Source organism: Streptomyces sp. NPDC051963 (assembly GCF_044593495.1).
Taxonomy (GTDB): Bacteria; Actinomycetota; Actinomycetes; order Streptomycetales; family Streptomycetaceae; genus Streptomyces.
Map to the genome: position 1 here is coordinate 1197926 of NZ_JBIUCC010000001.1, position 113960 is coordinate 1311885.

The 113960-nt window shown below is 70.6% G+C and carries 103 protein-coding genes, 2 pseudogenes and 1 riboswitch (2 of these 106 running past the window's edge); of the genes and pseudogenes, 55 read left to right on the forward strand and 50 right to left on the reverse strand.

Going from position 1 to position 113960, the window contains the following annotated elements:
• A protein-coding gene (locus ACIHFB_RS05090) for a hypothetical protein (protein ID WP_365270231.1) crosses the window boundary here: on the reverse strand, positions 1–11 show its beginning. Its footprint begins 172 nt before the window's first position; 11 of the gene's 183 nt are visible here — the first part of the coding sequence; it begins with the start codon at positions 9–11; the stop codon falls past the left edge of the window.
• A gap of 394 nt (positions 12–405) precedes the next feature.
• On the opposite strand from ACIHFB_RS05090, the gene ACIHFB_RS05095 reads away from it, so the two are divergent.
• From ACIHFB_RS05095 to ACIHFB_RS05105, 3 genes and pseudogenes are all read left to right on the forward strand, one after another.
• On the forward strand, positions 406–3252 hold the full coding sequence (locus tag ACIHFB_RS05095) for a DEAD/DEAH box helicase (RefSeq protein ID WP_400125309.1): 2847 nt from the start codon (positions 406–408) through the stop codon (positions 3250–3252).
• A pseudogene (locus ACIHFB_RS05100) lies at positions 3249–4518 on the forward strand (SWF or SNF family helicase). Before ACIHFB_RS05095 ends, ACIHFB_RS05100 begins: the two are co-directional and overlap by 4 nt.
• Before the next feature lie 367 nt (positions 4519–4885).
• Positions 4886–6229, forward strand: coding sequence for an esterase-like activity of phytase family protein (locus tag ACIHFB_RS05105; RefSeq protein WP_400125311.1), 1344 nt, complete (start codon positions 4886–4888; stop codon positions 6227–6229).
• 57 nt (positions 6230–6286) lie between these two features.
• Here ACIHFB_RS05105 and ACIHFB_RS05110 read toward each other — a convergent pair whose 3' ends face one another.
• Together ACIHFB_RS05110 and xylA are read right to left on the reverse strand one after the other, a co-directional pair.
• Complete coding sequence (locus ACIHFB_RS05110; RefSeq protein ID WP_365270243.1) at positions 6287–6697, reverse strand: hypothetical protein; 411 nt, start codon at positions 6695–6697, stop codon at positions 6287–6289.
• Between the two features lie 142 nt (positions 6698–6839).
• On the reverse strand, positions 6840–8006 hold the full coding sequence (xylA, locus tag ACIHFB_RS05115; protein ID WP_365270246.1) for a xylose isomerase: 1167 nt from the start codon (positions 8004–8006) through the stop codon (positions 6840–6842).
• Between the two features lie 164 nt (positions 8007–8170).
• On the opposite strand from xylA, the gene xylB reads away from it, so the two are divergent.
• Together xylB and ACIHFB_RS05125 are read left to right on the forward strand one after the other, a co-directional pair.
• Entirely contained in the window at positions 8171–9616 is a 1446-nt protein-coding gene (gene xylB / locus ACIHFB_RS05120) for a xylulokinase (RefSeq protein WP_400125313.1), read from the forward strand.
• Positions 9617–9629: 13 nt separating this feature from the next.
• Positions 9630–10838, forward strand: a complete 1209-nt coding sequence (locus tag ACIHFB_RS05125) for an ROK family transcriptional regulator (protein ID WP_365270252.1) — start codon at positions 9630–9632, stop codon at positions 10836–10838.
• A gap of 173 nt (positions 10839–11011) precedes the next feature.
• On the opposite strand, the gene ACIHFB_RS05130 is transcribed toward ACIHFB_RS05125, so the two are convergent.
• Positions 11012–11152 carry a hypothetical protein gene (locus ACIHFB_RS05130; RefSeq protein ID WP_400125314.1) on the reverse strand — a complete coding sequence of 47 codons (141 nt, stop codon included), beginning with the start codon at positions 11150–11152 and terminating at the stop codon, positions 11012–11014.
• Positions 11153–11269: 117 nt separating this feature from the next.
• On the opposite strand from ACIHFB_RS05130, the gene ACIHFB_RS05135 reads away from it, so the two are divergent.
• The 4 genes from ACIHFB_RS05135 (at position 11270) to ACIHFB_RS05150 (ending at position 15996) form a co-directional block, all read left to right on the forward strand.
• Positions 11270–12283, forward strand: coding sequence for an acetamidase/formamidase family protein (locus ACIHFB_RS05135; RefSeq protein ID WP_400125316.1), 1014 nt, complete (start codon positions 11270–11272; stop codon positions 12281–12283).
• A gap of 53 nt (positions 12284–12336) precedes the next feature.
• Positions 12337–12954 (forward strand): N-acetylmuramoyl-L-alanine amidase, encoded by a 618-nt coding sequence (locus tag ACIHFB_RS05140; RefSeq protein ID WP_400125609.1) that lies wholly within the window; start codon positions 12337–12339, stop codon positions 12952–12954.
• Positions 12955–13075: 121 nt separating this feature from the next.
• A complete protein-coding gene (locus ACIHFB_RS05145; RefSeq protein WP_400125611.1) occupies positions 13076–14416 on the forward strand; it encodes a GAF domain-containing protein in 1341 nt (446 codons plus the stop codon).
• A gap of 56 nt (positions 14417–14472) precedes the next feature.
• On the forward strand, positions 14473–15996 hold the full coding sequence (locus tag ACIHFB_RS05150; RefSeq protein WP_365270258.1) for an aldehyde dehydrogenase family protein: 1524 nt from the start codon (positions 14473–14475) through the stop codon (positions 15994–15996).
• 273 nt (positions 15997–16269) lie between these two features.
• Here ACIHFB_RS05150 and ACIHFB_RS05155 read toward each other — a convergent pair whose 3' ends face one another.
• The gene (locus ACIHFB_RS05155; protein ID WP_400125318.1) at positions 16270–17397 is read right to left on the reverse strand and encodes a Gfo/Idh/MocA family protein; all 1128 of its coding nucleotides are present in this window, start codon (positions 17395–17397) and stop codon (positions 16270–16272) included.
• A 122-nt stretch (positions 17398–17519) separates the two neighbouring features.
• On the opposite strand from ACIHFB_RS05155, the gene ACIHFB_RS05160 reads away from it, so the two are divergent.
• Positions 17520–17879 (forward strand): helix-turn-helix domain-containing protein, encoded by a 360-nt coding sequence (locus tag ACIHFB_RS05160; protein ID WP_365270267.1) that lies wholly within the window; start codon positions 17520–17522, stop codon positions 17877–17879.
• Between the two features lie 71 nt (positions 17880–17950).
• Here ACIHFB_RS05160 and ACIHFB_RS05165 read toward each other — a convergent pair whose 3' ends face one another.
• Positions 17951–19498, reverse strand: a complete 1548-nt coding sequence (locus ACIHFB_RS05165; RefSeq protein ID WP_365270270.1) for a helix-turn-helix domain-containing protein — start codon at positions 19496–19498, stop codon at positions 17951–17953.
• Positions 19499–19719: 221 nt separating this feature from the next.
• On the opposite strand from ACIHFB_RS05165, the gene ACIHFB_RS05170 reads away from it, so the two are divergent.
• The gene (locus ACIHFB_RS05170; RefSeq protein WP_365270273.1) at positions 19720–20541 is read left to right on the forward strand and encodes an FAD binding domain-containing protein; all 822 of its coding nucleotides are present in this window, start codon (positions 19720–19722) and stop codon (positions 20539–20541) included.
• Positions 20538–23268: pseudogene (locus tag ACIHFB_RS05175) on the forward strand (molybdopterin-dependent oxidoreductase). The gene ACIHFB_RS05170 and the pseudogene ACIHFB_RS05175 overlap by 4 nt, the downstream one beginning before the upstream one ends.
• On the opposite strand, the gene ACIHFB_RS05180 reads toward ACIHFB_RS05175, so the two are convergent.
• Complete coding sequence (locus ACIHFB_RS05180) at positions 23210–24571, reverse strand: methyltransferase domain-containing protein (RefSeq protein ID WP_365270276.1); 1362 nt, start codon at positions 24569–24571, stop codon at positions 23210–23212. The pseudogene ACIHFB_RS05175 and the gene ACIHFB_RS05180 overlap by 59 nt on opposite strands.
• 399 nt (positions 24572–24970) lie before the next feature.
• Here ACIHFB_RS05180 and ACIHFB_RS05185 point away from each other — a divergent pair, with 399 nt between their 5' ends.
• A complete protein-coding gene (locus ACIHFB_RS05185) occupies positions 24971–25390 on the forward strand; it encodes a TOBE domain-containing protein (RefSeq protein ID WP_365270279.1) in 420 nt (139 codons plus the stop codon).
• A gap of 127 nt (positions 25391–25517) precedes the next feature.
• Here ACIHFB_RS05185 and cynS read toward each other — a convergent pair whose 3' ends face one another.
• The gene (gene cynS, locus ACIHFB_RS05190) at positions 25518–25964 is read right to left on the reverse strand and encodes a cyanase (RefSeq protein WP_365270281.1); all 447 of its coding nucleotides are present in this window, start codon (positions 25962–25964) and stop codon (positions 25518–25520) included.
• 185 nt (positions 25965–26149) lie between these two features.
• Here cynS and ACIHFB_RS05195 point away from each other — a divergent pair, with 185 nt between their 5' ends.
• A complete protein-coding gene (locus ACIHFB_RS05195; protein ID WP_365270284.1) occupies positions 26150–26797 on the forward strand; it encodes a sulfite oxidase-like oxidoreductase in 648 nt (215 codons plus the stop codon).
• Between the two features lie 45 nt (positions 26798–26842).
• On the opposite strand, the gene ACIHFB_RS05200 is transcribed toward ACIHFB_RS05195, so the two are convergent.
• A complete protein-coding gene (locus ACIHFB_RS05200) occupies positions 26843–27535 on the reverse strand; it encodes a pyridoxal 5'-phosphate synthase (RefSeq protein ID WP_365271067.1) in 693 nt (230 codons plus the stop codon).
• Positions 27536–27623: 88 nt separating this feature from the next.
• Positions 27624–28493: a winged helix-turn-helix transcriptional regulator gene (locus ACIHFB_RS05205; RefSeq protein WP_365270287.1), complete on the reverse strand. Its 870-nt coding sequence runs from the start codon at positions 28491–28493 to the stop codon at positions 27624–27626.
• Between the two features lie 100 nt (positions 28494–28593).
• Here ACIHFB_RS05205 and eno point away from each other — a divergent pair, with 100 nt between their 5' ends.
• Complete coding sequence (gene eno / locus ACIHFB_RS05210; protein WP_365270290.1) at positions 28594–29877, forward strand: phosphopyruvate hydratase; 1284 nt, start codon at positions 28594–28596, stop codon at positions 29875–29877.
• A 221-nt stretch (positions 29878–30098) separates the two neighbouring features.
• Positions 30099–34337, forward strand: a complete 4239-nt coding sequence (locus ACIHFB_RS05215; RefSeq protein ID WP_400125322.1) for a molybdopterin-dependent oxidoreductase — start codon at positions 30099–30101, stop codon at positions 34335–34337.
• Between the two features lie 168 nt (positions 34338–34505).
• On the opposite strand, the gene ACIHFB_RS05220 is transcribed toward ACIHFB_RS05215, so the two are convergent.
• Positions 34506–35099: a DUF3455 domain-containing protein gene (locus ACIHFB_RS05220; RefSeq protein ID WP_400125324.1), complete on the reverse strand. Its 594-nt coding sequence runs from the start codon at positions 35097–35099 to the stop codon at positions 34506–34508.
• A 346-nt stretch (positions 35100–35445) separates the two neighbouring features.
• Here ACIHFB_RS05220 and ACIHFB_RS05225 point away from each other — a divergent pair, with 346 nt between their 5' ends.
• On the forward strand, positions 35446–39519 hold the full coding sequence (locus tag ACIHFB_RS05225) for a discoidin domain-containing protein (protein ID WP_400125326.1): 4074 nt from the start codon (positions 35446–35448) through the stop codon (positions 39517–39519).
• 62 nt (positions 39520–39581) lie between these two features.
• Here ACIHFB_RS05225 and ACIHFB_RS05230 read toward each other — a convergent pair whose 3' ends face one another.
• The 8 genes from ACIHFB_RS05230 to ACIHFB_RS05265 form a co-directional block, all read right to left on the reverse strand.
• On the reverse strand, positions 39582–40382 hold the full coding sequence (locus tag ACIHFB_RS05230) for a polysaccharide lyase family 7 protein (protein WP_365270299.1): 801 nt from the start codon (positions 40380–40382) through the stop codon (positions 39582–39584).
• A gap of 80 nt (positions 40383–40462) precedes the next feature.
• Positions 40463–41596: a mandelate racemase/muconate lactonizing enzyme family protein gene (locus ACIHFB_RS05235; RefSeq protein ID WP_400125328.1), complete on the reverse strand. Its 1134-nt coding sequence runs from the start codon at positions 41594–41596 to the stop codon at positions 40463–40465.
• Positions 41597–41622: 26 nt separating this feature from the next.
• Positions 41623–42600 (reverse strand): D-2-hydroxyacid dehydrogenase, encoded by a 978-nt coding sequence (locus ACIHFB_RS05240; RefSeq protein WP_400125330.1) that lies wholly within the window; start codon positions 42598–42600, stop codon positions 41623–41625.
• Entirely contained in the window at positions 42597–43595 is a 999-nt protein-coding gene (locus tag ACIHFB_RS05245; RefSeq protein ID WP_400125332.1) for a hydroxyacid dehydrogenase, read from the reverse strand. Before ACIHFB_RS05245 ends, ACIHFB_RS05240 begins: the two co-directional genes overlap by 4 nt.
• Positions 43592–44869 carry a hypothetical protein gene (locus ACIHFB_RS05250; protein ID WP_400125334.1) on the reverse strand — a complete coding sequence of 426 codons (1278 nt, stop codon included), beginning with the start codon at positions 44867–44869 and terminating at the stop codon, positions 43592–43594. The genes ACIHFB_RS05245 and ACIHFB_RS05250 overlap by 4 nt, the downstream gene beginning before the upstream one ends.
• A gap of 5 nt (positions 44870–44874) precedes the next feature.
• Positions 44875–45744: a carbohydrate ABC transporter permease gene (locus ACIHFB_RS05255; protein ID WP_365270313.1), complete on the reverse strand. Its 870-nt coding sequence runs from the start codon at positions 45742–45744 to the stop codon at positions 44875–44877.
• Positions 45744–46766, reverse strand: a complete 1023-nt coding sequence (locus ACIHFB_RS05260) for an ABC transporter permease subunit (RefSeq protein ID WP_400125336.1) — start codon at positions 46764–46766, stop codon at positions 45744–45746. The genes ACIHFB_RS05255 and ACIHFB_RS05260 overlap by 1 nt, the downstream gene beginning before the upstream one ends.
• Before the next feature lie 50 nt (positions 46767–46816).
• Positions 46817–48262 carry an extracellular solute-binding protein gene (locus tag ACIHFB_RS05265; protein ID WP_365270319.1) on the reverse strand — a complete coding sequence of 482 codons (1446 nt, stop codon included), beginning with the start codon at positions 48260–48262 and terminating at the stop codon, positions 46817–46819.
• A 250-nt stretch (positions 48263–48512) separates the two neighbouring features.
• Between ACIHFB_RS05265 and ACIHFB_RS05270 the strand changes: the two genes are divergently transcribed.
• Positions 48513–49328: a sugar phosphate isomerase/epimerase gene (locus ACIHFB_RS05270; RefSeq protein WP_365270322.1), complete on the forward strand. Its 816-nt coding sequence runs from the start codon at positions 48513–48515 to the stop codon at positions 49326–49328.
• A gap of 47 nt (positions 49329–49375) precedes the next feature.
• Positions 49376–50434 carry a LacI family DNA-binding transcriptional regulator gene (locus ACIHFB_RS05275; RefSeq protein ID WP_365270326.1) on the forward strand — a complete coding sequence of 353 codons (1059 nt, stop codon included), beginning with the start codon at positions 49376–49378 and terminating at the stop codon, positions 50432–50434.
• Positions 50435–50458: 24 nt separating this feature from the next.
• On the opposite strand, the gene ACIHFB_RS05280 is transcribed toward ACIHFB_RS05275, so the two are convergent.
• Both ACIHFB_RS05280 and ACIHFB_RS05285 read right to left on the reverse strand, forming a co-directional pair.
• Positions 50459–51232, reverse strand: a complete 774-nt coding sequence (locus ACIHFB_RS05280) for an alpha/beta hydrolase (protein ID WP_365270329.1) — start codon at positions 51230–51232, stop codon at positions 50459–50461.
• 87 nt (positions 51233–51319) lie between these two features.
• A complete protein-coding gene (locus tag ACIHFB_RS05285; protein WP_400125338.1) occupies positions 51320–52828 on the reverse strand; it encodes a GMC family oxidoreductase in 1509 nt (502 codons plus the stop codon).
• A 207-nt stretch (positions 52829–53035) separates the two neighbouring features.
• On the opposite strand from ACIHFB_RS05285, the gene ACIHFB_RS05290 reads away from it, so the two are divergent.
• From ACIHFB_RS05290 to ACIHFB_RS05300, 3 genes are all read left to right on the forward strand, one after another.
• Positions 53036–54733 carry an amidohydrolase gene (locus ACIHFB_RS05290; RefSeq protein ID WP_400125340.1) on the forward strand — a complete coding sequence of 566 codons (1698 nt, stop codon included), beginning with the start codon at positions 53036–53038 and terminating at the stop codon, positions 54731–54733.
• A gap of 52 nt (positions 54734–54785) precedes the next feature.
• Positions 54786–55145, forward strand: a complete 360-nt coding sequence (locus ACIHFB_RS05295; RefSeq protein ID WP_365270338.1) for a DUF779 domain-containing protein — start codon at positions 54786–54788, stop codon at positions 55143–55145.
• Between the two features lie 76 nt (positions 55146–55221).
• Positions 55222–56460, forward strand: coding sequence for a phosphodiester glycosidase family protein (locus tag ACIHFB_RS05300; RefSeq protein ID WP_400125342.1), 1239 nt, complete (start codon positions 55222–55224; stop codon positions 56458–56460).
• Between the two features lie 14 nt (positions 56461–56474).
• Here the strand turns inward: ACIHFB_RS05300 and ACIHFB_RS05305 are convergent, their stop codons facing one another.
• The 6 genes from ACIHFB_RS05305 to ACIHFB_RS05330 form a co-directional block, all read right to left on the reverse strand.
• A complete protein-coding gene (locus tag ACIHFB_RS05305) occupies positions 56475–56669 on the reverse strand; it encodes a hypothetical protein (protein ID WP_365270344.1) in 195 nt (64 codons plus the stop codon).
• Between the two features lie 103 nt (positions 56670–56772).
• Positions 56773–57636 (reverse strand): phosphatidylinositol-specific phospholipase C/glycerophosphodiester phosphodiesterase family protein, encoded by an 864-nt coding sequence (locus ACIHFB_RS05310; protein ID WP_400125344.1) that lies wholly within the window; start codon positions 57634–57636, stop codon positions 56773–56775.
• Between the two features lie 185 nt (positions 57637–57821).
• Positions 57822–58913, reverse strand: coding sequence for an acyl-CoA dehydrogenase family protein (locus ACIHFB_RS05315; RefSeq protein ID WP_400125346.1), 1092 nt, complete (start codon positions 58911–58913; stop codon positions 57822–57824).
• The gene (locus tag ACIHFB_RS05320; RefSeq protein ID WP_365270353.1) at positions 58910–60091 is read right to left on the reverse strand and encodes an acyl-CoA dehydrogenase family protein; all 1182 of its coding nucleotides are present in this window, start codon (positions 60089–60091) and stop codon (positions 58910–58912) included. Before ACIHFB_RS05320 ends, ACIHFB_RS05315 begins: the two co-directional genes overlap by 4 nt.
• Positions 60088–61065 carry an NADPH:quinone oxidoreductase family protein gene (locus ACIHFB_RS05325; RefSeq protein ID WP_365270356.1) on the reverse strand — a complete coding sequence of 326 codons (978 nt, stop codon included), beginning with the start codon at positions 61063–61065 and terminating at the stop codon, positions 60088–60090. Before ACIHFB_RS05325 ends, ACIHFB_RS05320 begins: the two co-directional genes overlap by 4 nt.
• A gap of 84 nt (positions 61066–61149) precedes the next feature.
• Positions 61150–61734 (reverse strand): helix-turn-helix domain-containing protein, encoded by a 585-nt coding sequence (locus ACIHFB_RS05330; RefSeq protein ID WP_400125348.1) that lies wholly within the window; start codon positions 61732–61734, stop codon positions 61150–61152.
• Between the two features lie 69 nt (positions 61735–61803).
• Between ACIHFB_RS05330 and ACIHFB_RS05335 the strand changes: the two genes are divergently transcribed.
• From ACIHFB_RS05335 to ACIHFB_RS05370, 8 genes are all read left to right on the forward strand, one after another.
• Positions 61804–62817 (forward strand): NAD(P)/FAD-dependent oxidoreductase, encoded by a 1014-nt coding sequence (locus ACIHFB_RS05335; protein ID WP_365270362.1) that lies wholly within the window; start codon positions 61804–61806, stop codon positions 62815–62817.
• Positions 62818–62864: 47 nt separating this feature from the next.
• Complete coding sequence (locus tag ACIHFB_RS05340) at positions 62865–64403, forward strand: ATP-dependent DNA ligase (protein WP_400125349.1); 1539 nt, start codon at positions 62865–62867, stop codon at positions 64401–64403.
• On the forward strand, positions 64400–64873 hold the full coding sequence (locus ACIHFB_RS05345; protein ID WP_365270368.1) for an NUDIX domain-containing protein: 474 nt from the start codon (positions 64400–64402) through the stop codon (positions 64871–64873). Before ACIHFB_RS05340 ends, ACIHFB_RS05345 begins: the two co-directional genes overlap by 4 nt.
• A 74-nt stretch (positions 64874–64947) precedes the next feature.
• Entirely contained in the window at positions 64948–66333 is a 1386-nt protein-coding gene (locus tag ACIHFB_RS05350; protein WP_365270371.1) for an NADP-dependent succinic semialdehyde dehydrogenase, read from the forward strand.
• Between the two features lie 25 nt (positions 66334–66358).
• Positions 66359–66595: a DUF6213 family protein gene (locus ACIHFB_RS05355; RefSeq protein ID WP_365270374.1), complete on the forward strand. Its 237-nt coding sequence runs from the start codon at positions 66359–66361 to the stop codon at positions 66593–66595.
• 74 nt (positions 66596–66669) lie between these two features.
• Positions 66670–67779: a type III polyketide synthase gene (locus ACIHFB_RS05360; RefSeq protein WP_365270377.1), complete on the forward strand. Its 1110-nt coding sequence runs from the start codon at positions 66670–66672 to the stop codon at positions 67777–67779.
• Positions 67780–67793: 14 nt separating this feature from the next.
• Positions 67794–69008 carry a cytochrome P450 gene (locus ACIHFB_RS05365; RefSeq protein WP_400125351.1) on the forward strand — a complete coding sequence of 405 codons (1215 nt, stop codon included), beginning with the start codon at positions 67794–67796 and terminating at the stop codon, positions 69006–69008.
• Positions 69009–69015: 7 nt separating this feature from the next.
• On the forward strand, positions 69016–69537 hold the full coding sequence (locus ACIHFB_RS05370) for a cupin domain-containing protein (RefSeq protein ID WP_400125352.1): 522 nt from the start codon (positions 69016–69018) through the stop codon (positions 69535–69537).
• Here ACIHFB_RS05370 and ACIHFB_RS05375 read toward each other — a convergent pair.
• On the reverse strand, positions 69534–70763 hold the full coding sequence (locus tag ACIHFB_RS05375; protein WP_400125354.1) for an acyl-CoA dehydrogenase family protein: 1230 nt from the start codon (positions 70761–70763) through the stop codon (positions 69534–69536). The genes ACIHFB_RS05370 and ACIHFB_RS05375 overlap by 4 nt on opposite strands.
• Before the next feature lie 168 nt (positions 70764–70931).
• Here ACIHFB_RS05375 and ACIHFB_RS05380 point away from each other — a divergent pair, with 168 nt between their 5' ends.
• Positions 70932–71573, forward strand: a complete 642-nt coding sequence (locus tag ACIHFB_RS05380; RefSeq protein WP_365270389.1) for a TetR family transcriptional regulator — start codon at positions 70932–70934, stop codon at positions 71571–71573.
• A 32-nt stretch (positions 71574–71605) separates the two neighbouring features.
• On the opposite strand, the gene def is transcribed toward ACIHFB_RS05380, so the two are convergent.
• Positions 71606–72145 carry a peptide deformylase gene (def, locus tag ACIHFB_RS05385; protein ID WP_365270392.1) on the reverse strand — a complete coding sequence of 180 codons (540 nt, stop codon included), beginning with the start codon at positions 72143–72145 and terminating at the stop codon, positions 71606–71608.
• A gap of 111 nt (positions 72146–72256) precedes the next feature.
• On the opposite strand from def, the gene ACIHFB_RS05390 reads away from it, so the two are divergent.
• From ACIHFB_RS05390 to ACIHFB_RS05420, 7 genes are all read left to right on the forward strand, one after another.
• The gene (locus ACIHFB_RS05390) at positions 72257–73495 is read left to right on the forward strand and encodes a MurT ligase domain-containing protein (protein ID WP_365270395.1); all 1239 of its coding nucleotides are present in this window, start codon (positions 72257–72259) and stop codon (positions 73493–73495) included.
• 16 nt (positions 73496–73511) lie between these two features.
• Positions 73512–74240 (forward strand): glutamine amidotransferase, encoded by a 729-nt coding sequence (locus ACIHFB_RS05395; protein ID WP_365270398.1) that lies wholly within the window; start codon positions 73512–73514, stop codon positions 74238–74240.
• A 190-nt stretch (positions 74241–74430) separates the two neighbouring features.
• The gene (locus tag ACIHFB_RS05400; protein WP_365270401.1) at positions 74431–75456 is read left to right on the forward strand and encodes a 6-phosphofructokinase; all 1026 of its coding nucleotides are present in this window, start codon (positions 74431–74433) and stop codon (positions 75454–75456) included.
• A 113-nt stretch (positions 75457–75569) separates the two neighbouring features.
• On the forward strand, positions 75570–76520 hold the full coding sequence (locus ACIHFB_RS05405) for a cytochrome c oxidase assembly protein (RefSeq protein WP_365270404.1): 951 nt from the start codon (positions 75570–75572) through the stop codon (positions 76518–76520).
• 175 nt (positions 76521–76695) lie between these two features.
• Positions 76696–77994: a DUF6777 domain-containing protein gene (locus ACIHFB_RS05410; RefSeq protein ID WP_400125358.1), complete on the forward strand. Its 1299-nt coding sequence runs from the start codon at positions 76696–76698 to the stop codon at positions 77992–77994.
• A gap of 27 nt (positions 77995–78021) precedes the next feature.
• Positions 78022–79851, forward strand: a complete 1830-nt coding sequence (locus ACIHFB_RS05415; protein WP_365270410.1) for a protein kinase — start codon at positions 78022–78024, stop codon at positions 79849–79851.
• A 13-nt stretch (positions 79852–79864) separates the two neighbouring features.
• Positions 79865–80035, forward strand: a complete 171-nt coding sequence (locus tag ACIHFB_RS05420) for a hypothetical protein (protein WP_365270413.1) — start codon at positions 79865–79867, stop codon at positions 80033–80035.
• A gap of 3 nt (positions 80036–80038) precedes the next feature.
• Here the strand turns inward: ACIHFB_RS05420 and ACIHFB_RS05425 are convergent, their stop codons facing one another.
• From ACIHFB_RS05425 to ACIHFB_RS05440, 4 genes are read right to left on the reverse strand one after another with little or no spacing between them, the layout of a single operon-like run.
• Positions 80039–81244, reverse strand: a complete 1206-nt coding sequence (locus ACIHFB_RS05425) for a histidine kinase (protein ID WP_365270416.1) — start codon at positions 81242–81244, stop codon at positions 80039–80041.
• Positions 81241–82953, reverse strand: coding sequence for a cation acetate symporter (locus ACIHFB_RS05430; RefSeq protein ID WP_365270419.1), 1713 nt, complete (start codon positions 82951–82953; stop codon positions 81241–81243). Before ACIHFB_RS05430 ends, ACIHFB_RS05425 begins: the two co-directional genes overlap by 4 nt.
• A 12-nt stretch (positions 82954–82965) precedes the next feature.
• On the reverse strand, positions 82966–83325 hold the full coding sequence (locus ACIHFB_RS05435; RefSeq protein ID WP_365270422.1) for a hypothetical protein: 360 nt from the start codon (positions 83323–83325) through the stop codon (positions 82966–82968).
• Between the two features lie 2 nt (positions 83326–83327).
• A complete protein-coding gene (locus ACIHFB_RS05440; protein WP_365270425.1) occupies positions 83328–84092 on the reverse strand; it encodes a LytTR family DNA-binding domain-containing protein in 765 nt (254 codons plus the stop codon).
• Positions 84093–84168: 76 nt separating this feature from the next.
• Here ACIHFB_RS05440 and ACIHFB_RS05445 point away from each other — a divergent pair, with 76 nt between their 5' ends.
• From ACIHFB_RS05445 to ACIHFB_RS05475, 7 genes are all read left to right on the forward strand, one after another.
• A complete protein-coding gene (locus ACIHFB_RS05445; protein ID WP_365270428.1) occupies positions 84169–84672 on the forward strand; it encodes an Lrp/AsnC family transcriptional regulator in 504 nt (167 codons plus the stop codon).
• 123 nt (positions 84673–84795) lie between these two features.
• A complete protein-coding gene (ddaH, locus tag ACIHFB_RS05450) occupies positions 84796–85608 on the forward strand; it encodes a dimethylargininase (RefSeq protein WP_365270431.1) in 813 nt (270 codons plus the stop codon).
• Positions 85605–86837, forward strand: a complete 1233-nt coding sequence (rocD, locus tag ACIHFB_RS05455; RefSeq protein WP_365270434.1) for an ornithine--oxo-acid transaminase — start codon at positions 85605–85607, stop codon at positions 86835–86837. Before ddaH ends, rocD begins: the two co-directional genes overlap by 4 nt.
• 80 nt (positions 86838–86917) lie before the next feature.
• A complete protein-coding gene (locus tag ACIHFB_RS05460; protein WP_365270437.1) occupies positions 86918–89365 on the forward strand; it encodes a SpoIIE family protein phosphatase in 2448 nt (815 codons plus the stop codon).
• 61 nt (positions 89366–89426) lie between these two features.
• Positions 89427–90656, forward strand: a complete 1230-nt coding sequence (locus ACIHFB_RS05465; RefSeq protein WP_365270440.1) for a SpoIIE family protein phosphatase — start codon at positions 89427–89429, stop codon at positions 90654–90656.
• Between the two features lie 175 nt (positions 90657–90831).
• On the forward strand, positions 90832–91557 hold the full coding sequence (locus tag ACIHFB_RS05470) for a lysophospholipid acyltransferase family protein (RefSeq protein WP_365271073.1): 726 nt from the start codon (positions 90832–90834) through the stop codon (positions 91555–91557).
• A 70-nt stretch (positions 91558–91627) separates the two neighbouring features.
• Positions 91628–92641 (forward strand): NAD-dependent epimerase/dehydratase family protein, encoded by a 1014-nt coding sequence (locus ACIHFB_RS05475; protein ID WP_400125613.1) that lies wholly within the window; start codon positions 91628–91630, stop codon positions 92639–92641.
• 48 nt (positions 92642–92689) lie between these two features.
• Here the strand turns inward: ACIHFB_RS05475 and ACIHFB_RS05480 are convergent, their stop codons facing one another.
• From ACIHFB_RS05480 to ACIHFB_RS05515, 8 genes are all read right to left on the reverse strand, one after another.
• On the reverse strand, positions 92690–94285 hold the full coding sequence (locus tag ACIHFB_RS05480) for an alpha/beta hydrolase (RefSeq protein ID WP_365270443.1): 1596 nt from the start codon (positions 94283–94285) through the stop codon (positions 92690–92692).
• A 105-nt stretch (positions 94286–94390) separates the two neighbouring features.
• Positions 94391–95182 carry an urease accessory protein UreD gene (locus ACIHFB_RS05485; RefSeq protein WP_400125364.1) on the reverse strand — a complete coding sequence of 264 codons (792 nt, stop codon included), beginning with the start codon at positions 95180–95182 and terminating at the stop codon, positions 94391–94393.
• Positions 95170–95847 carry an urease accessory protein UreG gene (gene ureG / locus ACIHFB_RS05490; RefSeq protein ID WP_365270449.1) on the reverse strand — a complete coding sequence of 226 codons (678 nt, stop codon included), beginning with the start codon at positions 95845–95847 and terminating at the stop codon, positions 95170–95172. The genes ACIHFB_RS05485 and ureG overlap by 13 nt, the downstream gene beginning before the upstream one ends.
• 180 nt (positions 95848–96027) lie before the next feature.
• Positions 96028–96702 carry an urease accessory UreF family protein gene (locus tag ACIHFB_RS05495; RefSeq protein WP_365270452.1) on the reverse strand — a complete coding sequence of 225 codons (675 nt, stop codon included), beginning with the start codon at positions 96700–96702 and terminating at the stop codon, positions 96028–96030.
• A gap of 11 nt (positions 96703–96713) precedes the next feature.
• Positions 96714–98435 carry an urease subunit alpha gene (locus ACIHFB_RS05500; RefSeq protein ID WP_400125366.1) on the reverse strand — a complete coding sequence of 574 codons (1722 nt, stop codon included), beginning with the start codon at positions 98433–98435 and terminating at the stop codon, positions 96714–96716.
• Entirely contained in the window at positions 98428–98739 is a 312-nt protein-coding gene (locus tag ACIHFB_RS05505; RefSeq protein WP_365270458.1) for an urease subunit beta, read from the reverse strand. Before ACIHFB_RS05505 ends, ACIHFB_RS05500 begins: the two co-directional genes overlap by 8 nt.
• An 85-nt stretch (positions 98740–98824) precedes the next feature.
• Positions 98825–99127 carry an urease subunit gamma gene (locus ACIHFB_RS05510; protein ID WP_028808600.1) on the reverse strand — a complete coding sequence of 101 codons (303 nt, stop codon included), beginning with the start codon at positions 99125–99127 and terminating at the stop codon, positions 98825–98827.
• A 133-nt stretch (positions 99128–99260) separates the two neighbouring features.
• Positions 99261–99908, reverse strand: coding sequence for a TetR/AcrR family transcriptional regulator (locus tag ACIHFB_RS05515; RefSeq protein ID WP_365270462.1), 648 nt, complete (start codon positions 99906–99908; stop codon positions 99261–99263).
• A gap of 177 nt (positions 99909–100085) precedes the next feature.
• On the opposite strand from ACIHFB_RS05515, the gene ACIHFB_RS05520 reads away from it, so the two are divergent.
• Positions 100086–101102, forward strand: coding sequence for an ABC transporter permease (locus ACIHFB_RS05520; protein WP_400125368.1), 1017 nt, complete (start codon positions 100086–100088; stop codon positions 101100–101102).
• 75 nt (positions 101103–101177) lie between these two features.
• Here the strand turns inward: ACIHFB_RS05520 and ACIHFB_RS05525 are convergent, their stop codons facing one another.
• A complete protein-coding gene (locus ACIHFB_RS05525; RefSeq protein ID WP_365270468.1) occupies positions 101178–101456 on the reverse strand; it encodes a type II toxin-antitoxin system Phd/YefM family antitoxin in 279 nt (92 codons plus the stop codon).
• Positions 101457–101544: 88 nt separating this feature from the next.
• On the opposite strand from ACIHFB_RS05525, the gene ACIHFB_RS05530 reads away from it, so the two are divergent.
• The 4 genes from ACIHFB_RS05530 (at position 101545) to ACIHFB_RS05545 (ending at position 103991) form a co-directional block, all read left to right on the forward strand.
• A complete protein-coding gene (locus ACIHFB_RS05530) occupies positions 101545–101904 on the forward strand; it encodes a VOC family protein (RefSeq protein WP_365270471.1) in 360 nt (119 codons plus the stop codon).
• A 109-nt stretch (positions 101905–102013) separates the two neighbouring features.
• A complete protein-coding gene (locus ACIHFB_RS05535; protein WP_365270474.1) occupies positions 102014–102649 on the forward strand; it encodes an ATP-dependent Clp protease proteolytic subunit in 636 nt (211 codons plus the stop codon).
• A 7-nt stretch (positions 102650–102656) separates the two neighbouring features.
• Positions 102657–102965, forward strand: coding sequence for a hypothetical protein (locus tag ACIHFB_RS05540; RefSeq protein ID WP_400125371.1), 309 nt, complete (start codon positions 102657–102659; stop codon positions 102963–102965).
• A 337-nt stretch (positions 102966–103302) separates the two neighbouring features.
• Positions 103303–103514: riboswitch (cyclic di-AMP (ydaO/yuaA leader) on the forward strand.
• A 3-nt stretch (positions 103515–103517) separates the two neighbouring features.
• A complete protein-coding gene (locus tag ACIHFB_RS05545; protein WP_365270480.1) occupies positions 103518–103991 on the forward strand; it encodes a C40 family peptidase in 474 nt (157 codons plus the stop codon).
• A gap of 57 nt (positions 103992–104048) precedes the next feature.
• Here the strand turns inward: ACIHFB_RS05545 and ACIHFB_RS05550 are convergent, their stop codons facing one another.
• On the reverse strand, positions 104049–104507 hold the full coding sequence (locus tag ACIHFB_RS05550) for an ATP-binding protein (RefSeq protein WP_365270483.1): 459 nt from the start codon (positions 104505–104507) through the stop codon (positions 104049–104051).
• Between the two features lie 212 nt (positions 104508–104719).
• Here ACIHFB_RS05550 and ACIHFB_RS05555 point away from each other — a divergent pair, with 212 nt between their 5' ends.
• Complete coding sequence (locus ACIHFB_RS05555; RefSeq protein ID WP_400125373.1) at positions 104720–105589, forward strand: helix-turn-helix domain-containing protein; 870 nt, start codon at positions 104720–104722, stop codon at positions 105587–105589.
• Between the two features lie 9 nt (positions 105590–105598).
• Positions 105599–105823: a DUF397 domain-containing protein gene (locus tag ACIHFB_RS05560; protein WP_365270488.1), complete on the forward strand. Its 225-nt coding sequence runs from the start codon at positions 105599–105601 to the stop codon at positions 105821–105823.
• Positions 105824–105891: 68 nt separating this feature from the next.
• Here ACIHFB_RS05560 and ACIHFB_RS05565 read toward each other — a convergent pair whose 3' ends face one another.
• A complete protein-coding gene (locus ACIHFB_RS05565) occupies positions 105892–107019 on the reverse strand; it encodes an 8-amino-7-oxononanoate synthase (RefSeq protein ID WP_400125375.1) in 1128 nt (375 codons plus the stop codon).
• Positions 107020–107166: 147 nt separating this feature from the next.
• On the opposite strand from ACIHFB_RS05565, the gene bioB reads away from it, so the two are divergent.
• The 3 genes from bioB to bioD are packed head-to-tail and all read left to right on the forward strand — an operon-like array spanning position 107167 to position 110303.
• Complete coding sequence (gene bioB / locus ACIHFB_RS05570; RefSeq protein ID WP_365270493.1) at positions 107167–108303, forward strand: biotin synthase BioB; 1137 nt, start codon at positions 107167–107169, stop codon at positions 108301–108303.
• The gene (locus ACIHFB_RS05575; RefSeq protein ID WP_400125377.1) at positions 108296–109585 is read left to right on the forward strand and encodes an adenosylmethionine--8-amino-7-oxononanoate transaminase; all 1290 of its coding nucleotides are present in this window, start codon (positions 108296–108298) and stop codon (positions 109583–109585) included. The genes bioB and ACIHFB_RS05575 overlap by 8 nt, the downstream gene beginning before the upstream one ends.
• A gap of 1 nt (position 109586) precedes the next feature.
• On the forward strand, positions 109587–110303 hold the full coding sequence (gene bioD, locus ACIHFB_RS05580; RefSeq protein ID WP_365270499.1) for a dethiobiotin synthase: 717 nt from the start codon (positions 109587–109589) through the stop codon (positions 110301–110303).
• Between the two features lie 17 nt (positions 110304–110320).
• On the opposite strand, the gene pqqE is transcribed toward bioD, so the two are convergent.
• The 6 genes in view from pqqE to ACIHFB_RS05610 are tightly spaced (at most 37 nt apart) and all read right to left on the reverse strand, a layout consistent with a single transcriptional unit that may run on beyond the window.
• Complete coding sequence (gene pqqE, locus ACIHFB_RS05585; RefSeq protein ID WP_400125380.1) at positions 110321–111433, reverse strand: pyrroloquinoline quinone biosynthesis protein PqqE; 1113 nt, start codon at positions 111431–111433, stop codon at positions 110321–110323.
• Complete coding sequence (gene pqqD / locus ACIHFB_RS05590; protein ID WP_365270505.1) at positions 111430–111699, reverse strand: pyrroloquinoline quinone biosynthesis peptide chaperone PqqD; 270 nt, start codon at positions 111697–111699, stop codon at positions 111430–111432. Before pqqD ends, pqqE begins: the two co-directional genes overlap by 4 nt.
• Positions 111696–112433 (reverse strand): pyrroloquinoline-quinone synthase PqqC, encoded by a 738-nt coding sequence (gene pqqC, locus ACIHFB_RS05595; RefSeq protein WP_400125381.1) that lies wholly within the window; start codon positions 112431–112433, stop codon positions 111696–111698. The genes pqqD and pqqC overlap by 4 nt, the downstream gene beginning before the upstream one ends.
• Entirely contained in the window at positions 112430–113329 is a 900-nt protein-coding gene (pqqB, locus tag ACIHFB_RS05600; RefSeq protein ID WP_400125383.1) for a pyrroloquinoline quinone biosynthesis protein PqqB, read from the reverse strand. The genes pqqC and pqqB overlap by 4 nt, the downstream gene beginning before the upstream one ends.
• An 8-nt stretch (positions 113330–113337) precedes the next feature.
• On the reverse strand, positions 113338–113478 hold the full coding sequence (pqqA, locus tag ACIHFB_RS05605) for a pyrroloquinoline quinone precursor peptide PqqA (protein ID WP_365270511.1): 141 nt from the start codon (positions 113476–113478) through the stop codon (positions 113338–113340).
• A gap of 37 nt (positions 113479–113515) precedes the next feature.
• Positions 113516–113960, reverse strand: partial view of a PQQ-dependent sugar dehydrogenase gene (locus ACIHFB_RS05610; RefSeq protein ID WP_365270514.1) — the 3' end only. Its footprint extends 689 nt past the window's final position; the window shows 445 of its 1134 coding nt (coding positions 690–1134); its start codon lies beyond the right edge, outside the window — the gene reads right to left on this strand; its stop codon occupies positions 113516–113518.

The following is a 113960-nucleotide window of genomic DNA, read 5'->3' on the forward strand; positions in this document are numbered from 1 at the left end:
TTGTTCGACATGCTGTCGCCTCCTTCGCGGCCACTGCCGCTCTCTGTCCTGAAAACGGGTCCGCGCTTCCGGCAGTTCCGGACCACGACCCTGAGACGCCCCTGAGTCGCGACCCCGAGACACCCCTGAGATCGCACCGCCCACTCAGTCCTGCGAGGCCTCCCGCCTGTGACACGGCAGCTACTGACAGGAGCGACTTTCCCGTCTCCGCAGTGGTTGTCCATCTCCGCAGTGGTTGTCCGTCTCCGCCATGATGGTCTGTCTCCGCACCGGGTGGATACCCGGCCGGAGCATGGAGTGACCCGGTTCGCTGCCCTGTCATGCCGGGAACGCAGGCGCGGTGCTGTACCCTCGGCGACCCCGACCACGGTAGTCAAATTTGAGGAATAAGTCATCGTTGTGCAGATGCCTCCCGTCGCAACGCCGGCCGACATTGCTGAACTGGCACGCTGCTGTGCCGTCTTCGTACCCGGCGATCCGGCCCGCACCGGCCGCGTCGCCTTCTGGCGGCCGGAGGGTGAAGTACCCGCTGTCGTCGCATCGGGGTCCGTGGAGGACCTGACTGTCGTTCTGCCCGGCGGAAACGGTGTCGAGGCGGCGACCGTGCCCGCCATGGTGCTGCCGATGCGGGCCGCCCTGCCCGTACTCACACGCGCGCGTGCCTCCGCGCACGCACACCGGGCGCCCGTGTTCTGGGGCGCGGCCGCAGTTCTGGCACTCCAGCTCGTGGCACGCGGGCTTGTACTGCCCGGCCTGTCCGAGCGTGACCACGACGCCTGGCGGGTCGGCCCCCTGCGCACGTCCGACGTCGAGCGCCTGCGCGAGCTCGCCGCCGCCATGCCGCCCGAGTCGCACGCCGTGCCGGTGGAGGGCGACGGGCCGTTGCAGCTGCCCGACCCGGAACGACTGCTGCGCGCGTTCCTCGACGCGGTCGCCGACGCGTTGCCTCGCTCCCCCGCCGCGTCGCTGGTGACCGGCGGGCCCGCCTACGCCGCCCATGAGCCGCAGCGGCTGCCCGATCAGCGCGCGTGGGCCGCCGATGTCGCCGCGGGGCACGATGCCGGCGTGCGGCTCTCGCTGCGCATCGAGGTGCTCGGCCTGGCCGCCATGACGCAGGACGACGCGGCACCGTCCTTCCGGGCCGTGCCTCAGGTGCACAGCGTCAGCGATCCCGCCCTCGTCGCGGACGCCGCTCAGGTGTGGGCGGGATCCGGCGCCTTCGGATCACGCGCGCGGATGGACGCCCTCCTGGCTCTCCGCCGCGCCGCCCGAGCCTGGCCTCCGCTGACACCGTTGCTCTCGGCGGCCGTGCCGGACGCGGTCGAGCTGGCCGACGAGGAAGTCACCGACCTGCTGGGCGAAGGTGCCCACGCACTCGCCGGTGCCGGAGTCGACGTGCACTGGCCCAGGGAGCTGGCCCGCAACCTGACCGCCCACGCGGTGGTCGGCCCGGCGGACGACGAGTCGGTGCCGGGCGCACGCCCCTCGAACACACCCTCGTTCCTGTCGGCGGACGCCCTGCTGGCCTTCAACTGGCGGTTCGCGCTGGGCGACCAGCGGCTCTCCCGCAAGGAATTGGATCACCTCGCCGAGGCGAACCGCCCCGTCGTGCGGCTGCGTGACCAATGGGTCCTGATCGACCCTCGGGAAGTGCGTCGCGCCCGCGCGGAGCAGGACCGCAAGGTCACACCCGTCGACGCCCTGAGCGCCGCTCTGACGGGCTCCACCGAGGTCGACGGCCGCCCGGTCGACGTACACCCCACCGGGTGGCTGGCAGCCCTGCGGGAGCGGCTCGCGGACCCCGAGACGCAGGAGCCCGTCGAGCAGCCCGCCGCGCTCGCGGCCACCCTCCGCGACTACCAACGGCGTGGCCTGAACTGGCTGGCTCGGATGACGTCCCTGGGGCTGGGTTGTTGCCTGGCCGACGACATGGGACTCGGGAAGACGATCACGTTGATCGCCCTGCATCTGCACCGGCAGACCGACGAGTCGGCGGCCGGACCCACCCTGGTGGTCTGTCCGACGTCCCTGATGGGCAACTGGCAACGCGAGATCGAGAGGTTCGCGCCGGGTACTCCCGTGCGCCGCTTCCACGGCCCGCGGCGCGATCTGGGGGCCCTGGCCGACGGGGAGTTCGTGCTCACCACGTACGGCACGATGCGTCTGGACGCGGGTCGGCTCGCCGAGGTGCCATGGGGCATGGTCGTGGCCGACGAGGCCCAGCACGTGAAGAACCCGTACTCGACGACCGCCCGGGAGCTGCGCTCGATCGGCGCACGCGCGCGTGTGGCACTCACCGGTACCCCGGTGGAGAACAACCTGTCGGAGCTGTGGGCGATCCTCGACTGGACGACCCCGGGTCTGCTGGGCCCGCTCGCCGCCTTCCGTACCCGCTACGCGCAGGCCGTCGAGGGCGGTCAGGACCCGGCCGCCGCGGAGCGGCTCGCCCGGCTCGTACGGCCGTTCCTGCTGCGCCGGCGAAAGGCTGATCCCGGGATCGCGCCCGAGCTGCCGCCCAAGACCGAGACGGATCGGGCCGTGTCGCTCACGACGGAGCAGACAGGTCTGTACGAGGCCGTGGTACGCGAGACGCTGGCGGAGATCTCCGGTGCCGACAACATGGCGCGGCGCGGGCTGATCATGAAGTTGCTGACGGGCCTGAAGCAGATCTGCAACCATCCGGCGCAGTTCCTCAAGGAGGAGCGACCCAGGATCGCCGGGCGCTCGGGGAAGCTGGAGCTCCTGGACGAACTGCTCGACACGATCCTCTCCGAGGGAGCAAGCGTTCTTGTCTTCACCCAGTACGTCCGGATGGCGCGGCTCATCGAGCGGCACCTGAAGTCCCGTGGAATGTCCTCGCAGTTCCTGCACGGCGGTACACCCGTCGCGGAACGGGAAGCGATGGTGCGGCGTTTCCAGGACAGTGAAGTGCCTGTCTTCCTGCTGTCGTTGAAGGCTGCGGGCACGGGTCTGAACCTCACCCGCGCCGAGCACGTCGTGCACTACGACCGCTGGTGGAATCCGGCGGTGGAGGCGCAGGCCACCGACCGCGCCTATCGGATCGGGCAGAACAGGCCGGTGCAGGTGCACCGGCTGATCGCCGAGGGAACCATCGAGGACCGCATCGCCGAAATGCTGAACCGCAAGCGGGAACTGGCCGACGCGGTGCTCGGCTCCGGCGAGGCGGCACTGACCGAGCTGACCGACACCGAGCTGGCCGATCTGGTGGAGCTGCGAGGGGGCACGCGATGAGCCAGTACGACCGTGACACGGAGCGTACGTTCGCGGCGCTGCCTCCCGCGCCCGGGAGGGGCTTCGCGCAGACCTGGTGGGGCCTGGCCTGGTTGAAGGCGCTGGAGGACGCGGCGCTGGACTCGGGGCAGGTGAAGACGGGCCGCAGGCTCGCGCGCGCGGGTGCCGTGGGAGCGGTGTCGGTGCGCCCGGGGCGTATAACGGGCCGTCGTCCAGGACCGCGATCGCACGATGCATCGCGCCGACGTCCTGCTGGCGGAGCTGACCGACGATCAATGGACCCGTTTCGCGGACATGGCCGTCGAACGCGCCGGCCATGTCGCGGCACTGCTGGACCACGAAATGCCGCCGCATCTCGTCGAGGACGCGGCGGCCGCTGGGATCGAACTGCTGCCGGGCCTGGGCGATCTGGAGCCGGAGTGCGACTGCGGCGCCTGGGACCACTGCGGACACACGGCCGCGCTCTGCTATCAGGTGGCACGGCTGCTGGACGAGGACCCCTTCGTGCTGCTGTTGATGCGGGGACAGGACGAACGCGCCGTGGTGGACGCCCTCCAGGCCCGCAGCGCCGCACCCTCCGAAGAGCCCTCCGAGCCGCGGGGAGTGGACGCCGCGGAGGCCTATGCGGCCGGGGACATCCTGCCGCCGCTGCCCGCGCCGCCCGAGCTCCCCGACGAGCCCGGGGTTCCTCCGTCACTGGACACCGAGGCCGCGCCCGCGCCCGGAATCGATCCGGCCGCCCTGGAGTACCTCGCCGCGCGGACCGCCGCGCAGGCCCACCGCCTGCTCGCCGAGGCGCTGCGGCCCGGGACGGAATCGGACGCGCCCGCGGCTGAGTTGACCGTCGCTCAGGACGCCGTACGCCTCTCCGCGGGCCGCTCCCAACAGGGCGTCCTGGATCGGCTCGCAGAGGGTTCGGGGCGCAGCCGGGACTCATTGGAACTGGCCGTCCGCGCCTGGCGGCTGGGAGGTACGGCCGCGCTGTCCGCGCTGGAGGAGGAGTGGCCCGTCGCAGGAGAAGCACTCGCACGCGCGCGTGCCGCGCTGGAGTCGGCCTGGGAGGAGGACGAACGGCCGCCGCTTCGCGCCCGGGGCAACCGGTGGACGGTCATCGACACGCCCTCCCAGTTGCGCCTGGGCCGGGACGGCCGCTGGTGGCCGTTTCGGAAGGAGCGGGGCCGCTGGGTGCCCGCGGGGAGGGCGGCCCAGGATCCGGCGACGGCGTTGGCGTCCGCGGAGATCCACTCATCCGAAGAGGCCGTCTAGGAAAGCGGGTCGGCGCATCATGAACTGGAGCTGTCCGACGCCGGTGAGGTGGACGGCTTCGTCTCGGGCTGGATCACCCAGGCCCCGTTCCGTACCGACCGCGCCTACGAAAGGGTGACCGCCCGGCTCGGCGCGGACCGAGTGAACCGACTGCTCGTGGGACCTGGAATCAGGCACATGGCACGCCGGCCTTCCACCGGCACATCGGCCGGCAGGAGCCCGAAGCGCTGCCGGGCAGCGAGACCGACATCGTGGTGTTCCTCTCGACGAGCGCCCGCCGCCCCGCGTTCACCTGACGGTCGCACGGCGTTCGATACGGGGCCCAACTCTGGCCGCTGTCGTTGAACTTGCTCCCCAGGAGGCCCTGATGTCCCCGTATGCCACCGGCCGGCGCCGCGTCCACCGTTCACTCGCAGCGGGCGTTCCGCTGGCGGTGGTGGCCGCCGCACTGGTGGCGGCCGGTCCGGCCTCGGGATCGACGACCACCGCTCCGTACGTCACCCGCACGGCCACGCTCGGCGACATCCCGCTGGGCACGTTCAGCAACGCGTTGCTGCCGGGGACCGTGGCCGACGACCGGGGTGTGGACCTCGGCGGCATCGGCAGTGACATCTATCCGACCGGCCGTAAGGGCGAGTTCTGGACGGTCACCGACCGCGGGCCCAACGGCCAGATCAAGGTGGACGGCAGCAAGCGCCGTACCTTCCCGGTGCCGGGCTTCGATCCGGCGATCGTGAAGATCCGGGTGTCCGGCGACACCGTGAAGGTGCTGGACGCGATCCCGATCACCACGAGGTTCGGGAAGCCGGTCACCGGCCTGTCGAATCAGGAGGGGCGTGACGAGGCGCCGTACTCCTATGACGCGCGGACTCCCCTGTCGTACAACGCGAACGGGCTGGACACCGAGGGCATCGTGCGGGCCGGGGACGGGAGTTTCTGGCTCGTCGACGAGTACGGGCCCTCCCTGGTGCATGTCTCCGCGCGCGGGAGGGTGCTGGCGCGCTATGTGCCCGAGGGGCTGCACCTGACGGGCGCGGACTACCCGGTCGTGGAAGCGCTGCCTTCCGTCCTGCTGCACCGCAAGATCAACCGCGGCTTCGAGGGACTGGCCCAACTGCCGGGCGGTGACCTCGTGATGGCCGTGCAGAGTCCCCTGTCCCTCCCCGACGGGGATGCGGGGGACGCCTCGCGCACCACCCGTCTGCTGCGTTTCTCGCCGAAGAAGAAGGCGGTCACCGCCGAGTACGCGTACCGCTTCGACCCGGTGAACGTGGTCGACCCGAGTGAGGACGACACCTCCGAGCTCAAGATCTCGTCCGTGGTCGCCGTGGGCCGGGACCGGCTGCTGGTCGAGGAGCGCACGGACAAGGCCGCGCGGCTGCACGTCGTGCACCTGGGACGCACGGCGAACATCCTCGGCGGCCCCTGGGACGACGACACGACCTCTCCGTCGCTGGAGCAGCTCGACGACCCGGCGGCCTCCGGTGTGCCGGTCCTGGCCAAGCGCCTGGTCGTCGACCTGGCCACGGTCGACGGCGTGCCCGGGAAGATCGAGGGCGTCGCGCGCGTGGATCGCGACACTCTCGCCCTGATCAACGACAACGACTTCGGCATGACGGACGGCACCGGCGCCTTCGACGCGAACGGCCGGCTCGTGGACAGCGGCATCGAGACGACGGTGACGTACGTGCGGCTGCCGCGCGGCATCTGATCCCGGGCCCGGTCGGTGAGAGTGCGGCACGCACGCGTGCCGCACGAACACGTCGTCCTAGGGCAGGTCGACCCCAAGCGACGGCAGCAGCGACTCGAGGTCGCTCGGCAGCTCGCTCGGGAATTCCGAAGGCAGCGAGGGCACCTCGCTGGGTAGCCTGCTGGGCAGCTCGGTCGGGAGGTCCAGCGAGGGGCCCGACGAACTGCTGGTGCTGCTCTCGGCAGGCGTCTTCTCGTCCGGCGAGTCGTCGCTTCCCGAAGCGACCAGCACCACGGCTACGACGACGGCGATGCCCACGAGGGCGGCAATCAGGATGAAGAGCGGTCCGCGGCGCCGTCCGGAGCCGCCGTCCGGTGGCTGCTCCGGCGGCGGCCAATCACCGTACGAGGGCGGTCCGAAACCGCTGCCCGAAGGCTGCGTCCCACCCGGCGGTCCGGGCGGCTGAGGCGGTACGGGCGGCATGGCCATACCGTCCAGCGTCGCCTCGGACAGGGCAGGGCGCGACCCCCGCACGGCAGTTGATACGGGCTCATGGCGTGGACCGCATGATTCCGGAGCATTCCCGCGCGGAGATCGCCGTCAGCCGGCTCTCACCGGCACGCGCGCGTACTCAGCCGCGCGCCGCCAGCAGATGGTCCATGGCCAGCTGGTCGAGCCGCTCGAAGGCCATGCCGCGCGCGGCGGTCGCGTCCACGTCGAACTCCTCGAACGCCGAGCGGTCCGCGAGCAGCGCGTCCAGACCGTCCGCGGCCGTGGGCTGCGCCAGCTCGTCCAGACGCGAGGCGCGCAGGGCCTCCTGGACCTCCGGGTCGCCCCGGAAAGCGGCGGCACGGTCCTTCAGGATGAGGTAGTTGCGCATGCATCCCGCGGCCGACGCCCACACGCCGTCGAGGTCCTCGGTCCGCGGCGGCTTGAAGTCGAAGTGCCGGGGTCCGGCGTATCCGGCGCTCTCCAGGAGGTCGACCAGCCAGAACGCGGCCCGCAGGTCGCCGGCGCCGAAGCGCAGGTCCTGGTCGTACTTGATGCCGGACTGGCCGTTGAGGTCGATGTGGAAGAGCTTGCCCGCCCACAGGGCCTGTGCGATGCCGTGCGGGAAGTTCAGCCCGGCCATCTGCTCGTGCCCGACCTCGGGGTTGACGCCGTACATCTCGGGGCGCTCCAGGCGCTCGATGAACGCCAGGGCGTGACCGACGGTGGGCAGCAGGATGTCGCCGCGCGGCTCGTTCGGCTTGGGCTCGATCGCGAACTTCAGGTCGTAGCCCTGGGAGATGACGTACTCGCCGAGGAGGTCGAAGGCCTCCTTCATGCGGTCGAGGGCGACACGGACGTCCTTGGCGGCGCCGGACTCGGCGCCCTCGCGGCCGCCCCAGGCGACATAGGTCTTGGCGCCGAGCTCGACCGCCAGGTCGATGTTGCGGATCGTCTTGCGCAGGGCGTAGCGGCGCACGTCACGGTCGTTCGCCGTGAAGGCGCCGTCCTTGAACACCGGGTGCGTGAAGAGGTTCGTCGTGGCCATCGGCACGGTCATGCCGGTCGTGTCGAGCGCCTGACGGAAGCGCTTGATGTGGGACTCGCGCTCGGTCTCCGAGGACCCGAAGGGGATCAGGTCGTCGTCGTGGAAGGTCACTCCGTGGGCCCCGAGCTCGGCCAGGCGCTGCACCGACTCGACCGGGTCGAGGGCGCGCCGCGTGGCGTCGCCGAACGGGTCCCTTCCCTGCCAGCCGACGGTCCACAGGCCGAAGGTGAACCTGTCCTCGGGGGTGGGCTGGTAGTTCATGCCGCGGCTCCCTTGCTCGCTTGCGACTGATCGCTCACGACTATTTCGTCATGGCGCTTTACAAATTAGTATGCGGAAGCATCTCTGGGAAGAGACACAGGTGTCTTTCGTCAGACATGAGCCAGACATGAGCCGGGCATGAGCCGCAGAAAAGGGAGAGCCTGATGTCAGCAGCCGAGGGTCCGCTCGTCGTCGGCGTGGACACGTCCACCCAGTCCACCAAGGCGCTGGTCGTCGACGCGTCCACCGGTGAGGTCGTCGCGAGCGGCCAGGCGCCGCACACCGTGTCCTCCGGAGCGGGCCGGGAGAGTGATCCGCGCCAGTGGTGGGACGCCCTGTGCGAGGCCCTGCGCCAGTGCGGTGACGCGGCGCGCGAGGCCGCCGCGGTGTCGATCGGCGGGCAGCAGCACGGCCTCGTCACGCTGGACGCCCAGGGCGACCCGGTGCGTCCGGCCCTGCTGTGGAACGACGTGCGCTCGGCGCCGCAGGCTCGTCGACTGACCGAGGAACTGGGGGGCGCGAAGTTCTGGGCCGAGCGCACCGGCCTGGTCCCCGCCCCGTCCTTCACGGTCACGAAGTGGGCCTGGCTGGCCGAGCACGAGCCGGACGCGGTCCGCGCCACCAAGGCCGTACGCCTCCCCCACGACTACCTCACCGAGCGCCTCACCGGACAGGGCACGACCGACCGCGGTGACGCGTCCGGAACGGGCTGGTGGGCGTCCGGAACCGAGGCGTACGACGCGGAGATCCTTGCGCATGTCGGGCTCGACCCCGCGTTGCTGCCCCGCGTGGTGCGGCCCGGCGAAGTCGCGGGCACCGTGCGCGACAGCCATGACCTGCCCTTCTCCAAAGGCACGCTCGTCGCCCCGGGCACCGGTGACAACGCCGCCGCCGCGCTGGGCCTCGGGCTGCGCCCCGGCACCCCGGTGCTCAGCCTGGGCACGTCGGGCACGGTGTACGCGGTGTCGAAGCGGCGCCCCGCCGACCCCACCGGAACCGTGGCCGGATTCGCCGACGCCCACGGTGACTGGCTGCCCCTGGCCTGCACCCTGAACTGCACGCTCGCCGTCGACCGCATCGCGTCCCTGCTGGGCCTCGACCGCGAGGCCGTGGAACCCGCCGCCGACATCACGCTGCTGCCCTACCTCGACGGCGAACGCACCCCCGCCCTCCCCCACGCCTCCGGACTGCTGCACGGCCTGCGCCACGACACCACCGCGGGCCAGCTCCTCCAGGCCGCTTACGACGGCGCTGTCCACGCACTGCTGGGCGCACTGGACCTGGTCCTCGACGAGGACGCGGACCGCTCGGCCCCGCTGCTGCTGATCGGCGGCGGCGCCCGGGGCACCGCCTGGCAACAGACCGTACGGCGGCTGTCCGGACGTCCCGTCCAGGTGCCCGAGGCCAAGGAACTGGTCGCGCTCGGCGCCGCCGCGCAGGCGGCCGGGCTGCTCACCGGCGAGGATCCGCCCGCGGTGGCCCGGCGCTGGCGCACCGCCGACGGCCCGGTGCTGAACGCGGTGGAGCGGGACGAGACGACCCTGGCCAGGATCTCCGGGGTACTCTCCGACGCGGCCCCGCTGCTGGAGCGGAGCACGGCGAAGGACTGAGGACGACGGAGGCATGACCGCACCCCTGCACGAGGCCCACCCGGCAGGAGCCGGGCGCGCACTGCCCAACACACAACAGGGCATGCGCCGCCGCAACCTTGCCCGCGTGATGCACACCGTCAGCGCCGAGGGGCCCCTGTCCCGTGCCGCGGTCGCCTCACGCATCGGGCTCACCCGTGCCGCGGTGTCGACCCTCGTCGACGAGTTGATCCGCTCGGGGCTGCTCGAGGAGCTGGGTCCCGAGCGTCCCGGCCGGGTGGGACGGCCCGGCTCTGCGCTCGCCGTCAGCGGACAGGGCCCGGCGGGGATCGGCGCGGAGATCGGAGTCGATCACCTCGCGGTGTGTGCGGTCGATCTGCGCGGAGAGGTCCGGGCCCGGGCCGTACGGTACGGCCCGAACCGTGGACGCCCGCCCGAACCGGTGATCGAGGAACTCACCGAGCTGGTACGCCGGATCGTCGCCGAGGCCCAGCGCGAGGGTCTGTGGCCGGCCGGGCTCGCCGTGGCCGTGCCCGGCCTGGTGGCGCGCGACGCGCGAACGGTCGTACGCGCCCCGAACCTCGACTGGCACGACACCGACCTCGGCGCCCTGCTGCCCGCGGACCTGCCGCTGACCGTGGACAACGAGGCCAACTTCGGCGCGCTCGCCGAACTCCGGCTCGGCGACGGCACTCCACGGGACTTCCTGCACGTGTCCGCCGAGATCGGCATCGGCGCGGCGGTCGTGGTGGACGGACAACTGCTGCGAGGCACGCGGGGTTTCGCGGGAGAACTGGGCCATGTGCCGGTCCGCCCGGACGGACCGGCGTGTCCCTGCGGGGGCCGCGGGTGCCTGGAGCAGTACGCCGGGGAGGAGGCGGTGCTGCGTGCGGCCGGTCTGGAACCGGGCGAGGACCGCGTCGGGCTGCTCGCGGGGCGCGCGGCGGACGGCGACACGGACGTACGACGTGCCCTGCACGACGCGGGAGAGGCGCTCGGCATCGCACTGACCGGAGCCGTCAATCTGCTGGACCCCGAGGGCGTGGTGCTGGGCGGTGCACTGGCCGGGCTCGCGCCATGGCTGCTGCCGTCACTGGAGGCCGAGTTGGCGCGACGGACGGCGGGGCCGGCATGTCCGGTGGCCGTGTCGCGGCTGGGTCCGCACGGGCCGTTGCTCGGTGCCGCCCACTCGGTCGTCCGGACGGTGCTCGACGACCCGGCGACTGTGGCCGAACGGGCCTGATCACCAACGGACTTCGCCCGTTCGAGTGAGCGAGTTTTCCACAATCGCGCACCCGTCCACGGATACGCGGCGCGCACTTCTGCCCAACCCGCATGCGCCGTACCGTGATCCACGCGAGGCGCAGCTGTCGTGTTGTGGCGGCGGTGTGCACGGCGAGGTGGATGAGGGGGAATTCACGTGTCCGGGGAGACGACAACATCCGGGAAGGCAGCGGTTGGGCTGCGCCGCAACGCGATCGGTTTGCGCGCGGTGCTCTTCCAGGACGTCACAGCGAGGGCGCCGGTCGCGGCGATCACGACGGTCACAGCAGTCACAGCGGTCACAGCAGCCGCCGCGTCCATTCCGCCGAGCGCGAGAGTAGCCGGGACCGCACGCGTCCACCTCGACGAACCCTCCCCCAGCGGCCTTCCGCAGAACGGAGCTGTGCAGCGATGAGCGACCCCCGGATTCTGACCGTGCGCCCCGAACCGGGCGAGTACGCCTGGACGTTCGGCGGCGCGCCACCCGTGGCCCGGATCGCGCCCGGCACCGTCCTCGACCTCTACACGGAGGACTGCTTCGGCGGGCGGGTGCGCTCCGAGAAGGACCTGGTGTCGGAGGTGTGCGAATTCCCGTATCTCAACCCGCAGACCGGCCCCTTCCACATCGAGGGCGCGGAGCCGGGCGACACCGTCGCCGTGCACTTCGTCTCGATCGAACCCGCCCGGGACTGGGCCGCGTCGACGACGGTCCCCCTGTTCGGCGCGCTCACCTCGACGCACACCACGGCCACCTTGCAACCGCCGCTTCCGGAGACGGTCTGGATCTGGCAACTCGACCGGACCCGCCGTACGGCACTGTTCCGGGCGCACGACAGCGACATCGAGGCCGAGTTGCCCATCGACCCGATGCACGGCACCGTGGGCGTGGCCCCCGCCAATCTGGAAGTGCGCTCGGCCCTCGTGCCGGACGCGCACGGCGGGAACATGGACACGCCGGAGATGCGGGCCGGCGTCACCTGCTATCTCGGGGTGAACGTCGAGGGGGCTCTGCTCAGCCTCGGCGACGGTCACGCCCGGCAGGGCGAGGGCGAGACCTGTGGGGTCGCCGTCGAGTGCGCGATGAACACCACCGTGATCGTCGAACTGCTCAAGGGCCTCGCCACTCCGTGGCCGCGCATCGAGTCCGACACCCACATCATCTCGACGGGCTCGGCGCGACCGCTGGAGGACGCCTTCCGGATATCCCAACTCGACCTGGTGCATTGGCTTGTACGCGACTACGGGTTCAGTGAGCTGGACGCCTACCAGTTCGCAACCCAGACCGTCGAGTCGCCGCTGGCCAACGCGTGCGACACCAACTACACATGTGTGGCCAAGCTCCGCAAGCAGTGGCTGCCCGCCCGCGAGACACATCGCGGCGTGCATGCGCAACTGCGGGAGACGGCGGCAACCCTGCGACGGTGAGCAAGACATCCCGCGAGATCGTCCGCCCCGACCACCGAAAGGCACCGCCCCCTATGGAACGGGCAAGACCGCTCCCCACGAGACGTCGGCTCCTCCAGAGCGCCGCCCTGGCCGCCGTACCGTACGCGCTGCTCCCCGACGCGCGGGCCGGAGCGCAGGTCCAGGCCGTCGACCACCCGTCGGCCGAGTGGCAGCCGGCCACCACCGCCAACTACACCGGCCACACCGGCCACACCGGAACCCCACGCCCGGCGGGCCGGCCGGTCGATCGAGTGATCATCCACGTCACGCAGACGGCCTACGCCGCCACCCTGTCCATCTTCCAGAACCCGAGGAAGCAGGTGTCCGCGCACTACGTCGTCCGCTCGTCCGACGGTCATGTGGCGCAGTCCGTCCGGGAGTCCGACGTCGCATGGCACGCCGGGAACTGGGAGTACAACACGCGCAGCATCGGAATCGAGCACGAAGGGTGGGTGGACCGGCCCGGCTGCTTCACCGACGTGATGTACGAGGCGTCGGCGGGGCTCACCGCGGCGATCTGCACAAGACACGGCATACCTATGGACCGCGCGCACATCATCGGGCATGACGAGGTGCCGGGCACGGATCACACCGATCCCGGACCCAACTGGGACTGGGCTCGCTACCTGAGACTGGTCAACCTCGTCTGACCGAACAGCGTGACTGACTGAACGGGGTGACTGATTCACGTAGCCACGGTCGAAGTGGTTGTCCACGCGAGCACCCGGAGTGACGATGTCCTCAGCCGCATCGCAGTCCGGGGAGGCCGAGTTGACGGATCCATGGGTGGCCCTGGAGCCGGGGGCCGACCCTACCGAGCGCGTGCGGATGCTGCGTCGTGCGCATGAGACGTTCACCGAGGTGGGCAGGGTGCCGCGGCCGGTGCGTTCGGTGGTGGCCGACTCGTGGCGGCGTTCCGCGCGGGCCGGGGTCGGACCCGACGGCACCGCCCGGGTGGAGCTCGTGGACGGTGACCTCGGTGCCTATCGTGCCGAGCATCCGCTGGCCCGGGTGATGCCTCTGTTCCGGGAACTGATGGGCACGTTCGCGGCCGACGGTGAGCATCTGCTCGCGGTGTGCGACGCGCACGGCAGGCTGCTGTGGGTCGAGGGCGATGCGACCACCCGTAGGCGGGCGGACCGGATGAACTTCGTGCCCGGCGCACGCTGGGCGGAGACCGCGGTCGGGACGAATGCGCCGGGCACGGCGGTCGCCGTCGACCGGCCGGTGCAGGTCTTCGCCGCCGAGCACTTCATCCGGAGGGTGCAGCCGTGGACTTGCGCGGCGGCTCCCGTGCACGATCCGCGCACCGGGCGGGTGCTGGGCGCCGTGGACATCACCGGCGGGGACGGGCTTGCACATCCGCACAGCCTGGGATTCGTCCAGGCGGTCGCTCGGGCCGCCGAGTCCCAGCTGGCACTGATCGCTCCAGGGCAGCCGGCCGCCGACATGCCCGAACTGACCGCGCTGGGCCGGGACGAGGCAGTGCTCGTCGCGGCAGGCCGCCGGATCAGGCTCAGCCGCCGGCACAGCGAGATCCTGGTGCTGCTGGCCCGCCACCCGGAGGGGCTGACCGGCGACGAACTGCTGTGCGCGCTGTACGAGGACGAGTCGGTGACACCGGTGACCCTGCGCGCCGAACTGGCCCGGCTGCGCAGGCTCCTCGGTCCCGGGCTGCTGGCCTCACGGCCGTACCGGCTGACCGCGCAGGTCGAGTCCGATGTCGACGTTGTCGAGCGGCGCCTGGATGCCGGGGCGGTCACGGCGGCGGTGACAGCGTACGTCGGCCCGTTGCTGCCCGCCTCACAGGCACCGGCGGTGGTGCGGCTCAGGCGCCGTCTGGCCGACGGCCTCCGGACGGCGCTGATCGCCCGCGGTGACCCCGACCTGCTGGCCGACTGGGCGCACGCGCCGTGGGGCGAGGAGGACCTCGACGTCTGGCGCGCGCTGGCCGCCGTACGCCCGACGGCCGCGGTCCGCTCGCGGCTGGCCGCGCTGGAGTCGGAGCTGTCGGCACCGGCCGACTGGGCACGTGGGGCGGCGGGTCACCGGATCCCCGACGTGCGGAGCGACGCCGCCCCCGCAACGTACTCGCAACCTCCCCGTCCCTAGCCTCGCGCCGAGAGCTGCCCAACGGCGGGCAGCGCAGCTCCGGGAGGCAGAGCACCATGACCCGTTACGCGGCGCCCGGTACACAGGGCGCGATCGTCTCCTACCAGGCGCGCTACGACCACTTCATCGGCGGCGACTGGGTGCCGCCGGCTCGCGGGCAGTACTTCGAGAACCCGTCTCCGGTGAACGGGCAGCCGTTCACGGAGATCGCGCGCGGTACCGCCGAGGACGTGGAGCGGGCGCTCGACGCGGCGCACGCGGCCGCACCCGCCTGGGGCCGCACCTCGGTGACCGAGCGGTCCGACATCCTGCTCAAGATCGCCGACCGTATGGAGGCCCATCTGGAGCCGCTGGCGGTTGCCGAGAGCTGGGAGAACGGCAAACCGGTCCGCGAGACCCTCGCCGCCGACATTCCGCTGGCCATCGACCACTTCCGCTACTTCGCGGGCGCGATCCGTGCCCAGGAGGGCTCGCTCGGCGAGCTCGACGACGACACGGTGGCGTACCACTTCCATGAGCCACTGGGCGTCGTCGCTCAGATCATCCCGTGGAACTTCCCTATTCTGATGGCGACTTGGAAGCTCGCGCCCGCCCTCGCCGCGGGCAACGCGGTCGTCATCAAGCCCGCCGAGCAGACGCCGGCGTCCATCCACTACTGGATGAGCCTGATCGCGGACCTGCTGCCGCCGGGCGTGGTGAACATCGTCAACGGTTTCGGCGCGGAAGCGGGCAAGCCGCTCGCGTCGAGCCCGCGAGTGGCGAAGGTGGCGTTCACGGGCGAGACGACGACGGGGCGGCTGATCATGCAGTACGCCTCGGAGAACATCAAGCCCGTCACGCTGGAGCTCGGCGGCAAGTCGCCCAACATCTTCTTCGACGACGTCTGGGCGCAGAACGACGACTTCCGTGACAAGGCGCTCGAGGGCTTCACGATGTTCGCGCTCAACCAGGGCGAGGTGTGCACCTGTCCGTCCCGGGCGCTCGTCCAGCGCGGTCGCTACGCCGAGTTCCTCGAGGCGGCTGTCGCACGCACCGAGCAGATCACGGCGGGCCATCCCCTCGACACCGACACGATGATCGGCGCCCAGGCCTCCAACGACCAGTTGGAGAAGATCCTCTCCTACCTCGACATCGGCCGACAGGAGGGCGCCCGCATCCTCACGGGCGGCGAACGCGTCGAGTACGACGGTGAGTTGAAGGGCGGCTACTACGTCCAGCCGACGATCTTCGAGGGCGACAACCGCATGCGGGTCTTCCAGGAGGAGATCTTCGGACCCGTGGTCTCGGTGACGTCCTTCGACGACTTCGACGACGCCATCAAGATCGCCAACGACACGCTGTACGGCCTCGGCGCCGGCGTGTGGACCCGCGACATCAACACCGCGTACCGGGCCGGCCGTGCGATCCAGGCGGGCCGCGTCTGGACGAACTGCTACCACGCCTATCCGGCACATGCGGCGTTCGGTGGGTACAAGCAGTCCGGGATCGGCCGTGAGACGCACAAGATGATGCTGGAGCACTACCAGCAGACGAAGAACCTGCTGGTGTCGTACTCGCCGAAGAAGCTGGGCTTCTTCTAAACGCACGAGGAGAGGCGCCCGACCTGGACTTCTGCCCGTCGGGCGCCTCCCGCGTGGACAACCCGGAGGCAGACGAGACGAGAGGGCTCCGTGGAAGCGGAACTCGTGACGCTGATCGGGACCGGAGCGACGACGACGCGGCTCAGGCCGCGCCGCTCCGAACCGAACGGGCTGACAAACCGAACGGGCTGAACACGCGGCCCGGCCCCGGCCGGTGCCTCCAGTCCGAGCGCCGAAGCACGCTCCGCTGCGGCACCAACTCCCGATCGGGCATCACTTTCGCTTGGCGGCCTCCTCAATGCGGTCGAAGAGCTGCTGGCGGTGGTGGGCGTGGGTGAAGTCGGCGACTCGGTGGGTGCCTTGGTTCAGGTCCTCGCGGATACCGGCGTAGGCGTGGCCGATGGTGTAGGCCGGGCTGGTGCGGGCGTCGGCGAGGGCGGGCAGCTCGTAGGCGGCGGGCAGGGGCAGTTCGGCCAGTTCCCTGTTCTCGCCGCGGGCGCCGCGGAGGGTGACCGGTCCGATCTGGAGATGGCCGGTGGGCCCGGTGATCTGGATGTCGCCCTGGGTGCCGTTGATCTCCCACAGGAAGTTCGTGCCCCGGTTCAGTCCACCGCGGTAGTGGGCGGAGACGACGGTGCCGGACTCAAGGACACCCTGGACGGCAACCTGGTCGGCCGTGCGCTTGGGCACTTCCTCGCCGGTCTGCGCGACGCGGGCGGTGGCGTAGCGGGTGACGACGGTCGCGTCGAGGTCGGCGAACTCCCCGAGCACCATGGTCAGCGCGTCGATGGTGTGGCCGAAGGGAATGGTCAGCAGCGTCGCGCCGTTCGCGGGGTCGAGCAGGTAGACGTTGCCCTGGTCGACGGTGCCGCCGTAGGCGAATCCCGAGCCGACCAGGGTCGTGGACAGTACGTCGCCCACGTAGCCGTCGGCGATGAGGTCGCGCAGGTACCGGACGTGCGGTGAGGTGCGGGCCTGGAGACCGATGAAGGTACGGATGCCCTTGGCCTGAGCGGTCTCCGCCAGCTCCTTCGTCTCGGACGCGTTCTTGCCCAACGGCCATTCACTGAGCACCATCTTCCCGGCGTTCAGCGCGGCCATCACGTTCGCGTAGTGGTCGGGAGCCTTGACGCTGACCACGACGAGGTCGACGTCCGGGCTCTCGGCCAGTTCCTTGGCGCTGCCGAAGGCGAGCGGCACTCCGTACTGCTCGCCCGCCCTGCGGGCGGAGTCGGGGTTGGACGTGCTCAGTGCGCGTACGTCGAACCCGTCAAGGGCCCGCAGCGCGGGCAGGTGGGAGGCGGCCGCCCAGCCGCCGGAGGCGCTCAGACCGATGATCCCCACGCCGATGGAAGACCCGGACGCGAGCGAGGAAGAGGTCGGGGAAGAGGCCAAGGACATAGGTGTCTCCTACACATGGACGGGCGGGGGTATGGATCACTCCCGCCGACCAACCGTAACCCATGTACACATCCTTGCGAACATAGCGGCGACAGGACCGGTGATCCCGATACCCTTGGCCCATGGCCAGCCGCACATCCTCCCCGCTCACCCACCCCGACACGGAGGACTTCGACCTCTTCAAGATCATGAGCGCGTTGGCCGACCCCACCCGACTGGCCATCGTCGTGACGCTGGCCCACCGGCCCGGCCTGGCCTGCAAGGGCTTCTACCCGGCCGTGGCGAAATCGGCCCTCACCCGCCACCTCCGCATCCTGCGCGAGGCCGGCCTCATCCACCAGCACGACGTCGGCACAACCCGCGTCAGCGCCCTGCGCAAGGACGACCTCGACCAGCGCTTCCCCCACCTGATGGACCTGGTCATCAACGAAGGCGCCAAGGCCGACCTGCCGGTCCTTGTAGCGGACACCGAGAGCGCCTGACGCCTGCTGCCTCGTGGCGCCGAACTCGCCTTCGGCCGCAGGGCGTTGGACGGGTCTTCTACGCGCTGATCTCAGGTGGCCGGTGAACAGTCGTCCGCGGAGCTGTGGTTCGTGCGGCACAGCAGGGCCGCCCACAGGTCGAGACGGTCGGCGAGGCGGGACAGGTCGCGGCCGGTGAAGTGTTCGATGCGCTGGATGCGGTAGTGGACGGTGTTGACGTGCAGGTGCAGTGCCTCTGCGGTGCGGGCCCATGAGCCGTCGTAGGCGAGGAAGGTCCGCAGGGTGTGCAGCAGTGGGGCGGCGGAGGCGTTTGTGGTGTCGAGGAGAGAGCCGAGCACGGCGCGGCTGTAGACGGTGCGGACCTCGGCCGGCAGGCCGGTCAGCAGCGTGTTGAGGCTGGTGAGGGCGGTGGCGTCGGTGAGGAGTGAGGCGTCCGGGGCCGTGCTCCGCGCCGAGGCCAGGGCGTAGCGGGCCTCTGCGAGCGCCCCCGCCAGGTCGTGCGGTCCGGCGGCCGGTGACCCGGTGCCGCCGTGCAGCGGCACGGACGGCTCGCACGCGGCGACGAGATGCCAGAGCTCGCTCGGAGCGGCCACGACGCCGGGGAGGACCGCGAACGCGGTGCCGTCAGGGAGCCGCCCCACGGAAGCAGGCCCCGCTCCCGCCACGTGGGCGATGACCTCCGCCAGCGCGCCCTCCGCCAGACCCTCGCTCCGAGCGCCGGTGTCCGCGGCGATCACGCGGTAGGGGCCCTCGGCGGCAGGCAGTCCGCAGGCGCGCAGTGCGCCCGCCACGGCGCCGCTCTCCGCACCGGGCCGGGCGAGCAGTGCACCCAGTTCGTCCGCCGCCTGGTGGGTGGCGGCCCGGCGCCGGGTCTGCCCCTCCTGACAGCGGCCCAGGATCGCGGCGACCTCGTGCAGCATGCGAGGCGGTGCGGCGTCCGGGTCGGGCAGACAGAGGTGCCAGCGTTCGTACGGTGTGGTGGCGGCGTCCATGTCGACCGGGACCGTCGTGCAGATGCCGTCCGCGAGCAGTGCGGCAGCCTCGGAGGTGGGGAGGGCGGGCGCGCCTTCCGTGGCCGCGACCGTGCGGCCGGTGGCGGTGAGGACGTATGCGACGGCCGAACGTCCGAGGTGAGCGAAGGCGGCGGCGACGATGGCGTCCGGGCCGGCGTCCTGGGCGGCAAGGCGGCTCAGCCGGGCGCGGGCGTACTCAGGCAGAGCATGGTGGCGGCTCAGCTCCCCCCACTGCTGGAGGTACACCCTGTCGGTGACGGCCCGGAACATGACGTGGGCCGGGACGGCCGCCACCGGGATGCGATGCCGTACGCACGCCTCGATCAGGTCGTCAGGGACCGAGCCGTGCGTCTCCTCCCCGGCCAGCAGCACGGCGGCATCCGCGCCGCGCAACCCCGCAACGAACCGCTCCGCCTTGCCCTTTCCGCTCTCCGGCGTCCACCACACCAGTCCGCTGAGCACGACCTCGCCCGGCCGCACGAAACGGGCGGGGTCCTCCAGATCGGTGACGGTCACGCCGCTGATCTCCCGCCGCAGCAGCGCGTCCTCGGCCCACAGCGGGCGCAGGCCGAGTGTCTCGTCCCCCAGGAGGTGTTCGACGTGCATGTGCTGCGGCTCCTCGTACGGCACCGGATCCGGCCACTCCTCGGACGCGAACCCGGGATCTTGCATAAGCCAGGTGGCTTCGAGTCATCGCATGGTAAGTGCCAGATCAGATGCTGAATACGCCTCTTGGTTGATCCTCCAGTGTTCATGCCGGAAAGGTCGGCGTTTCCGTGTGGTGAACCAGTCGTCCGAGGCCGGTTCGCGTTGCTTCACTGGCGGTCATGGACCTGAACACGGTGGTGGAGACACGGGACGCCCGGCATCCCGCGCCCTGGCGGCCGGGGGACGCCTGGCTCGGCGGCGGCACGTACCTCTTCTCCGAGCCCCAGCCCCACCTGCGGCGCCTGGTGGACCTGAGCCGGACCGGCTGGACGCCCATCGAGCTCCGCCCGGACGGCACGCTGGAGATCGCCGCCACCTGCACGATCGCTCAGTTGTCCCGGTTCGCGAAGGGGCTCGACGCCACGGCGGCGCCGCTGTTCGAGCAGTGCTGCCGTGCCTTCCTGGCCTCTTTCAAGATCTGGAACATGGCCACCGTCGGCGGGAACCTCTGCAACGCCCTCCCGGCCGGCCCGATGATCTCCCTGGCCTCCGCGCTCGACGGCGAGTGCCTGTTGCTGGCCCAGGACGGCGTACGGCGCCGGGTGCGCGTCGCGGACTTCGTCACCGGTGCCGGCCGCAAGGTCCTGGCCGACGGGGAACTGCTGCGGTCGGTCACGCTGCCCGGCCGGGCACTGGCCTGCCGTACGGCGTTCCGGCAGGCGTCGCTGTACGGCCTCGGCCGGTCCGGAGTGCTGGTCATCGGCGCGCTCGACCCACTGGACGGCTCCCTTGCGGTCACGGTCACCGCCTCGACGGTCCGGCCGGTGCGGCTGTGGTTCCCGCTGCCGCCGAGCGCGGACGGACTGCGTACGGCGATCGGGGCCGCCGTCGCCGACGACGAGTGGTTCGACGACATCCACGGACTCCCTCAGTGGCGGCGGCACATGACGTACCGGTTCGCGGAGCAGATCCGGCGGGAGCTCGGAGGGGCAGCAGGATGAGGGTCGAGGTCAACGGGAGGTCGTTCGGGGAGGAGCCCCGTCCGGGGCAAGTGCCTGCGCACGTACTTGCGCGAGCGCGGCTGGTTCGGTGTGAAGAAGGGCTGTGACGCCGGTGACTGTGGCGCCTGCACGGTGCACGTGGACGGCGAGCCGGTGCACAGCTGCCTGTACCCGGCCTTCCGCACCGACGGCCGTGCGGTCACCACCGTCGAGGGCCTGGCCTCACCGGACGGTGAACTCCACCCCGTACAGCAGAAGTTCCTCGACGCGCAGGGCTTCCAGTGCGGGTTCTGCACGGCCGGCTTCCTGATGACGACGGCAAAGCTAGGGGAGGACCAACTCACCGATCTGCCAAGGGCGTTCAAGGGCAACCTGTGCCGCTGCACCGGGTACCGGGCCATCGAGGACGCCGTGCGCGGCGTCCGTCACATCGAGGAACCCGGCGCCGGTGAGTCCGTCGGCCGTAACCTGCCCGCCCCGGCGGGACCGCAGGTCGTCACCGGCACCGCCCGCTACACCTTCGACATCGACGTACCCGGCCTGCTGCACATGAAGTTGCTGCGCTCCCCCCACGCCCACGCCCGCATCACCGCGATCGACACCACGGCGGCCCTGCGCGTGCCCGGAGTCCACGCCGTGCTCACCCACCACGACGCCCCGGAACGGCACTTCTCCAGCGCCCGCCACGAACACCCGACGGAGGACCCGGACGACACCCGCGTCCTCGACGACACCGTCCGCTTCGTCGGACAGCGGGTCGCGGCAGTCGTCGCGGACAGCGAGGCCGCCGCCGAGGAGGGCTGCCGGCGCGTCGAGGTGACGTACGACGTCCTGCCCGCCGTCCTCGATCCGGAGGAGGCGATGCGGCCGGGCGCGCCGGTCGTGCACGACAAGGACGCGGCGACGGCCCGGATTTCCCGCCCGCGCGACAACGTCGTCGGCGAGACGCACGGCGAGATCGGCGACGTCGAGGCGGGATTCGCCACGGCCGACGCCGTGTACGAGGAGACCTTCCGCACTCAGCGGGTGCAGCACGCGAGCCTGGAGACGCACGGTGCGGTGGCCTGGTTCGACGAGGACGAACGGCTCACCGTCCGCTCCAGCACCCAGACCCCGTTCCTGACCCGCCGCGCCCTGTGCGCCCTCTACGACCTGCCGCACGACAGGGTCCGGGTGGTGGCCGGCCGGGTCGGCGGGGGCTTCGGGGGCAAGCAGGAGATGCTCGTCGAGGACATCGTGGTCCTCGCCGTGCTGCGGCTGCGGCGGCCGGTGAAGCTGGAGTACACGCGGGCCGAGCAGTTCTTCGGGGCGACCACCCGGCATCCCTTCACGATCGGCGTGAAGGTCGGGGCCCGCCGTGACGGCACCCTCACCGCGCTCCGACTCCGGGTGCTCTCCAACACGGGCGCATACGGCAACCACGGCCCGGCCGTGATGTTCCACAGCGTCGGCGAGTCCACGGCCGTCTACCGCGCCCCGCACAAGAAGGTCGACGCCTACTCCGTCTACACGCACACCGTCCCGGCCGGTGCCTTCCGGGGCTACGGGCTCGGGCAGGTGATGTTCGCCGTGGAGTCCGCGCTCGACGAACTCGCGCGCCGACTCCGTCTGGATCCACTGGAGTTCAAGGCGAGGAACATCATCGGCCCCGGCGAGGCGATGCTCACTCCCGGTGGCCACGAGGAGGATCTGCACATCGCCAGCTACGGCCTCGACCAGTGTCTGGCGATCGTGCGCCGCGCCCAGGCGGAGCCCGCGACCGAACCCGTCCCCGCGGGCTGGCTGGTCGGTGAGGGCGCGGCCCTGGCGATGATCGCGACGGGTCCACCGGGCGGCCACATCGCCGACGCGAAGGCCGCCCTGCTCGCCGACGGCACCTTCGATCTGGCCGTCGGCACCGCCGAATTCGGCAATGGCACCACCACCGTGCACCGGCAGATCGCGGCCGGCGAACTCGCCACCACCGTCGACCGGATCACCGTCCGCCAGTCCGACACGGATGTCGTACGCCACGACACGGGCGCCTTCGCCTCGACCGGTGTGGTGGTCGCGGGCAAGGCCACCCTGCGCGCCTCCCGTGCCCTGGCCGACCTGCTCCTCGACTTCGCCGCCACGCATCTGCGCGTCCCGCGCACCGACTGCCGACTCGCCGAGGAAGCGGTGCTCCACCCCGGCGGACGCCTCCCCCTCAAGGAGTTGTACGCCGCCGCCGAGGCGGTCGGCGTCACCTTCGCCGCTGACGGCCACTTCGGCGGCACCCCGCGCTCGGTCGCCTTCAACGCCCAGTGGTTCCGCATCGCCGTCGACCCCGGCACCGGCGAGATCCGCATCCTGCGCAGCGTCCACGCGGCCGACGCCGGCAAGGTCATGAACCCGATGCAGTGCCGCGGCCAGGTCGAAGGGGGCGTCGCCCAGGCACTGGGCGCCACCCTCTTCGAGAACGTCCGCATCGACGAGCGCGGTGAGGTCGAGACGGCCGCCTTCCGCCGCTATCGGCTGCCCCAGTACGCCGACATCCCTCGTACCGAGGTCCATTTCATGGAGACGGCCGACACCATCGGACCGTTGGGCGCCAAGTCGATGAGCGAAAGCCCTTTCAACCCGGTCGCGCCCGCCTTCGCCAACGCCCTGCGTGACGCGACCGGCGTCCGCTTCACCGAACTGCCGCTCACCCGCGACCGGGTGTGGCTGGGGCTGCGGGATCAGAAGGTGAGCGGCCGCTCGTAGAAGCCCAGCCGGTGCGGCGCACGGCCCGGGCCAGGAAGTGGTGGGCCGCGTCCTCGTAGCAGGCCAGGTCCCAGCCCGTCGCGTGCAGGGCCGGGCGCAGGTTCTCCTCGGCCAGCGGGTCGGCGGGGTCGAGGGGGCGGCCGTGGCGGGCGGCGCGTTCGGCGCGGCCGGAGGGATGAAAGAGCAGCAGGACGCCGCCGGGGGCGGTCACCCGGGCCCACTCGCGCAGAGCGGTCGCGGGGTCGGGGACGTGATCGACCAGGCCCGCGCTGAAGATGCCGTCCAACGCCCCGGTGGGGAGCGGGAGTCGGCAGGCGTCGGCGAGCACAAGGCCGGTGCGTCCCTTTCGGGCGGCGGCGGTGAGCATCGCCGGGGTGAGGTCGGCGCCGAGCACGGCGCCTTCGATGCCGACCTCGGCGCGCAGTGCGGCCAGGGCACGGCCGCTGCCGCAGCCGACGTCCAGGACCCGCTGTCCCGGGCGCAGCCCCATGCGGGAGACGGCCGCCGCGTACCGGGGGCCGTCGGCGGCGAAGCGCTCCTCCCAAGCGGCCGCCCGGGGTGTGAAGAAGGCACGGGTCGTGGTCGCCGTGGCCCGCGACGCCACCAGGGTGGCGAAGCGTTCGAAGACTCCGTCGCGGTGCGGGGCCAGAGCGGCCAGTTCGGCAGGAGCCGATTCCTGGAGGTCCGGCGCGGTGGCCGCCTCCTCCGGGAAGGCCACGGCGAACGCGTCGACCGCCGCCTTGTCCACCTCCAGGTGGAACTGGAGCCCCCAGGCCGACCCACCGATCCGGAACGCCTGGACCGGGTAGCGCTCACAGGAGGCCAGCAGGGTCGCACCCGCCGGGAGGTCCATGGTGTCGCCGTGCCAGTGCAGCACGCGCAGGCGCTCGGGGAGTCCGGCGAACAGCGGATCGGCGAGGGCCGCCGAAGTCGTCCGTACGTCCTCCCAGCCGATCTGCTCGGCGTCCCCGGCACGGGCCGTGCCGCCCGCGGCCACCGCCAGCAGCTGCGCGCCGAGACATACGCCGAGCACGGGGACCTCGGCCTCCAGCGCGGCCCGCAGCAGTGACAGCTCGGCCGCCCGGGTCACGAAGCCCGAGGAGTCTTCGTAGGCCGCCATCGGCCCGCCCATCACCACCAGCGCCGTCAGTCCGGCAGGCGACTGAGGCACCGGGTCCCCCGCCCAGGTACGGCACACCCGCACCGGCAGCCCGGCCGCCTCCAGCGCCGTACCGATGGCGTACGGGCCCTCGTACGGCGTGTGCTGGACGACCAGGACGCCCGTCGCTTCCGTCCAGCTCACGAGTGGCCCTCCGCTGTCGCCGTACCGATATCGCTCGGTGTGACGCCCCATGAGACACAGCCGTCGTCCACGCAGATCGCCTCCCGGACGACCGTACCCGGACTCACCTCCCAGACAAACGCACATGCCACGCATGTCAGGCTCGATTCCGGCTCATGCAAAGCAAATGAGAGTTTCACCTTGCATTTGCGGCATCCGTGAGGCGGCTGGTCGACGGCGGGAGGCCGACGCACTGAACTCGACCTCCACCAGCCGCGCCCACGATCTGCGAGGTGGCACCTGCCTCACTCATCGCAGCTGCGATGGTGTCGCAGCCGACCCCGCCCGCCCCCGACTACGGTGGGCCACGGCACGACCGAAGCGCGACAGATCCACTCCTTCTCGGTGAGGTGTTCCGTCATGAGCCTGAGCATCCGCAATCAGATCCCCGGCACCGTCACCTCCATCGCGGCCGGTGAAGTGATGGCGACGGTGAGGGTTCGCCTCGACGGCGGTCAGGACCTCACCGCGGCCATCACTCTGGAGTCCGTCAAGGACCTCGGCCTCGCCGAAGGCTCCGCCGTGCGCGCGCTGGTGAAGTCGACGGAGGTCGCCCTGGCCACCGGGCCGGTGGAGGGTCTCTCCATCCGCAACCAGTTGCCCGGCACGGTCACCGACGTCGCCACCGGCGGTGCCATGGCCTCCGTCAAGGTCACGGTCGACGGCGGCGAGCTGACCGCCGCGATCACCAAGGACGCCGTCACCGATCTCGGCCTGGCGGCCGGCTCTGCCGTGGTCGCGCTGATGAAGTCGACCGAGGTCTCGCTCGCGACTGCGTGAGTCGGCCCCTGGAGCCGCACGGCCCTGGGCGACCAGCACTTCCATCGGCCGGGACGAGAACTCAGCCGATCCACCCGCTGCCGGCCGATCGCGGCGGCCTCACTCCCAATCCCTCACTCCCGTTCCCTCAATCCCATTGGTAGGGCAGGTACTTCCCGTCGAGGGTGATGACGACCCGGTCGCCCGCGGGGTCGGGAACACGTCGGACGTCGAGGCGGAAGTTGATGGCGCTCATGATGCCGTCGCCGCACTGCTCGTGGATCAGCTCCTTGATGGTCGGCCCGTAGACCTGGATTACCTCGTAGAGCCGGTAGATCGTGGGGTCCACGGGAACGGCCGCGTCCAGGGCTCCCCGTGTCGGCTGGAGTTGGAAGGCGAGGGCGGCATCCTCGCCGAGTTCGAGCAGCGCCGCGGCCGTGGCGGCTTCGTCCTTGCCCATGGGGTGCTGGCCGAGCAGGGCCGCCGTGGTCCAGGCCGGCGGTTTGCCGACGGCTTCGGCCAGTTGGGCCCAGGTGACACCGGTCTTCACCTTGGCCTGACGTACGGCTTCGGCGGCTTCCTGCTTGCTGAGCATGTGCATCTCCCCTTGCCGACAACGGTCCTGGTGGCACGTCACACCAGAGTAGGAGAACGCTCACCGCCACGAGTGAGCAGGCGGGACGCGCCGCATCTCGACCGCAGGACGCCCCCCAACGTCAGCACACGACGATCGAACACCTACGCTGCCTGGTGGGAGGACCGGTCGAGGAAGGAGCCCGCGTGGCAAGCAACCGCCCCGATGCGCCGACCGACACGCCCGGCGCTCCGCGTGCCATTCCTCCCGGCCAGCGCCATGTGCACGGGTGGCCCGTCTCGCACTACGGCCCCGTCCCCCGCTTCCGCCCCGAGCGCTGGAACCTGCGCGTGTTCGGCGCCACCTCCACCGGCGACGAGCACATGTGGACGTTCGACGAACTCACCGCGCTCCCCCGCACGACAGTCGTCGCCGACCTGCACTGCGCCACCGGCCCGACCTCGACGGACCACGAGTGGTACGGGATCCCCGCCACGGCCGTCCTGGACCTGGTCCCGCCCGCGCCGGACGTCACCCACGTCATGGCCTGGGCGGAGTACGGCTACACCGCCAACCTCCGCCTCGCCGACTTCACCACCCCGGAAACTCTCCTGGCCACCCATCACGACGGCGAGCCCCTCACCGCCGAACACGGCTTCCCGCTGCGCATGGTCGTGCCGCACCTGTACGGCTACAAGAGCGCCAAGTGGCTGCGCGCCATCGAGTACCTCACCGATGACCGCCGCGGCTTCTGGGAGGAACGCGGTTACCACAACCTCGCCGACCCCTGGAAGGAACAGCGCTACTCCCACCAGGAGCAGGAGGGTGAGGGGCCGGCGCTTCCGGCTTCCTGACCCGGCTGCGCACCAGCGTTTTGATCATCGGCCACCTCTCCTGTTCTACGGCCACAGCAGGTGACGTTCCCAAACGCTGTGGCGGTCGGGGCATTCGTAGCTCAGCCGGTTGTGGAGGCGGCTCTTGTCCGCCTGCCAGAACTCGATCCTGGCGGGAACGAGGGTGTACAGCCTCCACTCCGGACTCACGAGAGAGGGGTCCGCCTCGATGCGGGCCAACGCCTCCCGGAACGCCAGGTCGCGACCTTCGACGCTGTTCAGGTGCTCGCTCTGGCGGCCCAGCAGCACTTCGGCACGGGCTGAGGGCGCACGCGCGAGCAGGTCGGCGGCGCTCTCCTCCGGGGACGCGGGCTCAACAGCGCCGCGTACCCGTACCTGGCGGCCCTGGTGAGGCCAGTAGAAGGTGAGCGCCGCACGGGGCCGGCCGGCCAGTTGGCGGCCCTTGGGGCTGTGGGCGTGGACGGCGAACTGCCAGCCGTCGCCGTCCACGTTCTTGAGGATGAGCACCCTGGCGTCCGGGTCGCCGTCCTCGTCGACCGTCGACAGGGTCATGGCGTGCGCGTCGGGCACACCCGCCGCGACAGCCTCCCTCAGCCAACTCAGGAACAGCTCGACGGGATCGGCAGGGGCGTCGGCGGGATCGAAGTCCGCCGGCGGTCCCGCGAACACCTCCAGACCGCGCAGCCAGGCCCGCACGCTCACAGGCTCTGCGGGGTCGGTGACTGGGATGGCCGTCATTCGGTGGATGGCGTGGGCGGACGTGGTCGGGTCAGTCACGGAAAACGGTCTCCTTGCACTGGTACGTCGTTTCAACGAGTTTCAGGCCTCACGCCGTCCGGGCACAGTCCGCCCCCAGGCGCAGGCTCTCGGCGACCGCGTGGGGGATGTCGACGACGGGGAAGATGGCGTGCCGTACAGTCCGTTCCGCGTCGACGACCAGGATCAAACGCTTGTGGCGCAACCGGCCCGCGCCGCGGAACATCGGCAGCCGCAGGGCGGCCGCCAGTTGGTGGGCGGCGTCGGACAGGAGAGGGTGAGGGATCTCCTCGGCGCGGGCGAACTCCGCTTGCTCGTGCGGGAGTTGGGTGCTGATGCCACGCACGTCCACGCCCGCCCGCCGGAACTCGGGCCAGGCGTCCCGGAACAGCTTGTTCTCCAGGGTGCAGCCGACGGCGCCGGGGATCGGCGGCTCGCCCCACTCGACTCCCGTGCCGGGGTAGGTGAAGAGCACGGTCGCGGCGGAGTCCGGTGAGACCACGGGCAGGTCGACGCCCTGCGTGCCGGGCAGTTCGAGGCCGTCGCGCAGCCGGGTGCCGGCCAGGGCGTGCACCCGGGCGTGCTCGGCGCTGTCGGCCTCGGCGGTGGCGGTGAGACTTCCGTCGCCCGACACCCAACGGTCGCCCCAGTCCTGCATGGCGACGAGCAGGGGCAGCAGCGCGAACCCGGCGTCCGTGAGGAGATATTCGTAGCGCACCGGACGCCGCTGATAGAGGCTGCGGTGCAGTACCCCGCTCGCGACCAGCCGACCGAGGCGCTCGGTGAGGACCTTGCGCGACAGGCCGATCTCGGCGGCCAGGGTGTCGAAGCGGACATGGCCGCGGGCGACCTCCCGCAGCACCAGAACGTTCCACCAGTCCCCCAGGACCATGGCGGCCTGGGCGATGCCGCAGTTCTCGTCGGCGTTGTGCATCCTCATGCCCACATAGTAGGTTCCTTTTCGGGACTCACTTTGTTTCCGACTGGAACTTACCGCCCGCCGACGTCCGGGACGCGGGCCCAGCGTGGGGAGTTGCACCGTGACCACCATCAGCAGGGTCGTCGCACGGGAGATCATCGACAGCCGGGGCAATCCGACCGTCGAGGTGGACGTGGAACTCCGGGACGGCTCGCTCGGCCGCGCGGCCGTGCCGTCGGGGGCCTCCACCGGCGCACGGGAGGCGGTGGAACTGCGCGACGGCGACCCGACCAGGTTCCACGGCAAGGGAGTTCGACGCGCGGTCGACGCCGTGAACGAGAGCATCGCCGACGCGGTGACCGGACTCGACGCCGAGGACCAGGCGACCGTGGACCACACCATGATCGAACTGGACGGCACCGACACCAAGTCACGCCTCGGCGCCAACGCCCTGCTCGGCGTCTCCCTGGCCACCGCCAAGGCGGCCGCGGCCGCCCACCGCCTGCCCCTGTACCGCTACATCGGCGGAGTCGACGCCCGGCTGCTGCCGGTGCCGATGATGAACATCGTCAACGGCGGTGCCCACGCCGACAATCCGCTCGACTTCCAGGAGTTCATGATCGCCCCCATCGGCGCGGCCACCTTCGCCGAGGCCGTCCGCATGGGTTCCGAGGTCTTCCACACCCTGCGCGGGAGCCTGGTCGCCGCCGGCCACAGCGTGAACGTCGGCGACGAGGGCGGCTTCGCACCCGACCTGCGCACCGCCGAGGAGGCCCTGGACTTCGTCGTGCGCGCCATCGAGCAGACCGGCTACAAGCCCGGCAGCGACATCACCCTCGTCATGGACCCGGCCACCTCCGAGTTCTTCCACGACGGCGTCTACGACTACTCCGGCGAAGGCGTCCGCCGCACCCCCGCCGAACACGCCGACTACCTCGCCACGCTCGTCGACCGCTACCCCGTCGCCTCCATCGAGGACCCGATGGCCGAGGACGACCACGACGGCTGGCGCGACCTGACCGCCCGGCTCGGCGACCGGTGCCAGCTCACCGGCGACGATGTCTTCTGCACCAACGAGACCATCCTGCGCGCCGGAATCCGCGACGGCATCGCCAACTCCATCCTGGTCAAGGTCAACCAGATCGGCACCCTCACCGAGACCCTGGCCACCGTCGCCACCGCCCACCGCGCCGGATACACCGTCGTCATGTCCCACCGCTCCGGCGAGACCGAGGACACCACCATCGCCGACCTCGCCGTCGCCACCGGCTGCGGCCAGATCAAGACCGGCTCGCTGTCGCGCGCCGACCGCACGGCCAAGTACAACCAACTCGTCCGTATCGAGGAGGACTTGGGCAGCCAGGCCAAGTACGCGGGGCGCGACGCCCTGGGACTGCGCCGCTGACACCGGCGACGCAGCCACCGGCATGGGCTGAGGAAACCGTCGGACCCGTCCGGCGCTCCTCACATGCCCACGCCGAAGCGTGTGCGTGAGGTGTAATCCCGGGCGCTCCCAGCGCGTGACGGGGCAGAAACCCGATCTTTCTACGGTGCTGGTCAGGGGCCGGACGCAAGCGACCACGCGGGCCGGCCCAGGAGGTGGGCAGGCCTGAAAGTGGAGGTTCGGTGGCGGCTGGCTCGGAGAAGGACAGTGTCCGTACGGTCTGTTCGTACTGCGGGGTCGGCTGCGGGATCGTCCTCGACATCGCGCGGGACCCCGCCGACGGCCGACGCCGGGCGGCGAAGGTCGCCGGGGACAAGGCGCATCCCACCAACTTCGGCCGTCTGTGCACCAAGGGGGCGACCAGCGCGGACATGATGGCCGCGCCCGGGCGGCCGGCGAAGGCACTCGTGCGCGCCGAGCGAGGCACCGAACCGTCAGAGACGGACGTGGACGACGCGATCACTTCGGTCGCCGGCCGACTGCGGGCGATCCTGGACGAGCACGGGCCGGACGCACTGTCCTTCTACGTGTCCGGGCAGATGTCGCTGGAGGCGCAGTACCTGGCGAACAAGCTGGCCAAGGGCTTCGTACGGACGAATCAGATCGAGTCGAACTCCCGGCTGTGCATGGCCAGTGCCGGCACCGGCTACAAGCTGTCGCTGGGCGCGGACGGCCCACCCGGCTCGTACCAGGACTTCGACCACGCGGACGCCTTCTTCGTCATCGGCGCCAACATGGCCGACTGCCACCCGATCCTGTTCCTGCGCATGCTGGACCGGATCAAGTCGTCCGGCGCGAAGCTGATCGTCGTCGACCCGCGCCGCAACGCCACCGCCGACAAGGCCGACCTCTTCCTCCAGATCAAGCCCGGCACCGACCTCGCCCTGCTCAACGGCCTGCTGCATCTACTGGTCGCGAACGGCCACACCGACGAGGAGTTCATCGCCGCGTTCACCGAGGGCTGGGAGGAGATGCCCGCCTTCCTCGCGGACTACCCGCCCGAGAAGGTCGCGGAGATCACCGGCATACCCGAGGCCGACATCCGGCGGGCCGCGCAGTGGATCGGCGAGGCCGGTGAGTGGATGAGCTGCTGGACCATGGGCCTGAACCAGTCCACCCACGGCACCTGGAACACCAACGCCCTGGTCAATCTGCACCTCGCCACCGGCGCCATCTGCCGCCCGGGCTCCGGCCCCTTCTCGCTGACCGGTCAGCCGAACGCCATGGGCGGGCGGGAGATGGGCTACATGGGCCCCGGCCTGCCCGGCCAGCGGTCCGTCCTCGTCGAGGCCGAGCGCACGTTCATCGAGAACCTGTGGAACGTCCCCGAGGGCTCCCTGCGCACCGAGGTCGGGCGTGGAACGGTCGAGATGTTCGAGCAGATGGCCGCCGGAGACATCAAGGCGTGCTGGGTCATCTGCACCAATCCTGTCGCCTCCGTCGCCAACCGCAAGAACGTCATCGCCGGGCTGGAGGCCGCCGAACTCGTCATCACCCAGGACGTGTTCGCCGAGACCGAGACCAACGCGTACGCCGATGTCGTCCTGCCCGCGACGCTGTGGGCGGAGTCCGACGGCACCATGGTCAACTCGGAGCGGAACCTCACCCTCGTCCAAGGGGTCGTCGACCCGCCCGGACAGGCGCTGCCCGACTGGCAGTTGATCGCCCGGGTGGCCTGCGAGATGGGCTTCGCCGAAGGGTTCACCTACGCCTCGTCCGAGGAGGTGTTCGAGGAGCTCAAGCAGGCGTGGAACCCCAAGACCGGCTGGGACCTGCGCGGCGTGACGTACGACCGGCTGCGCACCGCACCCGTCCAGTGGCCGGCCCCGGCCGCCGACGGCACGGACCGCAACCCGATCCGCTACCTCAACGACGGCATCAGCCAGGCCCTGCTGGAACGCGAGGACGGCAACCGCCCCCGTCTGGCCTTCCCCACCCCAAGCGGACGCGCCCGGTTCTTCGGGCGCCCGCACCTGCCGGCGACCGAACTGCCCGACGACGACTACCCGTTCGTGCTCAACACGGGCCGTCTCCAGCACCAGTGGCACACGATGACCAAGACCGGCAAGGTCGCCAGGCTCAACAAGCTCAACCCCGGCCCGTTCGTGGAAATCCACCCCGAGGACGCCGAGGCGCTGGGTGTGGCCGAGGGGGACCATCTGGAGGTCGCCTCCCGTCGCGGTCGTGCCGTGCTGCCCGCCGTGGTCACCGAGCGGGTCCGGCCGGGCAACTGCTTCGCGCCCTTCCACTGGAACGACCTGTTCGGTGAATACCTCAGCATCAACGCCGTCACCTCCGACGCCGTCGACCCGATCTCCTTCCAGCCCGAGTTCAAGAACTGCGCCGTCAGCCTCGCCAGGACGGCCGCCCCCGTCCCGGCCACCCGCCCGAGTACCCAGCAGCCGGAGACCACGCCCGCTCCCGTGCCCGTACCGGCCGCCGCGGCAGCCACCCCGGCGGACTCCCGCGTCCATGCGCTCGCGTCGCTGTTCGGCATCGCCGACCTCGCCCCGCCAACGCTGGCCGAGCCGGAGCGCACCTACCTCTCCGGCTATCTCTCCGGTCTCGCCGCGGCCCCGCCCGAAGGACGTGTCCCCGTCCTGCCGTCCGGCGCCCCCATCGACCCGGGCCACGCCCTGTGGGTCGACGGCGTCCTGGCCGGCATGTTCTCCCGCAGCGGCTCGCCATCCGCCGAGGCGCCCGCTCCCTCGCCCGCACACACCGAGGCAGCCGACACGGCCGTACCCACCCGCCGCCTGGTCATCCTGTGGGCCTCGCAGACCGGCAACGCCGAGGAGTTCGCCGAAGCCGCCGCCGCCCACCTCACCCGGGCCGGCCGCACCCCCGAACTGCTGCCCATGGCCGACGCGTCCCCGGCACACCTCAGCGGCGACACCGATGTACTGGTCATCACCAGCACCTTCGGCGACGGCGACGCCCCCGACAACGGCACCGACTTCTGGCGGACGCTGTCCGACCCGGGCACCGCACGGTTGGAGGGAGTCCGGTACGCGGTCCTCGCCTTCGGCGACTCCAGCTACGACGACTTCTGCGGCCACGGCCGCCGACTCGACGAACGCTTGGCCGCACTCGGCGCCACCCGGCTCGTCCCCCGCACCGACTGCGAACCCGACTTCGGGGAAACCGCCGAGCACTGGCTCAGCCGGATCGTCACCGCCCTGGCCACAGCAGACGACCGGCAGCCTGTTGCCGCCGGTGCGGGCGAGACGACCGCGCCCGACTCCACCGTCGCCACCGAGCCGACCACCGCCACGCCGCCACCGGCCCCCGCACCGGCCGGCCACACCAAGGCATCGCCGTTCGCCACCCTGCTCATCGGCAACAGGCTGCTGAGCCTGCCCGGTTCGCAGAAGGAGGTACGGCAGTTCGCCTTCGACACCCGCGACGGCGAACTCTCCTACGACGCCGGGGACGCCCTCGGCGTCTGGCCGACCAACGGCGCCCCCCTCGTCGCCGAATGGCTCGCCCTCACCGGACTCGACCCCGACGAGCCAGTCGCCCTTGATGACGGCGCACCCGTCCCGCTCGAAGAAGCCCTGCGCACCCGCCTGGACATCGCCCGCGTCACCACCGACCTGCTCAGGTTCACCGCGGACCGCACCGGAAGTCACGAACTGAAGCGACTGCTGCGACCGGACAACAAGGACGCGCTGGCGAAGTGGAGTTGGGGCCGCCAGGCAGCAGACGTGGTCGCCGCGTTCCCCGTCCGCGCTTCGGCCGCGGAGTGGGTCGGAGTCTTCAGGCGTCTCCAGCCCCGTCTGTACTCGATCTCCTCCAGTCCGCTCGCCCACCCCGGCGAGGTCCGCCTCACCGTCTCCGTGGTCCGCTACAGCAACGACCTCGGCCGGGACCGCAAGGGCGTGTGCTCCACCTACCTCGCCGACTGCGCCGACGACGGACCGGTACAGGTCTTCGTCCAGCGCTCACCGCACTTCCGTCCGCCCGCCGACCCCACCACGCCCATGATCATGGTCGGGCCCGGGACCGGCGTGGCCCCCTTCATCGGCTTCCTCGAAGACCGCCAGGCCCGTGGCCACACCGGCGCCAACTGGCTGTTCTTCGGCGAGCAGCGGCAGGCCACCGACTTCTACTACCGCCAGGACCTGGAGGCATACCGGGCATCCGGCCACCTCGACCGTCTCGACCTCGCCTTCTCCCGCGACCAGCGCAACAAGATCTACGTCCAGGACCGGATGCGCGAACACGGTCCCCGCCTGTGGCAGTGGCTCCAGGACGGCGCCCACTTCTACGTCTGCGGCGACGCGGGACGTATGGCCAAGGACGTCGACCAGGCTCTCCAGGACATCGCCACCACCCACGGCGGCATGGACACCGACGAAGCCGCCGCGTACGTCAGGCGCCTGGCCGCGGACAAGCGCTATGTCCGCGACGTCTACTGACCTTCTTCCGGACGCCGAAGAAGGGCGCCTGATCAGGACTGATCGCCCGTCAGACGCCCTTATCGACCGCCGGCTTGCTTCACGGCAACCGGACGACGCGGATACCCGCAGTCGACGCCGGGGGCACTCAACCCCTGCGGTCAACCGACCCGGTGGCGCATGGCCCTACTACTGAGCAGGCGCGTAGAAGACGTAGGTTGCCGAATACGGCACGCTGACCTGTGCTCCTTGCTCGCAGGATCCAATGGGGGCCACGCCCCCTCGGGTGGCCAGCCGCTGAATGTAGGAGACGGAGCCGAAGACCCCGTCCCCACGCGTGGCCGTCGCCTTGAGCAGCAACTGCGGAACGGCGTCGGGGGTGGGAACGCTCGCTCCGGGCACGGCGGCGGCGTTGACGGCGCTGCCGTCCACCGTGGAGACCCAGACCGGGCCGCGCGAGTGAAGGGCGATCGGCCGGTGGCGAATGTCCCGGGCGTCGGACAATGTGGCGGCCGGTTCGAGCAATGTCCAGGCGCCGTTGGTGCACGCGTAGGTCTGCACGCCCTTCGCGTCCATGACGGCGGTCTTCTTGTTGCCGTCCGGCACCTGAAGCTGGGGCGGGATCGACGGAGTGGGCGTAGGTGCGGTGGCGTGTGTCTCTGCGCTCGGTCTGCCGGATGCCTGACCGGCAGCCGCACTGCCGATCACCGCGGCCGCGGCGGTGACGACGGTTCCCGTCACCAGAGCGGCCCGCTTGCTGAAGAGCATGAGAAGTAACTCCACGTGTCGATGGTGGATGTGCCGAAAGCGGCGCTCCGACGTCTGAACTGCCGTTCTTTCGCCGCTACTTGAACAGTACGAGTGGATGTCCGCTCGCACTCACCCGTGGCGAACCCGTAATGATTCGGAAAGGTGCCGCCGCTTCGCCCCCGTCACAACAGCGCCGCTACGCCGCACCGCGCGCCTTCCAGGCGTCTCTGATCTGCGACTCAGCATCAACATCCGTCCCGAGGGTTGACAGGAAGCTCATAAAAACCACAGCCTTTGGCAACGTTGTCAAACCTGCTCGGCCCGGAGCGTACGGAGCCGGCTCGGTTCGCTCTGCCCTTTTTGATGGGATGTCAGACTCATGACCGATCAACTGGATCCGTCGCGCCGGTCCATAGTCGCCACCGGCTCCACCTTGCTGGCCGGGTTCGGGCTCGGCTCGTTGCTCCCCATGTCGACGGCCGCCGCCACCACCGCCGGCAAGCCGACGGCAGCCGCGTCACCCCATGAACTCGCGCTCAACCGGCCCGTCTCGGTCTCGTCGACGGCCTACGCCCCCACGCCGGGCTCCTTCGTGGTCGACCGCCTCACCGCACCCGGCGTACGGGGCAGCGGATGGCGCGCGGAGACCGGCGATCCGCAGTGGATCGCCGTCGATCTGGAGGCCGTGTGTGACGTCACCTGGATCCGCCTCACCTTCGAAGCGGACGCCAGCGACCCGGTGTTCACACCGCCCACCAGCGGAAACCCGGCCAGCGGCACCACCGGCAAGGAGATCCAGTCGAGCTACGCGCATGACTTCCTGGTCGAGACGTCCCTCGACGAGAAGTCCTGGACGAGCGTCTACCGCACGATCGCCGGCACCGGCGGCGTGGTGAACATCCAGCTCCCCCGCCCGATGTCGGCGCGCTGGGTGCGCATGACGTGCCGCAAGCGTTCCAGTCCCCTGCCGCTGGGCCTCAACGGCTTCGAGGTGTACGGCAACCCCCGCGGGCACCGTCCCTCCGCGACGGGCTGGACCGACTGGGGCATCCGGCACGGCAAGGGGCCCGAGCTGACCGTGGCCGACGACGGCACCGTGCCGGTGGAGTCCGGCTGGCGGCTCACCCTGGACGACTGGGCGGGCGCGGACGGTCCCGGTCTGTCGAAGACCTCCGTCGACACGAGCAGTTGGCTGCCCGCCACCGTCCCCGGCACGGTCCTGGGCTCCCTCGTGGACCAGGGCAAGCTGCCCGACCCGGTCGCCGGACTGAACAACCTGCACATCCCCGAGGCGCTGTCACGGCACTCCTGGTGGTACAAGCGGGACTTCGAGGTGCCGCGCGGCCTGCGCACCGGGTCCGGACGCCGGATCTGGCTGGAGTTCGACGGCGTCAACCACAAGGCCGACGTCTGGCTCAACGGCGAGCACGTCGGCGACCTGACATACCCCTTCGCCCGCTCCTCGTACGACGTGACCCGGCTGCTCGCCACCGACAGCTCGAACGCGCTGGCCGTGAAGATCACGCCGATGCCCGTGCCCGGCAGCCCCGGGGACAAGGGCCCTCTGGGCGAGGCCTGGGTGGACGCGGGCGCCGGGCAGATGAACCTCAACTCCCCCACCTATCTGGCTTCCTCGGGCTGGGACTGGATGCCGGCCGTCCGCGACCGCGCGGCGGGTATCTGGAACCACGTCCGGCTGAGGTCCACCGGTCACGTCGTCATCGGCGATCCGCGCGTGGACACCGTCCTGCCGAAGGTGCCGGACGTGTCGGTGGCCGAGCTGACGGTCGTCGTCCCGGTCCGCAACGCCGACTCCCAGGACCACAGGGCGACGGTCTCCGCGGCCTTCGGCGACGTCCGGGTGTCCAAGGTCGTCACCGTGCCGGCCGGCGGGGGCGTCGACGTCGTCTTCGCCCCGGACGCCTTCGCTCAGTTGCGGCTGCGCAATCCCAAGCTGTGGTGGCCGAACGGCCTGGGCGAGCCTGAGCTCCACGAGCTCGAGCTCACCGTGTCGGTCGACGGCGCCGAGAGCGACGTACGGACCACCCGCTTCGGTATCCGTCAGTTCGGCTACGAGTACAAGGTGCCGCTGCCGTTCACGGCGACCGGTGACTCGTACACCCAGTCCGTCACCTTCGACCGGCGGCAGGCCCGGTACGTCCGCATCAACTGCCGTACCCGGGCCACCTCCTGGGGCAGTTCCCTGTGGACCCTGTCCGTGCTGGACAGCAGCCGGCCGGCCACCGACCTCGCCCTGCACGCGCCCGCCGACGCCTCCGGCACGGACGGGGACGACCACGGCCCGGGCAATGTGACCGACGGTGATCCGGGGACCCGCTGGTCCTCGGCGTACGAGGACGACCAGTGGATCAGCGTCGATCTGGGCTCGGCGCAGTCCTTCGACCGGGTCGACCTCACCTGGGAGCAGGCGTACGCCAAGTCCTTCGTGGTGCAGGTCTCCTCCGACGGCACCGAGTGGACCGATGTGATGTCGGTGGACAACTCAGCCGTGCCGCTGCCCTTCAACAACGGCAACGCCAGCCTCCAGGTCGAGGACTTCGAGCGGCAGAGCGCCCGGTACGTCCGTATCAACTGCGGCCTGCGCAACACCAGTTGGGGCAACTCCCTGTGGTCCCTGGGCGTCGTCGACCGCGCCGATCCCGGAACCGACCTCGCCCTGCACAAGGAGGCGACAGCCTCCACCGAGGAGTCCGACAACCCCGCCTCGCACGCCACCGACGGCGACGCGGGCACCCGCTGGTCCTCGGCGTACGAGGACCTCCAGTGGATCCAGGTGGATCTGGGCTCCGCGCGGAACTTCGACCGGGTGGCGATCGTCTGGGAGTCGGCGTACCCGAAGACGTACGTGATCCAGGTGTCCGACGACGGCGAGCAGTGGACCGACGTCAAGTCCGTGTCGAACGCCCCCGATCCGCTGAAGATCACCGTGAACGGGGTGCGGGTGCTGGCCCGTGGCGGCAACTGGGGCTGGGACGAACTGCTGCGCCGGATGCCGCCCGAGCGGATGGACGCGGCGGTGCGGATGCACCGCGACATGAACTTCACCATGATCCGCAACTGGGTCGGCACCAGTGACCGGGAGGAGTTCTTCGCCGCCTGCGACCGGCACGGCATCCTCGTCTGGAACGACTTCCCCAACGCCTGGGCCATGGACCCGCCGGACCACGACGCGTTCAACTCGATCGCCCGCGACACCGTACTGCGCTACCGCATCCATCCCTGCGTGGCCGTCTGGTGCGGGGCGAACGAGGGCAATCCGCCGGCCGCCATCGACAAGGGGATGCGCGAGGCCGTCGAGCAGCAGGTTCCCGGGCTGCTCTACCAGAACAACTCGGCCGGCGGAATCGTCACGGGCGGTGGCCCCTACGGCTGGGTGGAGCCGGAGAAGTACTTCGACCCCGCCACCTACGGCAGCAAGGACTTCGGCTTCCACACCGAGATCGGCATGCCGGTCGTCTCCACCGCGGCCAGCCTGCGCAACATGACGGGCGACGAGCCGGAGTGGCCCATCCGCGGCGCCTGGTATTACCACGACTGGAGCGAGCGCGGGAACCAGGCGCCGCAGAACTACAAGGCCGCCATCGAGTCCCGACTGGGCGAGGCCGCCGGGCTGGACGACTTCGCCCGCAAGGCTCAGTTCGTCAACTATGAGAACGCCCGCGCCATGTTCGAGGCCTGGAACGCCAACCTCTGGGACAACGCGACCGGCCTGATGCTGTGGATGTCCCACCCGGCCTGGCACAGCACCGTCTGGCAGACCTACGACTACGACTTCGACGTCAACGGCATGTACTACGGCACCCGTTCAGCCTGTGAGCCGCTGCATGTCCAGGCCGACCCGGTGAAGTGGCAGGTCCTCGCCGTCAACCACACCCGTGCGGACCTCAAGAACGCCACCGTCACCGCCCGTCTGCACGACCTGTCCGGCCGGGGTCTCGGCACGAGGAGGACCGCCCGGCTGGATGTGGGGCGTGCTGCCACGGCGAAGGCCTTCACCGCCGGCTGGACCGACGACCTGCCCGACCTGCATCTGCTGCGGCTGACCCTGGAGGACGCAAGCGGCAAGGAACTGTCGCGCAACACCTATTGGCGCTATCGGAACCCCGCCGCCATGAAGGCTCTGAGCACGGCACGACAGGTGAAGGTGTCCGGCTCGGTCTGGCAGGTGTCCCGTTCCGGAGACCGTCGGAAGATGACGGCCACCATCAGGAACCACGGCTCGGCCGTCGCCGCCATGGTCCGGCTGTCCCTGGTGGACGAGGCCGACGGCAGCCGCGTGCTGCCGACGCTCTACAGCCACAACTACCTGTGGCTGCTGCCCGGCGAATCCCAGACCGTCGACCTGTCCTGGCCGTCGAAGGCCCTGCCCTCGTGCCGTCCGGCACTCAAGGTGGAGGCTTACAACAGCCGCCCGGCGACGGCCCGTCCCTGACACCGACGCGGCCACCAGGCAGCCGACAGCTCCCTGGTGGCCGCGCCCTCGACGCACGATGCTCAGGAATGCGTCACCTTGACGCTGTACAGGGCGACTTCGCCGTAGTTGGAACTGCTGCACGGCGAGGAGTTGGTGCAGTTCGCCTGGGTGTAGTCGCCGGCCTTGAAGTAGCCGCTGCTGAACGCGGCGGCGACGGTGGCCTTGAGAGCGCCGTTGTAGTAGACGTCGACCTTTCCGTCATGGGCCACGAACTTCCCCTGGAAGCGGGTGCCCAGCTGGTAGTTGGAGGTCACCAGCTTGTAGTGCGTGGTGTTGTACGAGGTGATGTACAGGCTGGTGCCCTCGAGCCGGAACGACGTGACGTCGCTGTCGGAGTCATGTATCTGGCCGGCCATCACATGCGGCTTGGTCGCGGGGAGATGCGTGATGGCCTCGTCGAAGACCATGGTGTGGGTGCCCGACGTGGACGACCAGCTCGCGTTCGCCGATCCGTCCGCGGTCATCTCGCGCAGCTCCGACCTCGGGTAGCCGGAGTTGCTCGTGGTGGCGCCGTTGACGGCGGCCCGCATCAGGATCGCGTCGCAGGTCGACTTGGTCGTGAACCAGGGCGAGTTGGCGTACGTCGCCAGTGCGGGCTGCTTGACCTCCTGAGGAGAGCCTGAGCTGGTGGGCAGGGGCAGTTGGAGCTTCCACGCCTTGCTCAGACCGATGGCCGCGGCCGGCGCCGGGCAGGCGGCGGGCTTCGTGGGAGCGGCCGACGCGCTGTGCACCGAGGCCAGCAGGCCGACGGTGAGCGCGGGAGCGGCGACGAGGACGAACGCGCGGCGGGGAGTCCTGCGCGATCGTGCATGCTGCTTCATGTACGGCTCCTTCTTGTGCGGGCCACCACGTCGTGGCCGATGAGCGGAGTTGGACGGTCACACCTGCCCGCCGCTGCGGCTCAGCGGGCGAGCTCTCGTACGATCCCTTCGTCGATGCCGATGCCTAGACCGGGGCCGGACGGCACCTCGGCCACCCCTGCGCGCACCTGGATCACGGGGCCGGTGGCGTAGGGGCTGCTCAGGAACTGCCGACCGTTGAGGTCGGCGGGGGCGATGAGGTCATGGGCCGCGAACAGGTGCAGTGACGCGGCGAGGCCGATGTCGGACTCGGTCAGGCCCGAGCCCATGAGCGCCACGCCGCAGTCCTCGGCCAGTTGGCACTGGCGCAGGGACAGGGTGAGTCCGGCGCAGCGCTGCACCTTTGCCACGGCGATCCCGATGGCGCCCCTGCGGACGAACGAAGCCAGGTCGGTGGGGTGGCGCAGGCTCTCGTCCACGGCGATCGGGACCGGGCTGAGGTCGCGCAGGCGCCGGAGTCCCTCGATGTCGTTGGCGGGCAGAGGCTGTTCGAGCGCGGCGACCTCGAACGGCGCGAGCAGTCGGGCGAGTCGGAGCGCGGAGTCCTGGGTGCCGGCCTGGTTGGCGTCGACGATCAGACGGGCGTCGGGGGCCGCGTCCCTTACGGCCCTCACCCGGGCGGCCTCCACGGCCTCGTCCTGTCCCGGCACGAGCCCCGTCTTGATCTTGAAGTGGCGGTATCCGTGCGCCCGGCCCTCGGCGACGGACTCGGCGAGCGCGGCCGGATCGTCGCCGGTGGCGATCCAGCAGAGGTCGACGGTGTCGTGGCGTCGTCTGCCCCACAGCTCGCCGAGGCTCACGCCGCGGGACCGCGCGAGGGCGTCGTGCCAGGCCACGTCGAGGGCGGCGCGGGCCAGCGGCATACCGGTGGACCAGCCCCGCCGGATCGCGCGGTCGCAGGCCCGCACCAGCCCGTCGAGGTCCCACAGGGGCAGGCCCTGCGCGGCGGGCGCCAGGTACCGCTCCAGGGTGGACACGATGGACTCGGTGGTCTCGTACGTCCAGGAGGGGATCGGCGTCGCCTCGCCCCATCCCGTGCTCCCGTCCGAGGCCGTGACCTTGACCAGTACCCGGATGGAAGGGCTTCCTCTATCGGTGACCGCGCCGCCCGCGACCGCGAAGTCCCGCAGGGTGGGCAGGGCGACCGTGAACGTCTCGATGCGCTCCACGCTCACGGTGGGAGGGGCGTCGGTTGCGGGCGTCAGAACCATTGCGTCTTGTCCACTACGTTGACCAGCGGCTTTCCGGCGGCGAACCGTCGCGCGTTGTCCACGAGCACCTCGAACCTGCGCTCCGCGGCATGCGGTCCGGCTCCCGCCACATGGGGGGTGATCACTGCTCTCGGGTGGCGCCACAGCGGATGCTCCGGCGGCAGCGGCTCGCGTTCCACGACGTCGAGGGCGACGCCTCGCAGCCGTCCCTCGTCCAGGGCCCGGACCAGGTCGTCGAGGCGGACGGTGGGGCCTCGGCCCACGTTGACGAGACAGGCTCCGTCCTTCATCGTCGCCAGCCGGCGCGCGTCCATCAGCCCTTCCGTTCGCGGGGTGTGCGGCACGGTGAGGACCACGATGTCCGCCTCAGGGAGCAGGCGGTCGAGGTGGTCCGGCGGCAGAACCCGGCCGAATCCTGGCGGCGGGGCGGTGACACGGGCGTCGACGCCCTCCACGCGGGTGCCGAACGCGGCGAGCAGCCGCCCGGTCTCGGCGCCGACGGCACCCGTGCCGACGATGAGCGCCCGCGCCTCGCCCAGGGGGACAACCGCGCCGTCCGACCAGTCCGGGGCCCAGTTGGCGGCGGCCTGTTCGCGCACGTAGCGCGGGAGTTGCCGGGCGAGGGCCAGGACCAGCGCCATCGTGTGCGCGGCGACATGGTCGGTGTAGGTGTCCCGCATGTTGGTCACCTCGACCGGATGCCGCACGAGATCCGGGTGGTAGAAGCCCGGAGGGGGGCCCGCCTGCGGAGCTTGCAGCCACCGCAACCGCTGTGCCGAACGCAGGAGTTCGGGCGTCAGGGTGCCGTACACGGCGTCGGCCCGGCCGAGCGCTGCGTCGACGTCCTCGGGGCCCTCGGGGCAGAGGACCTCGATCCCCGGGACCTCTTCGGTGAGCCGGTCGGGCCAGGACCGGGTCTCGTCCGGTCGTGGCGGGACCATGACCAGGGTGAAGGCTGCTGTGGTCATGCGGCGTGCTCCATCGCGGCGGCGATCACCTCGTGTCGCAGTGGGCGCCCGGCGGCATACCGGGCCAGGTCCTCGGCCATGGCCCGGCCGAGCAGACGCCGTTCCGGACCGAGGCTCCCCGCCAGGTGCGGGGTGACGACCACGTTGTCCAGCTCGAAGAGCGGGGAGCCGGGAACGGCCGGTTCGGGGTCGGTGACGTCGAGTGCGGCGAACAGGTCCGGCCGCTCCCTGAGAACCGTCACGAGTGCCTCCTCGTCGACCAGGCCGCCGCGCGCGGTGTTGACGAGGGTGGCGTCGGGACGCATGGAGCGCAGCAGCGCCGCGTCGACCATGCCACGGGTCTCGTCGAGCAGCGGGGCGTGCAGGCTCACCACGTCGCACTCGGCGAACACCCTGTCCAGCGAGGCGGGTTCGATGCCCTCGGCGCGGGCGTCGGCGTCGGACACGTACGGGTCGTAGCCCAGTACGCGCACACCGTGCCGGAGCAGGAGCCGTGCGGTGGCCCGCCCGGTGGCACCGAGGGAGACGAGCCCGACGGTGGCTCCCGCGGTGCCGAGTTCGCTCCGGCGGACGGCCGCCGACCCGGTGCGCCGCGCGGTGAGCACATAACGCCAGCCGTGTTTGAGGGCGTAGAGGATCTGGGCGAGAGCGAAGTCCGCGACCTTGTCGGCGATCACGCTGCCGGCCGATGCGATCCGCACCCCGCGCGCCCACGAGGCATCGGTCACCACGGGACGCACTGATCCGGCGGCGTACAGAACGAGCGCGAGCCTCGGCGCACTGTCCAGGAAGTCGGCGGTGAGCCGCGGGGCGCCCCAGCTGCTGACGAGCACATCGACGCCCGCCAGGACCTCCGCGGACAGGTCCGCCGCGGTGCACGGCGGCCGCTCGATGGTCAAGTACCGTTCGATGTCGGCGCGTTCCCTGGGCCCGTAGACATCGTCGAAGCGGTCCGGGTCCATCACGTACAGTCCGGTCAGCGGCTCGTGGATCACGCTGCTCCCTCCTTGGTAGATGCGGTCGATACGGTCGATACGGTCGATGCGCCCGGTCCGGTCGGTCCGGTCGCCGCGGTGATTGCGGTGACCGCCTGCTGCGCGTTGGCCGTGCGCAGCGAACGGAGACGGGCGGGCGAGGCCAGGCCGGCGTGGTAGTAGCGAATGGCCCGCGCGCCGGCGGCCCGTAGCCGGGCCACCTTCCTGGCCAGGTGGGCGGGGTGCTCCTCCAGCACGGACACATTGGCGATGACCGGTCGTGCGGTGGTCCGCACCGCTTCCTCGACACGGGCCACCGCCCGGTCCTCGTCGTCCCAGCACTTGAGGACGACGGCCGTGGCCCGGCCGTCGAAACGTCCCAGGTCCAGTCCGCTGTCGGGGCCGGTGGCCTGCGGGTCGCCGTCCGCCATCAGGAGGATCTCCCTGCCGGGCGCCTCGGCAGCGATCTGCCGCGTCAACTCCTCGATCACGGACCGGCGGTGCCGCAGCAGAGCCGTGGCTGCCTGCTCCCCCAAGGACTCGGCGAGCAGGTTCGGGGCGCGGACCCCGTCCCGCATCTCGGCGTCGACGGTGCGGCGGACCGCCTGTGCGACAGCGGCGGGATCTGCGCCGGCGGCCTCAATTCCCTTGCGGCAGGCGGGGCACAGGCACACCGACAGCAGATCGCGGCAGCCGCTGCTCAGATCGGCGCCCGCCGTCTTCTCATGGTGGCTGCCGTGCTCGAAGCCCAGCCATCCGCAGGCCTCCAGCATCAACGCAGGCACCTCGGCGGCGTCGTAGCGTTCGCTGAAGGCGCGGACCAACTGCGTGGCGTACGCCCTCACTTCGGGCTGCGCCGGACACAGGGCGTAGCCGTACCTCTCGTCGAACGCGTTGCACACCGTCAGTTCGGGTGCGCGCTCCCCCGCCGCCGAGCTGTGGGTGAGGACCAGCCAGGCTTCGACCCGCAGTCCCTGGCCGCGCAGGGCCGCGGCCGCCGTACCGAACCGGTCCGGGGTGTCGACGGCCCAGCCGGGCAAAGCAGGTGTCAGGCGCATGCCATCCCATTGGCGTGGGTCGAGAGGGAAGTACGCGGCGGCGTGCGTGGCGTGCACGGTGCGGTGGACGGGGTGGTACGGCGTCATGGCGCGCACCGAGTGGTAGGCGGCTTGCAGGACCACCGCGCCCACGCCGAGTGCGGCGATGCGTTCGGCGGCGGCGGGGTCGCCCACCAGGTCCCAGGTGTAGGCGAAGGCGCCGTTGAGATCGGCGGAGCCGGGCGGCTCGGTCGTCACGTGTTTCACTCCTTGGTGGCGCCGGCCAGGCCGCGCACGAAGTAACTCTGGAAGAAGATGAAGACGATCAGCATGGGAATGACGGACAACGTCATTCCGGCGGCGAATCCCGTCCAGTCCACGGAGTGCTCACCCTTGAACGACAGCATTCCGACCGCCAGGTTCTGGAGATCCGGCTGGCCGAGTGTGAACACCAACGGGATGTTGAACTCGTTCCAGTTGCTGATGAACTGGAAGATGACGACGACCGCGATGACGGGCTTCGCCAAGGGCAGGACCAGCCAGAAGGTGCGCAGGAATCCGGCGCCGTCGAGCTTTGCCGCATCGAACAGATCGCTCGGTACGCCCGCGAAGAACCCGACGAAGAGCAGCACGTACAGGGCGCCCGCCGCACCGGACATCGCCAGGATGACGCCGGCCCGCGTGTTCAACAGGCCGAGGCTGTCCACGAGGACGAACTGCGGAATGATGATGGACGCCACCGGCACGAACAGGGTGGCCACGATCAGGCGGTGCAGGGCCTTTCGTCCGGGGAATTCGTAGCGGGCCAGAATGTAGCCGCACAGGGCCGACTTGAAGAGTTCGATGACGGTGGACGCGACCGCGTACAGCACCGTGTTGAAGAAGTACTTGGAGAATCCCGCATCCACCCACGCCCGGCGGAAGTTGTCGAAGTTCCACTGGTCGGGCATCAGGCTGGCGCCCCCGGTGAAAAGGCCGTTCTGTGTCTTGAACGCCCCTGTGACGATCCACAGAAACGGATAGATCCAGATCAGACCCACCACGATCAGCAGGGGCAACGCAATCAGGTTGGCCCGCACGGGCCGTGACAGGCGCGCGGAGCGAGGCACCCGGGGTTCGCGAAGTTCGGACATCAGACTCCGTACTCCTTCCGCAGCTTCTGCGCCCGGCGCACGAAGAGGCCCTGACTGGTCACGAGGAGGAACGCCATGACGGAGAAGAGCAGTGCGGCCGCCGACGCGTAGCCGTAGGCGAAGGGCAGCGAGCCGAACGCCTGTCGGTAGATGAAGTACGAGACGACGTAGGTGCTGGTGCCCGGTCCTCCCCCGGTGAGCGTGACGACGAGCCCGAACACGTGCATCGCGTTGACCAGCGCGAGCATCACGATCACCACGGCCACGGGACGGATCAGCGGCAGTGTGATCCTGGTGAGCTTCTGCCACTCGGTGGCGCCGTCGAGGTCGGCCGCTTCGTAGAGCTCGTCGGGGACGTTCTGGAGCGCCGCCATCCAATAGATCATGTACTGCCCGAACACCTGCCAGACGGAGATCAGGATCAGCGCCAGCAGGGCGGTCCAGCGGTTGGCGAAGACATCGGTCGTGCCGTCGGTCAGACCGAGGCTGTGCAGCGCCGAGTTGAGCGCACCGTTCGACGGGTTGAGCAGGTAGGTGAAGACCAGTCCGGCCATCGCCACGGGAATGATCAGCGGCGCGAAGAAGACCGTACGCAGCGCCCTCTTCGCCCGCAGCCACTTCCTGGTCATCACCAGCGCGGCGAGCAGGGACAGCGGCAGTTTGATCAGGGTCGTACCGACGGCGAACAGCAGCGTGTTGGTGACGGCCTGCCAGAACAGCGGATCGCCGAGGAGGCGACTGTAGTTGTCCCCGCCGACGTAGTTGCTCAGGGGGCCGGTGCCCGACCAGTCGAAGAAGGAGTAGTAGACCGTCGCGGCCAGCGGCCAGAGGGTGAAACCCAGGTAGAGGACGAGAAAGGGCAGGAGGAAGACCGCCACCCACAGCCGGTCGCGCCCTTTGGCGCGCTCCCGGTTCCCCTCGGGTGGGCTCGGGGGCCGGGTTCGGCGCACCGTTCGGCTGGGGCGGTCGGCAGTGGTGGGGGCTGCGTCGGGCGGACGCGGGCTGGTGGGCGCGAGAGCCATGTGTGGTCCTTTGCGGTCCTTGCTGACATCCGGCTTGCGGGCGTGAACGGCTACTCGGCCGGCCCGTAGTCGGAGGTGTACGACCAGTCGGGGAACGTGAAGCAGTCGAGCGAGACCTTCAGACCCTGGGCCGCTTCCTTCTCCAGCTCGGACGTCAGGGTCTTCTGCCGCTGGGCGACGATCCGTTCGGCCTCCGGCTTCAGCGAGTCACCCGAGTTCAGGGCACCGGACATCGCCTCGTACTCCCAGGTGGGCCGCTCGCCGATGGCCTTGATGTACGCCTTGGACTTCACCAGGTCCGGGCACTTGGTGATCGGGAGCGGCAGCTTGACCCGGTAGTCGGGCTTGTCGGCGATCTGCATGATCTGCCGGATCGCGGGGTCCGTGATGTAGCGGGCGTTGTCAGCGAAGGCCAGCGTCCCGAAGCCGCTCTTGAGGTACTCCTTGACGAAGTAACCGTCGGGCTGCGTCATCCAGTTCAGGAAGGTCCATGCGGCCTTCGACTGCTTGGACCCCGCGCTCACCCAGTACTTGTTGCCGTCGGGCTGGCTCCACAGGGCCCCCTTGGACCCGGTGTCCGGCACGGGATGGGGCGCCACGGAGTACTGGGAGGACTCCATGCCCAGGGACTTGAGCACCGACGGCAGCCAGGTGCCGTCCATCATGATGCCGGCCTGTCCCGCGGCGAACTGCTGCCGGGAGAAGTTCTTGTCGTTGTTCCCGGGCGCCAGGTAGCCGTCCTTCTTGAGTTCCTGGATGAACGCGAACACCTTCTGCGCCTGCGGCTCGGTCAGCGAGAACGTGCCCTTCCTGTAGTCGAAGAACAGGTCGTTGAAGGTGTATTCACCGGAGGCGAGGGCGTAGAAGATGCGCTGGAAGTCGACGTCCTTGGTGGGCGAGGCGATGCAGTACGCCTTCGTCTTCTCCTTGATCTGCGCGCAGGCGTCCGTCAGCTCGGACCAGGTCGCCGGCGGCTTCGCGGTGTCGAGTCCCGCGTCGTCGAAGACCTTTTTGTTCAGGAACATGTAGCCGGGGCCCCAGTAGGTGCTCTCGGACAAGGGGAACCCGTATGTCTTGCCGTCGAGTTGGTTGACCCCGTCGACGAACGAGCCCTCGGGCCAGCGCTTGGTGAAGCTCGCCGGCAGCGCGGCTCCGCCGTTGAGGGGCTGGATCCACTTCTGGTCGAGCAACTGCGACATGGCCAGCGGGCCGTTTTCGCTCCAGTAGAAGATGTCGGGACCCTGTCCGCTCTGGAACGCCAGCGGGAGCGTCCGCTTGTACTCCTCCTGAGCGATCGACTGCCACTCCACGGTGATGTCCGGGTGCTGACGGTGGAACTCCTCGGCGACCTGCTTGTGGAAGTCCGTCTGCTCCGCCGAGTAGTCCCAGATCTTCAGGGTGGTGCCCGAGGAGCCGGAGCCCCCGCCGCACGCCGCGAGCAGTGGCGCCACCAACAGCGACGCGAGCACCAGCCTGCCGCTCCGGGATGCTCCCACTCTGTGTCCTGTGCGCATACGTCGGCTCCTGCTCTGTGGAGATGGGGCTCGGGACTGAAGTGCGGATGACGTTAGGGCGGACCCCAGGGTCGAGCAAGCGTTTTCACAGGAGAAAATTTTCGAGACCACGTCCGGAAGCCTCCATTCACCTACTTGAACTGCATCTTTGTGCGAAGCAATCGACCTTGAACAGTGATGCGGGTATCTTTCAGGGAGCGCTTTCACAGATCTCGCCGGAAGGGAGTACGTCGTGCACGTCCTCGTCCTCACCAAGCCGTTCGGTGCGCTGTCGCCCAAGGAACTCGCCGCCCGGCTGGCGGAGGCCGGCGCGGACGGCGCCGATCTGCTGGTCAGAGACGGACAGACCGTCACACCGAGCACACCGTCGCGCCTGGCCGAGACGGCACGGGCCCTGGACGGCAACGGACTCGGGCTCGGCCTGGTCAGCACGGATCTGACCTCGGCGGACAGCGAGGCCGAGCGCGTCATCGGGCACTGCGCCGAAGCGGGCGTGACGCTGATGCGCGTCGGGTTCTATCGCTACGACGCGGCGGCCGACTACGCCTTCGAGCTGGACCGGGCCCGTCGCGACCTCGCGGGCCTCGCCGACCTGGCGGCCCGAAACGGCGTGCGGCTCGTGCTCGCGCTGCACCACGGCACGCTGCACCCCTCGGCCGCACACGCGGCACGGCTCCTGGCAGGCCGCGACGATGTCCTCGTCCACCCCGACCCCGGCAACCAGGCCAAGGAAGGGAGCGAGGACTTTCGTCTGACCCTCGACACGCTCGGCGGTCTCGGCCGTGTCGGCTGCGTGGGCGTGAAGAACGCGGTGTGGGAACCCGGTCAGACGCAAGGATCCTGGCACTGCCGATGGCAGCCGCTCGCCGACGGCGGTGTCGTCCCCTGGCCCACGATCCTGTCCGGCCTCACCGGGCTCGGCTACGCCGGCCCGCTCTCCCTCCATGTCCACTACCCGGCCGAGAACCCGCTCGCGGCGGTCCGCCGGGACCTGGAGCACTTGCGCGGAATGCTGCCCGCCCCCGGGAGCACGCCGCCCGCACGGTGAACGACGAACTACGCTGGCGATGAGCCAAGGGCCTTGGAGAGCTGGGTTTGACTACTTCGAACGTTCCGGAGACGACGAGCGGGTCCGCCGCCAGATCGGTGGCGCGCCAGCGGCGTGTCACGATCACCGATGTCGGCACGGCGGCAGGGGTGTCCACCTCCACCGTCTCCCGTGTTCTCAACGGCACCGCCCGGGTCGACCCCGAACTGGTGCGCCGCGTGCAGAGCGCGGTCGCCGAACTGGGCTATCGCCCCAACGCCGCCGCCCAGGGCCTGGCTCGCGGCGAGGCCGGCGCGATCGGCGTCCTCGTGCCCGACCTGTCCAACCCGTACTTTCCCGATGTCCTCAAGTCCGTCTCCGCGGTGGCCCGCTCACACGGGCGCAGGGTGATGGTCATGGAGTCGGACGAGGACGCGGCGAGCGAGCCCGAGCTGGCCGCGGATCTGATGCGCTGCTGTGACGGCGTACTGCTGTGCTCCCCCCGCATGGACCGCACCGCGCTCGTCGATCTGGCCCTGCGCGGCCATCCCATGGTGCTGGTCAACCGGGTCGTCCCCGGGCTGAGCGTCCCCTCGGTCTCCGTCGACTTCTACGGCGGGATGACCCTCGTCTGCGGTCACCTCACCCAGCTCGGGCATCGCCGTGTGGCCTACCTCAGCGGCCCCGAGGCGTCCTGGGCCAATGCGGAACGGATCCGGGCCTTCGAGGCCGCGGCGGCCTTCGGAGTCGACGTCACGATCGTCCCCTGCGGCCATACGGCGCGGCACGGCTATGACGCGGCCGGGGCGATTCGGGACAGTGGCGTCACCGCTGTGGTCGCCTACAACGACCTCGTGGCGCTCGGTGCGGTGGCCGCGTTGGAGGAGTCGGGCCTACGGGTCCCCGAGGACATGTCGGTGATCGGCTGCGACGACATCTCCGTCGACGACCTGCCCAGTTCGCGCAGGCTCACCACAGCCTCGCTGGCCCGCGACGAACTGGGCCGGCAGGCAGCCCAGGGGCTGGAGACCCTGATGGCCACCGACGGTGACACCGAACCCCGCTACATTCCGATGGAACTCCGGGTACGCCAGACCAGCGCGGCGCCCGCGGGGACGGCCCGCTGAAGCGCGGGCGCACCCGACTGCACGTCAGCTCCTCGCTGTGGCCTGCAGAATGAGTCCGGCGATCGTCTGCGGGTGCGTCACCAGCGACAGGTGGCCCGCGTCGACCTCGATGGTCGTGGCGTTCATGCGCCGGGCCATATAGCGCTCGAGGTCCGGATTGATGGTGCGGTCGTTCTTCGAGACCGCGTACCAGGACGGCTTCTGGTGCCAGGCCGCGACACTCGTGGTGGGCGGCGCGACCGAGAAGGGCCCTTGGGCCGCGTACAGCGCGAGGGCCTCCTTCCTGGGCACGCCGTTCGCGAAGTCCTCCAGGAACGCCTGCCGGCCCAGGTACTTGAACCCGCCCGAGGTGATGATCCCGGCGTTGACCGGAGGGGTGGGGAACTTCGCGGCGAGCGCGGCGAAGTCCTCGCCGGCTTCCGGGGCGCGGGCGGCCACATAGACGAGTCCGGTGACGTTCGCGGCGAGCCCGGTCTGGGAGATGACCGTGCCGCCGTAGGAGTGGGCGACCAGGACCGTGGGCCCTTCCTGGCGTGCCAGGGCGAAGTTCGTGGCGGCGACGTCGTCGGCGAGCGAGGTGAGCGGGTTCTGCACCGAGATGACGTTCAGTCCCGCCGCTTGCAGCAGCGGGATGACCTTCGACCAGGAGGAGCCGTCCGCGTAGGCACCGTGCACGAGCACGACATTGCGCACAGCACGCTTGGGCCTCGGGGTTGCCGCCTGGGCCGAAGCAGTCGCGGAGAGCGTGGCTGCCGCGACTCCCGCGCCCAGTGCGGAGAACTGACGACGACTGATCACGATCGATACCGTCCTTTTTTACGAAAGGTTGTGTTTGCTGCGATATGACGGTTTCGGGCCGTCCTTCTCGAGTATCGGCGGTACTCGTCAGGAACTGATGAGTTCCGCTGCTCGCTCGGCAATGGCGTAGACGGTCGCGTTGGTGTTGGCGGAGATCGGCGAGGGCATGACCGACGCGTCGGCGACCCGTAGCCGGCTGATGCCGTGCACATGGAGGCTGGGGTCGACCACGGACCTCTCGCCGGTGCCGATGGCGCAGGTACCGGCGTAGTGCGAGTAGCTCCGGATGTTGCTCCGGACGTAGCCGCGCAGGTCTTCCTCGCCCCGCACGTCCGGTCCGGGCAGCGCTTCCGTGGCGCGCCAAGGTGCCAGTGCGGGCGCGGCGCCGATCTCACGGGCGATCCCCAGTCCGGCGACGACGATCTCGACGTCGCGCGGATCGGAGTAGTACGCGGGATCGATCACCGGGTGTGCGCCGGGCGTCGTGTCGGCCAGGCGGAGCGAACCCCGGCTGAACGGCGTCACGAGGGAAACCATGACGGCGTATCCGTTCTCCATGTCGGGTCCCGGCAACGACTCCGCGCGCAGCGGAACGTCCACGAACATGATCTGCACGTCCGGGCCGTGCTCGCCGATCCCCGTGCTCAGCAGGCCCTGGACCTCACCGTGGTTGTTGGTCCCGTGCGGTACCGGCCGGGCGGACCGGTAGACCACGCCGCACATGGGATGGTCGTGCAGGTTCATCCCGACGCCTGGCAGGTCCACGACCACCTGGACACCCATGTCCTCCAGGTGATCCGCCGGTCCGATGCCGGACAGCATCAGCAGCTGCGGAGTCCCGACGGTGCCCGCCGTGAGCACGACCTCCTCCGCGCATTCGGCGACGAACGTCTCGGCGCCCACGCTGTACTCGACCCCCCTGCACCGGTCGCCGTCCAACAGCAGCCGGTGCACCAGCGCGTCGGTGACCACATCCAGGCCCGGCCGGCTCAGGTTCGGGGTGAGATAGGCATCCGCCGCGCTTTGGCGCCTGCCGTCGACGATGTTCAGATCGCACCAGCCGAAGCCCTCTTCCAGGCCGCCACTGATGTCCCGCGCCATCGGGTGACCGGCCTGTCCGGCTGCCTCCAGGCCGGCTTCCGCGATGGGATGCCGCTCGATGGCGGGGCCGGGCCTGAGCGGGCCGTCGACACCGCGCAGCGCGGGATCGCGCCCTTCGGTGTGTTCGCTGCGCTTGAAGGCCGGCAGCAGGTCGTCGAACCCCCAGCCCTTCGCGCCGGCCGCGACCCAGGCGTCGTAGCCGGCCCGGTGCCCCCGCACGAAGTTCATCGCGTTGATGGACGAGGAACCGCCGAGACCGCGCCCGCGTGGCCAGGCGACGCTTGTGCCGGTGGCTCGCTGAGGCACGGTTCGATCGGCCCAGTCGGCCATGGATCCCATCAGCGTGGGCCAGGCCGGGGGCACCGCCACCGCCGCCGGCGCCGTCGCGCTGCCCGCCTCGAGCAGCAGCACGCGCCCGCCACCCTCCGACAGCCGTGCCGCCAGCACACACCCTGCGGTGCCGGCGCCCACCACGACGTGGTCGTAACCGTGCATGAGAACTCCCTACGGTGTAGCTCCTTCAGCGGGTGAGAACTCGTCGTCGATTCCACGCTATATCGGTGACGCCGCTTCAATTCATGAAGCAATCGCGCCGGGAGAGGCCTGACCTCGGCCTCTTCGGTAGCGTTCCCTGAAGTGACAAAGGGGAATTTTCCCCAGCCTTGAAGCTGCACCCTCCGATGCGCCTGGAAAGTTGGCCACATGTTTGCCCAGGACCGCCGAGCGGCCGACTTCGTTGTCCGTGGCTCCGTCGTCTGCACCCTCGACACCGCCCGGCCATGGGCGCAGGCCTTCGCCGTGCGTGACGGAACGATTGTGTCGGTGGGCGACGAGGACGAGGTCAAGGCCGTGACCGATGCGCGGACCCGGACCGTGCAAGCCGAGGGCGGCATGGTCATGCCGGGCTTGATCGACGTGCATTCCCACGTCGGTTTCGGTGGCCAGGCTGCCGCGTGGGAACTCGTGCTCTCTCCGATGTTCGGTGTCGAGGAGATCCTCGGGGCGGTTCGAGACCGGGCGGGCCGGCTCGGTCCGGACGAATGGGTCGTCGGCGGCGTCGTCATCAGTCCGGTGTTTCATGCGATGGGCGACCCGGAAATGCTGGCAGCTCTGGACGAGGCGAGTCTGGGCAGGCCGGTAATGCTGCGGGACGACTCACTGCACAACCGGTGGGTGAATTCCCGGGCCCTGAGAATCCTCGGTGTCGATGCCGCATCGCAGGATCCGGTCGGCGGGAGTTACGTGCGTGACACCGCGGGCCGCCCGGTCGGACTGCTGCTCGGCCGACCTTCCACTGATGCCGAACTGGCTGCCCGACGGAGTTCCGGGGATCTGCATGAGCGGGATCTCCGGTCGGCTCGTACGGCCGTGTCGATCCTCAACTCGGTGGGTGTCACCGCGACACAGGACGCGGCGACCATGGGCGCCTGGCTGGACGTGTTCACCGAACTCGACCGGGCCGGCGAGCTCAACGCCTGGATCGTGGGATCCATGCCGGCCAGGGAGTTCATCGAGTCAGGGCCGGTGGGCAACGACCTGTTCGCCACCGCACCCAAGCGCCGCTCGGCCCATGTGCGACCTGACTTCGTCAAGGGGATTCTCGACGGTGTGCCGATGACCCGGACCTCCAAGTTCCTCGACCCGTACAAGCCCGACCCGTTCGCCCCTCAAGGCGTCCCCGTGGGTCATGCGTGCCCGTTCCACGGTGAAGGACTGTTCAGCGACGACGAGCTTCTCCAACTGCTGGAGGACGCGCTCTCGCACGGTTTGCACGCCAAGCTGCACGCCACCGCGGACGCAACGGTGCGCCAGGTTCTCGACGCCGTGGCAGTCATGCGCGAACGACATGGTGACGGGCCGGTGTTCCATATCGCACACCCGGAGTTCGTCCATCCCGACGATGTGGCCCGCTTCGCCGAGCTGGGTGTCGTGCCCGACGCCTCACCGGTCCTGTGGTTCCCGAATCCCATGAACGGCACCATCGCCCAGCAGGTCCAGGACCATTACATGGAACGCATCTGGCCGCTGCGGGAGCTGCACGCGGCGGGCGCCCTGATCGCCGCCGGATCCGACTGGCCCGTCGCGATGCCGTTGCCGAATCCGTGGCTGAGCATCCAGACCATGGTCACCCGGCGCAGCCCCGACCCGATGTTCCCCGGCTCACTGGCGGCCGACCAGGCCCTCGATCTCGACACCGCCGTCAGGGCCCACACCGTCAACGCCGCGAGGGCCATGGGCCTGGCAGGGCAGACCGGGCAGATCGCACCGGGCATGTCCGCCGACTTCATCGTGCTGGACCGCAACGTCTTCGACACCCCCGTCGAGCAGATCCACGCCACCCGTGTCCAGCAGACCTGGTTCGCCGGCCGTCTCGTCCACGAAGGAACGCCGTCCGACTGAGCACACGGGGTGTGCAACCCCCTCGCAACCTCCCGCATGCTGCGCTGTCGGCATGGATGAGGAGATCCCGCGTGTCGAGCTCACGCCCGCTGCCGCCGACCTGCTGCGTCGGCTGCGGCAGGCGCACGGTCCGCTGATGTTCCATCAGTCCGGCGGCTGCTGTGACGGCAGTGCGCCCATGTGCTATCAGGAGGGCGAGTTCCGTACGGGCGGCTCGGACGTGCTGCTCGCGGAGCTGGCGGTCGACGGGGTCGAGGAGCCGGTGGGCTTCTGGATGTCGAGGAGTCAGTACGACGTGTGGAGCCACACCCGGCTCATCGTCGACGTCGTCGAGGGCCGGGGCAGCGGCTTCTCCCTGGAAGCACCCGAAGGAGTGCGTTTCCTGATCCGTTCCCGGCTGGTCGGCGCATAGGCACCCCGGCGGTCACCACCGTCTGGTCCAATTCCCCTGAGTTCCACGACATGTGACGCGACCTCAGGGGGGACTTGTGACGCATCGTCAGAAACGGTTCGGAGCGGGTAGAGCGCTGCTGACGTTTCTCACGGCATTCGGCGCGCTGGCCGGTGCGGCCCTGACGGGGGCGGCACCGGCCGCCGCCGTCCGGGGCGACACACGCATCGCGCCGGGTGTCACCTACGAGCAGTTCGACATCCATGCGGCCAAAGGTGTGACGCACGCACATGTGCTGAGCGTCGACCTGCGCAATCCGAAAGTCCGCCTCGGCCTGCTGTATCCGGGGGCGGTGGCCGCACGCGAGACCGTCTCCGGGCTGGCCGACGCCCAGGGCGCGGTAGGGGGCGTCAACGGCGACTTCTTCAACATCACCGAGACCCAGCACCCGGGCGTGGAGGCGACCGGCGCGAGCGTGGGTCCGGCGATCGCCAGGGGCGGCGTCCTGAAGGCGGCGGTACCCGACGGCCAGCGCTTCGGCCCGGCGTTGCCGCCCGGCACGAGCACGAAGGACGTGTTCGGTGTCGGCGCCGACCGGCGGGCCCGGCTGGACAGCCTCGCCCTGGCCGGGTCGGTCCGCACACCCGAGGGGCAACTGCCGCTCGGCGGGCTCAACCAGTACGCCCTGCCGGTGGGCTCCGTCGGCGCCTTCACCTCCGACTGGGGCAGCGTCTCCCGGGTGCGCGCCACCTGCGGCACGGACACCGACCGGGCCGCGCCGTGCAGCGCCGACACCTACGAGGTGACGGTCCGCGACGGCCGGGTCGTGTCGAGCGCCGACACGCCGGGCAGCGGCCCCATCGCCCGGGGCAGCACCGTGCTGGTCGGCCGGGAGGCAGGCGCCCAGCAGCTCCGGAAGTTCTACGCCGGCGAACGCGTGGCGGTCCGGCACCGTCTGGTGGCGTCCGCGTCCGGGGTTCCGTACCGCTTCGCCCTGGGCGGCTACCCGGTCCTGGCCGACGGACAGCAGCTGCCCGGGCTGGACAACAGGACCGCGGCGGTGCGCAGCGCCGTGGGCATCGCGGACGGCGGACGGCGCGTGTTTCTGCTCGCGCTGGACGGCGCCGTCGAGTACCGCACCGGACTGACGATCGCCGAAGTCGCCGACATCATGCGGCAGTTGGGCTCGGTCGACGCGTTCAGCCTGGACGGCGGCGGGTCGTCGACGCTGGTCGCCCGTGCGCCGGGCGCGGCCGCCGTCACCGTACGGAACCACCCCGCGGGCGGCGCGGAACGCCCCGTCCCGAACGGCATCGGGGTCTTCTCTGCCCCCTGACGGATGCGGTGGCCTCACGGTCTCAGACTGCTGACGATGTCGGCGGTCGCCGTGAGGCCGCTGTGAATGGTCGGCGCCATGCTCGAGCTCGCCATGTAGAACCCGAGCAGCGCGCAGACAATCGCATGGGTGGGCTTCAGCCCGCCGTTGCGCAGGAACGTCACCGCCAGGATCAACAGCAGCAGCACCACAGAGATGGACACGGCCATCGAAAACCTCCTCCGCCACGTCCACTTCGCGGCGTTCGGCCACGAGTGTGGCGTAGCGGAGGGTTCGTCCGGGCGGCTGGCGTGTCCTCCGAACGTGTGGTGTCTAGGCCGACCGGTGCGCGTCCAGGAAGGCTTCCAGGCCGATCAGGTCGTCGGTGTTGAGGTAGTCGACGTCCGCGGCCAGCAGTTCCGCCCACAGCGCGTCCCGGGCGGGGCCCGCGATGTCCGGGGTGGCCCAGAAGCGGACCTTCTGCCCGCGCGCGTGCGCCGACTGGACGATCGTGTGCAGCTTCTGCCGCTCGGCGGCGGGGAAGTCCCCCACGCCCAGCCAGGTGAAGTTGAGCGTCCAGTTGTCGCTGATGAGCGAGACGAAGGAGGCGGGCGCGGAGGTGCCGAGGTCGGTGAGCCGGCCGTCGTAGAAGGCCCGGCGTACGGTCTGGGCCTCCATGGGCACCCGGGCCGCGCGGTCGCCGGAGATCACGGCGGTGACCGGACCGGGGTGCACCCGGCCGTGCGCGTACGTGGTGAACAGGCCCTTGTAGCGCCGCAGATGCCGGTCGAGTTCGAGGTACGTCGACGAGCCCTCGGTCTTGACGTCGATGAGCAGCTGGAGCGAGCCGCGGTAACCCCGGTACACGGAGCCGTGGTTGGCCTTCACCCGGGCCGCGAGCGTGTCGAGGTAGAGGGACTCCAGGGTGCGGGCCGGGTCGAGGTCCACCTCGTCGTGCGCGACGAGGAGTTGGTCGCCGACGAGCCAGATGTCGGCCTCGACGCTGCCGAAGCGGTGGTCGAGGGCGTCGAGGAGGGGACGGGGGTGCTCGTAGTCGTTGTGCGCGTGGGCGCGCCAGAGGGGGCGCGGGTAGTGCTTCTTCTGCTCGCCCGCCAACGCCTGTGAGGCGGGCACCACGAGCGCGCTCGCGAGGGCGGCGCCGAGGGTGAGGGCTCTGCGACGGGTGGTGTGGGCCATGCTCTCTCCCCGAGGAGTTCCGATGTGAAACCTCAGCGAGTATGCGTTCGAGCAAGGCCCAAGAAACCAGTTGGGAAGGGGAGTTGGCCGGACTGCCGTCGTCAGTTCACTTCATTGGCCGAAGCCACACCGAAAAGCCCGCCCCTGGTGGGACGGGCTTCCCGCGGACTACTCCCAGGTGAACGTCAGGGGGTGCGCAGGTCGACCAGTTCGGCCAGCGCGGCACGGTGCCCGCCCGCGCTGCCGTACGCGATCGAGTCCGCCTTGGCCCTCTTCAGATACAGGTGCACCGGGTGTTCCCAGGTCATCCCGAGACCGCCGTGCAACTGGAGCGCCTCCTCGGCAGCGTGGACGGCCACCGGCGCCGCGTAGGACTGTGCGACGGCGACCGCCACGTCGACGTCCTCGCCGGTCGCGAGCGCGTCCGCGGCGTTCCGGGCGGCCGCGCGCAGGCCCACGACCTCCAGCCACAGGTGCGCGAGCCGGTGCTTGAGCGCCTGGAACCCGCCGACGGGCCGGTTGAACTGCTTGCGCTCCTTGAGATACCGGACCGTCTCGGTCAACGACCAGTCGGCGAGCCCGAGCTGCTCGGACGCGAGCAGCCCGGCTCCGGCCCGCAGAGCCCGTCGTACGGCGGGTTCGGCGTCGCCCAACCGACGTGCAGCAGCACCTTCCAGCACCACGCGCGCCACGGGCCGCGTCAGGTCCAGCGACACCTGCGGTACGACGGTCACGGCCCCGGCGTCGACGGCGTACAGCCCACCGTCGTCAGCGGGCACGAGCAGCACGTCCGCGGCAGCCGCGTCCGCGATGCCGGTCAACTCGCCGTGCAGGGCGCCGTCTTCACGTCGTACGGCTTTGAAGGCGCCGTCCGGGGCGACGTTCAGGGCGACCGCGAGGGCGCCGATCCTCCGTCCGGACGCCAGCTCGGCGAGCAGGTCGTCGGCCTCGCAGGCCAGCAGGGCCTCCGTGGCGACCACGGCGCTCGTCAGATAGGGCACGGGGGCGACCGCGCGCCCCAACTCCTCCAGGACGACGGCGACTTCGCGGTGCGAGGCGCCCTGGCCGCCCTGCGCCTCGGGCACCAGGAGCCCGGCGAGGCCCATGGCATCGGCGAGGGACTTCCACAGGGACACGTCGTGCGGGGTGTCGGACTCGGTGCGGGCGATCACGCCCGCCGGGTCGCAGTGATCGGTGAGCAGGTCGCGGACGGCGGAGCGGAGCGCTTCTACCTCCTCCGAGTACAGAAGATCAGGCTGTGTGCGCTGTGTTGTCATCGGGCCAGGTCCTTCCACGCGACGTCCTTGTCGGTGCGCGGCTCGGCGGGCAGGCCCAGGACGCGCTCGGCGACGATGTTCAGCAGGACCTCGCTGGTCCCGCCCTCGATGCTGTTGCCCTTGGAGCGGAGGTAGCGGTAGCCGGCGTCGCGGCCGGTGAAGTCGACCAGTTCGGGGCGGCGCATGGTCCAGTCGCCGTACAGCAGGCCCTCCTCGCCGAGGAGTTCGACCTCCAGGCCGCTGATCTCCTGGTTGAGGCGGGCGAAGGACAGCTTCATGCCGGAACCCTCGTAGCCGGGCTGGCCCGCGACGAGTTGTTGGCGCAGGCGTTCGCCGGTGAGGCGGGCGACCTCGGCCTCGACCCAGAGCTTCAGCAGGCGCTGGTGGAGGTCGTGGGTGCGCAGCTCGGGGCGTTCGCGCCAGGTCTGTGCGACGGGCCCGATCATGCCGCCCTCGCGCGGGATGCGCATGCCGCCGATCGAGACGCGTTCGTTCATGAGCGTCGTCTGCGCGACCTTCCAGCCGTCGCCGACTCCGCCGAGGCGGTGCGCGTCCGGGATGCGGACGTCGGTGAGGAACACCTCGTTGAACTCGGCCTCGCCGGTGATCTGGCGCAGCGGCCTGACCTCGACACCCGGGTCGGTCATGTCGCAGATGAAGTACGTGATGCCCTGGTGCTTGGGCAGGTCCGGGTCGGTGCGGGCGATGAGGATGGCCCAGCTGGCGAGATGCGCGCTGGACGTCCAGACCTTCTGCCCGTTGACGACCCAGTCGTCGCCTTCCAGAACGGCGCGGGTGCCGAGCGCGGCCAGGTCCGATCCGGCGCCCGGTTCGCTGAACAGCTGGCACCAGACCTCCTCGCCGACCCACAGGGGCCTGAGGAAGCGCTGCTTCTGCTCCTCGGTGCCATAGCGGAGGATGGTCGGCGCGGCCATCCCGAGGCCGATGCCGATACGCCGGGGGTCGTTGTCGGGGGCGCCCGCCGCCTCCAACTCGGCGTCCACGACGGCCTGGAGGGCACGCGGGGCGCCCAGTCCGCCGAGGCCCTCCGGGTAGTGCACCCAGGCGAGTCCGGCGTCGAATCGGGCCTTGAGGAAGTCGGTCCGGTCCGTGCCGGCGGGTGGGTGCTCGGCCAACAACTCGGCTGTGCGGCGCCTCAGTTCGGCTGCGTCGGTCATACGGCGGCTCCGTTCTCCGGTGACGGTACGACGGCGACCCGGCCGGTGGTCACGCCGTCGCCGACCCGCTGCACGGCGGCCGCGGCGCCCTCCAGCGGCACCCGCTCGCTCACCAGCGGCTTGATGGCGCCCCGGGCGGCCAGCTCGGTGAGCTGCTCGTGGCAGTGCTGGACCAGCTTGGGGTTCTTGGTGTTGTACAGGCCCCAGTGCAGGCCTAGGATCGAGTAGTTCTTCACCAGGGCGTGGTTGAGCGCCGGGCTGGGGATCGTCCCCCCGGCGAAGCCGACGACCACGATCCGGCCCTCGAAGGCGACGACCTTGGTGGACTGGGTGTAGGCCGAGCCGCCCACGGGGTCGTAGATCACGTCGGCGCCCCGGCCGCCGGTGGCTTCCTTCACGGCGGCGACCACGTCCTCGGTTCGCCGGTCGATGACGACATCGCAGCCCAGCTTCCGGGCGACGGCGGCCTTCTCGGCACCGCCCACGACCCCGATGACCGTGGCGCCGGCCGCCTTCCCGAGCTGCACGGCCGCGCTGCCGACCCCTCCGGCGGCAGCGTGCACGAGCAGCGTCTCGCCGGCCTCCAGACGGGCCCGCCGGTGCAGACCGAACCAGCCCGTCTGGTAGCCGATGTGCAGCGCGGCCGCCTCGGCGTCGTCCAGGGAATCGGGTGCGGGCAGGACAGCGGCCGCATCCGCGACGGCGTACTCGGCGAAACCGCCGTACGGCAGCGCGGGGTTGGCGAGCACCCGGCGCCCGTCCTCGGTCTCGCCGCAGATCTCCACGCCCGGCGTGAAGGGCAGCGGAGGCCGGACCTGGTACTGCCCGCGGCACATCAGCACGTCAGGGAAGTTGATGTTGGCGGCACGCACCTTCAGCAGGATCTGGCCGTCGCCGGGCGTGGGCCGCTCGACGTCCTGGAGCCGCATCACCTCGCCCGGCTCACCGATCTCGTGTACTTGCCATGCCTGCATGCGGGGCCTCCACAGACTGCGTCGTCCGACCAGGTCCATCGCATACTAAGCGGTCGCTTGCCCCCGAGGGAACCGTTACGCGCGTCACGCCCGCTTCGGCCGTGCCCGCACATGCATCCGCTCGCCCTGCGGCCCGAACAGACTGAGGAACTCCACCGGCCCCTCCCCCGTCGACCCGAACCAGTGCGGCACCCGCGTGTCGAACTCGGCGGCCTCCCCGGCGTTCAGCACGATGTCGTGATCGCCCAGGACCATCCGCAGCCGTCCCGACATCACGTACAGCCACTCGTAGCCCTCGTGGGTCCGCGGCTCCACCGGCTCCGCCTCCTGCTGCGGCACCAGGACCTTGAAGGCCTGGAGGCCGCCGGGCTGGCGGGTCAGCGGCCAGTACGTGCGTCCGTGCCGCTGGATCGGCTCGGCCCGCACCCGGGGGTCGCGCACCGCGGGCGCGCCCACCAGTTCGTCCAGCGCCACCTCATGAGCCCGCGCGATCGGAAGCAGCAGCTCCAGGCTGGGCTTGCGCAGGCCCGACTCCAGCCGGGAGAGCGTGCTCACCGAGATACCGGTCGCCTCGGAGAGCCCGGCGAGCGTGGCGCCCCGCTCCTTCCGAATCCGCCGCAGCCGTGGACCGACCTCCGCGAGCACCTCGTCCATGTCGTCGTCACTCATGGGGTCCATTGCAGTTTCGGCAAATCCGTTTGTCAATGCGGCAGTGGCGCGCGACCGTTCCCACGGGAGGTGGTCACCGTGACCGAGACACACAGTGACACGTACGAAGTGGTCGTCATCGGCGGCGGCACGGCGGGGCTGTCCGCGGCTCTCGTGCTGGGCCGGGCCAGGCGCCGCACGCTGGTGGTCGACGCGGGCGAGCCGCGCAACGCGCCCGCCGCGCACATGCAGGGCTATCTGTCGCGGGACGGCATGTCCCCGGCCGAGTTCCTCGCGGTCGGACGTGAGGAGATCGCGCGGTACGGCGTCGAGCTCGTCCGGGACACCGCCGTGGACGTCACCGGGGGCGCGGACTTCGCGGTCGAGCTGGCGAGCGGGCGGACGGTGCGCGCCCGGCGGCTGGTGGTCACCACCGGCCTGAAGGACGAGCTGCCGGACGTCCCCGGCGTCGCCGAGCGGTTCGGGCGTGACGTGATCCACTGCCCGTACTGCCATGGCTGGGAGGTGCGCGACCAGGCTTTCGGTGTGCTCGCGACGAGCCCGCTGAGCGTGCACCAGGCGCTGATGGTCTCCCAGTGGTCCAAGGACGTGACGCTCTTCCTGCACCAGGTCACCGAGGCCGAACTGTCGGACGACGATCTGCGCAGGCTGGCCGCGGCGGGCGTCCACATCATCCCCGGCCGGGTCGCGGGGCTGGTGATCGAGGACGACCGGCTCACCGGCGTGCGGCTCGCGGAGGGGTCGACGTACGACCGCCAGGCGCTCTTCGTCGCGCCGCGCGCGGTCCCGCAAACCGGGCTGCTGGAGAAGCTGGGCGCCGAGATGAACGAGACCCCCTTCGGCGCGTACCCAGTGGTCGACGCGACCGGCCTGACGACCGTGCCGGGCGTGTGGGCCGCGGGCAATGCGATGGGGTTCGCCGAGCAGGTCGTGAACGCGGCGAGCGGCGGCTACCGAGCGGGCGCCTTCATCAACGGAGAGCTGCTCTTCGCGGACCTGGACGAGACGCCCGCAGGGGCGCGGGGAACTGCGCGACCAGCCACAACGGACCCGCAGACGATCGACGACCCATTGCGGCAATAACCGTTCGTCCGGGTGAAGACCGGCGGAGCCCGTTGCACCATGGCTGCATGCTGCTGACCCGGCTGGCCCAGGTGTCCCGGGAGGTCGCCGCCACCTCCGCGCGGTCCCGGAAGATCGCTCTGCTCGCGGAGCTGTTCCGGGACGCGCAGGCGGACGACGTGCCCATCGTCATCCCGTATCTCGCGGGCCGACTGCCACAGGGGCGGCTCGGCGTCGGCTGGAAGGTGCTGAGCCGCCCCGTCGAGCCGGCCGCCGAGCCGACCCTGACCGTGCGCGAGGTGGACGCCCGGCTCACGGGGCTCGGCAAGGTGTCCGGCCCCGGTTCGCAGGCGGAACGGGCCCGGCTGGTGGGCGAGTTGATGGGTGCGGCCACCGAGGACGAGCAGCGGTTCCTGTTCGGTCTTATCACCGGTGAGGTGCGGCAGGGTGCGCTGGACGCCGTGGCGGTCGAGGGCCTGGCCCAGGCGACCGGAGCGCCGTCGCCCGATGTACGGCGGGCGGTGATGCTCGCCGGATCCCTCCAGACGGTCGCGCAGGCGCTGCTCGCGGACGGTCCCGAGTCGCTGAACCGCTTCCGGCTCACCGTCGGCCGCCCGGTCCTGCCGATGCTGGCGCACAGCGCGTCCTCCGTGGGCGAGGCGGTCGAGAAGCTCGGCGCCTGCGCGGTCGAGGAGAAGCTGGACGGCATCCGCGTCCAGGTGCACCGGGACGGGGACGCCGTACGGATCTACACCCGCACCCTCGACGACATCACGGACCGGCTGCCCGAACTGACCTCGGCGGCGCTGGAGTTGAACGGCGAGCGCTTCATCCTGGACGGCGAGGTGCTCTCCTTCGGCGCGGACGGTCGACCGCGTTCCTTCCAGGAGACCGCCGGGCGCGTCGGCTCCCGTGTGGACGTGGCGACCGCCGCCGAGGCGGTTCCCGTCTCCCCCGTCTTCTTCGACGCGCTGTCCGTCGACGACCGCGACCTGCTCGACCTGCCGTTCGCCCAGCGGCACGCGGAACTGGCCCGGCTGGTGCCCGAGCCGATGCGGGTGCGCAGGACGCTCGTGGACGGGCCGGAGGATCTGGACGAGGCGGAGGCCTTCCTCGCCGAGACCCTGAAGCGCGGTCACGAGGGCGTCGTCGCCAAGGCCCTCGACGCCCCCTACAGCGCGGGCCGGCGCGGCGCGTCCTGGCTGAAGGTGAAGCCGGTGCATACCCTCGACCTGGTCGTCCTGGCCGTCGAGCGGGGCCACGGCCGTCGCACCGGCAAGCTCTCCAACCTCCACCTCGGCGCGCGCAACCCCGACGGCTCCTACGCCATGCTCGGCAAGACCTTCAAAGGAATGACCGACGCGATGCTGACCTGGCAGACCGAGCGCCTGACGGAGCTGGCCGTGGAGGACGACGGCTGGGTCGTCACCGTACGCCCCGAACTCGTCGTCGAGATCGCGTACGACGGCCTCCAGCGGTCGACCCGCTATCCGGCCGGCGTCACCCTCCGCTTCGCCCGCGTGGTCCGCTACCGCGAGGACAAGCGGCCGGAGGACGCCGACACCGTCGAGACACTGCTCGCGGCCCACCCGGACGTCGCCCCGTGACCGGGCCCAAGGGAAAGCGCAGCGCCGGCCTTCTGTTGTTCCGGCACACGGACCGGGGCCTGGAGGTGTTGCTCGGGCATATGGGCGGCCCGTTCTTCGCCCGGCGTGACGCCGGGGCGTGGACGGTGCCCAAAGGCGAGTACGAGCCCGACGAGACCGCCTGGGACGCCGCCCGCCGCGAGTTCCAGGAGGAGCTGGGGCTGGTGCCGCCGGACGGCGAGGCGATCGAACTCGGCGAGGTGACACAGACCAACCGCAAGATCGTCACGGTCTGGGCGATCGAGGCCGAACTCGACCCGCAGGCGATCGTCCCCGGCACGTTTCGCATGGAGTGGCCGCCGAGGTCGGGGCAGACGCAGGAGTTCCCCGAGCTGGACCGGGTGGAGTGGTTCGGGCTCGACCGCGCCCGCGCCGTGATCGTCACGGCGCAGGCCGCGTTTCTCGACCGGCTGGCGGAGCACTCGGGCTGAACAGTGGCCTACGCGTTGCGGTCCCCGGCGCCGCGCGGGAAGGTCGAACCAAAGCCGCCCTCAGGAGGTCAGCCATGCCCATCGCGACGGTGAATCCGGCGAACGGCGAGACGCTCAAGACGTACGAGGCCATGGGCGCCGAAGAGCTCGAGCGCAGGCTCCAGCTCGCCGAAGCCACATTCCGCACCTACCGGGTGACCGGATTCGCCGAGCGCGCCCTGCTGCTGCGCCGGGCCGCCGATCTCCTGGAGGAGGACCAGCAGGACATCGGCCGGGTCATGACGACCGAGATGGGCAAGCCGGTCAAGCAGGCCCGCGCGGAGGCCGCGAAGTGCGCCAAGGCGATGCGCTGGTACGCCGACCACGCGGCGGAACTCCTCGCCGACGAGGAGCCCGCCGACTCCGACGTGAAGGACTCCGGCGCCTCCCGCGTACTGGTCCGCTACCGGCCGCTGGGCCCGGTGCTCGCGGTGATGCCGTGGAACTTCCCGCTCTGGCAGGTGATCCGCTTCGCCGCCCCCGCGCTGATGGCGGGCAACGTCGGCCTGCTCAAACACGCCTCGAACGTCCCGCAGACCGCCCTGTATCTGGAGGACCTGTTCCACCGCGCGGGCTTCCCCGAGGGCTGCTTCCAGACCCTGCTCGTCGGCTCCGGCGCGGTCGAGGACATCCTGCGCGACGAGCGCGTCAGGGCGGCCACCCTCACCGGCAGCGAGCCCGCGGGCCGGGCGGTCGCGTCCGTCGCCGGGGACATGGTGAAGAAGACGGTGCTGGAGCTGGGCGGCAGCGACCCGTACGTCGTCATGCCGTCCGCCGACGTCGACCGTGCCGCCCAAGTCGCCGTCACCGCACGGGTGCAGAACAACGGTCAGTCCTGCATCGCCGCCAAGCGGTTCATCGTCCACGCGGATGTCTACGACGCGTTCGCCGAGCGGTTCGTGGCGGGAATGCGGGCGTTGCGGGTCGGCGACCCGCTGGAGGAGGAGACCGAAGTCGGGCCGCTGGCCAGCGAGCAGGGCCGGGCGGATCTGGAGGAGTTGGTGGACGACGCGGTGCGCAGCGGAGCGGCCGTGCTGTGCGGCGGCGAACGTCCCGAGCAGGCCGGCTGGTGGTACCCGCCGACCGTCCTCGCCGGCATCGACCGCGAGATGCGGATCCACCGTGAGGAGGCCTTCGGGCCGGTCGCGACGCTCTATCGCGCGGGCGACCTGGACGAGGCGGTGCTCATCGCCAACGACTCGTCGTTCGGGCTGAGTTCCAATGTCTGGACGCGCGACGACGCCGAGGTCGACCGCTTCGTACGGGACCTGGAGGCGGGCGGGGTGTACTTCAACGGGATGACCGCGTCCCACCCGGCGTTTCCGTTCGGCGGGGTGAAGCGGTCCGGGTACGGGCGTGAGCTGTCCGGGCACGGAATCCGCGAGTTCTGCAACATCACGACCGTATGGCACGGAGCGTGAGGGTTCCGCGGCTACGATCCCCTTTGTGAACCGCGAAGTGACTCTGCCTCTGATCGTCGACGACCGCGGTACCTTGCAGGTGGCTGCGGCCGATGTCAGCAAGTTGTTGCGGACGGTGGGTGCGCGGTGGCTGCATCTCGTCGAGTCCGGGCAGCAGGAGCTGGACGAGGACACGGTGGCGGCACTGACGATCGAGCTGGCGAAGCTCGCCGATCGGATCGATGTCGCATGCATTGCCCACAGCAGTGGGGGCGCGCCGTAGGGGTTGGGCAAATCCAGTGATCCCCGATTTGGAGTAGTCCGGCGCGAGATCGTGAGCCTGCCGGGTGATCGTGAATGCACAACCTTCTGACCGGGGGGCGCAGGCCTTCCGGAAGGCGAAAGCAGGCACGGTTCATGGCGACTTTGTGCAGACCCTCGGTGTCCGTTCCAGAGCACGTGATCACGATGGAGGAGACGCTGGAGCTGGCACGCTCCCGCCACTCCGACCACCCCCAACTGCCGCTGGCCCTCCGGCTGATCGAGAACACCGGCGTACGCACCCGGCACATCGTGCAGCCGATCGAGGAGACCCTGAAGCACCCCGGCTTCGAAGAGCGCAACAAGGTCTACATCGCCGAGGCGAAGGCCCGGGTCCCGGCAGTGGTACAGCGGGCGCTCGACGACGCCGAGCTGCTCACCAGCGACATCGACGTGATCATCTACGTGTCGTGCACGGGCTTCATGATGCCCTCGCTCACGGCCTGGCTGATCAACGAGATGGCCTTCGACAGCACCACCCGCCAGATACCCATAGCCCAGCTGGGCTGTGCGGCCGGCGGGGCGGCGATCAACCGGGCGCACGACTTCTGCACGGCCTACCCCGACGCCAACGCGCTCATCGTGGCCTGCGAGTTCTGCTCGCTGTGCTACCAGCCCACCGACCTGGGCATCGGCTCCCTGCTGTCCAACGGCCTCTTCGGCGACGGCATCGCCGCCGCGGCGGTCCGCGGCCGCGGAGGCGAGGGCATCACGCTGGAGCGCAACGGCTCGTACCTGATCCCCAAGACCGAAGAGTGGATCATGTACGACGTCCGGGCCACCGGATTCCACTTCCTGCTGGACAAGCGGGTGCCGGCCACCATGGAGCCGCTCGCCCCGGCGCTCCAGGACCTCGCGGGTATGCACGGCTGGGACGCCGCTGACCTGGACTTCTACATAGTCCATGCGGGCGGGCCCCGAATACTCGACGACCTCAGCAAGTTCCTCCAGGTCGACCCGCACGCGTTCCGGTTCAGCCGGTCGACGCTCACCGAGTACGGCAACATCGCCAGCGCCGTCGTCCTGGACGCGCTGCGCCGGCTGTTCGAGGAGGGCGGCGCCGAGCACAAGGCGCGCGGGCTGCTCGCCGGGTTCGGACCCGGCATCACCGCCGAGATGGCCCTGGGCCGCTGGCACCGCAACTGACGAGACGACGTGAGATGACCGAAGAGACGATCACCGAGACCCTCCCACCCGTTCGGCACTGGCCGGCGCTCGACCTGTCGGGCGTGGACTTCGACCCGGTCCTCGGCCAGCTGATGGACGAGGGCCCGGTCACCCGGATCCAGCTGCCCAACGGCGAGGGCTGGGCCTGGCTGGTCACCCGCTACGACGACGTACGCATGGTGACCAACGACCCCCGGTTCAGCCGCGAGGCCGTCATGGACCGGCAGGTCACCCGGCTCGCCCCGCACTTCATCCCGGCCCGCGGCGCCGTCGGCTTCCTGGACCCGCCGGACCACACCCGGCTGCGGCGCTCGGTGGCCGCCGCGTTCACGGCGAAGGGCGTGGAGCGGGTACGCGAGAAGTCGCGTCGCCTGCTGGACGAATTGATCGACGAACTCGTCCAGGACGGCCCGCCCGCCGATCTCACCGCGACGGTCCTCAGCCCCTTCCCCATCGCGGTGATCTGCGAGCTGATGGGCGTGCCGGCCGCCGACCGGCACGGCATGCACACCTGGACGCAGCTCATCCTGTCCTCCTCGCACGGCGCCGACGTCAGCGAGAAGGCCAAGAACGAGATGGGCGCGTACTTCGCCGACCTCATCGGCAGGCGCGAGGGCAGCGCCGGCGAGGACGTCACCTCACTGCTCGGCGCCGCCGTCGGCAAGGGTGAGGTGACGCTGGAGGAGGCCGTCGGACTCGCGGTCCTCCTCCAGATCGGCGGCGAGGCGGTCACCAACAACAGCGGGCAGATGTTCTACATCCTGCTGACCCGCCCGGACCTCGCGGCGCGGCTGCGCGCCGAGCCGGAGATCCGCCCCCAGGCCATCGACGAACTGCTGCGCTACATCCCGCACCGCAACGCGGTCGGACTGTCCCGGATCGCCATGGAGGACGTCGGCATCAAGGGCGTACGGATCCGGGCGGGCGACGCGATCTACGTGTCGTACCTCTCCGCGAACCGCGACCCGGACGTCTTCCCGCAGCCGGAGATGATCGACTTCGCCCGCAACCCCAACCCCCATGTGTCCTTCGGCTTCGGCCCGCACTACTGCCCCGGCGGCATGCTGGCCCGGCTGGAGTCACAGCTCCTGGTCGACGCACTCCTCGACCGCCTGCCGGGCCTGAAGCTCGCCGTGCCGCCCCGGGAAGTGCCCTTCAAGAAGGGCGCGTTGATCCGCGGGCCCGAGGCACTGCCCGTGACGTGGTGAGGTGCCGATGACGGCGACGGAGGGACTGCTCGTGCCACCGGGCCACGGCCGGGTCGTCCAGACACCGGCCCAGCACGTCACCTTCAAGGTGACCGGCACTCACTCGCGGATGGCATCCACCTTCGAGGTGCTGGTCCCCCCGGGCTTCGACGTCGGCGCCCATGTGCACACCCGCAGCGAGGAGTTGTTCTACGTCCTCGAGGGCGAGCTGGACGTGCTCGCCTTCGAGCCGCGCATCCGGACCCCCGACAACTGGCAGAAGTGGGAGTCGAGTTCGGGAACCAGGGTGGTACGTGCGACGCCGGGCACCGTCATCGTCGTACCGCCCGGATGCCCGCACGCCTTCGCCAACCCGACGGCCACCCAGGCCAAGATGTTCTTCCAGGCGTCCCCGCCGCCGGATCACGAGCGGTACTTCGAGGAGCTGCTGGAGATCCTGGGGAACGGGGGTCCGCCGGATCATGCGGCGATCGAGGAGTTGCGGAAGCGGTACGACATCGAGCAGCTGACGCCGCTCAGGCATCGCTAGCGGATGGACATGCCGGACAGGGTGCGGGCGATCACCAGCCGCTGGATCTCGCTCGTCCCCTCGAAGATCGTGTAGATCGCGGCATCGCGATGCATCCGCTCCACCGGATACTCCCGCGTGTACCCGTTGCCGCCCAGGATCTGGATCGCCTGGGCGGTAACGGTCTTGGCCGTCTCGCTCGCGAACAGCTTCGACATCGAGCCCTCGGCCGCGGTGAACGGCTTGCCGTTGACCGCCATCCAGGACGCCCGCCAGACGAGCAGCCGGGCCGCGTCGATGGACGTCCGCATGTCCGCGAGCGCGAAGGCCACACCCTGGTTGTCGATGATCGGGCGCCCGAACTGCTCACGGGTCGTGGCGTAGTCGAGGGCCACCTCGTACGCGGCACGTGCCGTACCGACGGCCATCGCGCCCACCGCCGGACGCGAGGCCTCGAACGTCGCCATCGCCGCGTTCTTCACCCGCTCACCGCCGGAGGCCTTCGCCCGCTCGCGGGCCCGCGCCAGCCGCTCGTCCAGCTTCTCCTTGCCGCCGAGGAGGCAGGAGCCGGGAACACGCACGTCCTCCAGGACGACCTCGGCGGTGTGCGAGGCGCGGATGCCGTGCTTCTTGAACTTCTGGCCCTGGGACAGGCCCGGTGTGTTCGGCGGGACGATGAAGGAGGCGTGGCCCCTGGAGCCGAGGTCCGGGTCGACGACCGCGACGACGACGTGGACGTTGGCGATACCTCCGTTGGTCGCCCAGGTCTTCGTGCCGTTGATCACCCACTCGTCCTTGGCCTCGTCGTAGACGGCACGCGTACGCATGGAGGCCACGTCGGAGCCGGCGTCGGGCTCGGAGGAGCAGAACGCGGCGACCTTGACATCGTTGGCGTCGCCGTACATCTGGGGGATCCAGGTGCCGATCTGCTCCTCGGTCCCGTTGGAGAGGACGCCGACGGCGGCGAGGCCGGTGCCGGCGATGGAGAGCCCGATGCCCGCGTCGCCCCAGAACAGTTCCTCCATGGCCATGGGTATGCCGAGGCCGGTGGGGTCGAAGTACTGCTGGGCGTAGAAGTCCAGGGAGTAGATGCCGATCTTGGCGGCCTCCTGGATGACCGGCCAGGGAGTTTCCTCACGCTCGTCCCATTCGGCGGCCGCAGGACGGATGACGTCGGCTGCGAAGCCGTGCAGCCAGTCCCGGACCTCCTTCTGTTCGTCGTTGAGCTCCATGGTGAACTCGGCCATGTCCCCTCCAGCGGCGACGCACTATCCTGTTACTTGCGGTAACCGCAGTCTGTTACCGACGGGTAGGAAAAGTCAACTCCTGACGACTGCTCGGCAGCCAGTTCGATGCTGGCAGCAACTGAAGTGTTAGTTTGCGCAGGCGTCACCGATTCAGCAGGGGGATACCACATGGACACCACGCAACGGACCGAACAACAGCGCTCGGCCGACCGCCGCCGGCGTGAGCTGCTCGAGGCCGCGGACAGAGTGGTGCTCCGCGACGGCCCCCAGGCCTCGATGAACGCGATCGCGGCCGAGGCGGGCATCACCAAGCCGATCCTCTACCGGCACTTCGGCGACAAGGGCGGGCTTTACGCCGCCCTTGCCAAACGGCATACCGACGCACTGCTGAATTCCCTGCGGGCCGCGTTGGACGCCCCGGCCGACCGCCGGGAGCGGGTCGAGAACACGCTCGACACCTATCTCGCGGCGATCGAGGCACGTCCTCAGGTGTACCGGTTCCTGATGCATCCGTCCGAGGGGTCACCGGGCGACCCCGGGTTCGCCGTGGGCGTGCATTCGGCTCCGCTGCTTCGGCGGATGGGCGAGGAGTTGGCCCAGGTCATCGAGGACCGGCTGGATCTCGGGCCGGGGAGCCAGCAACTGGCCCGGGTGTGGGGGCACGGGATCGTCGGGATGATGCACGCCGCGGGTGACTGGTGGTTGAGCGAACGGCCTTGTTCCCGCGCCGAGTTGGTGCGGAGTCTGGCGGACCTGTTGTGGGGTCGGTTGGCTGCGGCCGGGGACAAGGTGGGCGGCCCGGGGTTCTGAAGCGCCGCAGACGCCCCGCAGCCGCACGATCCTCATCGCCCCCACGGCGCTCGCGCGGCCTGCCGCAACACCCTGCGCCTTCGCCACCCCGTGAGCTGATCGACGTACACCCGGCCCTCCAGGTGGTCGCACTCGTGCTGTAGGCACCTGGCGAAGAACCCCGTGCCGTGGACCGCGATCGGCTCACCCGTCACCGTGAACCCCTCGACCACCGCATGGTCGTACCGTTCCGTCCCCGCCTCCAGACCCGGCAGGGACAGACAGCCCTCCGGGCCGCGGATCACCACTCCGTCCGCCGCCACCAGCCGCGGGTTCACGATGTGTCCCAGATGCCGGATCTCCTCGTCGTCGGGGCAGTCGTAGACGAACACCCGCAAGGACTCCCCCACCTGGTTCGCGGCCAGCCCCACCCCCTGTGCCGCGTACATCGTCGCGAACAAGTCGTCGACGAGTGCGGCCAGTTCGGGGCCGAAGTCGGTGACCTCCCGGCAGGGGTCGTGCAGGACCGCTTCGCCGAGCAGACTGAGGGGCCGGACGCGCCCGCGCGCGCCCGGAATGGAGCCGTTACGCATGGCCGCAAGGGTACGGCGATTCGGGAGTGCGAATGGATCTCGATAGGCTGGCCACCACCACGTTGCCGTCAGGCAGAGGCGCGGCGCGTACGCAAGGAGGATCGGGAACTGATGTCAGGCAACTCGGACCCGCTCACGCCGCGGGCCAAGCTCGCCGTGACCGCGGGCAAGGCGGTCGCGGCGGCGTCGCGCGCCGCCGGGCGCGGCAGCGGTTCGGTCATCGGCGGCCGGGTGGCCCTCAAACTCGACCCCGACCTCCTCGCGCGGCTCGCCCAGCACCTGGACGTGATCCTGGTGTCGGCGACCAACGGCAAGACCACCACGACCCGGCTGATCGCCGAGGCGCTGCGCGCCGCGGGCCCGGTCGTCTCGAACGCGCTCGGTGCCAACATGCCCGCCGGCATCACCTCCGCGCTGGCCGGTGGGTCCGACGCGCGGTACGGAGTGATCGAGGTCGACGAGAAGTACCTCGCCGGGGTGGCCCGGGACACCGACCCCAAGTGCATCGCCCTGCTCAACCTCTCCCGCGACCAGCTCGACCGCGCCGCCGAGACCCGGATGCTCGCCGAGAACTGGCGGGAGGGACTCGCCGGCTCGAAGGCCGTGGTCGTCGCCAACGCCGACGATCCGCTCGTGGTCTGGGCCGCGTCCTCCTCGCCCAACGTGATCTGGGTCGCCGCCGGGCAGATGTGGAAGGACGACGCCTGGTCCTGCCCGTCCTGCGGTGGTGTGATGCAGCGGCCGGGTGACGACTGGTTCTGCGGTGAGTGCGGTTTCCGGCGGCCCACGCCCAGTTGGGCGCTGTCGGGCGACCATGTGCTCGACCCGCACGGCTCCGCCTGGCCGATCCACCTCCAGCTGCCGGGCCGCGCCAACAAGGCCAACGCCGCCTCCTCGGCCGCTGTCGCCGCCGTGTTCGGGGTGCCGCCGCAGGTCGCGCTGGAGCGTATGTACCAGGTGCAGGCCGTGGCCGGACGCTATGACATCGTGCAGTTCCAGCAGCGTGATCTGCGGCTGCTGCTCGCGAAGAACCCGGCCGGCTGGCTCGAGACGTTCAGCCTGATCGATCCGCCGCCGACTCCGGTGATCCTCTCGGTGAACGCCCGCGGCGCCGACGGCACCGACACCTCCTGGCTGTGGGACGTCGACTACACGCGGCTGACCGGCCACCCGATCTGCGTCATCGGCGACCGCAAGCTGGACCTCGCGGTACGTCTGGAGGTCGCCGACCAGCACTTCCAGGTCTGCGAGAACCTCGACCAGGCCGTGCAGATGAGCCCGCCGGGCCGCATCGAGGTCATCGCGAACTACACCGCCTTCCAAGATCTGCGCCGCCGCGTCGGCAACTGACACACAGGGGACTTTTGTGAGCGACAACAGCCTGCGGGTCGTCTGGGTCTATCCCGACCTGCTCAGCACGTACGGCGACCAGGGCAACGTCCTCGTCGTGGAGCGCCGCGCCCGGCAGCGCGGCCTCGACGTGGCCCGTCTGGACGTCCGCAGCGACCAGCCGATCCCGACGTCCGGCGACATCTATCTGATCGGCGGCGGCGAGGACCGCCCGCAGCGCCTCGCGGCCGAACGCCTGCGCCGGGACGGCGGGCTGCACCGCGCCGCCGGCAACGGCGCGATCCTGTTCTCGGTGTGCGCGGGCTACCAGATCCTCGGCCATGAGTTCATCAACGACCTCGGCCAGCGCGAGCCCGGCCTCGGGCTGCTGGACGTGGTGTCCGTGCGCGGTGAGGGCGAGCGGTGCGTCGGCGACGTACTCGCCGACATCGACCCGCGCCTGGGTCTGCCGCAGCTGACCGGCTTCGAGAACCACCAGGGCGTCACCCACCTCGGCCCCACCGCCCGCCCCTTCGCCCAGGTGCGCCTCGGCAAGGGCAACGGCACCGGTGACGGCACGGAGGGCGCGTACAACGACACGGTGTTCGGTACGTACATGCACGGTCCGGTGCTGGCCCGGAACCCGCAGATCGCCGACCTGCTGCTGAAGCTGGCGCTCGATGTGAACGCGCTGCCGCCGACCGACGACCGGTGGTACGAGGCGCTGCGCACCGAGCGGGTCACGGCCGCACAGCAGCCTGCCTGACCTGGCTGTACACCTGCACTCCAGCCAGGCTTTACCAGCCCGTCTGACGATGAGTCCGCACAGGTGAGCGGGGTCGTCCAGCAGGCGGACGCACGGTTCGGCCCCGCCCCTTCCTGCCGCTAGGGTGGCGGGGATCGAGCCGGACAACGTGGTCCGGTCCCCGGCCCACGTTGAGAAGGTATTTCGGGCTATGCGCATTGGTGTCCTCACGTCCGGCGGCGACTGCCCCGGCCTGAACGCCGTCATCCGGTCCGTCGTGCACCGCGCCGTCGTCGACCACGGCGACGAGGTCATCGGTTTCCGGGACGGCTGGAAGGGCCTCCTGGAGTGCGACTACCTCAAGCTCGACCTGGACGCGGTCAGCGGCATCCTGGCCCGCGGCGGCACGATCCTCGGTTCCTCCCGCGTCCAGCCGTCCCATCTGCGGGACGGTGTGGAGCGGGCGAAGGGCCATCTCGCCGAGCTCGGCCTCGACGCCATCATCCCGATCGGCGGCGAGGGCACGCTCAAGGCGGCGCGGCTCATGTCGGACAACGGCCTGCCCGTGGTGGGCGTGCCGAAGACCATCGACAACGACATCGCGGTCACGGACGTCACCTTCGGCTTCGACACGGCCGTGGGCGTGGCGACCGAAGCGCTGGACCGCCTGAAGACGACCGCCGAGTCCCACCAGCGTGTGCTGGTGGTCGAGGTCATGGGCCGCCACACCGGCTGGATCGCGCTCCACTCCGGCATGGCGGCCGGCGCCCACGCCATCGTCGTACCGGAACGGCCCTTCGACATCGAGGAGTTGGCCAAGGTCGTCGGGGAGCGGTTCGAGGCCGGGAAGCGGTTCGCGATCGTCGTGGCGGCGGAGGGGGCCAAGCCGATGGCGGGCTCCATGGCCTTCGACGAGGGCGGCAAGGACATCTACGGTCATGAGCGCTTCGCCGGGATCGCCCGTCAGCTGTCGATCGAGCTGGAGGAGCGGCTGGGCAAGGAGGCTCGCCCGGTGATCCTCGGACATGTGCAGCGCGGCGGGACGCCGACCGCGTACGACCGGGTTCTCGCCACTCGGTTCGGGTGGCATGCGGTGGAGGCCGTGCACCGTGGGGAGTTCGGCAAGATGACGGCTCTTCGCGGGACCGACATCGTGATGGTGTCATTGGCGGAGGCCGTGGAGACGCTGAAGACCGTTCCCACGGAGCGCTACGAAGAAGCCGAATGCGTGCTCTAGATCGAGTCGTGCGGAACTGAAGAGTCTGCCCCCGGCCGCAGCTGCGGCCGGGGGCAGTTCTAGTCTGTGTGCGGACAGACTTGCACAACCCCCACGAATCAGGAGCCGCCGGAATGGATCACAGCGGGCACGGCATGACCATGGATCTGCCGCCGTTCACGCTGGGACGCGGACTTCAGTGGTCGGCCGACCCGTTCTTCCTCGTCGCCTGTCTGGTGGGGATCGCGCTGTACGCATACGGCGTCGTGCGGCTGCGGCGGCGCGGGGATGCCTGGCCGGTGGGGCGGACCGTTGCCTATGTCATCGGTGTGCTGACCATCGCGCTCGTGATGTGCACCAAGCTGAACGACTACGGCATGGTGATGTTCAGCGTGCACATGGTGCAGCACATGGTGATCAGCATGTTGTCGCCGATTCTCATTCTGCTCGGCGCGCCGATCACGTTGGCATTGCGGGCGCTACCGGTGGCGGGCAAGGGGCGGAAGGGGCCACGGGAGTTGTTGCTGGCGGCGCTGCACAGCCGTTACATGCGGATCATCACGCACCCCGTGTTCACCATTCCGCTGTTCATCGCGAGCCTTTACGCGCTGTACTTCACGCCGTTGTTCGACTTCCTGATGGGGTCCAAGGCGGGTCACGTCACGATGATGGTGCACTTCCTCGCCGTCGGCCTGGTGTTCTTCTGGCCGATCATGGGCGTGGACCCGGGGCCGCAGCGGCCGGGCTATCTCATGCGGATGCTTGAGCTGTTCGCGGGGATGCCGTTCCATGCGTTCTTCGGCATCGCGCTGATGATGGCGTCGACCCCGATGATCAAGACGTACGAGAACCCGCCCGCCTCGCTCGGTATCGACGCGCTCGCCGACCAGAACGCGGCCGGCGGGATCGCCTGGGCGTTCAGCGAGATCCCGTCGGTGCTGGTCCTGCTGGCGTTGTTGTTCCAGTGGCACGCGAGCGAGCAGCGGCAGGCGCGGCGCCAGGACCGGGCGGCCGACCGGGACGGCGACAAGGAACTCGAGGCGTACAACGCCTATTTGGCCTCACTGAACGCACGCGGACACTGAACGGCTTTTCCATTCAGTAGCATGAAGCGCGTTGGGGGAACCGCCGGGGGGAGCGGTGATGACATTTCGCGCGTTCATGCAAAGGGTGGGGAAATCGGTGGTCCGGAGGATCGCCGTCCTGCTGGTTTTCGTTCTGGCGTTGAGTGCATGCGACAGAGACGCACAATTGTTCGCGGTGAAGGCGGTGGCCGCGGGAGTTCCGTCCCTCGCCCCCTTCTTCGACGAGAACGGCGGGCTGGGACAGGACGTCCGGATCCGCTCGCAGTCGGCCCGTGGCAGTCTCCAGCAGGGAGACACGCCCGGCTTGTACGGGGGATCCAAACAGCCGACGATCTGTGATGTCGAGAAGCTCAAGCGTTTTCTCACCGATCCCGCGAACGAGCAGAAGGCTCAGGCGTGGGCGAGTGTTCTGGACATCACCACGGACGTGATTCCGGCGTATCTGGACCGGCTCACACCCGTTCTGTTGCGTCACGACACTCTCGTGAAGAACCACGATTACAAAAAGGGGAATGCCGTCCCCTTCGACTCACTGCTCCAGGCCGGCATCGCGGTGCTCGTCGACCGGCAGGGACAGCCCACCGTGAAGTGCAGTTGCGGAAATCCGCTGCGGCCGTTCGAAGGTGACACCGGCCGGATTTCCGTCGAGTTCGAGGACGGCAACAAGGAGTGGGCCGGATTCGACCGTGCCTCCGTCGTGGCCGTACGGCCGGCACCGCGCGCCCTGGAGCGGATCGCCCTCGTCGACGTCGAGGACGCCGACCGCGGCATCAACCGGCCGGTCGGCACGACAGGTGAGAAGGACCGCGCCTTCGACACCCGGGAGCGGCGGGCGGTGCCGAACGTCGCCGGGACGACGTTCGGCGACGCGAGCCGCCGGCTGGCCGACAAGGGGCTGGCGGTCGCCGTCGACGGGAAGAGGCTGCCGCCGGACGGTGCACGGGTCACGGCGTCGGATCCGCCCGCGGGCACGGAGCTCAGGTTCGGGGAGTACGTGATGCTGAGCGTGGCCGGGGGTGAGACGGGAGGATCAGGCGGATCAGGCGGATCAGGTGGGTCGGGCGGGTCCGGTGGGTCGACCACTCCCCCGGCGCCCGGAGGGACCTCCCCCTCGACCGGCGGACCCGACGGCAAGCCGCCCACGTCCAGCACCGGGCCGTCCTCTTCACCACCCTCGTCGGGTACGACGCCCAGTTCACCGGCGCCTCCATCGAGCCCGCCGCCGAGTTCCAAGCCGCCCTCCACGAGCGCACCACCGCCCGCCGACCCACCGAGCAACCCGCCACCGCCCGTGACAAGCGCGCCCCCCGTGACGACGAGCGCCCCTCCCCCGGAAACCAGCAGCGCGCCTCCCCCGGTGACATCCAGCGCACCCCCGCCCGACACCCCGGCCACCAGCACCGCACCCACAGCCGGCGAACCGGCGAGCAGCGCCCCGGTCACCGGCGCGCCCGTCTCCAGCGCCATCACGTAGCACCCCGCAGAACCCGGGAGCCAGCGGATGCCTTCAGGATCACCGACGTCGGGAGTGGGCCGGGTCATCGCCGGCCGCTATCTGCTGCTGAACCAGCTCGGCAGCGGCGGTATGGGCCATGTGTGGCTCGCCCACGACCAGAGACTCGCCTGTGAGGTCGCGCTCAAGGAGATCGTGTTCCGCGATCCGGCCGAGGAAGGGCACGAGCGGGAGGCGCGGGTGGCACGGGCCCGCGCGGAGGCACGGCACGCCGCCGGACTGCGCAGTCATCCGCACGTGGTGACCGTGCATGACGTGCTGGAGCACGACGGGCTGCCGTGGATCGTCATGGAGTACGTGCCCGGAGCGGTCGATCTGCGGGACCTGATCACGCAACGCGGCCCACTGGGACCCGCGGAGTGCGCCCGGATCGGGCTCGGGGTGCTGGACGCGCTGACCGCCGGACACGAGCGGGGCGTCATGCACCGGGACGTGAAACCGGCGAACATCCTGCTGGCGCCGGACCGCACCGGGTCGCCGTACGGCCGGATCCTGCTCACCGACTACGGCATCTCCGTGCAGCCGGACGCAGGCGAGACGCGGTACACGCTGACGTCCGTGCTGATCGGCACGGCGGGCTATCTGGCGCCGGAGCGGGCCACGGGCGGACCGCCCACCGCGGCCGCCGACCTGTTCTCGCTGGGCTGCACGCTTTATCACGCGGTGGAGGGCCTGGGGCCCTTCGAGCGGGAGTCGCATCTCGCGGAGATCACCGCGGTGGTCACCGAGGAGCCGCGGTCTTTGGTGCGCGCGGGTGCGCTGGGGCCGGTGATCGACGCGATGCTCGTCAAGGATCCGGGGCAGCGGATCTCCGCGGCGGAGGCGGAGGCGGCGCTGTCGCGGATCGTGACGCCACAGGCCGAGCCGTACGCGCGGACGCAGACCGATCTCGGGTCGCAGCCGCCCTGGGCCGCCGCCGCACCGGCGCCCGTCCCGCCCGCCCCCGTGCCACAGGGCTTCGGGCCGGTGGTCGTCGGTCCCGGCAGGCGTCGGCGTACCCGCTCCCACGCCCTCCGGGCCGCCGTCGCCTGTCTGCTCGCGCTGGCGCTCGCGGGAGGCGGCGTCTGGTACGCCATGGCCCGGCAGACGAGCGGCGACGACGGGGCCGAGCAGCCGTACGGAGAGGCCGTCGGGCTCGCCGAGCCGCTCCGGGACGGTGACTGTGTGCTCGCCCAGTGGCCGGGGGCGGCTCCGTTCCAGGGCACGCCCCGGTTGAACCTGGACGCCACCTGCCGTGACGAGGCGCCGGACGGGCAGGTGATGGCGTTCGTCGAGACCACGTCGGCGGAGGAGGCGGCCGCCGAGGGGGCGGCGCGCTGTGAGGAGCGGACGCAGGAGATCCGCGAGAAGCTCGCGGACGTCCGCAGTCTCGCCGTCGCGCCGACCGAGGAGGGCTTCGAGGCCGCCGGGCGGCGGACCGCCTGCCTGGTGCTGGGCGCGCAGGGCCCGGTGTACGGGCCGCTGGGCGGGCACCGCAAGGTCGGGACGGCGTTCGCGGACACGGCGACGATGCAGAAGCGGGACTGTCTGGACGTACCGTCGAGCCGGGCTGCCCGGCTGGTCTCCTGCGGTGGTCCGCACGACGAGATGGTGCTCGGATTCACCCGGTTGGCCTCCGACGTCACGCTGACCCAGGCGCGCACCGAGTCGGACGAGGCGTGCGCGCGGGATGTGCCGCCACGCGACTACGGCTTCGACCCTTCGGTGTATCTGGCGGGCTCCTGGACGAGCGAGGGGGCCTGGAAGTCGGGCACACATTTCGTCGTGTGCACCGTACGGAGGCAGAACGGGGGCACCATGGAGGGGGACGAACCATGAGGAGGGTGTTGCGATGCCCGGTTCTTCGGACGGATCGACCAAGACGATGGGGGTGCTCACGGTCGGCGGACTGGTCGTGGTGACCGCCTATACGGTGGCGCTCGGCAGCAGTGGCTGGCTGTGGTTCGGCTGGGTCGTGCTGGGCTTGATCACCCTGGGGATGATCGTCACCAAGCCCACCTGAGTCTCATCCGCCGGTCAGTCGACTCGCCGAGTGCACGCCCGGCTGGTACTTCGGCAGCCGGGCGGTGACCTTCATGCCCGCTCCTTGGGCGGTCTCGATGACGAGGCCGTAGTCGTCGCCGTACACCTGGCGCAGCCGGTCGTCGACGTTGGACAGCCCGATGCCGCCCGACGGGCTGACCTCGCCGGCGAGGATGCGGCGCAGGGCGACGGGGTCCATGCCGGCGCCGTCGTCCTCGATGACGACCAGCGCCTCGGCTCCGGTGTCCTGTGCGGTGATGCTGATGTGGCACTTGTCCGCCTTGCCTTCGAGACCGTGCTTCACGGCGTTCTCGACGAGCGGCTGGAGGCAGAGGAAGGGCAGGGCGACCGGCAGCACCTCGGGCGCGATCTGAAGGGTGACGGAGAGGCGGTCGCCGAAGCGTGCCCGGACGAGCGCCAAGTAGTGGTCGATGGCGTGGAGTTCGTCGGCGAGGGTGGTGAAGTCGCCGTGCCTGCGGAACGAGTAGCGGGTGAAGTCGGCGAACTCCAGGAGCAGTTCGCGGGCGCGCTCGGGGTCGGTGCGGACGAACGAGGCGATCACCGCGAGCGAGTTGAAGATGAAGTGCGGGGATATCTGGGCGCGCAGGGCCTTGATCTCGGCCTCGATCAGACGCGTTCGGGACTGGTCCAGGTCGGCCAGCTCCAGTTGGACGGAGACCCACCGGGCGACCTCGCCGGCGGCCCGCACGAGTACCGCCGATTCGCGGGGTGCGCAGGCGACGAGCGCTCCGTGGACCCGGTCGTCGACGGTGAGCGGGGCGACGACGGCCCAGCGGACCGGGCAGTCGGGCGCGTCGCAGGTCAGCGGGAAGGCCTCTCCCCGGCCGGACTCCAGCGGTCCGGCGAGACGGTCCATGATCTCCGTACGGTGGTGGCTGCCGACCCCGTCCCAGGCCAGCACCTCCTTCTGATCCGTCAGGCACAGCGCGTCCGTGCCGAGCAGTGAACGCAGTCGCCGGGCCGACCTGCGGGCGGTCTCCTCGGTCAGGCCGGCGCGCAGCGGGGGCGCGGCGAGGGAGGCGGTGTGCAGGGTCTGGAAGGTGGCGTGCTCGACGGGGGTGCCGAGGCCGCCGAGGCTCTCGGGGCGTGCGGTGCGGCGGCCGAGCCAGAATCCGGCGGCCAGCAGCGGGAGGATCGCCACGCACAGGCCGGCGATGAATCCGCTCATGCCTTCGCCTCCGTCCGCAGCTCCTCCGGCAGATGGAACCGGGCCAGGATCGCCGCCGTCCCGGCCGGTACCCGGCTCGGCGTGGCCAGGGACACCAGCACCATGGTGAGGAAGCCCAGCGGTACCGACCAGAGGGCGGGCCAGGCGAGCAGGGCGTGGAATGCTCCGCTGCCCGGGAATCCGGCCATGGTCGCGGCGACGGCGACCAGCGCGGAGCCGCCGCCCACCAGCATTCCGGCGGCGGCGCCGGGCGGGGTCAGTCGCCGCCACCAGATGCCGAGGACGAGCAGCGGACAGAACGACGACGCGGACACGGCGAAGGCCAGCCCGACGGCGTCGGCGACGGGCAGCCCGCCCACCAGGACGCTGGCGGCCAGGGGCACGGCCATCGCGAGGACCGTGCCGAGCCTGAAGTGCCGTACGCCGCGCGAGGGGAGGACGTCCTGGGTGAGCACGCCGGCCACGGCCATGGTCAGTCCCGAGGCCGTCGACAGGAACGCGGCGAAGGCTCCCCCGGCGACCAGCGCGCCGAGCAGGTCGCCGCCGAGGCCGCCGATCACGCGGTCGGGCAGGAGGAGTACGGCGGCGTCCGCGTCGCCGGTGAGGGTGAGTTCGGGGGCGTAGAGGCGGCCGAGGGCGCCGTAGACCGGGGGCAGCAGGTAGAAGGCGCCGATCAGGCCCAGGACGGCGACGGTGGTGCGGCGGGCGGCGACTCCGTGCGGGCTGGTGTAGAAGCGGACGACGACGTGCGGCAGGCCCATGGTGCCCAGGAAGGTGGCGAGGATCAGGCCGTACGTCGCGTACAGCGGGCGTTCGCCGCGGCTCTCGGCCTGCGAGGGTGACAGGCTGCCGTCGCCGGCGGGGTCGGCCTCGGGGACGGCGGCGCCCTCGGCGAAGGTCAGCCGGGTGCCGGCGTCGATGTGGTGGGTGCCGGCGGGCAGCCGCAGTTCGGTGTCCTCGTGCGCGCGGCCGTCGACGGTGCCGCTCACCGTGACGGTCAGCGGCCGGTCGAGTTCGAGGTCGAGGCTGTCGTTGACGCGGACGACTCGCTGTTCGCGGAAGGTGGCCGGTTCCTCGAAGGCGCGGGTCGGTGCTCCGTCACCCTGCCAGGCGAGGACCAGGAAGAGGGCGGGGACGAGCAGTGCGGTGAGCTTGAGCCAGTACTGGAAGGCTTGCACGAAGGTGATGGAGCGCATGCCGCCGGCGGCGACGATCGCCACCACGACGACCGCGACGATCAGTCCGCCGAGCGAGTCGGGCGCCCCGGTCAGGACCGTCAACGTCAGTCCGGCGCCCTGGAGTTGGGGCAGCAGATAGAGCCAGCCGACGCCCACGACGAAGGCCCCGGCGAGCCGTCGTACCGCCTGGGAGGCGAGACGGGCCTCGGCGAAGTCGGGCAGCGTGTAGGCGCCGGAGCGGCGCAGCGGTGCGGCGACGAAGATCAGCAGCACCAGATAGCCGGCCGTGTAGCCGACGGGGTACCAGAGCATGTCGGGGCCCTGGACCAGGACCAGGCCGGCGATGCCCAGGAAGGAGGCGGCGGAGAGGTACTCGCCGCTGATGGCGGCGGCGTTGAGGCGTGGGCCGACGGTGCGGGAGGCGACGTAGAAGTCGGAGGTGGTGCGGGAGATGCGCAGGCCGAAGGCGCCGACGAGGACCGTCGCCATGACGACCAGGGCGACGGCGGGTACGGCGTAGCTGTAGTTCATGGGTCTGCGGTTTCAGCGGTCTTCGACGAGGCGCACGAAGTCCCGCTCGTTGCGCTCGGCCCGCCGCACGTACCAGCGGGCGAGCAGGACGAGCGGGGCGTAGAGGCCGAAGCCGAGGACCGCCCACTCCAGTCCGCGGGCGTCCGGCATGGCGGCGAACAGCAGGGGCAGCGGGCCGACGAGGAGGCCGAGGACCGCGAACACGGCGAGGCCGGCGCGGAGCTGGGTGCGCATCAGGGAGCGGACGTAGGTGTGGCCGAGGGTGGTCTGCTCGTCGATCTCGGTGCGGGGGCGGTAGTAGCCCGAGACACGGCGAGTGCGGCGGGGCGGGCCGGTGACGACGACACGGCGTTCAGCGGGGTTCTGGGGCACCGTCAGGGCCTCCTCATCAGCAGGTCCCGCAGCTCGCGGGTGTGGCGTCGGCTGACCTGGAGTTCCTCGGAGCCGACCACGACGCTCACGGTGCCCGCGTCCAGGCGGAGCTCGCCGATGTGGCGCAGGGCGACGAGATGGCGGCGGTGGATGCGGACGAAGCCGCGGGAGCGCCAGCGCTCCTCCAGGGTGGACAGCGGGATGCGGACGAGGTGGCTGGCCTTGTCGGTGTGCAGCCTGGCGTAGTCGCCCTGGGCCTCGACGTGGGTGATGTCCTCGACGGCGATGAAACGGGTCACGCCGCCGAGCTCGACGGGTATGTGGTCGGGGTCGGGCTCGCTCACGGGTATGCGTGGCCCGCTGTCGCGGAGTTCGGCGGCACAGAGTTCGACGACGCGACGGACCGCCTCGGCGAGGCGCTCCTTGCGGACGGGCTTGAGGACGTAGTCGACGGCCTTGAGGTCGAAGGCCTGCACGGCGAAGTCCTCGTGGGCGGTGACGAACACGACGAGTGGCGGCCGGGCGAATCCGGTGAGCAGCCGGGCCAGGTCGAGTCCGTCGAGGCCGGGCATGTTGATGTCGAGGAAGACGACGTCGATGGCCTCCGGACCGTGCGGGCCCGACTCCAGCGCCCGGTTGATGCGGCGCAGCGCCTCGGTCGCGTCGCTCGCGCCCTCCGCACTGCCGATCCGGGGATCCGCGTTGAGGAGGTAGAGCAGCTCCTCCAGCGAGGGGCGTTCGTCGTCGACGGCGAGGGCGCGCAGCATGAACCCGGAGTCTAGGAGCAATTCGTACGCCTGCACATGTGCCGGTGTGGACGTTCCCGCTGGATACAGTGCGGCCATGAGCAGCAGGCCCACGCAGTTCGACGACCTCGACCGGAAGATCATCACCGCGCTGATGGCCAACGCGAGGACCAGTTTCGCCGAGATCGGGGCGGCCGTGGGCCTGTCGGCGACGGCGGTCAAGCGGCGGGTGGACCGGCTGCGCGAGACGGATGTGATCACCGGGTTCACGGCCACGGTGCAGCCGTCGGCGCTGGGCTGGCGCACGGAGGCGTATGTGGAGGTGTACTGCGAGGGGGCCGCGCCGCCCAGGCGGCTGGCGGAGGTGGTGCGCAACCATCCGGAGATCACGGCGGCGATGACGGTGACCGGCGGTGCGGACGCGCTGCTGCATGTGCGGGCGCGGGATGTCGAGCACTTCGAGGAGGTGCTGGAGCGGATCCGTGCGGAGCCGTTCATCCGGAAGACGATCAGTGTGATGGTGCTGTCCCATCTGATCCCGGAGAGTCCGGAGGCGGGCGCCACCCACCCCGCCCCCGAGGACGCATCAGACGTGCGCTGACAATCGTAAAGACGCAGCATTCCTGCGCGGACACGCAAGCCTTGTTTCTTGTCGAGCGTATGGGTCAGTTCCTACCGTGGTGTCAACCCCAGTCGACACTCCAGGAAGCGGAGGGACCCCTCTGTGCCCGACAGCCGTGTGCCGCGCCGGCGGCGCTTTCTCGTCTGTGAACCCAGACACTTCGCCGTGCAGTACGCGATCAACCCCTGGATGCATCCCGACGTCCGAGTCGACGTCGATCTGGCCCAGGAGCAGTGGCAGTCCCTGATCAGCACCTACCGTTCCCACGGCCACACCGTGGACGCCGTGGAGCCGGTCCCCGGCCTCCCGGACATGGTGTTCGCCGCGAACTCGGCGGTCGTCGTCGACGGCCGCGTCTTCGGCTCGCTCTTCCACGCACCCGAGCGACGCCCCGAGTCCACGCACTACGACATGTGGTTCAAGGAGGCGGGCTACGACGTCCACCGCCCCTACTCGGTCTGCGAGGGCGAGGGCGACCTGGTCTGGACGGGCCGGTACGTCCTGGCAGGCACCGGATTCCGGACCACCCGGGAGGCGCACCGCGAGGTGCAGGAGTTCTTCGGGCACCCGGTCATCAGCCTGACGTTGGTGGACCCGTACTTCTACCACCTGGACACGGCGCTGTTCGTCCTGGACGACGACAACATCGTGTACTACCCGGAGGCATTCTCGCCGGGCAGCCGTGTGGTGCTCGCGCGGCTGTTCCCGGACGCGGTGCTCGCGACCCGCGACGACGCGATGGCGTTCGGGCTGAACTCCGTGTCCGACGGACACCATGTCTTCATCGCACCGCAGGCCGAGGCCCTCGCCGCCCGGCTGGACGACCACGGCTATGCCCCCGTCCCCGTCGACCTGTCCGAGTTCCAGAAGGCCGGCGGCGGCATCAAGTGCTGCACTCAGGAGATCCGCTCATGACAGCGACCACCGAAGTACCCGTCCGTACGCGCTCGTCCGCCGACATGATCCGCGCCGAGGAGCCGGTCCTCGCGCACAACTACCACCCGCTGCCCGTGGTGGTCGCCGGCGCCGAGGGCACCTGGGTCCAGGACGTGGAGGGCCGCCGCTACCTCGACATGCTGGCCGGGTACTCCGCGCTCAACTTCGGCCACCGCCACCCCGCGCTGATCGACGCCGCCCACGCCCAGCTCGACCGGCTGACGCTGACCTCGCGCGCCTTCCACAACGACAGGCTCGCCGAGTTCGCCGAGCGGCTGGCCGCGTTGACGGGCCTGGACATGGTGCTGCCGATGAACACGGGCGCCGAGGCGGTGGAGAGCGGCATCAAGGTGGCCCGCAAGTGGGCGTACGACGTGAAGGGCGTCCCCGCCGACCGGGCGACCATCGTGGTGGCGGCCGAGAACTTCCACGGCCGTACGACGACCATCGTCAGCTTCTCCACCGACGAGACCGCCCGCAGCGGCTTCGGCCCCTTCACGCCCGGCTTCCGGATCGTGCCGTACAACGACCTGGTCGCGCTGGAGGCGGCGGTCGACGAGACGACGGCGGCCGTGCTGATCGAGCCGATCCAGGGCGAGGCGGGGGTCGTCATCCCGGACGACGGCTATCTGGCCGGGGTGCGCGAACTGACCCGGCGCAAGGGTTGTCTGTTCATCGCGGACGAGATCCAGTCGGGCCTCGGCCGTACCGGGCGCACGCTCGCCGTGGAGCACGAGGCGGTCGTCCCCGACATGCTCCTGCTCGGCAAGGCTCTGGGCGGCGGCATCGTGCCGGTGTCGGCGGTGGTGGCGCGCCGGGATGTGCTGGGTGTGCTGCGGCCGGGCGAGCACGGGTCGACGTTCGGCGGCAATCCGCTGGCGGCGGCGGTGGGTACGGCGGTCGTGGAGCTGCTGGAGACGGGCGAGTTCCAGCGCCGGGCGGCCGAGTTGGGCACCGTGCTGCGAGACGGACTGTCCGCGCTGGTCGGAAAGGGTGTCGTGGGCTTCCGGTCGCGCGGGCTGTGGGCGGGTGTCGACATCGACCCGGCCCTCGGCAGCGGGCGCGAGGTCAGTGAACGCCTCATGCGGGAGGGAGTCCTGGTCAAGGACACCCACGGCTCGACGATCCGCCTCGCCCCGCCGCTGACCATCACCGGCGAGGAACTCACGGCGGCCCTCGGGGCACTGGAGAAGGCACTGCTCGCCTGATCCCGCGCCCCACTCTGTCCCGAAGGGTGAAGATTGAGACAAGAGGTGGTAGACCACTCTCAGCGACAGAGAGGTCGGCCGTGGGCACATTTGAGGAGCACGACCTTGCCCGGCAACGGTTCGACGTGGCCGATGCCGCGCCTCTGCTGCTCGACGCACAGGGCGTGGTGACCGGCTGGACCGACGAGGCCAGGCGGCTGCTGGGGCACGAAACCTCCGAAGTGGTCGGGGCCCGGATGGCCGACCTGCTGTCCGCCGAGGACGCGGAGCGGATGCCGGGCCTGATGGAGCGGTGCCGCAGGGACGGCGGCTGGGCCGGACTGCTTACGGTCCGGCGCAGCGACGGCCAGCAGATCAGGCTCATGGTGCGGGTCACCTCGGCGGAGGAGCCGGGGGCCCGCGCCCGGTGGCTGGTCCTGCTCTCCGAGCTGGCCGGGGCCCCCGGCTGGGACATGAGCCGCACGGTGCTGGAGCAGATGGCCGACAGGTCGCCGGTCGGCATAGCGATCGTGGACATGGACCTGCGCTACGTGTGGTCCAACGCGGCCCTGGAGCAGTACGGCAGCGGACCGCCCGTGCACCGGCTGGGCCTGCGCCTCGCGGACATCCAGCCGGGCCTGGACTCCGACGGCATCGAGGCACAGATGCGGCATGTGCTGGAGACCGGTGAAACCGTGGTCGGCTACGAGCACGTGGGCCAGGTGCAGTCCGCACCGCACCGCGAGACCGCGCACGTCATGTCGTTCACCCGGCTGCACGACGACCGGGGCCGTCCGATGGGCGTGTACTACACGGTCGTAGACATCACCGAGCGTCACCGTGCCCGGCAGCGGCTGGCGCTGCTGGACCGGGCCGGCGAGCACATCGGCCGCAGCCTGGACATCCTGCGCACCGCGCAGGAGCTGGCCGACGTGGCCGTGCCGGCCTTCGCGGACTTCGTCACCGTGGACCTGCTGGAACCGGTGCTGCGGGGCGCCGAGCTCACGCCGGGACCGATCGGCGACCCGGACCATGTGCCGCTGTGCCGGGCCGGGCAGCAGTCGGTGCACGAGAACGTCCCCGAGGCCGTCGTCGCCGTCGGTTCCGCGGCCGCCTACGTCGCCGGGTCGCCCCCGATCCGCTCGCTCACCAGCGGCAGGTCCTGGCGCGAGGAGCGGCTCGACCCGCTCGCCAAGGAGTGGGCCACGGACATCCCGGGTGGCCGGGAGGCGACCTTCCTGGAGCTGGGGCTGCACAGCGTCGTGATCGTGCCGATCCGCGCTCGGGGCACCACCCTGGGCGTGACCACGTTCTTCCGGCGCCATCGTCAGGAGCCCTTCGACGAGGACGACCTCGCCCTGGCCGAGGACCTCGTCTCGCGGGCGGCCGTCTGTGTGGACAACGCCCGGCGCTACACCCGCGAGCGCGAGGCGGCGCTGGTACTCCAGCGCAGTCTGCTCCCGCACCGGCTGCCCGAGCAGGACGCGGTGGAGGTGGCCGCCTGCTACCGCCCGGCCGACGAGCTGACCGGCCTCGGCGGCGACTGGTACGACGTCGTCCCGCTCTCCGGCGCCCGCGTCGCCCTCGTCGTGGGCGAGGTGCCCGGTCACGGCATCGACGCGGCCGCGGCCATGGGACGGCTGCGGACCGCCGTACGGACCCTCGCCGCCATGGACCTGCCGCCCGCGGAGGTGCTGGCCCACCTCGACGACCTGGTCGCACGGTCGGCGCGCGAGGAGGGCGTCGAGCCGGCCGCCGCGGGGACGGACACCGTGGGCTCCGGGTGCGTGTACGTCGTGTATGACCCCGTGGACGGACAGTGCGCCATGGCCGCGGCCGGGCATCCGGCGCCCGCCGTGATCATGCCCGACGGCCATGTCACCTTCGTCGACCTGCCGCTGGGACCGCCGCTCGGTGCAGGCGGCCCGCCCTTCGAGGCGGTCGAGCTGGCGCTGGCGGCGGGCAGCACCCTCGCGCTGCACACCGACGGACTGCTGGCCCACGGGGACGACTGGGCTCTCGACGTGGACCGGGACCGGCTGCGCCGGGCGCTGGAGGAGCGCGCGGCCTCGCTCGACCTGCGCTGCCGGAGCGTGGTGGACGCGCTGTCCCCGGAACGCCCGCACGACGACGTGGCCCTGCTGATGGCGCGTACCAGGCTGCTGGGCGTCGATCAGGTCGCCGACTGGGACCTGCCGCTGGACCCGGCGGTGGTCGCCGACGCCCGCAAGGCCGCCGCCCGGCAGCTGACGGACTGGGGCCTGGAGGAGCTGGCCTTCACCACGGAGCTGGTCGTCAGCGAATTGGTCACCAACGCCATTCGGCACTCCTCCGGCCCCGTGCGGCTCCGGCTGATCAGGGAACGCGCCTTGGTCTGCGAGGTCCTCGACGGTGGCGCCACCGCGCCGCATCTGCGCCATCCCCGCACCACGGACGAGGGCGGACGCGGGCTGCTGCTGGTCTCCCAGTTCACCCAGCGGTGGGGCACCCGGTTCGTGCCCGAGGGGAAGATCATCTGGGCCGAGCAGTCGCTGACGGATCCACGCTGAGCCGGGAGCCCCGGGTACATAACGTGGGAAACTGGGGTGAACCTGTGGTGAGGCGGCAGCCATGAACGATGCGGCGATCGACTACGGGGCGGTGTTCAAGGGCCTGCCGGGGATGGTCGCGCTGCTCACCCCCGAGCTGGTGTACGTGGACATCAACGAGGAGTTCGAGCGGACGTCCGGGCGTACCCGGCAGGAGTTGATCGGCCACTACCTGTTCGACGTCTTCCCCGACAACCCGAACGACCCCGCCGCGACCGGCATGCGCAACCTGGCGGCCTCACTGCACCGGGTCCTGGCGACCGGCGAGCGCGACGCCATGGCCCTCCAGCGGTACGACGTCGAATCGCCCGGGCGCCCCGGCCAGTGGGAGGAGCGCTACTGGAGCCCGGTGAACGCGCCGGTGTTCGGCCCGGACGGCAAGGTGGTGCTGCTGGTGCACCGGGTCGAGGAGGTCACCGAGCTCATCCGGGCCCGCGGCGGCCCCGACGGCAGCCGCGCCCGGGTGCTGGAGGCCGAGCTGTACACCCGCGCCCGCGAACTCCAGGAGCTCAACGACCGGCTGCGCCAGGCCCACGCCCGGGAACGCGAGGTCGCCCTCGCCCTCCAGGAGGCGATGCTCCCGGCGCACCGGCAGGTGGGCGGTCACCGGGTCGCGGTGCGCTATCGGCCGGCGGTCGGCGCACTGAACGTGTGCGGGGACTGGTACGACCTGGTCGATCTGGTGGGCGGCAACCGCATCGCCGTGTCCGTGGGTGACGTGGTCGGCCACGGTCTGGAGGCGGCCGGCGTCATGGGCCAGCTGCGCAGCGCGCTCACCGCCACCTCGCGCGTAGCCGAGGGGCCCGCTCAGGCCCTGGACGTCCTGGGCCGGTACGCCCATGTGGTCGACGGCGCCGAATCGGCCACCGCGGTCACGACGTTCATCGACTTCGACGCCCGCACCATCACCTACAGCAGCGCCGGGCATCCACCGCCCGCACTGCTCCACCCCGACGGCCGGGTGGAGTTCCTCGACCGGGCCACCGACCCCCCACTGGACGCCCGTCCGAGCCCGGTCCCGAGACCGCAGGCCCGTGCGACCTTCACCACGGGCGCGACCCTCGTGCTCTACACCGACGGCCTGATCGAACGCCGCCGCGAGGACATCGACACCGGCCTGGCCCGCCTCGCCGACTCCCTCAGACTCCATCTGGGCGCGGATCCCGAGACCCTCGCCGACGCCGTCCTGCTGGAACTGCTGCCACCGGGGGGCGCCACCGACGACACCGCGCTGATCGCCGTACGGCTGTGACCCCGCCGTCCGTCCTGACCAACCATCAGAAATGCGCCACAGAGCCCGAATCGCGGCGAACCGGCCCTGTTCCGGCCGCCCCCGGCTGCGCCTACACTGACACCCCCACCACATGCCGGTTGACCTGCTGGAACACGGCCGTCGAGCCGACCCGCCGGGAGCGAGGAGCACCCCCTTGTTCTACTACCTGCTGAAATACGTGCTACTGGGCCCCCTGCTGAGACTGGTCTTCCGGCCGCGCATCGAGGGACTCGAGCACATTCCCGCGACCGGGCCCGGCATCGTCGCCGGCAACCACCTGTCGTTCTCGGACCACTTCCTGATGCCCGCGATCATCAAGCGGCGCATCACCTTCCTCGCGAAGGCCGAGTACTTCACCGGCCCCGGTCTCAAGGGCCGGCTGATCGCGACCTTCTTCCGCAGCGCCGGACAGATCCCGGTCGACCGCTCCGGGAAGGATGCCGGTCAGGCCGCGATCCGCGAGGGGCTCGGTGTGCTGAGCAAGGACGAACTGCTCGGCATCTACCCGGAGGGCACCCGCTCGCACGACGGCCGCCTGTACAAGGGCAAGGTCGGTGTCGCGGTGATGGCGCTGAAGGCCCAGGCCCCCGTCATCCCGTGCGCGATGATCGGCACCTTCGAGGCCCAGCCGCCGGGCCGGAAGATCCCGAAGATCCACCCCGTCGCCATCCGCTTCGGCAAGCCCCTCGACTTCTCCCGCTACGCCGGCATGGAGAACGAGAAGGCGATCCTGCGCGCCGTCACCGACGAGATCATGTACGCCATCCTCACGCTCTCCGAGCAGGAGTACGTCGACCAGTACGCGGCCGTCGTCAAGGCCGAGCAGGCCGCGGCGGGCGCGGAGAAGGCGCGCCGGTTCCCACGGCTGCCGCTCGGCTGAACTCTGCTCTCGGCAAAAGCGTCTTGGAAGAGGATCAGGTCGCCCGTACGGTCCCCCTATGAGACGCGCTGTGGTGATCGGAGCGACAGGACAGATCGGACGGCTCGCGGTGAGCGCGCTGGCCCGGGACGACTGGGAGGTGACGGCCGTCTCGCGGGGCGGCGGCCGGGACGAGGACTGGCCCGAGGAGGTGCGGGTCGCGCGGGCCGACCGCGCGGACGACACTGCCCTGGCAGCGGTGATCGGCGACGGCTGCGACGTCCTGGTGGACATGGTCGCCTACGGCACCGAGCACGCACGGCAGTTGACCTCGCTCGCCGGTCACGTGGGCTCGGCCGTGGTGATCTCCAGCCTGTCGGTGTACGAGGACGACAGGGGCCGCAACTTCGACACCCAGGACGAGCCGGACGGCTTCCCCGAGTACCCGGTGCCGATCACGGAGGAACAGCGCACCATCCGGCCCGGCGACACCTCGTACAGCACCCGCAAGGCCGCGCTGGAGCATGATCTCCTCGCCGCCGGTGACCGGTTGCCCACCACGCTGCTGCGCGCGGGCGCGATCCACGGCCCGCACTGCCGGACCCCGCGCGAGCTGTACTTCGTCAAGCGCAACCTGGACGGCCGGACCCAGCGGATCCTCGCCTTCGGCGGCGAGAGCCGTTTCCATCCGGCGAGCGTGCACAACATCGCGGAACTGATCCGGCTGGCCGCCGCACGGCCCGGCTCACGGGTACTCAACGCCGTCGATCCGCAGGCGCCGACGGTGGCGGAGATCGCCGGGGCGATCGACGCGGTGATGGGCGTCGAGACGGAGAGCGTGCTGGTGGACGGGGGTCCCCCGGCGCCGACCGTGGGGGACACGCCATGGACGGTGCCGGTGCCCGTGATCTGCTCCATGTCCGCCGCCGAACGGGAGCTGGGCTACCGCCCGGTGGTGAGGTACGCCGAGACCCTTCCCGACACGGTCGCCTGGATCGAGCGCCAACTGGCCGGGCGGGACTGGCGGGAGGCGTATCCGAGGATGTTCCAGACGTACGGCGACCTCTTCGACTACGCGGCGGAGGACGCCTGGCTGGAGGCATGAGCAAGGGGCGGCCGGAGGCTCCGGCCGCCCCTCATGTCGTACGACGCTCTACGGCTTGGGCGTGGCGTGCGGTGCGCACGTCACGTCGGCGCCGTCCAGCTTTCCGGTGAGCAGGTAGCTGTCCACCCGATCGTTGATGCACGGGTTGACCAGGCCGGTCACGCCGTGGGAGCCCGCGTTCTTCTCGGTGATCAGGCGGGAGCCCTTGAAGCGCTTGTGCAGTTCGACGGCGCCCGCGTACGGGGTGGCCGCGTCACGCGTGGACTGCACGATCAGCACACCCGGCAGCCCCTTGCCCGTCTTCACGTCGACCGGGGTCTGCTGCTTGACCGGCCAGGTGGCGCACGGCAGGTTCATCCAGGCGTTGGACCAGGTCAGGAACGGGTAGTTCTTGTGCAGCGCCGAGTTGTCTCGGTCCCACTTCTTCCAGCTGGTGGGCCACTTGGCGTCGGTGCACTCGACGGCCGTGTAGACCGCGTTGCCGTTCTCCGAGGCGGCGTTGCCCGCGGTGTCCGAGAGATCGGGGGCGGCCGCGTCGACCAGCGCCTGGGTGTCGCCCGCGAAGTACTTGCTGAACACCGTGGCGACCGGCACCCACGAGGAGTCGTAGTACGGCGCGCCCTGGAAGAAGCCGATCAGCTCGGCCGGTCCGACGACCCCGCCGATGGGGCTCTTCTTGGCCGCGGCACGCAGTTCGAGCCACTTCGCCTGTACGGCGTCGCGGGTGGTGCCGAGGTGGAAGGTGGCGTCGTTGGCGGCGACCCAGTCCTGCCAGTCGTTCCAGCGCATCTGGAAGGCGACGTCCTGGTCGAGGTTGGCCTCGTACCAGATCTTCTCGCGTGACGGGTTGACGACGCTGTCGACGACCATCCGCCGGACATGGCCCGGGAACATGGTGCCGTAGACCGCACCGAGGTAGGTGCCGTAGGAGACGCCCAGGAAGTTGAGCTTCTTCTCACCGAGCGCGGCGCGGATCACGTCCAGGTCGCGTGCGGTGTTCGGCGTGGTCATGTGCGGCAGCATCTCGCCGCTGCGTTCGTAGCAGCCCTCGGCGTACTCGCGGGCCAGCTTGCGCTGGGCGAGCTTGTCGGCCTCGGAGTCCGGCACCGGGTCCATCTTCGGCGCCTTCACGAACTCCTGCGGGTCGACGCAGGAGATGGGCGCCGAATGGCCGACGCCGCGCGGGTCGAAGCCCACGAAGTCGTAGGCCTTGGCCGTCTTCTCCCACACCGGCGCCTTGGTCGTGACGCGGCGCGGGAAGCGCAGGCCGGAGCCGCCGGGGCCACCGGGGTTGTAGAGGAGCGCGCCCTGCCGCTCCGCCTTGGTGCCCGTGTTGCCGATGCGGTCGACGGCGAGCTTGATCTGCTTGCCGTGGGGCTTGGCGTAGTCGAGCGGCACCGTGACCCAGCCGCACTGGATCGGCTTCTCCAGTCCCCAGTCGGCGGGGCAGTCCTGCCAGTCGATCCCGGCCTTCGCGGCCCGGGCCGCGGCGACGGCGACGCCGTTGGCCTCGCGGTCCTGCCCGGGCCGGCCGGTCGCGCCGGCGGTGGGCGCCGCGACAGCACCGGCTATCAGTGTCGCTGTGACGAGTACTCCGGCCGAACCGAACGCCGCAACTCGCCCTTTTGGTCTCATATCCCTCAAGTGGGACCTCCCCGTACATCGTTGAGTCAAGTACGGGGATCTTCTCGGCTGTGTGTTCCCTGAGAACAGGGGTGACGGGCGTTCTTTGCCAATCCGATAACCGGATTACACCGTTCGCTCGGCGGAGGCTTCCTCGATCGTCACCAGCGCCTGGTCCAGCACCCGGCGCAGCCGCAGCGCGTCCGGCGCCACGGCGGTCACCAGCACGGCCGGCCCGGCGAGCGGGGTCAGCGCGGCGGTGTCCCCCAGTACCTGAGCCACCGCGGGCTCGGCCGCAAATTCCGGTCGTACGACGACCAGTTGTCCCACGGCCCGGTGTCCCCCGAGGACGGCGGGCCCGTCCCAGCCACCGGGCGCCCCGGGCCCGCAGGCCAGCTCCTGGTCGAGGACGGTCCGCCCCGCGATCCGCACAGTGAGACGGCTGGTGAGCCGTCCGGGTTCCTCACCGGCCCGACCGAGCACCTGCTCCTCGCGCAGCACGAGCCGGGCGTCCGCACCGAGGTCGACCTGGGTGCCCACATACAGATCGCTGCCCTGCGCCGAGATCAACTGCTCGGGCAGCCAGCGCAGTTCACCCCCGTCCGCCACGGACAACCGTACGTCGTAGCGGGCCTCGCCCTTCGCCTGACCCGGCAACGCGATGGTCGCCGCGGCCGACCCGACGCGCAGCCGGGCGCCGGGAGCGACGTCCGCCGCCACGGAGAAGTGGTCCCCGCCCAGCGGCCCGCTCATCGCACCGACGAGCATCACATACGCCTCCGGGCCACTCCCCCGGGTGCGCCGCAGGGCGATCGGCCCCGCACTCTCCAGCACGGGAAGAGCCGTACCGCCGCGTCCGTCCTCGCGGGCGGCGATCCTCGCGGCGGCCCGCACACCCGGCACGGTCACGCCGTCCACGAGACGAGCTGCGCCCGCACCCAGCCGGCGACGTCCGCCACCCCGTCCTCGCCCCGCAGCGACTGGAAGACCACCGGCAGTTCGGCCCGCTGCGCCTTGGCGTCGGCCGCCATCCGGGCCAGGTCCGAGCCGACGTACGGCGCGAGGTCGGTCTTGTTCACCACGAGCAGGTCGGCGGTGGTGACGCCGGGTCCGCCCTTGCGCGGAATGTCGTCACCCCCGGCGACGTCGATCACGAAGATCTGCGCGTCGACGAGCCCCTTGGAGAAGGTGGCGGTCAGATTGTCCCCACCGGACTCGACGAGGATCAGATCCAGCGGCCCGACCTCGTCCTCCAGGTCTTCCACGGCTTCGAGATTCGCGGAGATGTCGTCCCGGATCGCGGTGTGCGGACAGGCCCCCGTCTCCACCGCCGTGATCCGCTCCGGCGGCAACACCGCTTCCCGAAGCAGGAACTCGGCGTCCTCACGCGTGTAGATGTCATTGGTGACGACGGCGAGGGACAGTTCGTCGCGCAGGACACGGCAGAGGGCGGCGACGGTGGCGGTCTTCCCGGAACCGACGGGTCCGCCGAGTCCGATACGGAGGGCTCGACGGGAGCCGTCGGGACGGCGGGCGTCGGCGCTGACGGCGGGCGTGTCGTCGTGGGAGTGGTCGAGGTGCATGAGGGCGGCTCCAAATCCTTGTCTTACGGTGCCCTTGCTCTTGCCTTACGGCACCCATTCAGCCGGGCCGAGCATCATCCAGCCCGTCCGGCGGTTGAGGACGAGGCCGTTCAGGCCGATAGCGGGGGTCTGGGGGCGGAGCCCCCAGGGACGGGTAGGGGCGGCGGGGGCGAGAAACCCCTAGGACGCAAACAGCCGTACAGCCCAAGCCGCATGCACCTCCGCCCCGACCTCCAACAGCGGAGCCGAACCCGCGGGCAGCACATCGACCCCGTCATCGACCACCCGCCGAGCCGCCTCCACCGCCCGATCCGCCACCCGGTCCATCTCGGGCGCCAACCGCGCCAGCACCCCCGTGGCGTCGAACGGATCAAGACTCAGCAACCGCACCGTCGCCGACGCCGGCCCGCTCACACTCTCGTACGCCGCGCAGTACGCCGCATCGACGGCCCCCAACCCGGCAGCCCGAGCGGCAAGCCCGAGCACCACCGGCTGATGGGCCCCCTTGGGAAACTCCCGTGCCAGCGCGTCGAGTTCAGGGGACGGCCAGGTCGCCCGCGCGGCCCGCATCAACTGCCGCCCCAGCTTCCGCGCGGCAACCCGCAACGCCGGAGACGGAGTGCGGGCGTCAGCGGCCGCGTCCAGCGACAGCGGATCGACGCCCACCGCGGCGGCCGCCGCCAGCGCCGCCGACACCAGCCCGGCCGTGTGCAACCGCCCCCGGCAGAAGGCTTCCAGACTCGCCGCACCGGTCACCCGCCCGGCCTTGACCGCGGCCTCGGCCCCGCCGGAGTGCGCATGCCCCCCGGCGGGGAACCGGCCGTCGGCCAGTACGAGTAGCGCTGCCCTGGACATCGAACCCGGCCTCAGAAGAGGAAGTAACGCTGGGCCATGGGCAGTTCGGCGGCCGGAGTCGCCTCGACGAGCTCACCGTCGATGTGCACGGCGAAGCTGTCGGGGTCGACCTGGACCCGGGGCCGCGCGTCGTTCTCGCGCATGTCGGCCTTGGTCACGGCACGCGTCGACTCGATAGCCACGAACGCCTTCCCGAGCTGGAGCCGTTCCGGCAGCCCGTCCTCGATCGCCAGCGGCGCCACGAAGTTGACCGAGTTGGACGCGGGCGCCCGCCCGATCGCACCGAACATCGGCCGCGGAAGGATCGGTTGCGGGGTCGGAATGGAGGCGTTCGCGTCGCCCATCTGCGCATACGCGATCTGACCGCCCTTGATGACGAGGTGCGGCTTGACGCCGAAGAACGCGGGCTCCCACAGCACCAGGTCGGCGAGCTTGCCCGTCTCGACGGAGCCGATCTCGCCCGAAAGGCCCTGCGCGAGCGCCGGGTTGATCGTGTACTTCGCGACATAGCGACGTACCCGGCGATTGTCCGCGCGACCGTCACCCGGCAGGGCACCCCGCCGCCGCTTCATCACGTGCGCCGTCTGCCAGGTCCGCATGACGACCTCGCCGACGCGGCCCATGGCCTGGGCGTCCGACGAGATGATCGAGATCGCCCCGAGGTCGTGGAGTATGTCCTCGGCGCCGATCGTGGACGGCCGGATCCTGGATTCCGCGAACGCCAGGTCCTCCGGCACGGCCGCGTTCAGGTGGTGGCACACCATCAGCATGTCGAGGTGTTCCTCGGCGGTGTTCACGGTGAACGGCCGGGTCGGATTGGTCGAGCTCGGCAGCACATGCGGTTCGGAGACCACGGTCATGATGTCGGGCGCATGCCCGCCGCCGGCGCCCTCCGTGTGGTACGCGTGGATGCCTCGTCCGGCGATCGCGGCGAGGGTGTCGCCGACGAACCCTGCCTCGTTCAACGTGTCCGTGTGGATGGCGACTTGGATGCCGGTCTGGTCGGCGACGGTCAGCGAGGCATCGATGACGGCCGGGGTCGAGCCCCAGTCCTCGTGCAGCTTGAGACCGAGCGCCCCGCCGCGGATCTGGGACAGCATCGCCTCGTGCGAGACGGTGTTGCCCTTGCCCAGCAGACCGAAGTTGACGGGATAGGCCTCCATCGCCTCCAGCATCCGCGCCAGATGCCAGGGACCGGGCGTCACGGTGGTCGCCTTGGAACCCTCGGCCGGTCCGGTGCCGCCGCCGATCAGCGTCGTGATGCCCGCCGAGAGTGCCTCGTCGGCGATCTGCGGGCAGATGAAGTGGACGTGCGCGTCGATGGCGCCGGCCGTGAGGATCCGTCCGTTGCCCGCGATGACCTCGGTCTCGGGGCCGATGACGAGGTCGGGGTGCACACCGTCCATGGTGTCGGGGTTGCCCGCCTTGCCGATGCCGGTGATCCGGCCGTCCCGGATGCCGACGTCGGCTTTGACGATCCCCCAGTGGTCGACCACCACCACACCCGTGATAACGGTGTCCGGCGTGCCGTCTGCGCGCGTAGCGCGCGACTGGCCCATGGACTCACGGATGACCTTGCCCCCGCCGAACACGGCCTCGTCACCGGCGAGTCCGGGCCCGCCGGAACGATCCTCCTCGATCTCGATCAGCAGATCGGTGTCGGCCAGCCGGATCCGGTCGCCGGTGGTCGGGCCGAACAGGTCGGCGTACGCGGCACGCGAGATCTCAGGCATCGAGGGCACCTCCGGTCTCCCCGCGCAGACCGGGCACGACACGGGCGCCGGCCAGGGGGACGAGTTCGACGTCGACGGGGATCCCGGGCTCGAAGCGCACGGCGGTGCCGGCGGCGATGTTGAGCCGCTTGCCGCGGGCGGCGGCGCGGTCGAAGTCCAGACCGGGGTTGGCCTCGGCGAAGTGGTAGTGGGAGCCGACCTGGACGGGCCGGTCGGCGGCGTTGAGGACGGTCAGGCCGGTGACCTCGCGGCCCTCGTTGTACACAACGGGCCCGTCGGCAAACAGGATCTCGCCAGGGATCATCGGCTCGCTCCGGGGTTCTTCGGAGCTTCCGGATTCTTCGGCGCTCCGGGTTTCATCAGCACTCCGGGATTCATCGGCCATCCCCTCAGACGATCGGGTCGTGGACGGTGACGAGCTTGGTGCCGTCCGGGAACGTCGCCTCGACCTGGACGTCGTGGATCATCTCGGGGATGCCTTCCATGACGTCGTCCCGGGTGAGCAGCTTGCGTCCGGAGGACATCAGCTCGGCGACCGTACGGCCGTCACGGGCGCCTTCGAGGATGTGCGAGGTGATCAGGGCGACCGCCTCGGGGTGGTTGAGCCTGAGCCCGCGGGCACGGCGCTTCTCGGCCACGTCGGCTGCCACGTGGATGAGCAGCCTCTCCTGCTCGTGCGGGGTCAGTTGCACGTCCCACCTCACATCCTCGCTCCGGACCGTGCGGGGTCCGGTTGCCTCGACCACGGGGCAAAGTGCCTGGTGGCGTGGATGGGCAGGCTAGTTGGAAGGAGTTTCAGGCACGTTGTCACGAGTTTCGGGCGCGTTAACCGGGCTGTGATCCATCAGCCTCCGGCCCGTTGGGCCGCATGCTCATCAAGGCCCGCAGACCGTCCTGGAGGACCTCGACGGGGACCGTCCCGAACAGGGCCTGCTGCGCGACGAAGCCCTGCACCGTGGCGATCATGGTGCGTGCCACATGGTCCGCGGGGATGTCCGGCGCCATGATTCCGGCGTCCTGGTAGGCCTCGACGGCCTGCGCCCAGGCCCCGCGCAGCGTCGAGTGCACCTCCCTCAGGACGGCCGACAACTCCTCGTTGCGCACGGTCTCGGCCCAGACCTGCATGATCAGACGCGGGAGGACCGGTTCGCCGTTCTCGTTCAGCGACGACCAGATGCGGAGCGTCCGGCCGAGGACCTCGCCGACCAGCAGGTCCGGCGGCGGGGGCGGACTCTGCCGGGTGACGTCGTCGAAGGCCGCGCGGATCTCGCCGAGCACCTCCTTGGCGATCGCGGTGATCAGCTCGTCCTTGCCGCTGAAGTAGCGGTACACCGCGCCGGCCGAGAGATCCACCTCCTTCAGCACGTCCTGCATGGAGGTGGCGTGGAAGCCGTTGCGTGCGAAGCAGCGGGCGGCGCCGTCGAGGATCTGACGGCGACGGGCGTCGAGGTGTGCCTGGGATACGCGGGCCATGGTCCACAACGTAAAACGAACATTCCTTCTTGACAAGGAGCGGCATCCGCAAGACGGTGGTGGCACAGCAAAACGAACGATCCTTCTTTTTACGGTCCTTCTCTTGACGGCCACCCGCGCAGCCGGCCTCCCGGCCACCCACGCTCCGGGCGGCCCCGCCGATCCGAGGGGAAACCCATGTCCACCGTCACCGCTGCACGCGCCGGCGGCTCCGCGTCAGCCCCGTCGCACACCCGCCGCCTGATCGCCGTACTCGTCCTCGTCCCCGTCCTCGCGGCACTGGCGCTGTGGGCCTTCGCCTGGCCCGCGGCCCGCACCGCGCCGCACGACCTGCCGCTCGGCGTGGCCGGGCCCGCCGCCGCAACGGCACAGATGGAGGAGCGGCTGGCGCGACAGGACGGCGCCTTCGAGATCCACCGCTACGCCGACGAGGCCGCCGCCCGGGACGCCATCGAGGACCGGACCGTATACGGCGCGATCGTCGTCACCCCCGAAGGCCCCGAACTGCTGAACTCGACGGCCGCGAGCCCGGTCGTCGCACAACTGCTCCAGCAGGCGTCCGCCGAGATGAACGCGGTCAGGACCGTCGACGTCGTCCCGGCCCCCGAGAACGACCCGCGCGGCGCGGCCCTCAACGCGAGCGTGCTGCCACTCGCGCTGGCCGGAATCGCGACCGGCTCGGTGGTGACGCTCCTCGGGCTCCGCGGTCTGCGTGCCGTGGCCGCACTGATCGGCGCCGCCGCACTGGTCGGTATCGCGGCGACCACGATCGCGGACAGCTGGCTCGACGTCCTCGCCGGTGACTGGTGGACCCAGGCCGCGTCGCTCGGCCTGGCGACGCTGGCCGTGAGCGGCGCGATCGCCGGACTCGCCGCGCTCATCGGCCCCGCCGGGATCGGCATCACGGCCGGCGTGGTGATGCTCTTCGGCAACCCGTGGTCCGGAGCGGCCTCGGCACCCCAGATGCTGCCGGAGCCGGTCGGCACGATCGGCCAGTGGCTGCCGCCGGGCGCGGGGACGACCCTGCTGCGCTCGGTGTCCTTCTTCGACGGCGCGGCGGCGACGGGACCCGCTCTCACCCTGACCTGGTGGGCGGCACTGGGTCTGAGCGCGGTGCTCCTCGGCAGCGCCCTGAAGTCACGCACGAGGACGGGCACCCCGGCGACCGAGCGAGAGCTCTCGCCGGTCGGCTGACCGGGCCCCACCACAGCCTGCCGCGCACCTCAGGGTGCGCGGCAGTCGCGTCTCGGGGCTGAGACCGCCGGAGCGCTACGCGGGGTCGGCCCCCCGATGCTCCGCCGCGATGCCGAACCGCTGCCGTTCACGGGGAGCGGCCGCGAGCTCACGCACAGCCGAGACGGAGCTGATCACCTGCTCGTCCGCGGGCTCCTGAAGCTGCTCGAGTCGTTCGAGGTCGGCGGCGGAGACAAGGGCGACGAGAGGCTTGCCGTGCCGTGTCACGACGACGCGCTCACCGCCGTACACCACCTTGTTGATCAGGTCGGCGAGCTCAGCCCTGGCTTGCGTCACCGGAATCTCGTAGGCCATGTCCCCAGTTTACGGTGGCCACGAAATCCCGTCGGGAGGACGATGAGAGGCGCAGGGACTCCGCATCGCCGACCGCAGGAGGCCTCCCATGGCAGGCGAGCCGTCCTTCTTCGAGCTGGGCGTGGCCGACCCGGAGCGAGGGCGCGCCTTCTACGGCACCCTGTTCGACTGGGATCTCGAACCCGGCCCCTCCGGAAGCGGCTTCTCCATCGGCACCCCGGGTGTGCCCGGCGGGCTGCACGGCGGCGACGCGGGCGCCTCCCCTTACCTGTTCTTCCGGGTCGACGACCTGGACGCCGCCGTCGCGAAGGTCCTCGAACTGGGCGGCACGACCGAGGAACTCGGCGCGGAGGACCCCGACTCGGAGGCCCGCTTCGGCCGGTTCAAGCTGTGCCGGGACGACCAGGGGTCGGCCTTCGGGCTGCACCAGCCACCAGAAGGCCGCTGACCACCTCGCCCGACATCACGGCGTCCGCGCTGAGCGAACCCCCTCACCCTTCACTCTGTACGTCCTGTACATTTTCTACAGAGACAGCACTGTCGAGGAGGGGTTCGCCATGAACCGACCGTCCGCCCGCTACGTCCTGCCCGAATTCACGGAGCGCACCAGCTTCGGGCAGAAGACGATGGATCCCTACTCGAAGCTGCTGGAGGAGCGGATCGTCTTCCTCGGTACGCCGGTCGACGACACCTCGGCGAACGACGTCATGGCGCAGTTCATGCACCTCGAGTACCAGGACCCGGACCGGGACATCTCGCTCTACATCAACTCCCCCGGCGGCTCCTTCAGCGCGATGTCGGCGATCTACGACACGATGCGGTTCATCACCTGCGACGTGGAGACCATCTGCCTGGGCCAGGCGGGCTCGTCCGCCGCCGTGCTGCTGGCCGCGGGCACGGCGGGCAAGCGGTTCGCGCTGCCGGGCGCTCGCATGGTGATCCATCAGCCGGCGCTGCCGGAGCCGATCCAGGGGCAGGCCAGCGATCTCGCCATCCACGCCGAGGAGTTGATGCGGGTGCGCGTCCGCCTGGAGGAGATGCTCGTACGGCACACCGGACGCACGCACGACCAGGTGAGCGCGGACATCGAGCGGGACAAGATCCTCACCGCCCAGGAGGCCCTGGACTACGGGCTGGTGGACCGGATCATCCCCAGCCGCAGGTCCACCATCGCCCCGCCCACCGGGAAGTGACACGCCGGTGCTCCCACCCGAGCTTCCGCCGCTGCCCGCCCTCACGTGCGCCGAGGGCGAGTTGATCGACCGTTATCTCGATGTGGTCGACCTGCTCGGCCGGATCAACCCGGCCCACCACGGGGACACGTACCGCGGACTGCGCGCCGCCCAGGCGTTGGTGTCCAAGGCGAGCGAACTGCGCGACGCGCTGGCGCTGATGCACCAGCGGGGCGAGACGGAGTTGCACGCCCCTACGCTCACGCGGGCGATGCGCGTTCTGGACGGCGAGCGCCGGACGGCGCGTGTCATCGTTCCGCCGCGCTCCGACAGTTGACGCACTCCACCTCCGGTCCGGATATCCGCCACGACGGCGAGACGTCCGGACCGGCGCTGAAACGGACCAAATGGCGTACCCCTGTTCGGAGTAGACGTTTGTCATTTTTTGGGACCGCAGAGCTTGCGCAACACGCGTATCTCGAAGGCGGTTGAGACCCTTCCGTGCTGGTCGGGGGGTCAGCGAGGCCCTCGACACTCGCTCGAACAGAGGGGTGTCCACCCGAACGGGTGAGTGGTGAGTAACCCCACAAATACCCGATTCCATTGGGTCTTTCGTTCATCCGTGCGTGAAGATCCCTGTCTGACGACAAGACCCCGCCAGAGCGGCGGGGCGATCCGGGCGGACGCCGAGTCCTGCCGCCGCCCGGATGACCGGTCGACAGGAGTGGATCGGCAGGAGTGGAGGACCCGAGCACGACGGGTCGCCGGAACGGTCACGCCATGACCGCGCCGAGCAGCCCTTGGGGTGAAGCCGCGTCAGCGGCCGGGCAACTTCGCCAGCCCGAATCCGACAGGTCATCCTTCACAGGCGGCTGACGAAGGGTTGCGCATGACTGCGCTCAATCGTGTCCCGTCGCTGATGGCCCGAGCCGGCACGGCATCGGCTCTCACCCTCGCCGCCGTGGGCGGCTCCATCGTGGCGCCGGGCCTCGTCTCCGAGGCCGAGGCCGCCACTCCGGCGACGAAGGCGCTCCAGGTCGCGGCCTCCAAGAAGGGCGCGCCGTACAAGTACGGCGCCACCGGACCGCGCCGGTTCGACTGCTCGGGGCTGACGCTGTACTCGTACAAGAAGGCGGGCAAGAGCCTGCCGCGTACGGCGGCTCAGCAGTACAACAAGACGCGCCACATCTCCGGCAAGAGCCGCAAGGCCGGAGACCTGGTGTTCTTCCACTCGGGCTCGAACGTCTACCACGTCGGCATCTACGCCGGGAAGGGAAAGATCTGGCACTCCCCGAAGACCGGGGACGTCGTAAGACTGTCGAAGATCTGGACCAAGAGCGTCTGGTACGGCCGGGTCAAGTGACCTGAGCGACGCGGTGGCGGCGCCCTGACGCGCCGCCACCGCGTCCGGGCTTGATTCCTAAGGTTCCTGCTGAACCGCCGTGCTCACCGGCCGCGCCGGGACCGTCCAGGGCAGTTCGATGGAGACGGTCTTGCCGCCCTCGCGAGTGGGCCGGATTCTCAGTTTGCCGCCGCATTCGGCGGTCAGCCAGCGGATGATGACCAGGCCGCGGCCGTTGTCCTGCTGCACTGCCGCGGGCAGCCGCTTGGGAAGCCGCGGGTGACTGTCGGTCACGCCGATGTGCAGTTGTTCGTCACGGTCGAGGTCGATGTCCACCGTGAAGGTGGGTGACTGCCCGAAAGTGTGCTGTACGGCGTTGGTGGCGAGTTCGGAGACGATGAGGCGGACCGTGTCGGCCAGTTCCGTGTCGGCGGGCAGTCCCCACTCCACCAGGGTGCCGACCACATAGGTGCGAGCCGCGGAGACCGAAGCGGGATCGCTCGGCAGAGTGACGGATGCTTCCAGATGGTCTGCCATGGCGACGTCGTCCCTTTCCGACGGGACCGCAGTCCGACACGGATCGGAGGGTTCGAGTACGGTCCCGGACTGGTGCTTCGTCGCCAGACTGCCATCACCGGACCGGTCACGGGTGCGATCCACCAAGATATGCATATATCTGTCGCTCGAAGCGGTGAACTCTGCGACGGCAGAGCGTATTTGGACGGCACGGAAGGAGTAAGGAGGAGCCCATGCAGCACGGTCCCGCGGTACGCCGCCGAAAACTGGGCGCCGAATTGCGCACGCTGCGCACCGGCGCCGGACTCACCAGCGGCGAGGCGGCCCGGCTCGTGGGCTGGCACCAGTCCAAGGTGAGCCGCATCGAAACCGGCGCGAGCGGTGTGAAACCGGCCGATGTGCGGTTACTCCTCGACGCCTACGAAGTGGCGGATCCGCAACTGCGGGAGTTGCTCGTGGTGTTGGCGGGATCGGACGACGGTGCCGGGCGGCACCACTGGTGGCATGCGTATCGGGGCGTGCTGCCGCCGACCTACCGGGACTTCATCAGCCTCGAATCCCAGGCGAGCGCGATGCGCACACTGGAGACCTCCGTCGTTCCCGGGTTGTTGCAGACGCCCGAATACGCCCGGGCGGTGACCCGGGCCGCGGTGGGCGGACTGGACGAGGAATCGGACGAACGGCTGGACGCGCTGGTGGAAGTGCGCCTGGCCAGGCAGGACGTGCTGCGCTCGCAGCCGCCCCTGGTGCTGAGCGCGGTGCTCGACGAGGCGGTGCTGCACCGGGAGATCGGCGGGCCGGATGTCATGGCCCGGCAGCTGGAGCGGCTCATGGAAGCGGCCCGCTACCCCCAAGTGCGGCTTCAGGTCCTGCCGTTCGCGGCCGGAGCCCACATCGGCATCACTGGGCCTTTCGTTATCTTCTCATTTTCGAGCACATCTGATCTGGACGTGGTTGTTCTCGACCACTTGACGAGTAGCCTCTACCTCGAACGGAAAGAAGACCTCCAGGCCTACACGGAGGCCTTCAACACCCTTCAGTTCCACGCCCTTTCGCCCGAGGACTCGTTGGACTACATCGCCGGGATAGGTGACGGCGCGTAAGGAGGCACCATGTCTGCACTGCCTCGGAACGAACCTTCCAGTACAGATCCGCACGGCGTGCGGTGGCTGCGCAGCAGCTACAGCACAGGAGCGAACAACTGCGTCGAGACGGCCCGACCGCTTTCCGGTCCCTGGGCCGGACGGCTCGCCGTGCGCGACTCCAAGGACCCGGCCGGACCCGCGCTGCTCTTCTCCCCCGAGAGCTGGGCGGGATTCATGGCCGCGTTCCGATGACCCCCCGCACATCCCGACCCATGTGACCGGTCAATCGATCGCGCGACGCACGGCCATGCAACGCCGACTCATGGTCGCGTCTCGCCGATCACCTCTACAGCGCGTTCGATCTGGGCCTCGGAGAGGTCCGCGCGGGCGGTCAGCCGCAGCCGTGAGATGCCGTCGGGCACGGAAGGAGGACGGAAGCAGCCCACGGCGAGACCTGCCGCACGGCAGTCGGCCGCCCACCGCACGGCACCCTCCGGGGACGGCGCGCGCACGGAGACGACCGCGGCGTCCGGACGTACCGCCTCCAGACCCGCGGCGGTCAGGCGTGCGTGGAGTTCGCGTGCCACCGCGCGTGCCCGCGCAGCCCGCTCCGGTTCCCGGCGCAGCAGCCTGAGCGCCGCCAGGGCCGCCCCCGCCGCGGCGGGGGCGAGTCCCGTGTCGAAGATGAACGTGCGTGCCGCGTTGACCAAGTGCTCGACGACCCGGGCGGGGCCGAGCACCGCGCCGCCCTGGCTGCCGAGCGACTTGGACAGCGTGACCGTCACGACGACGTCGTCGCCGCCCGCGAGTCCCGCCGCGTGCGGGGCGCCGCGGCCGCCGTCGCCGAGGACGCCGAGGCCGTGGGCGTCGTCGACGACCAGACCGGCACCGTGTTCCCGACAGGCCGCGGCGAGCTCGGTCAGCGGGGCGGCGTCGCCGTCGACCGAGAAGACCGTGTCGGACACGGCGACGGCAGGTCCGTCATGCGTCTGGAGCGCCTTGCGCACGGCGTCCGGGGCGGCGTGCGCAACCACCTGTGTGGTACCGCGGGCCAGCCGGCAGCCGTCGATCAGCGAGGCGTGGTTGCCGGCGTCGGAGACGATCAGTGAGCCGTGCGGCGCCAGGGCGGTGACCGCGGCGAGGTTGGCCGCGTATCCGGAGGAGAACACCAGTGCCGCCTCGAAGCCGCAGAAGTCCGCCAGCTCGTGTTCGAGTTCGGTGTGGAGTGCGGTCGTGCCGGTGACCAGGCGGGAGCCGGTGGCGCCGCCGCCCCAGGTACGGGCCGAGGCGCCGGCCCCCTCCACGACTTCGGGATGCCGGGCCAGGCCCAGGTAGTCATTGCTCGCGAGGTCGAGCAGCGGCGAGTCGGCGGGGCGGGGACGCAGGGTCCGTACCAGTCCGGCGCGGCGGCGCAGTTCCGCCTGTTCGTCGATCCAGCCGAACGCCATGACTCCTCCGGGACTTTTGTAGGCAGTGCACAGACAGTAGTCGCCCGACCAGCCACCCACTGTGTGGCAATACCCACACGTCCATCCGGCTCTGTTGTTCATTCTCTCCTTGGCCCGGGACGGTCCCGTAGGACAGGATCGGACCTCATGGACCTGCTGAACACGCTGGTGGACAAGGGGCTTCGGCGCGAGCCGCCGACCCGCGAGGAAGCCCTGGCCGTCCTCGCCACCTCCGATGACGACCTGCTCGATGTGGTGGCCGCGGCCGGCAAGGTACGCCGGCACTGGTTCGGCCGACGGGTGAAACTCAACTATCTCGTCAATCTCAAATCCGGCCTGTGCCCGGAGGACTGCTCCTACTGCTCCCAGCGGCTCGGCTCGACGACCGGGATCCTGAAGTACACCTGGCTCAAGCCCGACGAGGCCTCCCAGGCGGCGGCCGCGGGGCTCGCCGGTGGCGCCAAGCGGGTCTGCCTGGTGGCGTCCGGGCGCGGGCCGACCGACCGGGACGTGGACCGGGTCGCGGGCACAATCAAGGCCATCAAGGAGCGACACGACGGCGTCGAGGTGTGCGCCTGCCTCGGTCTGCTCTCCGACGGCCAGGCCGAGCGGCTGCGCGAGGCCGGCGCCGACGCCTACAACCACAACCTCAACACCTCCGAGTCGACGTACGGCGACATCACCACCACCCACACCTACGCCGACCGCGTCGACACCGTGCAGAAGGCACACGCGGCCGGGCTGTCCGCCTGCTCGGGTCTGATCGCCGGTATGGGCGAGTCGGACGAGGACCTGATCGATGTCGTCTTCTCGCTGCGCGAGCTGGACCCGGACTCGGTTCCGGTCAACTTCCTGATCCCCGTCGAGGGCACCCCGCTCGCCAAGGAGTGGCACCTCACCCCGCAACGCTGCCTGCGGATCCTGGCGATGGTGCGGTTCGTCTGCCCGGACGTCGAGGTACGGATCGCGGGCGGCCGCGAGGTCCATCTGCGCACGATGCAGCCCCTGGCGCTGCACCTGGCCAACTCGATCTTCCTCGGCGACTATCTGACCACCGAGGGCCAGACGGGCAAGGCCGACCTGGACATGATCGCGGACGCCGGATTCGAGGTCGAGGGCACGGACCAGGTGACGCTGCCGGAGCACCGGGCGGCCGGCGGGTGTCACGAGGGCGGCGGAGCGTGTGCTCCCGCAGCCGAAGCGCCTCAGGTCAACGAGGCCCGTACGGACCTCGTCGCCGTACGCCGCCGGGGTGCCGGAACGGACCTCGCGCCCAATGCCTGACCTGACCGTCCCCGAGCTGCTGGACCTGGACCGGCGGCACGTCTGGCATCCGTACGGACCCATGCCGGGCCTGATGGAGCCGCTGGTCGTGGAGTCGGCGAGCGGAGTGCGCCTGAAGCTCGCCGACAGCTCGGGTGAGCTGGTCGACGGCATGTCGTCCTGGTGGTCGGCCATCCACGGCTACAACCACCCGGTGCTCAACGAGGCCGCGCGGGAGCAGCTCGGCAGGATGAGCCACGTGATGTTCGGCGGGCTCACCCATGAGCCCGCCGTACGCCTCGCGAAGCACCTTGTCGACATGTCGCCTGACGGTCTGGAGCATGTCTTCCTCGCCGACTCCGGTTCGGTGTCGGTCGAGGTCGCGGTCAAGATGTGCCTCCAGTACTGGCGTTCAGTGGGCCGCCCGGCCAAACAACGCCTGCTGACCTGGCGCGGCGGCTACCACGGCGACACCTGGCAGCCGATGTCGGTGTGCGACCCCGAGGGCGGGATGCACGACCTGTGGAGCGGCGTCCTCCCGCGCCAGGTGTTCGCCGACGCGCCGCCGACGGAGTACGACGAGTCGTACGCCGACCGGCTGCGCGCGCTGATCGAGCGGCACGCCGACGAACTGGCCGCGGTGATCGTCGAGCCGGTGGTGCAGGGTGCGGGCGGCATGCGGTTCCACTCCCCCGCGTATCTGCGGGTGCTGCGCGAGGCGTGCGACGCATACGGCGTGCTGCTGGTCTTCGACGAGATCGCGACCGGGTTCGGGCGGACGGGCGCGCTGTTCGCGGCGGAGCACGCGGCCGTCACGCCCGATGTGATGTGCGTCGGCAAGGCGCTCACCGGCGGCTATATGACGATGGCGGCGACGCTGTGCACCTCGCGGGTGGCCGAGGGCATCTCGCGCGGCGAGGTGCCGGTGCTGGCTCACGGCCCGACCTTCATGGGCAATCCGCTGGCCGCGTCGGTCGCCTGCGCCTCCATCGAGCTGCTGCTCGGGCAGGACTGGCTCGCGGAGGTCAAGCGGATCGAGGCGGGACTGCGGGAGGGGCTGGCTCCGGCGCTCGACCTGCCGGGCGTGCGGGACGTACGGGTCCTGGGCGCCATCGGGGTCGTCCAGCTCGGCCGCCCCCTCGACGAGGCGGCCATGCAGGCCGCCACGGCGGCGGCCGTGCGCGAGGGCGTCTGGCTGCGGCCGTTCCGCGACCTCGTCTATACGATGCCGCCGTACGTCACCGGCGACGCGGACGTGGCACGGATCGCGCGCGCGGTGTGCGCGGCGGCTCAGGAGGGATGACATGCCGGTCCTGGTGATCACGGGCACGGGCACGGAGGTCGGCAAGACCGTCACCACGGCCGCCGTCGCCGCCGTCGCGCTCGCGGCCGGACGGTCGGTGGCCGTCCTCAAGGCCGCGCAGACGGGCGTACGACCGGACGAGCGCGGGGACGCCGACGAGGTTGCGCGGCTCTCGGGTGCCGTGACGGCGGTCGAACTCGCCCGGTATCCGGACCCGCTGGCACCGGCGACGGCCGCGCGCCGGGCCGGACGCGCTCCGGTCCACCCGCACGACATCGCCGAGGCCGCCGCCAAGCTGGCCGCCGAGCACGACCTGGTGCTGGTGGAGGGTGCGGGCGGACTCCTCGTACGGTTCGACCCTGCGGGCGGCACCCTGGCGGACGCGGCGCGACTGCTGGGGGCGCCGGTGCTGGTCGTCGTCTCGGCGGGGCTGGGCACGCTGAACACGACGGAACTGACGGCGCGCGAAATCCGGTCCCGTCAGCTCGACTTGGCGGGCACGGTGATCGGCAGCTGGCCCGAGTCGCCGGATCTGGCGTCCCGTTGCAATCTCGCGGACCTGCCGATCGTCGCCGACGCCCCGCTGCTCGGGGCGCTGCCCGCGGGGGCGGGGTCGCTCGAACCCGCCGACTTCCGTGCGGCGGCACCGACTTGGCTGGCACCGCGACTGGACGGCCTGTGGGACGCGGAGGCGTTCCGGGTGCGGGAGGCGCCTTAGCCACGGGCAGGTCCGGGTCAGGGCGGCGTGACGGCCTTCTCCGCCCGGCCCGGGACCCGCTGTCTGATCGCCGGACTCTCGTCCGTGCTGTCGTCGGCCAGCATCCGGACCAGCCCGTGGTCGGGCGAGAGCCGGCATGCGGGATCCGTGCGGGTGGCGTCCCCGGTGAGTGCGTACGCCTGGCAGCGGCAGCCGCCGAAGTCCTCGTCGCGGCGGGAACAGGTGCGGCAGGGGTCGGCCATCCAGTCGGTCCCCCGGTAGCGGCTGAACGCCGCGGAGTGGTCCCAGATCCAGGCGAGCGAACGGTCGCGGACGTTCGGCGGGTCAAGACCCGGCAGCGAGGCCGCGGCCGGGCACGGCAGGACGGTGCCGTCGGGGGTGACCGTGAGGGAGACCGCGCCCCATCCGCCCATGCACGGCTTGGCCACGCCGTCGAAGTAGTCGGGGACGACCCAGACCAGGTCGGGACCGTCCGGCGTGAACTCCGCACGCCGCCGCTCGACGACGTCCCGTGCCCGGGCGAGCTGTTCGCGCGTGGGAAGCAGCGCGGCGCGGTTGAGCAGACCCCAGCCGTAGAACTGCGCGTTGGCCAGTTCGATGCGGTCCACGCCCCAGGACACGCCCAGCTCGATGAGGGCGTCGACGGCGTCCAGGTTCTGGCGGTGCAGGACGACATTGAGCCCCAGGGGGAGGCCGGCGGCCCGCACCAGCGCCGCGGCGCGCTCCTTCTCGGCGAAGGACCGGCGTCCGGCGATCCGGTCGGAGGCGCTCGGGTCGGCGTGCTGGACGGACAGCTGGACGCTGCGCAGCCCGGCGGCGGCGAGCGCGGACAGCCGGGCCCCGTCCAGGCCCACGCCGCTGGTGACCAGCTGGGTGTAGATCCCGGCGCCCTCGGCGGCGGTGACGATCGGCTCCAGATCCCTCCGCAGCAGCGGTTCACCGCCCGAGAGATGGGTGTGGACCACGCCGAACTCGCCCGCCTGACGCATCACGTCCGTCCACTGCTCGGTGGTCAGCTCACGCGAACGGCGCGTCAGCTCCAGCGGGTTGGAGCAGTACCCGCAGTGGAGCGGACAGGCATGGGTGAGTTCGGCCAGCAGGGCCCAGGGACGGGCGGGCGCGGCGGTCATCGCAGCCAGCCCTCCTCACGCAGCCGTTCGAGAAAGGCGGGCACGTCGATGGACACGGGGGCGCCGGGGAAGCGTTCGGCCAGCTCGTCGACGATGTCGCGCATGCTGCGGATGCCGTCGCACAGGCCGACGACCGTTCCCGCCCCACCCTTGAGAACGACGACGCGTTCGGGAAGGAGCAGCAGGTCCGTATCGCGTGCATGGTCGTGGCGCAGGACGATGGCGGGCGCGAGCACGGGCCGCCAGTCGGTCACCGGCGCCGTCACACCTGCCCCCGTCGGCCGGCCTGGTCCACGGCGTCGAGCAGCGACCACAGGACGTCGCACTTGAAGCGCAGCGCGGCCACTGCCCGCTCCTGGTCGTCCCGGGTGCGGGCCCAGCTCAGCACGAGGTCGAGCGCCTCGCCGCTGTCGCGCCGGCCCTGCGAGACACGGGTACGGAAGTAGGCGAGGCCGTCGGCTTCGATCCACGGGTAGTGGCGTTCGAAGGCCTCGATGCGGGTGCGCATCAGGTCCGGGGCCGACAGTTCGGTCAGCGACGCGGCGACGGCTTCGAGGGCCGGACGCAGCCGGCAGAAGTTGACGTATCCGTCGACCGCCAGCCGGACGCCCGGCAGCACACTCCCGGCACCGAGCAGAGTCTCCCGGTCCACTCCGGCCGCCTCGCCGAGCCGCAGCCACCGCTCGATGCCGCCCTCGCCGTCCTGCTGCCCGTCGTGGTCCTGGATGCGGCGCAGCCACATCCGGCGCAACGCGGCGGTGTCCAGCTTGGCGGTGATCAGGGCGTCCTTGACGGGGATGTGGCGCTGGTAGTGGAAGCGGTTGACGATCCAGCTGCGGAGCTCGTCCCGGCTGAGATCGCCGCTGTGCATACGGAGGTTGAAGGGATGGGTGTCGTGGTAGCGCTCCTCCCCCACCGCGCGCAGTCGTGCCTCGAACTCCGCGGGGCTCCAGGGCTCCGCGAGCGGGGCGGGTGCCGACTTCACGGCTGCCGTGTTCACAGCTCGATCACCATCCCGTCGTACGCCACCTCGATGCCCAGCCGTGCGAGCTGCTTGTGCTGGGGCGCGGCCGGGTCGACGAGGGGGTTGGTGTTGTTGAGGTGCGTGTAGAGGCACCGGGCGGCGAGACCGGCAAGGCGATCGGCGGTGCCGTCGGGTCCCTCGATGGGCAGGTGGCCCATGCCGGTTGCGGTGCGTTCGGAGATGCCCGTGCGGCGGGGCTCCTCGTCGTCCCAGAAGGTGCCGTCCACGATCACGCAGTCGGCCTCGGCGGCGGCCTGTTGGAGTCGGTCCGGCCAGGCGGCCAGGGCCGGGGCGTAGAGCGCGGTCGCGCCGGACGCGGGGTCGTACAGGCGCAGGGCGACGACCCATGCCTCGTCGTCCGGGGCGTCGGCGGCGTACCGCGGGCGCTTGCCCGACACCGGGATGCCGCCGATCTGTAGCCCCGAGGCGCCGGGGGTCAGCGGTTCGGCGCCGTGCCGCGGCAGCTCCCGCCAGGTCATCGAGGTGTACGGCGTCAGTACGTCGCCTAGGTGGAGGCGGTCCAGGAGTGCCGCTCGGACCGGGGCAGCGGCGATCACCTCGAGGCTGTCGGCCTCGCGCAGCCGGGCGATGCCCAGGGTGTGGTCGAGTTCGGCGTCGGTGAGGACCAGTCCGGCGACGGGTGTCCGGCGGGGGCCGGGACCCGGGTGGAGTTCGGGCCGGCCGTCGATCTGGTCGCCGATGTCGGGGGTCGCGTTGACGATGTACCAGCGCCCGTCGTCGGTCCGTACGGCGAGGGAGGCGTGGCGGCGGCGTCGACGCGGATCGGCGCGTGCCCCGGAACATCCGGGGCACGCGCAGTTCCACTGTGGGATGCCGCCACCGGCGGCGGTGCCGAGTACCAGCAGCAGCATGGTGTCGGTCAGCGGGAACTGAGGGAGTAGGCGGTGACTTCGAGCGCGGTGTCGACGATCTCGTAGGCGGGCGCCTGCCAGGTGGCGATGTCCGTCTGCGGCGAGGCGATCGGCTCGACCGGCTTGAGCTGTTCCGTGGCTTCGTTCATGGGTGGTACGTCCTCTCTGACTGATTTCCGGGTGGGGTCACTTGATGGACACGCGGAGGATCTTGTCCTTGCCGTATCCGGCATCAGTGGTGCCGAGCCACAGTTCGTCCTTGCCGGGCACCTTGGCGATGGCACGCAGGCGGCCGAACTGCTGGGAGTAGAAATCGCTCGGCTTGCCGACGAATTCGCTGTCGCCGTCGATCGCGATGCGCCACAGCCGCTGGCCGCGCAGCGACGACACGTACAGGACGTTGCGTACGACGACGAGTTGGGAGGGCACGCCCCACTCCGGGGCGAAGACGGCCCTCGGGGTGACCATGCCCTTGACGTCGCAGGCACCCTCACAGGTGGGCCAGCCGTAGTTGGCGCCCGGCTTGATCAGGTTGAGTTCGTCCCAGGTGCTGTCGCCGACTTCGACCGCCCACAGGCGACCGTTGCGGTCCCATGCCAGGCCCTCCGGATTGCGGTGGCCGTAGCTGTAG

Excerpts from the sequence above, each read along its gene's own strand:
- ACIHFB_RS05205 (WP_365270287.1), bottom strand. The coding sequence starts at position 28,493 with ATGAGGATGCACAACGCCGACGAGAACTGCGGCATCGCCCAGGCCGCC.
- rocD (WP_365270434.1), top strand. The coding sequence starts at position 85,605 with ATGACAGCGACCACCGAAGTACCCGTCCGTACGCGCTCGTCCGCCGAC.
- ACIHFB_RS05575 (WP_400125377.1), top strand. The coding sequence starts at position 108,296 with ATGCCTGACCTGACCGTCCCCGAGCTGCTGGACCTGGACCGGCGGCAC.
- ACIHFB_RS05260 (WP_400125336.1), bottom strand. The coding sequence starts at position 46,766 with ATGGCTCTCGCGCCCACCAGCCCGCGTCCGCCCGACGCAGCCCCCACC.
- ACIHFB_RS05415 (WP_365270410.1), top strand. The coding sequence starts at position 78,022 with ATGCCTTCAGGATCACCGACGTCGGGAGTGGGCCGGGTCATCGCCGGC.
- ACIHFB_RS05255 (WP_365270313.1), bottom strand. The coding sequence starts at position 45,744 with ATGTCCGAACTTCGCGAACCCCGGGTGCCTCGCTCCGCGCGCCTGTCA.
- ACIHFB_RS05350 (WP_365270371.1), top strand. The coding sequence starts at position 64,948 with ATGCCCATCGCGACGGTGAATCCGGCGAACGGCGAGACGCTCAAGACG.
- ACIHFB_RS05150 (WP_365270258.1), top strand. The coding sequence starts at position 14,473 with ATGACCCGTTACGCGGCGCCCGGTACACAGGGCGCGATCGTCTCCTAC.
- ACIHFB_RS05520 (WP_400125368.1), top strand. The coding sequence starts at position 100,086 with ATGTCCACCGTCACCGCTGCACGCGCCGGCGGCTCCGCGTCAGCCCCG.
- ACIHFB_RS05550 (WP_365270483.1), bottom strand. The coding sequence starts at position 104,507 with ATGGCAGACCATCTGGAAGCATCCGTCACTCTGCCGAGCGATCCCGCT.
- ACIHFB_RS05375 (WP_400125354.1), bottom strand. The coding sequence starts at position 70,763 with ATGGCCGAGTTCACCATGGAGCTCAACGACGAACAGAAGGAGGTCCGG.
- bioD (WP_365270499.1), top strand. The coding sequence starts at position 109,587 with ATGCCGGTCCTGGTGATCACGGGCACGGGCACGGAGGTCGGCAAGACC.
- ACIHFB_RS05495 (WP_365270452.1), bottom strand. The coding sequence starts at position 96,702 with ATGTCCAGGGCAGCGCTACTCGTACTGGCCGACGGCCGGTTCCCCGCC.
- ACIHFB_RS05365 (WP_400125351.1), top strand. The coding sequence starts at position 67,794 with ATGACCGAAGAGACGATCACCGAGACCCTCCCACCCGTTCGGCACTGG.
- def (WP_365270392.1), bottom strand. The coding sequence starts at position 72,145 with ATGCGTAACGGCTCCATTCCGGGCGCGCGCGGGCGCGTCCGGCCCCTC.
- ACIHFB_RS05370 (WP_400125352.1), top strand. The coding sequence starts at position 69,016 with ATGACGGCGACGGAGGGACTGCTCGTGCCACCGGGCCACGGCCGGGTC.
- ACIHFB_RS05170 (WP_365270273.1), top strand. The coding sequence starts at position 19,720 with ATGGACCTGAACACGGTGGTGGAGACACGGGACGCCCGGCATCCCGCG.
- ACIHFB_RS05185 (WP_365270279.1), top strand. The coding sequence starts at position 24,971 with ATGAGCCTGAGCATCCGCAATCAGATCCCCGGCACCGTCACCTCCATC.
- ACIHFB_RS05290 (WP_400125340.1), top strand. The coding sequence starts at position 53,036 with ATGTTTGCCCAGGACCGCCGAGCGGCCGACTTCGTTGTCCGTGGCTCC.
- ACIHFB_RS05095 (WP_400125309.1), top strand. The coding sequence starts at position 406 with ATGCCTCCCGTCGCAACGCCGGCCGACATTGCTGAACTGGCACGCTGC.
- xylB (WP_400125313.1), top strand. The coding sequence starts at position 8,171 with ATGTCAGCAGCCGAGGGTCCGCTCGTCGTCGGCGTGGACACGTCCACC.
- ACIHFB_RS05400 (WP_365270401.1), top strand. The coding sequence starts at position 74,431 with ATGCGCATTGGTGTCCTCACGTCCGGCGGCGACTGCCCCGGCCTGAAC.
- ACIHFB_RS05330 (WP_400125348.1), bottom strand. The coding sequence starts at position 61,734 with ATGAGTGACGACGACATGGACGAGGTGCTCGCGGAGGTCGGTCCACGG.
- ACIHFB_RS05295 (WP_365270338.1), top strand. The coding sequence starts at position 54,786 with ATGGATGAGGAGATCCCGCGTGTCGAGCTCACGCCCGCTGCCGCCGAC.
- pqqA (WP_365270511.1), bottom strand. The coding sequence starts at position 113,478 with ATGAACGAAGCCACGGAACAGCTCAAGCCGGTCGAGCCGATCGCCTCG.
- cynS (WP_365270281.1), bottom strand. The coding sequence starts at position 25,964 with ATGCTCAGCAAGCAGGAAGCCGCCGAAGCCGTACGTCAGGCCAAGGTG.
- ACIHFB_RS05165 (WP_365270270.1), bottom strand. The coding sequence starts at position 19,498 with ATGCACGTCGAACACCTCCTGGGGGACGAGACACTCGGCCTGCGCCCG.
- ACIHFB_RS05445 (WP_365270428.1), top strand. The coding sequence starts at position 84,169 with ATGAGCAGCAGGCCCACGCAGTTCGACGACCTCGACCGGAAGATCATC.
- ACIHFB_RS05525 (WP_365270468.1), bottom strand. The coding sequence starts at position 101,456 with ATGGCCTACGAGATTCCGGTGACGCAAGCCAGGGCTGAGCTCGCCGAC.
- ACIHFB_RS05110 (WP_365270243.1), bottom strand. The coding sequence starts at position 6,697 with ATGGCCATGCCGCCCGTACCGCCTCAGCCGCCCGGACCGCCGGGTGGG.
- ACIHFB_RS05545 (WP_365270480.1), top strand. The coding sequence starts at position 103,518 with ATGACTGCGCTCAATCGTGTCCCGTCGCTGATGGCCCGAGCCGGCACG.
- ACIHFB_RS05430 (WP_365270419.1), bottom strand. The coding sequence starts at position 82,953 with ATGAACTACAGCTACGCCGTACCCGCCGTCGCCCTGGTCGTCATGGCG.
- ACIHFB_RS05315 (WP_400125346.1), bottom strand. The coding sequence starts at position 58,913 with ATGACAACACAGCGCACACAGCCTGATCTTCTGTACTCGGAGGAGGTA.
- ACIHFB_RS05465 (WP_365270440.1), top strand. The coding sequence starts at position 89,427 with ATGAACGATGCGGCGATCGACTACGGGGCGGTGTTCAAGGGCCTGCCG.
- ACIHFB_RS05425 (WP_365270416.1), bottom strand. The coding sequence starts at position 81,244 with ATGAGCGGATTCATCGCCGGCCTGTGCGTGGCGATCCTCCCGCTGCTG.
- ACIHFB_RS05530 (WP_365270471.1), top strand. The coding sequence starts at position 101,545 with ATGGCAGGCGAGCCGTCCTTCTTCGAGCTGGGCGTGGCCGACCCGGAG.
- ACIHFB_RS05225 (WP_400125326.1), top strand. The coding sequence starts at position 35,446 with ATGACCGATCAACTGGATCCGTCGCGCCGGTCCATAGTCGCCACCGGC.
- bioB (WP_365270493.1), top strand. The coding sequence starts at position 107,167 with ATGGACCTGCTGAACACGCTGGTGGACAAGGGGCTTCGGCGCGAGCCG.
- pqqE (WP_400125380.1), bottom strand. The coding sequence starts at position 111,433 with ATGACCGCCGCGCCCGCCCGTCCCTGGGCCCTGCTGGCCGAACTCACC.
- ACIHFB_RS05305 (WP_365270344.1), bottom strand. The coding sequence starts at position 56,669 with ATGGCCGTGTCCATCTCTGTGGTGCTGCTGCTGTTGATCCTGGCGGTG.
- ACIHFB_RS05125 (WP_365270252.1), top strand. The coding sequence starts at position 9,630 with ATGACCGCACCCCTGCACGAGGCCCACCCGGCAGGAGCCGGGCGCGCA.
- ACIHFB_RS05140 (WP_400125609.1), top strand. The coding sequence starts at position 12,337 with ATGGAACGGGCAAGACCGCTCCCCACGAGACGTCGGCTCCTCCAGAGC.
- ACIHFB_RS05135 (WP_400125316.1), top strand. The coding sequence starts at position 11,270 with ATGAGCGACCCCCGGATTCTGACCGTGCGCCCCGAACCGGGCGAGTAC.
- ACIHFB_RS05310 (WP_400125344.1), bottom strand. The coding sequence starts at position 57,636 with ATGGCCCACACCACCCGTCGCAGAGCCCTCACCCTCGGCGCCGCCCTC.
- pqqB (WP_400125383.1), bottom strand. The coding sequence starts at position 113,329 with ATGCTGCTGCTGGTACTCGGCACCGCCGCCGGTGGCGGCATCCCACAG.
- ACIHFB_RS05560 (WP_365270488.1), top strand. The coding sequence starts at position 105,599 with ATGTCTGCACTGCCTCGGAACGAACCTTCCAGTACAGATCCGCACGGC.
- ACIHFB_RS05160 (WP_365270267.1), top strand. The coding sequence starts at position 17,520 with ATGGCCAGCCGCACATCCTCCCCGCTCACCCACCCCGACACGGAGGAC.
- ACIHFB_RS05105 (WP_400125311.1), top strand. The coding sequence starts at position 4,886 with ATGTCCCCGTATGCCACCGGCCGGCGCCGCGTCCACCGTTCACTCGCA.
- ACIHFB_RS05405 (WP_365270404.1), top strand. The coding sequence starts at position 75,570 with ATGGATCACAGCGGGCACGGCATGACCATGGATCTGCCGCCGTTCACG.
- ACIHFB_RS05230 (WP_365270299.1), bottom strand. The coding sequence starts at position 40,382 with ATGAAGCAGCATGCACGATCGCGCAGGACTCCCCGCCGCGCGTTCGTC.
- ACIHFB_RS05555 (WP_400125373.1), top strand. The coding sequence starts at position 104,720 with ATGCAGCACGGTCCCGCGGTACGCCGCCGAAAACTGGGCGCCGAATTG.
- ACIHFB_RS05440 (WP_365270425.1), bottom strand. The coding sequence starts at position 84,092 with ATGCTGCGCGCCCTCGCCGTCGACGACGAACGCCCCTCGCTGGAGGAG.
- ACIHFB_RS05500 (WP_400125366.1), bottom strand. The coding sequence starts at position 98,435 with ATGCCTGAGATCTCGCGTGCCGCGTACGCCGACCTGTTCGGCCCGACC.
- ACIHFB_RS05200 (WP_365271067.1), bottom strand. The coding sequence starts at position 27,535 with ATGACGGCCATCCCAGTCACCGACCCCGCAGAGCCTGTGAGCGTGCGG.
- ACIHFB_RS05390 (WP_365270395.1), top strand. The coding sequence starts at position 72,257 with ATGTCAGGCAACTCGGACCCGCTCACGCCGCGGGCCAAGCTCGCCGTG.
- ACIHFB_RS05380 (WP_365270389.1), top strand. The coding sequence starts at position 70,932 with ATGGACACCACGCAACGGACCGAACAACAGCGCTCGGCCGACCGCCGC.
- ACIHFB_RS05320 (WP_365270353.1), bottom strand. The coding sequence starts at position 60,091 with ATGACCGACGCAGCCGAACTGAGGCGCCGCACAGCCGAGTTGTTGGCC.
- ACIHFB_RS05285 (WP_400125338.1), bottom strand. The coding sequence starts at position 52,828 with ATGCACGGTTACGACCACGTCGTGGTGGGCGCCGGCACCGCAGGGTGT.
- ACIHFB_RS05515 (WP_365270462.1), bottom strand. The coding sequence starts at position 99,908 with ATGGCCCGCGTATCCCAGGCACACCTCGACGCCCGTCGCCGTCAGATC.
- ACIHFB_RS05535 (WP_365270474.1), top strand. The coding sequence starts at position 102,014 with ATGAACCGACCGTCCGCCCGCTACGTCCTGCCCGAATTCACGGAGCGC.
- ACIHFB_RS05340 (WP_400125349.1), top strand. The coding sequence starts at position 62,865 with ATGCTGCTGACCCGGCTGGCCCAGGTGTCCCGGGAGGTCGCCGCCACC.
- ACIHFB_RS05325 (WP_365270356.1), bottom strand. The coding sequence starts at position 61,065 with ATGCAGGCATGGCAAGTACACGAGATCGGTGAGCCGGGCGAGGTGATG.
- ureG (WP_365270449.1), bottom strand. The coding sequence starts at position 95,847 with ATGCACCTCGACCACTCCCACGACGACACGCCCGCCGTCAGCGCCGAC.
- ACIHFB_RS05360 (WP_365270377.1), top strand. The coding sequence starts at position 66,670 with ATGCACAACCTTCTGACCGGGGGGCGCAGGCCTTCCGGAAGGCGAAAG.
- ACIHFB_RS05565 (WP_400125375.1), bottom strand. The coding sequence starts at position 107,019 with ATGGCGTTCGGCTGGATCGACGAACAGGCGGAACTGCGCCGCCGCGCC.
- xylA (WP_365270246.1), bottom strand. The coding sequence starts at position 8,006 with ATGAACTACCAGCCCACCCCCGAGGACAGGTTCACCTTCGGCCTGTGG.
- ACIHFB_RS05420 (WP_365270413.1), top strand. The coding sequence starts at position 79,865 with ATGCCCGGTTCTTCGGACGGATCGACCAAGACGATGGGGGTGCTCACG.
- ACIHFB_RS05155 (WP_400125318.1), bottom strand. The coding sequence starts at position 17,397 with ATGTCCTTGGCCTCTTCCCCGACCTCTTCCTCGCTCGCGTCCGGGTCT.
- ACIHFB_RS05240 (WP_400125330.1), bottom strand. The coding sequence starts at position 42,600 with ATGACCACAGCAGCCTTCACCCTGGTCATGGTCCCGCCACGACCGGAC.
- ACIHFB_RS05505 (WP_365270458.1), bottom strand. The coding sequence starts at position 98,739 with ATGATCCCTGGCGAGATCCTGTTTGCCGACGGGCCCGTTGTGTACAAC.